At 72.5% G+C, this 112,268-nt stretch carries 106 protein-coding genes (1 of these 106 running past the window's edge); 50 read left to right on the plus strand and 56 right to left on the minus strand.

Features of this window, described 5'->3' with window-relative positions:
* Positions 1-436 precede the first annotated feature (436 nt).
* Positions 437-1,444 (plus strand): tryptophan--tRNA ligase, encoded by a 1,008-nt coding sequence (gene trpS, locus ACFYVL_RS27170; protein WP_389249245.1) that lies wholly within the window; start codon positions 437-439, stop codon positions 1,442-1,444.
* A 223-nt stretch (positions 1,445-1,667) separates the two neighbouring features.
* Here trpS and proC read toward each other — a convergent pair whose 3' ends face one another.
* The 3 genes from proC to ACFYVL_RS27185 form a co-directional block, all read right to left on the minus strand.
* Positions 1,668-2,519, minus strand: a complete 852-nt coding sequence (gene proC / locus ACFYVL_RS27175; protein ID WP_389249247.1) for a pyrroline-5-carboxylate reductase — start codon at positions 2,517-2,519, stop codon at positions 1,668-1,670.
* A 167-nt stretch (positions 2,520-2,686) separates the two neighbouring features.
* Positions 2,687-3,196 (minus strand): L,D-transpeptidase, encoded by a 510-nt coding sequence (locus tag ACFYVL_RS27180; RefSeq protein ID WP_389249249.1) that lies wholly within the window; start codon positions 3,194-3,196, stop codon positions 2,687-2,689.
* Between the two features lie 928 nt (positions 3,197-4,124).
* Positions 4,125-4,619, minus strand: a complete 495-nt coding sequence (locus ACFYVL_RS27185; RefSeq protein WP_389249251.1) for a SigE family RNA polymerase sigma factor — start codon at positions 4,617-4,619, stop codon at positions 4,125-4,127.
* A 136-nt stretch (positions 4,620-4,755) separates the two neighbouring features.
* On the opposite strand from ACFYVL_RS27185, the gene ACFYVL_RS27190 reads away from it, so the two are divergent.
* Positions 4,756-5,724, plus strand: a complete 969-nt coding sequence (locus ACFYVL_RS27190; protein ID WP_389249253.1) for a L,D-transpeptidase — start codon at positions 4,756-4,758, stop codon at positions 5,722-5,724.
* A 55-nt stretch (positions 5,725-5,779) separates the two neighbouring features.
* Here the strand turns inward: ACFYVL_RS27190 and ACFYVL_RS27195 are convergent, their stop codons facing one another.
* Entirely contained in the window at positions 5,780-6,517 is a 738-nt protein-coding gene (locus tag ACFYVL_RS27195; protein WP_389249255.1) for an ABC transporter permease, read from the minus strand.
* A 125-nt stretch (positions 6,518-6,642) separates the two neighbouring features.
* Positions 6,643-7,455: an ABC transporter ATP-binding protein gene (locus tag ACFYVL_RS27200; protein WP_389249257.1), complete on the minus strand. Its 813-nt coding sequence runs from the start codon at positions 7,453-7,455 to the stop codon at positions 6,643-6,645.
* A gap of 337 nt (positions 7,456-7,792) precedes the next feature.
* On the opposite strand from ACFYVL_RS27200, the gene ACFYVL_RS27205 reads away from it, so the two are divergent.
* Positions 7,793-9,283 carry a SulP family inorganic anion transporter gene (locus tag ACFYVL_RS27205; RefSeq protein ID WP_389249771.1) on the plus strand — a complete coding sequence of 497 codons (1,491 nt, stop codon included), beginning with the start codon at positions 7,793-7,795 and terminating at the stop codon, positions 9,281-9,283.
* A 314-nt stretch (positions 9,284-9,597) separates the two neighbouring features.
* Here ACFYVL_RS27205 and ACFYVL_RS27210 read toward each other — a convergent pair whose 3' ends face one another.
* Positions 9,598-10,428, minus strand: coding sequence for a class I SAM-dependent methyltransferase (locus ACFYVL_RS27210; RefSeq protein ID WP_389249259.1), 831 nt, complete (start codon positions 10,426-10,428; stop codon positions 9,598-9,600).
* A 79-nt stretch (positions 10,429-10,507) separates the two neighbouring features.
* Entirely contained in the window at positions 10,508-11,029 is a 522-nt protein-coding gene (locus ACFYVL_RS27215) for a hypothetical protein (protein WP_389249261.1), read from the minus strand.
* A gap of 167 nt (positions 11,030-11,196) precedes the next feature.
* On the opposite strand from ACFYVL_RS27215, the gene ACFYVL_RS27220 reads away from it, so the two are divergent.
* A complete protein-coding gene (locus tag ACFYVL_RS27220) occupies positions 11,197-13,572 on the plus strand; it encodes a protein kinase (RefSeq protein ID WP_389249263.1) in 2,376 nt (791 codons plus the stop codon).
* A 45-nt stretch (positions 13,573-13,617) separates the two neighbouring features.
* Here ACFYVL_RS27220 and ilvD read toward each other — a convergent pair whose 3' ends face one another.
* The 4 genes from ilvD to ACFYVL_RS27240 all read right to left on the minus strand — a co-directional run bounded on the left by ilvD (position 13,618) and on the right by ACFYVL_RS27240 (position 18,445).
* On the minus strand, positions 13,618-15,468 hold the full coding sequence (gene ilvD / locus ACFYVL_RS27225; protein ID WP_389249265.1) for a dihydroxy-acid dehydratase: 1,851 nt from the start codon (positions 15,466-15,468) through the stop codon (positions 13,618-13,620).
* A 256-nt stretch (positions 15,469-15,724) separates the two neighbouring features.
* Positions 15,725-16,450: a TetR family transcriptional regulator gene (locus ACFYVL_RS27230; RefSeq protein ID WP_389249267.1), complete on the minus strand. Its 726-nt coding sequence runs from the start codon at positions 16,448-16,450 to the stop codon at positions 15,725-15,727.
* Entirely contained in the window at positions 16,447-17,298 is an 852-nt protein-coding gene (locus ACFYVL_RS27235) for a sugar phosphate isomerase/epimerase family protein (RefSeq protein ID WP_389249773.1), read from the minus strand. Before ACFYVL_RS27235 ends, ACFYVL_RS27230 begins: the two co-directional genes overlap by 4 nt.
* Before the next feature lie 214 nt (positions 17,299-17,512).
* Positions 17,513-18,445, minus strand: a complete 933-nt coding sequence (locus tag ACFYVL_RS27240) for a Ppx/GppA family phosphatase (RefSeq protein WP_389249269.1) — start codon at positions 18,443-18,445, stop codon at positions 17,513-17,515.
* A gap of 54 nt (positions 18,446-18,499) precedes the next feature.
* On the opposite strand from ACFYVL_RS27240, the gene ACFYVL_RS27245 reads away from it, so the two are divergent.
* Positions 18,500-19,339 (plus strand): hypothetical protein, encoded by an 840-nt coding sequence (locus ACFYVL_RS27245; RefSeq protein WP_389249271.1) that lies wholly within the window; start codon positions 18,500-18,502, stop codon positions 19,337-19,339.
* Between the two features lie 30 nt (positions 19,340-19,369).
* Here the strand turns inward: ACFYVL_RS27245 and ACFYVL_RS27250 are convergent, their stop codons facing one another.
* A complete protein-coding gene (locus tag ACFYVL_RS27250) occupies positions 19,370-21,298 on the minus strand; it encodes a hypothetical protein (protein ID WP_389249273.1) in 1,929 nt (642 codons plus the stop codon).
* A gap of 231 nt (positions 21,299-21,529) precedes the next feature.
* Here ACFYVL_RS27250 and radA point away from each other — a divergent pair, with 231 nt between their 5' ends.
* Positions 21,530-22,939, plus strand: coding sequence for a DNA repair protein RadA (gene radA / locus ACFYVL_RS27255; protein ID WP_389249275.1), 1,410 nt, complete (start codon positions 21,530-21,532; stop codon positions 22,937-22,939).
* Positions 22,940-23,041: 102 nt separating this feature from the next.
* The gene (gene disA, locus ACFYVL_RS27260) at positions 23,042-24,181 is read left to right on the plus strand and encodes a DNA integrity scanning diadenylate cyclase DisA (protein ID WP_389249277.1); all 1,140 of its coding nucleotides are present in this window, start codon (positions 23,042-23,044) and stop codon (positions 24,179-24,181) included.
* 108 nt (positions 24,182-24,289) lie between these two features.
* On the opposite strand, the gene ACFYVL_RS27265 is transcribed toward disA, so the two are convergent.
* Entirely contained in the window at positions 24,290-25,129 is an 840-nt protein-coding gene (locus tag ACFYVL_RS27265; protein ID WP_389249279.1) for a hypothetical protein, read from the minus strand.
* A gap of 199 nt (positions 25,130-25,328) precedes the next feature.
* Here ACFYVL_RS27265 and ACFYVL_RS27270 point away from each other — a divergent pair, with 199 nt between their 5' ends.
* From ACFYVL_RS27270 to cseC, 6 genes are all read left to right on the plus strand, one after another.
* Positions 25,329-25,955 (plus strand): phosphatase PAP2 family protein, encoded by a 627-nt coding sequence (locus ACFYVL_RS27270; RefSeq protein ID WP_389249282.1) that lies wholly within the window; start codon positions 25,329-25,331, stop codon positions 25,953-25,955.
* Between the two features lie 60 nt (positions 25,956-26,015).
* On the plus strand, positions 26,016-26,987 hold the full coding sequence (locus tag ACFYVL_RS27275; RefSeq protein ID WP_389249284.1) for an A/G-specific adenine glycosylase: 972 nt from the start codon (positions 26,016-26,018) through the stop codon (positions 26,985-26,987).
* 150 nt (positions 26,988-27,137) lie between these two features.
* Positions 27,138-27,725, plus strand: a complete 588-nt coding sequence (locus ACFYVL_RS27280; RefSeq protein WP_389249286.1) for a SigE family RNA polymerase sigma factor — start codon at positions 27,138-27,140, stop codon at positions 27,723-27,725.
* Positions 27,713-28,663: a hypothetical protein gene (locus ACFYVL_RS27285; protein WP_389249288.1), complete on the plus strand. Its 951-nt coding sequence runs from the start codon at positions 27,713-27,715 to the stop codon at positions 28,661-28,663. The genes ACFYVL_RS27280 and ACFYVL_RS27285 overlap by 13 nt, the downstream gene beginning before the upstream one ends.
* 164 nt (positions 28,664-28,827) lie before the next feature.
* Positions 28,828-29,535 (plus strand): two-component system response regulator CseB, encoded by a 708-nt coding sequence (cseB, locus tag ACFYVL_RS27290; RefSeq protein ID WP_389249290.1) that lies wholly within the window; start codon positions 28,828-28,830, stop codon positions 29,533-29,535.
* A 13-nt stretch (positions 29,536-29,548) separates the two neighbouring features.
* Complete coding sequence (gene cseC, locus ACFYVL_RS27295) at positions 29,549-30,853, plus strand: two-component system sensor histidine kinase CseC (protein WP_389249292.1); 1,305 nt, start codon at positions 29,549-29,551, stop codon at positions 30,851-30,853.
* 147 nt (positions 30,854-31,000) lie between these two features.
* Here the strand turns inward: cseC and ACFYVL_RS27300 are convergent, their stop codons facing one another.
* Positions 31,001-32,620: an MDR family MFS transporter gene (locus tag ACFYVL_RS27300; protein ID WP_389249294.1), complete on the minus strand. Its 1,620-nt coding sequence runs from the start codon at positions 32,618-32,620 to the stop codon at positions 31,001-31,003.
* 125 nt (positions 32,621-32,745) lie between these two features.
* On the opposite strand from ACFYVL_RS27300, the gene ACFYVL_RS27305 reads away from it, so the two are divergent.
* Complete coding sequence (locus tag ACFYVL_RS27305; RefSeq protein WP_389249296.1) at positions 32,746-33,339, plus strand: TetR/AcrR family transcriptional regulator; 594 nt, start codon at positions 32,746-32,748, stop codon at positions 33,337-33,339.
* A gap of 39 nt (positions 33,340-33,378) precedes the next feature.
* Here the strand turns inward: ACFYVL_RS27305 and ACFYVL_RS27310 are convergent, their stop codons facing one another.
* Positions 33,379-33,978 carry a M23 family metallopeptidase gene (locus ACFYVL_RS27310; protein WP_389249299.1) on the minus strand — a complete coding sequence of 200 codons (600 nt, stop codon included), beginning with the start codon at positions 33,976-33,978 and terminating at the stop codon, positions 33,379-33,381.
* 587 nt (positions 33,979-34,565) lie between these two features.
* Here ACFYVL_RS27310 and ACFYVL_RS27315 point away from each other — a divergent pair.
* The 4 genes from ACFYVL_RS27315 (at position 34,566) to ACFYVL_RS27330 (ending at position 38,071) form a co-directional block, all read left to right on the plus strand.
* Entirely contained in the window at positions 34,566-34,955 is a 390-nt protein-coding gene (locus tag ACFYVL_RS27315; RefSeq protein ID WP_389249301.1) for a hypothetical protein, read from the plus strand.
* A complete protein-coding gene (locus ACFYVL_RS27320; protein WP_389249303.1) occupies positions 34,952-35,197 on the plus strand; it encodes a hypothetical protein in 246 nt (81 codons plus the stop codon). The genes ACFYVL_RS27315 and ACFYVL_RS27320 overlap by 4 nt, the downstream gene beginning before the upstream one ends.
* A gap of 113 nt (positions 35,198-35,310) precedes the next feature.
* Complete coding sequence (locus ACFYVL_RS27325) at positions 35,311-35,658, plus strand: trypco2 family protein (protein WP_389249305.1); 348 nt, start codon at positions 35,311-35,313, stop codon at positions 35,656-35,658.
* 13 nt (positions 35,659-35,671) lie between these two features.
* Positions 35,672-38,071, plus strand: a complete 2,400-nt coding sequence (locus tag ACFYVL_RS27330) for an NACHT domain-containing protein (RefSeq protein ID WP_389249308.1) — start codon at positions 35,672-35,674, stop codon at positions 38,069-38,071.
* Between the two features lie 60 nt (positions 38,072-38,131).
* On the opposite strand, the gene ACFYVL_RS27335 is transcribed toward ACFYVL_RS27330, so the two are convergent.
* A complete protein-coding gene (locus tag ACFYVL_RS27335) occupies positions 38,132-40,657 on the minus strand; it encodes an ATP-dependent Clp protease ATP-binding subunit (protein ID WP_389249310.1) in 2,526 nt (841 codons plus the stop codon).
* Between the two features lie 431 nt (positions 40,658-41,088).
* On the opposite strand from ACFYVL_RS27335, the gene ACFYVL_RS27340 reads away from it, so the two are divergent.
* Positions 41,089-41,733, plus strand: a complete 645-nt coding sequence (locus tag ACFYVL_RS27340) for an SCO3374 family protein (RefSeq protein ID WP_389249312.1) — start codon at positions 41,089-41,091, stop codon at positions 41,731-41,733.
* Here ACFYVL_RS27340 and ACFYVL_RS27345 read toward each other — a convergent pair.
* The 10 genes from ACFYVL_RS27345 to ACFYVL_RS27390 all read right to left on the minus strand — a co-directional run bounded on the left by ACFYVL_RS27345 (position 41,712) and on the right by ACFYVL_RS27390 (position 50,063).
* Complete coding sequence (locus tag ACFYVL_RS27345; protein WP_384356658.1) at positions 41,712-42,044, minus strand: Lsr2 family protein; 333 nt, start codon at positions 42,042-42,044, stop codon at positions 41,712-41,714. The genes ACFYVL_RS27340 and ACFYVL_RS27345 overlap by 22 nt on opposite strands.
* A 146-nt stretch (positions 42,045-42,190) precedes the next feature.
* Complete coding sequence (locus ACFYVL_RS27350; protein ID WP_389249314.1) at positions 42,191-42,721, minus strand: amino-acid N-acetyltransferase; 531 nt, start codon at positions 42,719-42,721, stop codon at positions 42,191-42,193.
* A gap of 9 nt (positions 42,722-42,730) precedes the next feature.
* Positions 42,731-43,192, minus strand: a complete 462-nt coding sequence (locus ACFYVL_RS27355; protein WP_389249317.1) for a BlaI/MecI/CopY family transcriptional regulator — start codon at positions 43,190-43,192, stop codon at positions 42,731-42,733.
* Positions 43,193-43,358: 166 nt separating this feature from the next.
* Positions 43,359-43,568, minus strand: a complete 210-nt coding sequence (locus ACFYVL_RS27360; protein ID WP_389249320.1) for a hypothetical protein — start codon at positions 43,566-43,568, stop codon at positions 43,359-43,361.
* Positions 43,569-43,581: 13 nt separating this feature from the next.
* Positions 43,582-44,217, minus strand: a complete 636-nt coding sequence (locus ACFYVL_RS27365) for a hypothetical protein (RefSeq protein ID WP_389249775.1) — start codon at positions 44,215-44,217, stop codon at positions 43,582-43,584.
* A 204-nt stretch (positions 44,218-44,421) separates the two neighbouring features.
* Entirely contained in the window at positions 44,422-45,222 is an 801-nt protein-coding gene (locus ACFYVL_RS27370; protein WP_389249322.1) for a type III pantothenate kinase, read from the minus strand.
* Complete coding sequence (nadC, locus tag ACFYVL_RS27375; protein ID WP_389249324.1) at positions 45,222-46,268, minus strand: carboxylating nicotinate-nucleotide diphosphorylase; 1,047 nt, start codon at positions 46,266-46,268, stop codon at positions 45,222-45,224. Before nadC ends, ACFYVL_RS27370 begins: the two co-directional genes overlap by 1 nt.
* Positions 46,265-47,998 carry an L-aspartate oxidase gene (locus ACFYVL_RS27380; protein WP_389249326.1) on the minus strand — a complete coding sequence of 578 codons (1,734 nt, stop codon included), beginning with the start codon at positions 47,996-47,998 and terminating at the stop codon, positions 46,265-46,267. Before ACFYVL_RS27380 ends, nadC begins: the two co-directional genes overlap by 4 nt.
* Positions 47,995-49,143: a pantoate--beta-alanine ligase gene (panC, locus tag ACFYVL_RS27385; protein WP_389249327.1), complete on the minus strand. Its 1,149-nt coding sequence runs from the start codon at positions 49,141-49,143 to the stop codon at positions 47,995-47,997. The genes ACFYVL_RS27380 and panC overlap by 4 nt, the downstream gene beginning before the upstream one ends.
* On the minus strand, positions 49,140-50,063 hold the full coding sequence (locus ACFYVL_RS27390) for a Rossmann-like and DUF2520 domain-containing protein (RefSeq protein ID WP_389249329.1): 924 nt from the start codon (positions 50,061-50,063) through the stop codon (positions 49,140-49,142). The genes panC and ACFYVL_RS27390 overlap by 4 nt, the downstream gene beginning before the upstream one ends.
* Before the next feature lie 182 nt (positions 50,064-50,245).
* Here ACFYVL_RS27390 and ACFYVL_RS27395 point away from each other — a divergent pair, with 182 nt between their 5' ends.
* The gene (locus ACFYVL_RS27395; RefSeq protein WP_389249331.1) at positions 50,246-51,466 is read left to right on the plus strand and encodes a threonine aldolase family protein; all 1,221 of its coding nucleotides are present in this window, start codon (positions 50,246-50,248) and stop codon (positions 51,464-51,466) included.
* A 3-nt stretch (positions 51,467-51,469) separates the two neighbouring features.
* Here the strand turns inward: ACFYVL_RS27395 and ACFYVL_RS27400 are convergent, their stop codons facing one another.
* Positions 51,470-51,790 carry a hypothetical protein gene (locus ACFYVL_RS27400; protein WP_389249333.1) on the minus strand — a complete coding sequence of 107 codons (321 nt, stop codon included), beginning with the start codon at positions 51,788-51,790 and terminating at the stop codon, positions 51,470-51,472.
* 132 nt (positions 51,791-51,922) lie between these two features.
* Here ACFYVL_RS27400 and ACFYVL_RS27405 point away from each other — a divergent pair, with 132 nt between their 5' ends.
* On the plus strand, positions 51,923-53,041 hold the full coding sequence (locus tag ACFYVL_RS27405) for a DUF5937 family protein (protein WP_389249335.1): 1,119 nt from the start codon (positions 51,923-51,925) through the stop codon (positions 53,039-53,041).
* 76 nt (positions 53,042-53,117) lie between these two features.
* Here the strand turns inward: ACFYVL_RS27405 and ACFYVL_RS27410 are convergent, their stop codons facing one another.
* Positions 53,118-53,801, minus strand: a complete 684-nt coding sequence (locus ACFYVL_RS27410) for a response regulator (RefSeq protein ID WP_389249337.1) — start codon at positions 53,799-53,801, stop codon at positions 53,118-53,120.
* 127 nt (positions 53,802-53,928) lie between these two features.
* Positions 53,929-55,119: a sensor histidine kinase gene (locus ACFYVL_RS27415; protein ID WP_389249339.1), complete on the minus strand. Its 1,191-nt coding sequence runs from the start codon at positions 55,117-55,119 to the stop codon at positions 53,929-53,931.
* A 106-nt stretch (positions 55,120-55,225) separates the two neighbouring features.
* Between ACFYVL_RS27415 and ACFYVL_RS27420 the strand changes: the two genes are divergently transcribed.
* Complete coding sequence (locus ACFYVL_RS27420; protein WP_389249341.1) at positions 55,226-56,284, plus strand: SAM-dependent methyltransferase; 1,059 nt, start codon at positions 55,226-55,228, stop codon at positions 56,282-56,284.
* A gap of 76 nt (positions 56,285-56,360) precedes the next feature.
* Entirely contained in the window at positions 56,361-57,518 is a 1,158-nt protein-coding gene (locus ACFYVL_RS27425) for an NADH-quinone oxidoreductase subunit D (RefSeq protein ID WP_389249343.1), read from the plus strand.
* 70 nt (positions 57,519-57,588) lie between these two features.
* On the opposite strand, the gene ACFYVL_RS27430 is transcribed toward ACFYVL_RS27425, so the two are convergent.
* The 4 genes from ACFYVL_RS27430 to ACFYVL_RS27445 form a co-directional block, all read right to left on the minus strand.
* On the minus strand, positions 57,589-58,707 hold the full coding sequence (locus ACFYVL_RS27430) for a hypothetical protein (RefSeq protein WP_389249345.1): 1,119 nt from the start codon (positions 58,705-58,707) through the stop codon (positions 57,589-57,591).
* A gap of 140 nt (positions 58,708-58,847) precedes the next feature.
* Positions 58,848-59,834, minus strand: coding sequence for an ABC transporter substrate-binding protein (locus ACFYVL_RS27435; protein ID WP_389249347.1), 987 nt, complete (start codon positions 59,832-59,834; stop codon positions 58,848-58,850).
* Positions 59,835-59,889: 55 nt separating this feature from the next.
* Positions 59,890-60,558 carry an ABC transporter permease gene (locus ACFYVL_RS27440; protein ID WP_389249349.1) on the minus strand — a complete coding sequence of 223 codons (669 nt, stop codon included), beginning with the start codon at positions 60,556-60,558 and terminating at the stop codon, positions 59,890-59,892.
* Positions 60,559-60,563: 5 nt separating this feature from the next.
* Entirely contained in the window at positions 60,564-61,295 is a 732-nt protein-coding gene (locus ACFYVL_RS27445; protein ID WP_389249351.1) for an ABC transporter permease, read from the minus strand.
* A 153-nt stretch (positions 61,296-61,448) separates the two neighbouring features.
* Between ACFYVL_RS27445 and ACFYVL_RS27450 the strand changes: the two genes are divergently transcribed.
* The gene (locus ACFYVL_RS27450; protein ID WP_389249353.1) at positions 61,449-62,606 is read left to right on the plus strand and encodes an ABC transporter ATP-binding protein; all 1,158 of its coding nucleotides are present in this window, start codon (positions 61,449-61,451) and stop codon (positions 62,604-62,606) included.
* A 179-nt stretch (positions 62,607-62,785) separates the two neighbouring features.
* Here the strand turns inward: ACFYVL_RS27450 and ACFYVL_RS27455 are convergent, their stop codons facing one another.
* On the minus strand, positions 62,786-63,898 hold the full coding sequence (locus ACFYVL_RS27455) for an alpha/beta hydrolase (protein ID WP_389249355.1): 1,113 nt from the start codon (positions 63,896-63,898) through the stop codon (positions 62,786-62,788).
* A 149-nt stretch (positions 63,899-64,047) separates the two neighbouring features.
* Between ACFYVL_RS27455 and ACFYVL_RS27460 the strand changes: the two genes are divergently transcribed.
* Complete coding sequence (locus ACFYVL_RS27460; protein WP_389249357.1) at positions 64,048-65,892, plus strand: phosphatidylglycerol lysyltransferase domain-containing protein; 1,845 nt, start codon at positions 64,048-64,050, stop codon at positions 65,890-65,892.
* Between the two features lie 262 nt (positions 65,893-66,154).
* Here ACFYVL_RS27460 and ACFYVL_RS27465 read toward each other — a convergent pair whose 3' ends face one another.
* On the minus strand, positions 66,155-67,081 hold the full coding sequence (locus ACFYVL_RS27465; RefSeq protein WP_389249358.1) for an NADP-dependent oxidoreductase: 927 nt from the start codon (positions 67,079-67,081) through the stop codon (positions 66,155-66,157).
* Positions 67,082-67,192: 111 nt separating this feature from the next.
* Between ACFYVL_RS27465 and ACFYVL_RS27470 the strand changes: the two genes are divergently transcribed.
* The 6 genes from ACFYVL_RS27470 (at position 67,193) to ACFYVL_RS27495 (ending at position 70,665) form a co-directional block, all read left to right on the plus strand.
* Positions 67,193-67,660 carry a MarR family winged helix-turn-helix transcriptional regulator gene (locus ACFYVL_RS27470; RefSeq protein ID WP_389249360.1) on the plus strand — a complete coding sequence of 156 codons (468 nt, stop codon included), beginning with the start codon at positions 67,193-67,195 and terminating at the stop codon, positions 67,658-67,660.
* 16 nt (positions 67,661-67,676) lie between these two features.
* Positions 67,677-68,546: a dihydropteroate synthase gene (folP, locus tag ACFYVL_RS27475; RefSeq protein WP_389249362.1), complete on the plus strand. Its 870-nt coding sequence runs from the start codon at positions 67,677-67,679 to the stop codon at positions 68,544-68,546.
* The gene (locus tag ACFYVL_RS27480) at positions 68,543-68,998 is read left to right on the plus strand and encodes a nuclear transport factor 2 family protein (RefSeq protein WP_389249364.1); all 456 of its coding nucleotides are present in this window, start codon (positions 68,543-68,545) and stop codon (positions 68,996-68,998) included. Before folP ends, ACFYVL_RS27480 begins: the two co-directional genes overlap by 4 nt.
* Before the next feature lie 177 nt (positions 68,999-69,175).
* A complete protein-coding gene (gene folB, locus ACFYVL_RS27485) occupies positions 69,176-69,535 on the plus strand; it encodes a dihydroneopterin aldolase (protein WP_389249365.1) in 360 nt (119 codons plus the stop codon).
* On the plus strand, positions 69,532-70,131 hold the full coding sequence (folK, locus tag ACFYVL_RS27490) for a 2-amino-4-hydroxy-6-hydroxymethyldihydropteridine diphosphokinase (RefSeq protein WP_389249367.1): 600 nt from the start codon (positions 69,532-69,534) through the stop codon (positions 70,129-70,131). The genes folB and folK overlap by 4 nt, the downstream gene beginning before the upstream one ends.
* 51 nt (positions 70,132-70,182) lie before the next feature.
* Positions 70,183-70,665 carry a DUF3180 domain-containing protein gene (locus tag ACFYVL_RS27495; RefSeq protein ID WP_389249369.1) on the plus strand — a complete coding sequence of 161 codons (483 nt, stop codon included), beginning with the start codon at positions 70,183-70,185 and terminating at the stop codon, positions 70,663-70,665.
* A 208-nt stretch (positions 70,666-70,873) separates the two neighbouring features.
* Here ACFYVL_RS27495 and folE read toward each other — a convergent pair whose 3' ends face one another.
* The 6 genes from folE to dacB all read right to left on the minus strand — a co-directional run bounded on the left by folE (position 70,874) and on the right by dacB (position 78,256).
* Positions 70,874-71,479, minus strand: a complete 606-nt coding sequence (gene folE / locus ACFYVL_RS27500) for a GTP cyclohydrolase I FolE (protein ID WP_389249371.1) — start codon at positions 71,477-71,479, stop codon at positions 70,874-70,876.
* A gap of 131 nt (positions 71,480-71,610) precedes the next feature.
* Positions 71,611-73,644, minus strand: a complete 2,034-nt coding sequence (ftsH, locus tag ACFYVL_RS27505) for an ATP-dependent zinc metalloprotease FtsH (RefSeq protein ID WP_389249373.1) — start codon at positions 73,642-73,644, stop codon at positions 71,611-71,613.
* 209 nt (positions 73,645-73,853) lie between these two features.
* Positions 73,854-74,414, minus strand: coding sequence for a hypoxanthine phosphoribosyltransferase (gene hpt / locus ACFYVL_RS27510; RefSeq protein ID WP_389249375.1), 561 nt, complete (start codon positions 74,412-74,414; stop codon positions 73,854-73,856).
* Between the two features lie 15 nt (positions 74,415-74,429).
* Positions 74,430-75,449 carry a tRNA lysidine(34) synthetase TilS gene (gene tilS / locus ACFYVL_RS27515; protein WP_389249377.1) on the minus strand — a complete coding sequence of 340 codons (1,020 nt, stop codon included), beginning with the start codon at positions 75,447-75,449 and terminating at the stop codon, positions 74,430-74,432.
* A 187-nt stretch (positions 75,450-75,636) separates the two neighbouring features.
* Positions 75,637-76,767, minus strand: coding sequence for a zinc-dependent metalloprotease (locus tag ACFYVL_RS27520; protein ID WP_389249379.1), 1,131 nt, complete (start codon positions 76,765-76,767; stop codon positions 75,637-75,639).
* A gap of 76 nt (positions 76,768-76,843) precedes the next feature.
* Entirely contained in the window at positions 76,844-78,256 is a 1,413-nt protein-coding gene (gene dacB / locus ACFYVL_RS27525) for a D-alanyl-D-alanine carboxypeptidase/D-alanyl-D-alanine-endopeptidase (protein ID WP_389249381.1), read from the minus strand.
* Positions 78,257-78,436: 180 nt separating this feature from the next.
* On the opposite strand from dacB, the gene ACFYVL_RS27530 reads away from it, so the two are divergent.
* Both ACFYVL_RS27530 and ACFYVL_RS27535 read left to right on the plus strand, forming a co-directional pair.
* The gene (locus tag ACFYVL_RS27530; RefSeq protein WP_185034151.1) at positions 78,437-78,931 is read left to right on the plus strand and encodes an inorganic diphosphatase; all 495 of its coding nucleotides are present in this window, start codon (positions 78,437-78,439) and stop codon (positions 78,929-78,931) included.
* A gap of 530 nt (positions 78,932-79,461) precedes the next feature.
* On the plus strand, positions 79,462-81,174 hold the full coding sequence (locus tag ACFYVL_RS27535) for a threonine/serine exporter ThrE family protein (RefSeq protein WP_389249777.1): 1,713 nt from the start codon (positions 79,462-79,464) through the stop codon (positions 81,172-81,174).
* Positions 81,175-81,240: 66 nt separating this feature from the next.
* Here ACFYVL_RS27535 and ACFYVL_RS27540 read toward each other — a convergent pair whose 3' ends face one another.
* Together ACFYVL_RS27540 and ACFYVL_RS27545 are read right to left on the minus strand one after the other, a co-directional pair.
* Positions 81,241-82,218, minus strand: coding sequence for a VTT domain-containing protein (locus tag ACFYVL_RS27540; RefSeq protein ID WP_389249383.1), 978 nt, complete (start codon positions 82,216-82,218; stop codon positions 81,241-81,243).
* A gap of 224 nt (positions 82,219-82,442) precedes the next feature.
* Complete coding sequence (locus ACFYVL_RS27545; protein WP_389249385.1) at positions 82,443-83,201, minus strand: MerR family transcriptional regulator; 759 nt, start codon at positions 83,199-83,201, stop codon at positions 82,443-82,445.
* A 138-nt stretch (positions 83,202-83,339) separates the two neighbouring features.
* On the opposite strand from ACFYVL_RS27545, the gene ACFYVL_RS27550 reads away from it, so the two are divergent.
* The gene (locus ACFYVL_RS27550; RefSeq protein ID WP_389249387.1) at positions 83,340-84,056 is read left to right on the plus strand and encodes a bleomycin resistance protein; all 717 of its coding nucleotides are present in this window, start codon (positions 83,340-83,342) and stop codon (positions 84,054-84,056) included.
* 18 nt (positions 84,057-84,074) lie between these two features.
* On the opposite strand, the gene ACFYVL_RS27555 is transcribed toward ACFYVL_RS27550, so the two are convergent.
* The 3 genes from ACFYVL_RS27555 to ACFYVL_RS27565 form a co-directional block, all read right to left on the minus strand.
* Complete coding sequence (locus ACFYVL_RS27555; RefSeq protein WP_389249389.1) at positions 84,075-84,599, minus strand: DinB family protein; 525 nt, start codon at positions 84,597-84,599, stop codon at positions 84,075-84,077.
* A 142-nt stretch (positions 84,600-84,741) separates the two neighbouring features.
* The gene (locus ACFYVL_RS27560) at positions 84,742-86,199 is read right to left on the minus strand and encodes an aldehyde dehydrogenase family protein (RefSeq protein ID WP_389249391.1); all 1,458 of its coding nucleotides are present in this window, start codon (positions 86,197-86,199) and stop codon (positions 84,742-84,744) included.
* A 175-nt stretch (positions 86,200-86,374) separates the two neighbouring features.
* On the minus strand, positions 86,375-87,238 hold the full coding sequence (locus tag ACFYVL_RS27565; RefSeq protein ID WP_389249393.1) for a helix-turn-helix domain-containing protein: 864 nt from the start codon (positions 87,236-87,238) through the stop codon (positions 86,375-86,377).
* Positions 87,239-87,529: 291 nt separating this feature from the next.
* On the opposite strand from ACFYVL_RS27565, the gene ACFYVL_RS27570 reads away from it, so the two are divergent.
* On the plus strand, positions 87,530-88,033 hold the full coding sequence (locus tag ACFYVL_RS27570) for an ATP-binding protein (protein WP_389249395.1): 504 nt from the start codon (positions 87,530-87,532) through the stop codon (positions 88,031-88,033).
* 109 nt (positions 88,034-88,142) lie between these two features.
* On the opposite strand, the gene ACFYVL_RS27575 is transcribed toward ACFYVL_RS27570, so the two are convergent.
* Positions 88,143-88,385: a DUF397 domain-containing protein gene (locus ACFYVL_RS27575; RefSeq protein ID WP_389249397.1), complete on the minus strand. Its 243-nt coding sequence runs from the start codon at positions 88,383-88,385 to the stop codon at positions 88,143-88,145.
* A gap of 284 nt (positions 88,386-88,669) precedes the next feature.
* On the opposite strand from ACFYVL_RS27575, the gene ACFYVL_RS27580 reads away from it, so the two are divergent.
* Positions 88,670-89,200: a hypothetical protein gene (locus ACFYVL_RS27580; protein WP_389249399.1), complete on the plus strand. Its 531-nt coding sequence runs from the start codon at positions 88,670-88,672 to the stop codon at positions 89,198-89,200.
* Positions 89,201-89,207: 7 nt separating this feature from the next.
* Here ACFYVL_RS27580 and ACFYVL_RS27585 read toward each other — a convergent pair whose 3' ends face one another.
* The 5 genes from ACFYVL_RS27585 to ACFYVL_RS27605 form a co-directional block, all read right to left on the minus strand.
* Positions 89,208-91,421, minus strand: a complete 2,214-nt coding sequence (locus tag ACFYVL_RS27585) for an FUSC family protein (protein WP_389249401.1) — start codon at positions 91,419-91,421, stop codon at positions 89,208-89,210.
* Positions 91,422-91,547: 126 nt separating this feature from the next.
* Entirely contained in the window at positions 91,548-92,750 is a 1,203-nt protein-coding gene (locus ACFYVL_RS27590) for an ABC transporter permease (protein ID WP_389249403.1), read from the minus strand.
* Positions 92,747-93,508, minus strand: a complete 762-nt coding sequence (locus ACFYVL_RS27595; RefSeq protein ID WP_389249779.1) for an ABC transporter ATP-binding protein — start codon at positions 93,506-93,508, stop codon at positions 92,747-92,749. The genes ACFYVL_RS27590 and ACFYVL_RS27595 overlap by 4 nt, the downstream gene beginning before the upstream one ends.
* 53 nt (positions 93,509-93,561) lie before the next feature.
* A complete protein-coding gene (locus tag ACFYVL_RS27600) occupies positions 93,562-94,647 on the minus strand; it encodes a peptidoglycan-binding protein (protein ID WP_389249405.1) in 1,086 nt (361 codons plus the stop codon).
* Positions 94,648-95,280 (minus strand): hypothetical protein, encoded by a 633-nt coding sequence (locus ACFYVL_RS27605; RefSeq protein ID WP_389249407.1) that lies wholly within the window; start codon positions 95,278-95,280, stop codon positions 94,648-94,650.
* A 133-nt stretch (positions 95,281-95,413) separates the two neighbouring features.
* Between ACFYVL_RS27605 and ACFYVL_RS27610 the strand changes: the two genes are divergently transcribed.
* The 3 genes from ACFYVL_RS27610 (at position 95,414) to ACFYVL_RS27620 (ending at position 98,311) form a co-directional block, all read left to right on the plus strand.
* Positions 95,414-96,124, plus strand: a complete 711-nt coding sequence (locus ACFYVL_RS27610; protein ID WP_389249409.1) for a response regulator transcription factor — start codon at positions 95,414-95,416, stop codon at positions 96,122-96,124.
* 62 nt (positions 96,125-96,186) lie between these two features.
* Positions 96,187-97,803 carry an ATP-binding protein gene (locus tag ACFYVL_RS27615; protein WP_389249411.1) on the plus strand — a complete coding sequence of 539 codons (1,617 nt, stop codon included), beginning with the start codon at positions 96,187-96,189 and terminating at the stop codon, positions 97,801-97,803.
* Between the two features lie 10 nt (positions 97,804-97,813).
* Entirely contained in the window at positions 97,814-98,311 is a 498-nt protein-coding gene (locus tag ACFYVL_RS27620) for a hypothetical protein (RefSeq protein WP_389249413.1), read from the plus strand.
* On the opposite strand, the gene ACFYVL_RS27625 is transcribed toward ACFYVL_RS27620, so the two are convergent.
* Both ACFYVL_RS27625 and ACFYVL_RS27630 read right to left on the minus strand, forming a co-directional pair.
* Positions 98,301-99,548: a DUF2786 domain-containing protein gene (locus tag ACFYVL_RS27625; protein WP_389249415.1), complete on the minus strand. Its 1,248-nt coding sequence runs from the start codon at positions 99,546-99,548 to the stop codon at positions 98,301-98,303. The two genes, ACFYVL_RS27620 and ACFYVL_RS27625, sit on opposite strands and share 11 nt — an antisense overlap.
* A gap of 246 nt (positions 99,549-99,794) precedes the next feature.
* A complete protein-coding gene (locus ACFYVL_RS27630) occupies positions 99,795-100,754 on the minus strand; it encodes a hypothetical protein (protein ID WP_389249417.1) in 960 nt (319 codons plus the stop codon).
* 240 nt (positions 100,755-100,994) lie between these two features.
* Between ACFYVL_RS27630 and ACFYVL_RS27635 the strand changes: the two genes are divergently transcribed.
* The gene (locus ACFYVL_RS27635) at positions 100,995-102,692 is read left to right on the plus strand and encodes a bifunctional 3'-5' exonuclease/DNA polymerase (protein ID WP_389249419.1); all 1,698 of its coding nucleotides are present in this window, start codon (positions 100,995-100,997) and stop codon (positions 102,690-102,692) included.
* A gap of 45 nt (positions 102,693-102,737) precedes the next feature.
* Here ACFYVL_RS27635 and ACFYVL_RS27640 read toward each other — a convergent pair whose 3' ends face one another.
* Both ACFYVL_RS27640 and ACFYVL_RS27645 read right to left on the minus strand, forming a co-directional pair.
* Positions 102,738-103,520, minus strand: a complete 783-nt coding sequence (locus ACFYVL_RS27640; protein ID WP_389249421.1) for a hypothetical protein — start codon at positions 103,518-103,520, stop codon at positions 102,738-102,740.
* A gap of 45 nt (positions 103,521-103,565) precedes the next feature.
* Complete coding sequence (locus ACFYVL_RS27645; RefSeq protein WP_389249423.1) at positions 103,566-104,087, minus strand: SigE family RNA polymerase sigma factor; 522 nt, start codon at positions 104,085-104,087, stop codon at positions 103,566-103,568.
* Between the two features lie 104 nt (positions 104,088-104,191).
* Here ACFYVL_RS27645 and ACFYVL_RS27650 point away from each other — a divergent pair, with 104 nt between their 5' ends.
* From ACFYVL_RS27650 to ACFYVL_RS27695, 10 genes are all read left to right on the plus strand, one after another.
* Complete coding sequence (locus ACFYVL_RS27650; protein ID WP_389249425.1) at positions 104,192-104,521, plus strand: DUF6479 family protein; 330 nt, start codon at positions 104,192-104,194, stop codon at positions 104,519-104,521.
* Between the two features lie 59 nt (positions 104,522-104,580).
* Positions 104,581-105,075 carry a DNA starvation/stationary phase protection protein gene (locus tag ACFYVL_RS27655; RefSeq protein ID WP_389249427.1) on the plus strand — a complete coding sequence of 165 codons (495 nt, stop codon included), beginning with the start codon at positions 104,581-104,583 and terminating at the stop codon, positions 105,073-105,075.
* 126 nt (positions 105,076-105,201) lie between these two features.
* Complete coding sequence (locus tag ACFYVL_RS27660; protein ID WP_389249429.1) at positions 105,202-105,888, plus strand: DsbA family protein; 687 nt, start codon at positions 105,202-105,204, stop codon at positions 105,886-105,888.
* A 121-nt stretch (positions 105,889-106,009) separates the two neighbouring features.
* Positions 106,010-106,615 carry a GNAT family N-acetyltransferase gene (locus ACFYVL_RS27665; protein ID WP_389249432.1) on the plus strand — a complete coding sequence of 202 codons (606 nt, stop codon included), beginning with the start codon at positions 106,010-106,012 and terminating at the stop codon, positions 106,613-106,615.
* 49 nt (positions 106,616-106,664) lie between these two features.
* On the plus strand, positions 106,665-107,057 hold the full coding sequence (locus ACFYVL_RS27670) for a VOC family protein (protein ID WP_389249434.1): 393 nt from the start codon (positions 106,665-106,667) through the stop codon (positions 107,055-107,057).
* 40 nt (positions 107,058-107,097) lie between these two features.
* Entirely contained in the window at positions 107,098-107,697 is a 600-nt protein-coding gene (locus ACFYVL_RS27675) for a chemotaxis protein CheB (protein ID WP_389249436.1), read from the plus strand.
* A 7-nt stretch (positions 107,698-107,704) separates the two neighbouring features.
* Positions 107,705-109,570 carry a CheR family methyltransferase gene (locus ACFYVL_RS27680; RefSeq protein WP_389249438.1) on the plus strand — a complete coding sequence of 622 codons (1,866 nt, stop codon included), beginning with the start codon at positions 107,705-107,707 and terminating at the stop codon, positions 109,568-109,570.
* A 23-nt stretch (positions 109,571-109,593) separates the two neighbouring features.
* A complete protein-coding gene (locus tag ACFYVL_RS27685) occupies positions 109,594-110,451 on the plus strand; it encodes a GAF domain-containing protein (protein WP_389249439.1) in 858 nt (285 codons plus the stop codon).
* 13 nt (positions 110,452-110,464) lie between these two features.
* Positions 110,465-111,253, plus strand: a complete 789-nt coding sequence (locus ACFYVL_RS27690) for an ANTAR domain-containing protein (protein ID WP_389249441.1) — start codon at positions 110,465-110,467, stop codon at positions 111,251-111,253.
* Positions 111,254-111,536: 283 nt separating this feature from the next.
* Positions 111,537-112,268, plus strand: partial view of a collagenase gene (locus ACFYVL_RS27695; RefSeq protein WP_389249443.1) — the beginning only. The gene runs 1,281 nt beyond the window's last position; 732 of the gene's 2,013 nt are visible here — the first part of the coding sequence; it begins with the start codon at positions 111,537-111,539; its stop codon lies off the right edge, out of view.

The raw sequence follows: 112,268 nt of genomic DNA on the forward strand, positions 1-112,268 counted from the left end.
TTTGTCTTCCCGGCTGTTGGGCCGTTCCGACGAGGTGAGACATTAGCGGATTCCTGGGCCCCGATGCCAATCGGGGTCCGTTCTCTCGAACGCGGTTTCCTCATTTCGCAAAAGCACACACAAAGACAATGCGACCGTGAGTCGCGCGCTTGAGTGGTTGGTGCGGAATGGCTGTCCGGGGACCGGCCGGAGGCCAGCACTCACAGTCGGACAGCTCGGAGAACATTACGTACCCGTTAATCGCGTGTCAACCCCGGGCCGGAGCGCTACGGTGGTTCGCATGACTACGCGTACGTGCACCTTCAGCTGGTGGGCCGCCTGACGGCGGCCACGCACACGTATGCAACCACGGCCGCCGCTTCGGCGGCCGTTCGTGTTTCTCCCTCCGGGAGGTCGGTCGCCGGTGGTGGCGGCCTCGACCAGGAGGAGAGAAGAGATGACGCGGGTCTTCAGCGGAATCAAGCCGACCGGGCACATGACGCTCGGGAACTACCTCGGTGCCGTGCGGCAGTGGGCCGAGGTGGACCAGTACCGAGGTGAGGCCCTGTTCAGCGTGGTCGACCTGCACGCGCTGACCGTGGAGCACGAGCCGGCGCGGGTGCTGCGGCTCAGTCGGCAGGTGGCGACGCTGTTGCTGGCGGCGGGGCTGGATCCGGCGGTGTGCACGTTGTTCGTACAGAGCCATGTCGATGAGCATGTGCGGCTGTCGTACCTGCTGGAGTGCACGGCCACCGACGGGGAGATGCGTCGGATGATCCAGTACCGGGAGAAGGGTGCGCGGGCGCGGGCGGCCGGGGAGAGCGTACGGCTGTCGTTGCTGACGTATCCCGTGCTGATGGCGGCGGACATCCTGGCGTACGGGGCGGACGAGGTGCCGGTGGGGGACGACCAGACGCAGCACGTGGAGCTGACCCGGGATCTGGCGGTGCGGTTCAACCAGCGGTACGGGCAGACGTTCGTGGTGCCTCGGGCGGTGAAGCCGGAGGTGGCCGCACGGGTCATGGATCTTCAGGACCCGGCTTCGAAGATGGGGAAGACGACGGCAGGTACGGGTGGGGTGGTGTTCCTGCTGGACGAGCCGGAGGTCGTACGGAAGAAGGTCATGCGGGCGGTGACCGACAGCGGGAGCGGGGTGGAGTACGACCCCGTGGGGCGGCCCGGGGTCGCCAACCTGCTGGAGATCCTGGCGGCCTGCGGGGGCGGGGACGGCAGCGGTCCGGCGGTGCTGGCGGAGGGGTACGCGACGTACGGGGCGTTGAAGCGGGATGTCGCGGACGCGGTGGTGGAGGTGTTGCGGCCGGTGCGGGAGAGGCATGCGGAGCTGGCGGCGGATGCGGGGTATGTGGACGGGGTGTTGAGGGAGGGGGCGGAGAGGGCTCGGGGGATGGCTCGGGGGCGGGTTGATGGGGCGTATCGGGCGGTGGGGTTGATGGGGAGGGGGTAGGGGGTGTGGGGGTAGCGGGTGGGGGCGGACCGTGCGGGTGGGGCTCTGCCGGGGCGTCCGGGGCGGGGTGCGTGCGGCTCCGCCGGGGGGCCGCCCCCTTGCCCGCCCGTTCCGCCCCCGGGGGCGGCCCCGCCGCCCAAGGGGGCTCGGGCGAGGGTGCGGCTCCGCCGCCCGAGGGGGCCGGGGGCGAGGGTGCGGTCCCGCCGCGCCTGGGGCGGGGAGGTTAGGCGGTGCCGGTGGCTAGGGCTTGGCTGCGGTCTCGGGCGGCTTCGAGGGCGGCGATGAGGGCGGCTCGTACGCCGTGCTTTTCGAGTTCGACGATCGCGTTGATCGTGGTGCCGGCCGGGGAGGTGACCGCTTCGCGGAGCTTGACCGGGTGTTCGCCGCTGTCGCGGAGCATCACGGCGGCGCCGATGGCGGCCTGCACGATGAGGTCGTGGGCCTGGTTGCGGGGCAGGCCCAGGAGGATGCCGGCGTCAGTCATCGCCTCGACCAGGAAGTAGAAGTAGGCGGGGCCCGAGCCGGAGAGGGCGGTGGCGGCGTCCTGCTGCGATTCGGGAACGCGGAGGGTCTTGCCGACGCCGGAGAAGATCTCCTCGGCGTGGGCGAGGTGGGTGCCGTTGGCGTGGCTGCCTGCGGAGATGACGGACATCGCCTCGTCCACGAGGGCGGGGGTGTTCGTCATGACGCGGACGACCGGGGTGCCGGTGGCGAGGCGTTCCTCGAAGAACGAGGTGGGGATACCGGCGGCGCCGCTGATGACCAGGCGGTCGGCGGGCAGGTGGGGGGCCAGCTCTTCGAGGAGCTTGCCCATGTCCTGCGGCTTGACCGTGAGGATCAGGGTGTCGGCGCGCTTGGCGGCCTCGGCGTTGGAGACGGGCTCGACGCCGTAACGGGTGCGGAGTTCGTCCGCCCGCTCGCTGCGGCGTGCGGTGACCAGGATGTCGGCCGGGCGGCGGCCGCCGCGGATCATCCCGCTGAGGAGGGCTTCGCCGATCTTGCCGGTGCCGAGGACTGCGACCGTGGTGGGCCCGGCCTGGTCGGGCCCGGGTGCGTGTGCGGCTTTGTCGGTCATGCGGATTGCCCTCCGTACCGGTGGAACTGGGGTCCTGAGACTCGCCCTGTGCTGGTGGGGCCGGTGGTGTCCGGCCGCCGGTGTGTGGTGCACGGCCATCTTCGCACCGGGCGTTCCGGGGGGTTCGGGCGTTCCGGTATGTGGAGCCGGTAGGTGGGGTCGGCGGGTCAGCGGATTTCGACGACGTCGCCCAACCGCAGGTGCTGGAAGAGCCATTTGGCGTCCGCCTCGGGGAGGCCCAGGGCGCCGTCGGTCGCGTCGAGGCGGCCGAAGAGTTCCTTGGACTGGCTCGGGAAGGCGAGGGCGTACGTCGTCTGTCCGGCGGGGCCGCTGAGTTCGACCACCCAGGAGGCCCGGTAGTCGTACTGGTCGGTGAGGCCGATCAGTTTGCCCTCGATGACGCGTGTCGCGGAGAGGGCGGTCACGGTCATGCGGCCGGTGGCGGTAGGGGTTTCCTTGCGGCCGGAGGTGATCGGGACGGTGCGGGCCTCGCGGTCGCCGGACCGGGGCATCGTCAGCTGCCGCGCCGCCAGGTCGACCGTCGCCACGGGGGCGACGGTGGGCGCGGGGCCGGCGGAGGACGGGGGCGGGGCGGCGGGGCCGGGGCCGGCCGGGTCCTGGGGTGTCAGTAGGGGGACGCCGAACAGCAGGGCGAGCCCGGCGACCACGGTGGTCACGGCTCCTGCGGCGGCTGCCCGGCGGCGTCGACGGCGCCGTTCGGCAAGGTGACGCACCTGAGCGCCGCCCCGGTGCGGGGCGGGGGTTCCGGAGGCGTCGGCGAGGTCGTGGAGGGCGGTGGAGAGGGGGTCGTCGGAGAACGGGTCGGTGGGGAGGGCAGGGTGCGGGGGCGTCGCACCGCGGGTGCCGGGGACCGACGAGTGGGGGCTTTCCGGGGGCGGGCCCGGGGTGCGGGAGGTGCGGGAGGCGCGGTGGACCCGCTGGGGCGGGCCTGGAGTGGCGGGGCCGTCCGGCGAGGCGACTGACGAGTTGGTGTCACCCGACGACTGGACCCGCGAGCGGGAGCTGTCCGGGGGTGAGTCGGACGAGTCAAGGGCGTCCGGTGACGGGCCCGACGAGCCGGAGCCGTCCGGGGCCGGGCCGGGCGAGCGGGAGCCGTCCGGGGTCGGGCCAGGCGAGCGGGAGCCGTCGGAAACGGAGCCCGACGAGCGAGAGGCATCCGAGGTCGGATGCGGCGAGCCGGGGGCGTACGAGACGGAGCCCGACGAGCGAGGGGCACCCGGGGTCGGGTGCGGCGGGCCGGAGTCGTACGAGACCGGATTCGGCATCTGGGGGCCGTCCAGCGACGAAGCTCGCGAGTGGGGGCCGTCCGGAGGTGAGTCCGGGGAGTGGGTGGCGTCCGGCGAGGAGTCGGGCGCGTGGGGGCCGTCCGGGCCAGGAGTGCGGGTGGCGGACGGTGACGGACTCGGCGCGTGGGGACCGTCCGGGCCCGGGATGCGGGGGTCGTCCGGGGCCGGGTCGGGCGAGCGGGGGTCGTCCGAGACGGAGCCCGAGGAGCGGGTGGCGTCCGGCGAGGGGCCCTGTGCGTGGGGGCCGTGCGGGTCCGGGGTGTGGCGGCTTTGCGGGTCCGGGGTGGGGTTGGAGGGGTCAGGCACGGGCTTCCTCCTTTGCTTCGGGGGCCAGTTGGCGGGCCAGGGATGCTCGGCCGCGGGCCAGGCGGGCCTTGATCGTTCCGGTGGGCGTGCCGGTCTCCGCGGCTATCTGGTCCACGCTCAGGTCGCACAGGTGGTGCAGGACGATGGCCTGGCGCTGGGGTTCGGGGAGGGTGCGCAGGGCCTCCACGAGCACCGTGTGTTCGGGGCTGGGGCCCGCGACCCGGTCCTGCGGCGGGTTGCGCCGCACCAGGTCGAGCCACTTGCGGGTGCGGCGCCAGCGGCTCACCGCCAGGCGCATCGCGACGGTGCGGATCCAGGCCTCCGGGGCGCCGTCCGCCAGGAAGGAGGCGCGCCGGTCCCAGGCTCGTACGAACGCCTCCTGTACGACGTCCTGCGCCTCGCCGTGGTCGCCCGTCAACGCGTACAGCTGCCCCACCAGGCGGGGGAAGGAGGCCGCGTAGAAGGCGTCGAACTCCTCCTCCGTCATGGCCGGGAACTTACCCGAACTTTCGTGCAACCCGGTGGGCGCCCGGTGCGTACAGGAAGCGCGGGGCCGGAGTGACGGGCCGCGCAGCAACGCGTACCCGGCCGTACGGCCGGGTGGAACGATCTGGGGGATTTCAATGACGCGTCGTGATCGCATCGTTCGGGCGGGCGCCGTCGCGCTGCTTCTCGGGCTGGCGCTGGGGGCGGGCGGTTGTGCCAAGGGCGGTGCCGTTCCCGGGGCGGCGGGGGCCGAACTGGGCTCGGCGGGGGTGAGCGGCGGCGCGGGCGGGTCCTCGTCGGCCGCCCCGGGTACGGCGCGGCCCACGCCGACGGCAACCCCGGTGCCCGCACCGCTGCGGGCCGGGGCGTTCCGGGTGAACATCGTCGAGGGAATGACGGCGGGGGTCGGGCTGCCGGTGTCGGTGACGTTCAAGAAGCCCGTTCCGCAGGCGGAGCGGGCCGCCGTGGAGCGGCAGTTGAAGGTGACCGCGAATCCCGGCACGGAGGGGTCCTGGAGCTGGGTCAAGGACCGCAACCTGCACGCGGGGCAGCGGGTCGACTTCCGGCCCCGTGCCTACTGGAAGCCGGGGACCCGGGTGACCGTCGCGGTGGGGCCGCAGGTGACCCGGCACTTCACCGTCGGGCGATCGCTGGTGGCGACCGTCGACGTGAAGACCCACCGGATGACCGTGGTCAAGGACGGGGTGACCCGGCGGATACCGATAACGGCGGGCGCCCCGGGGATGGACACCTGGAACGGGACGATGGTCGTCTCGGACAAGCAGCAGCGGGTGTTCATGGACAGCCGCACCGTCGGGTACGGGGACTCGTACTCCGACTGGTACTACTACGCGGTCCACCTGACGGCGTCCGGTACGTATCTGCACCAGAACCCGGCCGCGAACAGCGTCGTCGGGCGGCGCAACGTCACCCACGGCTGTGTGGGGCTCTCCTCCGACGGGACCGCCGCTGCCTTCTACCGGGAAGTGATCGTCGGGGACGTCGTCAAGGTGGTCAACTCCACGGAGACGGTGGCGCCCGGCAACGGCTACGGCGACTGGAACGTGGAGTGGCCGGAGTGGAAGGCGGGGAGTGCGCTCCGGTGAGGTGAGCTGAGGTGGGTTGAGGTGAGTTGAGGCGGGGTGATTGCGCCGGGCGGTTCTACGGGGTGCGGCGGCGGAGCGTCGCCGCACCCAGGAACAGGACCAGGACCGCCACGGCCGCGACGATCGTCGTGTCGAGGAGGAACGCGGCGGTCGGCTCGGTGTGGGTGCGGATCTCGTTCATGGCGTCGACCGCGTACGACATCGGGAGTACGTCGGAGATCGCCTCCAGCGCCGGGTGCATCGCCTCGCGCGGTGTGAACAGGCCGCACAGCAGCAGCTGCGGGAAGATCACCAGCGGCAGGAACTGGACCGCCTGGAACTCCGAGGCCGCGAAGGCCGACACGAAGAGGCCGAGGGCGGTGCCGAGGAGGGCGTCCAGGACGGCCACCAGCAGCAGGAGCCACGGGCTGCCCGTCACGTCCAGGCCGAGCAGCCAGACCGAGAGCCCGGTCGCCAGGGCCGACTGGAACAGGGCCAGCACCGCGAACGCGAGGGCGTAGCCGGCGATCAGGTCGGCCTTGCCGAGGGGCATCGCGAGGAGGCGTTCGAGGGTGCCGCTGGTGCGTTCGCGCAGGGTGGCGATGGACGTGATCAGGAACATCGTGATCAGCGGGAAGATGCCGAGGAGCGAGGCTCCGACGGCGTCGAAGGTGTGCGCGTTCGCGTCGAAGACGAAGCGCAGGATCGTGATCAGGACGCTGGGCACGAACAGCATCAGCGCGATGGAGCGCGGGTCGTGGCGGAGCTGACGGAGCACTCGGGCGGTGGTGGCGAGGGTGCGGGCGAGGCTCATGACGGGTCGTCCTCGGGCAGTGGGGCGGTGGGGGCGGGGCTGTGGGGTTAGTGGGGGCGGTGGCGCTGTGGGGCCGGGGGCAGTGGCTCTGTGGGGCCGGGGGCGCTGTGGGCTGTGCTGAGGGGTCAGTGGCTGTGGGTTACCAGGTGGAGGAAGGCTTTTTCGACCGTCGGGGTGGCGGTGGTCGTGCGTAGTGCCTGTGGGGTGTCCTCGGCCAGGAGGACTCCTTCGCGCAGGAGGAGCAGGCGGTCGCAGCGTTCCGCTTCGTCCATGACGTGCGAGGAGACCAGGAGCGTGGTGCCGCGTTCGGTGGCCAGGGCGTGGAAGAGGTCCCACAGGTCCCGGCGGAGCACCGGGTCCAGGCCCACGGTGGGTTCGTCGAGGACCAGGAGTTCGGGGGCGCCGAGGAGCGCCACGGCGAGGGACGCCCTGCTGCGCTGGCCGCCCGAGAGCCGGCCGGCCAGGGAGTCGGCGTGCGTGCCGAGGTCCACGTCGGCGATGGCCCCGGCGACCGCGCTGCGGCGGCGTTCGGCGGCGGCGCGGCCGGGGTCGAGCACCGCGGCGAAGTAGTCGAGGTTCTGGCGGACGGTCAGGTCGTCGAAGACCGCCGGCGCCTGGGTGACGTATCCCGTACGGGAGCGCAGCGCCGGGTCGCCCGCCGGGCGGCCCAGGACCGTGAGGGTGCCGGTGGCCTTGGCCTGGGTCCCCACGACCGCGCGCATCAGCGTGGACTTTCCGCAGCCGGACGGGCCGAGGAGGCCGGTGATCCGGCCCGCGGGGACGGTGAAGTCGAGGCCGCGGAGCACCGTCCGGGCGCCGCGGACGACGGTGAGGGCGCGGGCTTCGAGGGCGGGGGGCGGGAGGTCGGCCGGGCCCGGTGCGGCGGAGGGGCCGGGGGTTCGCGGTTCCGGCTGCGGCGGGTGGTGCGGCGTGGTCATGGGGACCTCCGGCGAATATTCATCGTGTGATGAATACTCCTCCTGGGTCCGGAGGCCGTCAAGGGCGAGGGCGCGGCGGGGGCCGGAGGGGGCGTGCGGGCGGGGGCCGGGGCGTGGTGCGCTCCCGTGCGACCCGGACGGGTTCCGCAGGACCGCCCTTCGTCAACTTCCGCTTGTCATAATAGAGTTCAGGTGCAGGCGTCCCCCGCCTGCACTTCCCCTGTGGGGACCCGCGCATCTCCGTCGTCCGTTTTCCGTTCTGGAGGTGCTCGTTTTGGCTGCCCCGCGTACCGCGCGTGTCTCGCGCTTCTTCTCCTCGGCCGCTCGTCCGCCCCGGTTGTCCCGGCTGTCCCGGCTGTCCCGGAGCGATGTGGTCGCTTCTCTCGTGGTGTTCCTGGTGGCGCTGCCGTTGTGCGTGGGCGTGGCCGTGGCGTCCGGGGTGCCCGCCGAACTCGGGCTGATCACCGGGATCGTCGGCGGGCTCGTGGTCGGGGTGCTGCCGGGCAGCAGTCTGCAGGTCAGCGGGCCCGCCGCCGGGCTGACCGTGCTCGTGTACGAGGCCGTGCAGCGGTACGGCGTCGGGTCGCTCGGTGTGCTGGTGGCGGGTGCCGGACTGGTGCAGCTGCTGCTCGGCGGGCTGGGCCTCGGCAGGTGGTTCCGGGCCATCTCCGTGGCCGTCGTGCAGGGGATGCTCGCCGGGATCGGGCTCGTGCTGATCGCCGGGCAGGTGTACGCGATGGCCGACGCCGAGGCTCCGGCGGGTGGCGTCGCGAAGGTGGCCGGGCTGGGCGGCCTGGTGACCGGGGTGCCGAGTACGGCCGCGCTGGTGGTGGGCGTGGGGACCGTACTGGTGCTGGTGGTGTGGCCGAAGTGGCGGTGGGCGGCGCGTTTCGTGCCGGCTCCGCTGGTGGCGGTGGCGCTGGCCGCCGGGGCGACCGTACTGCTGGATCTGCGGGTGCGGCGCGTGGAGGTGCAGGGACTGCTGGATGCCGTACGGCTGCCGCAGGGGCAGGACTTCGTACGGCTCGCCGAGGTGGGGGTGGTGGGGACGGTGCTGGCGTTCGCGCTGATCGCCTCGGCGGAGTCACTGTTCGGGGCGGCGGCGGTGGACCGGCTGCACGACGGGCCTCGTACCGACTACGACAAGGAGTTGGTGGCGCAGGGCGTGGGGAACACCGTGTGCGGGGTGCTGGGGGCGCTGCCGTTGACGGCGGTCATCGTGCGCAGTGCGGCCAATGTGCAGGCGGGGGCGCGGACGAAGGCCTCGCGGGTGCTGCACGGGGTGTGGCTGCTGGTGTTCGCGGCGGCGCTGCCCGCCGCGCTGACGGTGATTCCGGTGGCCGCGCTGGCGGGGGTGCTGGTGCATGCGGGGGCGAAGTTGGTGCCGGTGCGGGCGCTGGGGGCGCTGTGGAGGGAGCACCGGGGGGAGTGTGTGGTGCTGGTGGTCACTGCGGTGGCGATCGTGGTGACGAATCTGTTTGAGGGGGTGTTGTTGGGGCTGGTGCTGGCGGTGGGGAAGACGGCTTGGGAGGTGAGTCATGTGCAGGTGGAGGTTGTTGAGGAGGGGATTGTTGGGGTTGGGAGTGGTGGGGGTGGGAGTGGTGGGGCTGTGAGTGGTGGGGAGGGGGTTGTTTTGCGGGTGCGGGTGGTGGGGAACGCGACGTTTCTTCGGCTGCCGAAGTTGCTGGACGCGTTGGAGGCGTTGCCCGAGGGGCGGGCGGTTGAGCTGGATCTGAGTGGGCTGCGGCATGTGGATCATGCGTGTGCGGGGGCGTTGGAGGGGTGGGCGGAGCGGAGGGGGAAGAGGGGGAGGGTGGGGGTGGGGTAGGTGGGGTGGCCCCGGGGGGGCTGGCCTCCCCCGGGCCCCGGGTCTGGGGTCGGGGGAGGGGTACGGGGTGCGGGGCGTCCGGGGGTGGGGGGTTCGGCTCCGCCGGGGGCCGCCCCCTTGCCCGCCCGTTCCGCCCCCGGGGGGCGGCCCCGCCGCCCAAGGAGGCGGCGGCGGGGTGGGAAGGGGCGGCCCCGCCGCCCAAGGGGGCGGGTGGGGCAGCGCGGGTGGGGGTGGGGAATGGGCGGCCCCGCCAAGGGGTGGGGGCGGGGGTGGGGTGGGAAAGGTGCGGCCCTGCCGCCCGGGGGGGCTGGGGGTTAGAGGGGGGTGGGGGTTTGGTGGAGGTCGGTTTGGTAGGTCTCTTCCAGTTCGGCGGAGGGGAAGAGGGTGAGGAGTTCGGCGCGTTCGCGGGCCAGGAAGCGGGCGGTGGACTCCTTGTCGCGGACCAGGAAGACCGAGTGGGTCGCCAGGTTCGCGAGGTGCGCGTCCAGCGGGATGCGGCGGCTCCAGCGGACCGTGCGGCGGGTGAAGGTGACGGACTGGTCCTTCGTCAGGGCGGGGGCGTGGTCCCCCCGGGCCGCCGAGGTGGGCAGTTCGACGCCGAGGAACACGCGGAGGCGTTCCGCCTGGTCTCGCTGCCACGGGACGTCCGTGTCCGTACGGTTCCACCACAGCGCCAGCGCGCCGCCCGGACGCAGCACCCGCAGTGCCTCGGGCAGCGAGCGCGCCGGGTCGGTCCAGTGCCAGGCCTGCGCGTAGGTGACCAGGTCCACGGAGGAGTCGGCCAGCGGGAGCGCGTTGCCGTTGCCCCGTACGAGCGCGACCTCGGGGTGGGCGCGGCGCAGTTCCGCCGCCATGCCTTCGCCGGGCTCGACCGCCGTCACCCTCGCCCCCCTCGCCAGGAGCTGTGCGGTCGCGATGCCGGTGCCCGCGCCGATGTCGGCGACCCGGGCGCCGGTGAGCGGGCGGCCGGCCAGTTCCTCGACGGCGTCGAACAGGGCGGGCGGGTACGAGGGGCGGTACGCCGCGTAGTGGGCCGCCGCCGCGTTGAAGGAGTGGGCACGGGCGTGGAAGTCCGGCTCGGGCGAGTGGACGGCCGAGGCGTTCGGGTCCGGAGGGTTCGTGGGGGTGGGTGGGGTGGTGGTCATGCCGCCATCCTCGTACCGGGGGCGATCTCCGGACAGGGGGCCGCCGGGGCGGTCCGGTCCGGTGCTCCCCCGCCCGCTGCTACTTCCGCTTCGGCTTCTTCTTGCGGGCCGCCGGGTTGCCGGTGCGGGTGCCGCGGCGGCGTTCGTACTGGGCGCGGGCCGTCTCGTACTCCGTACGGTGCAGCTTCTCGCCCGGGGCCTCCGTGAGGGAGCGGCAGAAGTACGCGAGGAGCGAGCCCACGAAGCCGATCGTCTTCAGGCTGCGCAGGGACTGTTCGCGGGCCGGGTCGGTGGCGCGGACGGTGAAGCCCTCCCACGTCTTGCGGAACGCGATGGCGCTGCACACCGCGAACATCACCACGACCAGCGCGCCGACGAACCCGCCCACGTCCGCGATCTGCAGCCCCTCGTACGCGAAGCGCAGCAGGAAGCAGCCCGCGGCGGCGGCGGCGAGCGAGCCGACCGCCACGCCCGCACGGCGCAGCGCGTAGCCGTTGCTGTGGTCCAGCCAGGTGGTGCCGAAGAAGCGCAGCGGCTCGGGCTGCGGGCCCGCGGGGCCGGCCGGCGTGGGGGCGTCGGAGTTCTCGGGGTTCTCGCTCACGGTGTCGATTATCCCCGGAGCGGGGGTACGGCGCGGGGTGCGCGGCGGCCCCGGCGGGCGGTGTCGGCGGCACTGCCGCGCAGGTGGGGAGGGAGTGCCGAGCTGCGCGGCGACACCGTTGACTACCCTGTGATCCCAACGGTACTTACGGGGGACGGAGTTGGACCGTGGCGTTGTCCGTGGGGGACCCCGGATCGATCGGTGGCCACCAGATTCTGGACCGGCTCGGCACCGGGGGCATGGGGACCGTGTTCCTCGGCAGGTCGCCCTCGGGGCGTGAGGTCGCGGTCAAGCTGGTGCACGAGCAGTACGCCTCCGACGCGACCTTCCGCATCCGCTTCCGGCAGGAAGTGGCGGCTGCCCGGCGGGTGAGCGGCGCGTTCACCGCTCCGGTGGTGGACGCCGACCCGGAGGCGGCGCGGCCGTGGATGGCCACCCAGTACGTTCCCGGGCCCACCCTCGCCGAACAGCTCCACCAGCACGGCCCGCCGCCGGCGGCGGAACTGCGGCAGCTGGCGCTCGGGCTTGTCGAGGCGCTGCGGGACATCCACCGGGCCGGGGTCGTCCACCGGGACCTCAAACCGGCCAACGTCCTGATGGCCGCCGACGGGCCCCGCGTGATCGACTTCGGCATCTCCCGGGCCGCGGACCACCAGACGCTGACCGCGACCGGGCACGTGATGGGCACCCCGCCCTTCATGTCGCCGGAGCAGCTCAGCGACCCCCGCACCACCGGCCCGTCGTCGGACGTCTTCTCGCTGGCGGCGCTTCTGGTGTTCGCGGCGGTGGGGCGCGGTCCGTTCGACGCGGACAGCCCGTACATGACGGCGTACCAGGTGGTGCACGCCGCTCCGGAGCTGGACGAGGTGCCGCAGCCGCTGCGGCAGATCCTCGAACGGTGCCTGGCGAAGACGCCGGAGGAGCGGCCGGGGCTGGACACGCTGGCGCAGCTGTTCCTCGGCCTGCCGACCCGGGCCGGGGAGGTGGCCGGGGCACCGACGGCGGAGGCGACCCTCGTGGCGCGGGCCGACGAACCGCGGGCCGACGAACCTCGGGCTGCCGCACTGCGGGCCGACGTACCGAGAGCCGAAGCACCGCAGGCCGCCGCACCGCACCCCGCCGCGCCCGCGCCCGCCGCCACGCCCACCACCGCACCCGCCACCGGCGCGCCCGCGCCCACCCGGAGTCGCTCCCGGACCCGGCGGACCATGCTCGTCGCCGCGGCCTCCGTGGTGGTGCTCGGGCTCGGTGCCGGGGGTGTCGTCCAGTACCTCGAAGGGCGGGACAGCGGCCGGGGTGCCGCCTCCCCCGGCGCCGGGTCCGGCGGTGCGAACCCGGCGACCCCGGGGTCCGGCAACGCCGAGGCGCTGCCGGCCGGCTGGCGCCCCTGGCAGGCCGAGCTGCCCGTCGAGAACCCCGCGGCCGACCAGCCCGCCGCCGGTGCCGGCAACGTCCGCTGTCTGACGGCGGGCCCGGCCACCTACTGCGGCGGCTACGACCTCCGTTCGGTACGGCTCGACCAGGCCACCGGCCGCATCCTGTGGCAGGCCAAGGCCCGGCGGAAGGGGCCGTCCGACGGCACCGTCAACAACTCCGCGCCGCTCGGCGCCGTCCCCGAGGCGGTCCTCGTCAGCGAGGTGGACAGCGACGGCGCCGCCCGGCTGGTGTCCCTCTCCGCCACCGACGGCAGCCGGCTCTGGGAGCGGCAGGCCGCCCCCGACGTCTACATGAGCGGCGCGGTCGTCGGCCGGCTCGCCGTGGGACCCGGCCTCAAGGGCGACGCCCTGGTGGCGCGCGACATGGTCAGCGGCGAGACGCGGTGGACCTCCTTCGACCCGGAGGGGCTGCGCTGCAACCCGCTCGCCATGCAGGGCAAGCTCTACGCCAAGTGCGCCGACGACCGCGGCGACGAGCCGAACCGGATCACCTATCTCCGTTACGACGCGGCCACCGGCAGGCCGACCCGGATCGCCACCTACGGCGAGGGGTACGAGCTGGTGGGCGAGACCGGTGAGCGGCTGGTGTTCGCGAAGTGGTCGCGCACCGACCCCGACTCGGCGGCCCGGCACGCCAACGGGGCGGGCGAGTTCGCCGCCCTGGAGCTGCGCGACCCCACCGGGGCGCGGCCCGTGGAGACCGTGCGGCTGGACCGGCCCAGGACCGGGACACCGCGGCTCGTCGGCGACACGCTCTGCTTCGTGAACCCGGCGGGCACCGTCGGCGCCCTCTCCGCGGCGAGCGGCAAGGGCCGGTGGGAGACGCCGTTGAAGGTCCCGGGCCTCGGCCTGCCGCAGCCCGACCGCGCCAACCGCGTCCTGTACGTGCCGGCCGTCGACGGCCGGGTGCTGGCGCTGGACCTGCGCACCGGCAAGGAGCTGTGGCGGTCGGCGGCCCGGGGCGGCAGGGCGGTGGACGGTGCGGAGCCGGTGATGACGGTACGTACCGGGGGCGCGCTGCTGGTGACGCGTACGGACCGGACCGTCTTCGGCATCGCGCCCGAGCTGCCCGGCGGGGCCGGGCAGCGGCAGGGGAAGGCGGGCTGACCCCGCCCTCCCCCGTCGCCGTACCGCTGTCCTGCCGCTGCCGGGTCAGCCCAGCTTCGACACGTCGCGCACCGCGCCCTTGTCCGCGCTCGTCGCCATCGCGGCGTACGCGCGCAGGGCCTGGGAGACCTTGCGCTCGCGGTTCTTCGGGGCGTAGACGCCGCCGAGGGCCTCGCTGCGCTCGGCCAGTTCCTCGTCGCTCACCAGCAGTGCGATGGAGCGGTTCGGGATGTCGATGCGGATGCGGTCGCCGTCCTCGACGAGCGCGATGGCGCCGCCGGACGCGGCCTCCGGGGAGGCGTGGCCGATGGACAGGCCCGACGTGCCGCCGGAGAAGCGGCCGTCGGTGATCAGGGCGCACTGCTTGCCCAGGCCGGTGCCCTTGAGGTACGAGGTCGGGTAGAGCATCTCCTGCATGCCGGGGCCGCCCTTGGGGCCCTCGTACCGGATGACGACGACGTCGCCCGCCTTGACCTCCTTGAGGAGGATCTTCTCGACGGCCTGCTCCTGCGACTCGCAGACGACGGCCGGGCCCTCGAAGGTCCAGATCGACTCGTCGACGCCCGCCGTCTTCACGACACAGCCGTCGACGGCGAGGTTTCCGCGCAGGACCGCGAGGCCGCCGTCCTTGGAGTACGCGTGCTCGACGGAGCGGATGCACCCTTCGGCGGCGTCCGTGTCGAGGGTGTCCCAGCGCTCGGACTGCGAGAAGGCGGTGGCGGAGCGGACGCAGCCGGGGGCGGCGTGCCACAGCTCGACGGCCTCGGGGGCGGGGGAGCCGCCGCGCACGTCCCAGTTCTTGAGCCACTCGGCGAGGGAGGCGGAGTGGACGGAGTGGACGTTCTCGTTGAGGAGTCCGCCCCGGTGGAGTTCGCCGAGGATGGCGGGGATGCCGCCCGCGCGGTGCACGTCCTCCATGTAGTACGTGCGGTTCTTGGCGACGTTGGGCGCGACCTTGGACAGGCAGGGGACGCGGCGCGAGATCTGGTCCATCTCGGGGAGGCCGAAGTCGAGTTCGGCCTCCTGGGCGGCGGCGAGGAGGTGCAGGATCGTGTTGGTGGAGCCGCCCATGGCGATGTCGAGGGCCATGGCGTTCTCGAACGCGGCGCGGGAGGCGATGGCGCGCGGGAGGACGGTCGCGTCGTCCTGCTCGTAGTACCGCTGGGTGATCTCGACGATGGTGCGGCCCGCGTTCTCGTACAGCGCGCGGCGGGCGGTGTGGGTGGCGAGCGTCGAGCCGTTGCCGGGGAGCGCGAGGCCGATGGCCTCGGCGAGGCAGTTCATCGAGTTCGCGGTGAACATGCCGGAACAGGAGCCGCAGGTGGGGCAGGCGTTCTCCTCGATACGGAGCATGTCCGCGTCGGAGATCTTGTCGTTGACGGCGTCCGACATCGCGTCGACGAGGTCGAGGGTGCGGACGGTGCCGTCGACGAGGGTGGCCCGGCCGGACTCCATGGGGCCGCCGGAGACGAAGATCGTGGGGATGTTGAGGCGGAGGGCCGCGTTCAGCATGCCGGGGGTGATCTTGTCGCAGTTGGAGATGCAGATCAGGGCGTCGGCGCAGTGGGCCTCGACCATGTACTCCACGCTGTCCGCGATCAGGTCGCGGGAGGGGAGGGAGTAGAGCATTCCGCCGTGGCCCATGGCGATGCCGTCGTCGACCGCGATGGTGTTGAACTCGCGGGGGACGGCACCGGCGGCGTGGATCGCCTCGGAGACGATGCGGCCCACGGGGGCGAGGTGGGTGTGGCCGGGGACGAACTCGGTGAAGGAGTTGGCGACCGCGATGATCGGCTTGCCGATGTCCTCGCTCGCTACACCGGAGGCGCGCATGAGCGCGCGGGCGCCTGCCATGTTGCGGCCGTGGGTGACGGTGCGGGACCTCAGCTCGGGCATCGGGTTCACTTCCCTGGGGGTACGAGTGCGAGTGACGTCGAGCGTACGCCTTGGGTCCGGGGGGTGGACGGGGTGTCCGGGGAGCGGGACGCGGGGCGGGGGGTGGAGGGGGTACGGGGGCGGGGGCGTCCGGGGCGGGGAGCGTGCGGCTTCGCCGGGGGCCGCCCCCTTGCCCGCCCGTTCCGCCCCCGGGGGGCGGCCCCGCCGCCCAAGGGGGCGGGGGCGGGGTGGGCGGCGCCGCCGCCCAAGGGGGCGGTCAGGTGGTGAGGTAGGTCTGGAGGACGGGGCCCACGAGCTGGACCACCTGTTCGACGTCCACCGATGCCAGGGGGTCCGCCTCGATCACGTAGCGCAGGATCGCGACGCCGATCATCTGCGCGGCGGCCAGTTCGGCGCGGAGCGTGGGGTCCGGGACGGAGAGTTCGGCCGCGATGCGCTCCAGCAGGTGGCGCAGTACGAAGCCGCGCAGCACCTTCGCGGCGCCCTCGTGGGTCAGCGCGGAACGGACGACGGCGAGCAGCGGGGCGCGGGTGGCAGCGTCCTCCCAGACGCCGAGGAACGCGCGGGCCAGCCGTTCGCCGAGCTGGTCGGGCGGGCCGTCCAGCAGGCGCGTCAGGACCAGGGCGGGCTCGAAGGACATCTCGATGGCGGCGGCGAAGACGTCGTCCTTGGTGCCGAAGTAGTGGTGCACGAGTGCCGCGTCGACCCCGGCGGCACGGGCGATGCCGCGCACGGAGGTCTTGTCGTAGCCGCGCTCGGCGAACTCGCCGCGGGCGGCGAGGAGGATGCGGTCCCGGGTGGCGGGCCCGGCCGCGTCCCGGGCACTGCGGGAGGGCCGGCCGCGACGGCGGGGTGCGGGGCCGGCGGGGGCGGAGGCGGGGTCCGCGGAGGAGCCGGGGCCGGTGGAGGAGCCGGGGCCGGTGGGCGGGGCCGGGGCGGGGCCGGCGTCGGGCTTCGGGCCGTCGGGCGGGGGCCCGGTCATGTGCCCGGCACGCGCGCCGGTCGCGCCGGGGTGCCCGGCGCGGAGGCCGACGCCAGGTGCAGCCGGGTGAAGGCGAGCGCCTCCGCCAGGTCGGCCTCGCGTTCGGCGGACGACATGGCCCGGCGGGTGTTGACCTCGACGACCACGTGGCCGTCGAAGCCGGAGGCGGCCAGCCGCTCCAGGAGCTGGGCGCAGGGCTGGGTGCCGCGGCCGGGGACGAGGTGCTCGTCCTTGGCCGAGCCGTTGCCGTCCGCGAGGTGGACGTGGCCGAGCCGGTCGCCCATGCGGTCGATCATGGCCATGGCGTCGGTGCGGGCGGTCGCGGTGTGCGAGAGGTCGACGGTGAAGTGCCGGTAGTCGTCCTTGGTGACGTCCCACTCGGGGGCGTACGCGAGCATCTCGCGGTCCTTGTACCGCCACGGGTACATGTTTTCGACCGCGAAGCGGACGTCCGTCTCCTCCGCCATCCGCCAGATCCCGGAGACGAAGTCGCGTGCGTAGCCGCGCTGCCAGCGGAACGGCGGGTGGACGACGACGGTGGAGGCGCCCAGCTTCTCCGCGGCGGCCTGCGCGCGCTGGAGCTTGACCCACGGGTCGGTCGACCAGACCCGCTGGGTGATCAGCAGACACGGGGCGTGCACCGCGAGGACGGGGACACCGTGATAGTCGGAGAGTCTGCGCAGTGCCTCGATGTCCTGGCTGACGGGATCCGTCCACACCATGACCTCGACACCGTCGTAGCCGAGGCGTGCGGCGATCTCGAAGGCCGTCGCCGTCGACTCCGGGTAGACGGAGGCCGTGGACAGCGCGACCTTCGCATCCGGGATGCGCACCGCTGGTTTCGCCACTTCTGCCACGAGGGACAGCGTACGGTCCCCCGCTCCGGCTCGGGGAGGCGAGGGGGCAAAGGGCCCGTCCGCCGCCCGTTCCCGGCCACCCGGACACCCGGCTGCCCGCCACCCGGCCCCCGGCTGCCCGCCACCCGGCTCCCCGCCCCGGGCCTCCGGCCGTCCGCCCCGGGCCTCCCGCGCGCTCCCGCCGGCCGGCCCGTACGGAGGCTCCTCAGGACGAGGGCAGGTTGTCCAGCCGGCGCAGGATGACGCCCTCCCGCAGCGCCCACGGACAGATCTCCAGCGTCTGCACCTCGAAGAGGTCCATGGCGGCCTCGGCGACCAGGGCTCCCGCGACGAGCTGCGGGGCGCGCTCCACCGACACGCCGGGCAGGCCCGCGCGCTGCTCGGCGGTCATCGCGGCCAGCTTGGGCACCCACTCCTCCAGCGAGCTGCGGCTCAGCTCGCGCTGGACGTAGAGGCCGTCCGCGGAGCGCGCGGCACCGGCGATCCGGGCGAGCTGCCGGAAGGTCTTGGAGGTGGCGACCACGTGGTCGGGCTTGCCGAACCGGGCGAACTCCCCGACCGTACGGGCGATTTCGGCGCGTACATGTCGGCGGAGCGCGCGTACGTCCTGGGTGTCGGGCGGGTCGCCGGGCAGCCGGCCCGCGGTCAGCCGCCCGGCGCCGAGCGGCAGGCTGACGGCCGCGTCGGGGTCCTCGTCGATGCCGTACGCGATCTCCAGCGAGCCACCGCCGATGTCGAGCAGCAGCAGCTTGCCCGCCGACCAGCCGAACCAGCGGCGGGCCGCCAGGAAGGTCAGCCGGGCCTCGTCCTCGCCGGACAGCACCTGGAGGTCGGCGCCCGTCTCCTCGCGGACCCGGGTCAGTACGAGATCGGCGTTGCTGGCCTCCCGGACGGCCGAGGTGGCGAACGGCAGGACGTCCTCGCAGCCCTTGTCCTCGGCCGCCTGCATCGCCTCCCCGACGGTGCTGACCAGGAGGTCTATGCCTTCGGGGCTGATCGCACCGCCCTCGTCGAGCAGCTGGGCGAGGCGGAGTTCCGCCTTGTAGGAATGCGCGGGAAGCGGGCGGGCGCCGCGATGGGCGTCCACCACCAGCAGGTGCACCGTGTTCGAACCGACGTCGAGGACTCCGAGTCTCATGTACGGAACGCTACTGCGGCGCGCCGGACCCGCCGCTGCGCCTACCCTTGCCCCGTGCCAAAGACGAAAAAGGCGAAGCCGGGAAAAGCCGCCAAGCAGTCGAAGCCGGACGTGGCGAAGAACGACGAGCAGGGGCTGGACTTCGCCCGTGCGTGGGTCGAGTTCCCCGATCCGGAGGATGCGGAACAGGTCTTCCGGTGCGACCTGACCTGGCTGACCTCGAAGTGGACGTGCATTTTCGGAAGCGGCTGCCAGGGCATCAGGCTGGGGCGCGCGGACGACGGCTGCTGCACGCTGGGGGCGCACTTCTCCGACGAGGACGACGAGCAGCGGGTGGCCGGCCACGTGGCCCGGCTGACGCCGGACATCTGGCAGTTCCACGACGTGGCGCAGACGTCCCGGGGCGTGAAGGGCCCGAACGGCGGCTGGGTGCAGACCGACGAGGACGGTGACCGCCAGACGCGGCGCTGGGAGGGCTCCTGCATCTTCCAGAACCGGCCCGGTTTCGCGGGCGGCGCGGGCTGCTCGCTGCACATCCTCGCGCTGCGCGAGGGCAAGGAACCCCTGGAGACCAAGCCGGACGTGTGCTGGCAGCTGCCGGTGCGGCGGACCTACGACTGGATCGAGCGGCCGGACGACACGAAGATCCTCCAGGTCACGATCGGTGAGTACGACCGGCGCGGCTGGGGGCCCGGCGGCCACGACCTGCACTGGTGGTGCACCTCCGCGACCTCCGCGCACGGTGCGGGCGACCCCGTCTACGTGTCCTACCGCCCCGAGCTGACCGAGCTGATGGGGGCCGGGGGCTACGCGAAGCTCGCCGAGCTGTGCGAGGCCCGTCTCGCCTCCCAGCTGCCGCTGGTGGCCCCGCACCCGGCGGACCCGACGGGCTGAGCCCGTCCGCGGGGGCGGCCGGGGGCCGTGTCAGGAGGGTGACGGCGTCGCCGGAGGGTCCGAGGGCGGCGGGGTGGTCGGCGGCTCCGACGGCGGCGGCGTGCTCGGCGGGTCCGTGGGCGGTGTGGTCGGCGGGTCCGTCGGCGGGGTGGTCGGCGGATCGGTGGGCGGCGTGGTGGGCGGGTCCGTCGGCGGGGTGGTCGGCGGGTCCGTGGGCGGCGTGGTCGGCGGATCGGTGGGCGGGTGCGTCGGCGGCGTGGTCGGCGGGTCCGTGGGCTGTGTCGGGGAGGGGCCTGGGGTCCCGCCCGGGGTCGGCCCGGGGTCACCGCCGTGGCCCGGGTCCGTACCGGGTCCGGTCGGCGCCGTGCCCCTGCCGGAGACGGATATCACCGCCCCGGAGGGCGACACCCCGAGCCGGGCGGTCCAGGGGTCGGCGGGCTCCCTGCTCCGGTCGACCGTGATGTAGACGGTGGCGGACTCGCCGGGCGCCAGGGTTCCGGCGCTGCGGCTCAGGTGCAGCCAGGGCGCGTTGGACCACATCGACCAGGTGACCGGCCCGGCCCCCGACACGGCGAGCCGGACCACCGTCGTACCGCCCGAGGGCACCGCGGTCACGGTCAGCGTGCCCGCGCCGGGCGAAGTGCGGCCCGGGGTCAGGACCTTGACGGCGACCCCCGGGCCGCCGCGGGAGCCCCGGTCGGCCCCGTCGTGCGCGTTGCCCGCGTTCTCGTAGCCGCTGGTGGAGCCCTCGTACGGGGTGCCGTCGCGCCCCGGCACGCCGTCCTCCTCGCTGGCGGTGACCGAGGCGCCGCGCGGCCCCTCGCCCGTCGCGGGGGCGCCCCGGTAGGCGGCCCACAGCGCCAAGACCGGGGCGGCGACCACGGTGGCCACCACCGTCGTGGTGACGGCGCGGGTGCGCAGCCGCTCCCGGCGCGCGGCCCGGTCCTTGGGGTCGAGCGGGAATCCGGTGCGGTCGAAGCGCGGGGTGTTGTTCCGGGGCACGCGCGGGGCGTGCAGCATCGCCGCGTACGCCGCCGCCCTGGGTGCCTCGACCAGGGGGAGGCGGCCGGGGGAGGCGCCGGTGCCGGGCCACGGGCCGCTCGCGCCCGCGCGCTCGGCGGCGCGCCGGCAGAGCGGGCAGTCGTCGACGTGCCGGACCAGTTCGCCGCGGAGCGCGGTGCTGAGCAGCACCTGGCTGTCGTCGGTGAGCCGGGCGACGGTCGGGCAGTTGCCGGTCTCGACGACGATCAGGGCGGCCCGGGTGCGCTCCACCTCGCAGGCCGCGGCGGCCAGCAGTTCGCGCGCGGAGGCGTGGTCGAGGTTGAGGACGGAGGCGAGCTGGCGGGCGGTCAGGCCGTGCCGGACGGCCAGTTCGAGGGCCTCGCGCTGCTCGGGGGTGGTGCCGGCCGCCTCCGGCCAGGCGAGCCGGGTGAGGTCGGCGTGCCGGGCACGGGCCACGCTCGCCTCGACCGGGATCTCCGGTTCGGGGACGGCCGCGGGCGGGCGGTGGGACTGGTGGCCGCCGTGCGTGGCCTGGCGGCGGCGCTTGTCCTCGGCGAGCCGGCGCAGACAGCCCCAGCGGGCCAGCGCGTAGAGCCACGCCTTGCGCTCCGCCTCGTCGGTGGGGCAGCGGCCCTGGCTGCGCTCGGCGAGGGCCAGTACGTCGCCCAGTACCGCGGTCGCCACGTCGTGGTCGCGCAGCACGGAGAGCGCGTAGGTGAACAGCCCGTCCAGATGGGGTTCGTAGCGGGTCGGCGGGCGCTGGGCGAGCGTGCGGGGCGCACGCCGGTGCGCGCGGCGCGCCCCGGTGGCACCCGCCGAGGTGCTCTGGGCGGTGTCGGCGCCCAGGGAGGGGCCCGCGCCCCCTGGGCTCCCGGCGGTGCCGGTGTTCCCGGAGGGGCCCGTGGCGCCGGTTTTCCCGGTGGTGCGTGTGGGGTGCTCCCGCCTGCTGCTCGTCATCCGGCCGACCGTAGGCGCGTCACACCCGCCCCCTGGCTCACCTGGCGCCCATTTAATCCGTACGGGTGAACAGATCCCTCAAAAGAGGACAGGAATCGCGGATTCCGCCCCTGTTCGGCCCTTACCGGTGGCCTATGCCCTCACCCACCGCGACGATGCCCGGCGCTCCCGCGCACTCCCCCGCGGGCGGCCCCCGGCCGCGTTGTCAGTGCGCGTCTGTACGGTGACGCCATGGCTGCCCGTACGAAATCCGCGAAGGACCGGCCGTCCTACCGCTGCACCGAGTGCGGCTGGACGACCGCCAAGTGGCTCGGCCGTTGCCCGGAGTGCCAGGCCTGGGGGACCGTCGAGGAGTACGGCGCGCCCGCGGTCCGCACCACCGCCGCGGGCCGGGTCTCCACGGCCGCGCTCCCCATCGGCCAGGTCGACGGCCGCACCGCCACCGCCCGCTCCACCGGCGTCGACGAACTGGACCGGGTGCTGGGCGGCGGCCTGGTGCCGGGCGCCGTGGTGCTGCTCGCGGGCGAGCCGGGCGTGGGCAAGTCCACCCTGCTGCTCGACGTCGCCGCCAAGGCGGCCAGCGAGGAGCACCGCACCCTGTACGTCACGGGCGAGGAGTCGGCGAGCCAGGTCCGGCTGCGCGCCGACCGCATCAACGCCCTCGACGACCACCTCTACCTCGCCGCCGAGACCGACCTCTCCGCCGTCCTCGGCCACCTCGACGCGGTCAAGCCGTCCCTGCTGATCATGGACTCCGTGCAGACCGTCGCCTCCCCCGAGATCGACGGCGCGCCCGGCGGCATGGCCCAGGTCAGGGAGGTCGCGGGCGCCCTCATCCGGGCCTCCAAGGAGCGCGGCATGTCGACCCTCCTGGTCGGCCACGTCACCAAGGACGGCAACATCGCCGGCCCCCGCCTCCTGGAGCACCTGGTCGACGTCGTCCTCTCCTTCGAGGGCGACCGGCACGCCCGGCTGCGGCTGGTCCGCGGCGTGAAGAACCGGTACGGGGCCACCGACGAGGTCGGCTGCTTCGAACTGCACGACGAGGGCATCACCGGCCTCGCCGACCCCTCCGGCCTCTTCCTCACCCGCCGCGACATCGCCGTGCCCGGCACCTGCCTGACCGTCACCCTGGAGGGCCGCCGCCCCCTGGTCGCCGAGGTCCAGGCCCTCACCGTCGACTCCCAGATCCCCTCCCCCCGCCGCACCACCTCCGGCCTGGAGACCTCCCGCGTCTCGATGATGCTGGCGGTCCTCGAACAGCGCGGGCGGATCAGCGCGCTCGGCAAGCGCGACATCTACTGCGCCACGGTCGGCGGCGTGAAGCTCTCCGAACCCGCCTCGGACCTGGCCGTCGCCCTCGCCCTGGCCTCGGCCGCCAGCGACACCCCGCTGCCCAAGAACCTCGTCGCGATCGGCGAGGTGGGCCTCGCCGGAGAGGTCCGCCGGGTAACGGGCGTACAACGAAGACTGGCCGAGGCGCACCGGCTGGGATTCACCCACGCGCTGGTTCCGGGCGACCCGGGCCGTGTTCCCGCAGGAATGAAGGTGACCGAGGTGGCGGACATGGGCGCCGCCCTGAGCGTCCTTCCGCGCCGGTCTCGCGCACAGGCCCCACGGAGCGAGGAGGAGCGCCGGTAGACTTTGCCCTGGTCTCGCCTGTCCACCGCGTACGCGAGGCGAAGTTGACCGTCCCTGCCAGGGACGGCCCCGACCCGTGACCCCCGTGACCGGAGGAGTGCAGTGGCAGCCAACGACCGGGCCTCGTCACCCGGAAAGTCCGGCGGAGGCTCCAGCACCTCGGGCTCCGGCAACGAGGCCCAGATCCGCGCCTCGCTGAGCGCCGTAGCGCCCGGCATGGCGCTGCGCGACGGCCTGGAGCGCATTCTGCGCGGCAACACCGGCGGACTGATCGTCCTCGGCATGGACAAGACCGTCGAGTCGATGTGCACCGGCGGCTTCGTCCTCGACGTCGAGTTCACCGCGACCCGGCTGCGCGAGCTGTGCAAGCTGGACGGCGCGCTGATCCTCGACAAGGACATGACCAAGATCCTGCGGGCGGGCGTCCAGCTGGTGCCCGACGCGTCGATCCACACCGAGGAGACCGGCACCCGGCACCGCACGGCGGACCGCGTCTCCAAGCAGTGCAACTTCCCCGTCGTCTCGGTCTCCCAGTCGATGCGGCTGATCGCTCTGTACGTGAACGGCGAGCGCCGCGTGCTGGAGGAGTCGGCCGCGATCCTCTCCCGGGCGAACCAGGCGCTGGCCACCCTGGAGCGGTACAAGCTCCGCCTCGACGAGGTCGCGGGCACCCTCTCCGCCCTGGAGATCGAGGACCTGGTGACGGTCCGCGACGTCACGGCCGTGGCGCAGCGCCTGGAGATGGTCCGCCGGATCGCCACCGAGATCGCCGAGTACGTGGTCGAGCTGGGCACGGACGGCCGTCTGCTCTCCCTCCAGCTGGACGAGCTGATCGCCGGTGTCGAGCCGGAGCGCGAACTGGTCGTACGGGACTACGTGCCCGAGCCGACGGCGAAGCGCTCGCGCACGGTGGGCGAGGCGCTCACCGAGCTGGACGCGCTGACCCACGGCGAGCTGCTGGAACTGCCGATAGTGGCGAGGGCGTTGGGCTACAGCGGCTCGCCCGAGACGCTGGACTCGGCGGTGTCGCCGCGGGGCTACCGCCTGCTGGCGAAGGTGCCGCGCCTTCCCGGCGCGATCATCGAGCGGCTGGTCGAGCACTTCGGCGGGCTGCAGAAGCTGCTCGCCGCGAGCGTCGACGACCTCCAGACGGTCGACGGCGTCGGCGAGGCAAGGGCCCGCTCGGTCCGCGAGGGCCTCTCCCGCCTGGCGGAGTCCTCGATCCTCGAACGCTACGTCTGAGAGCCCGGGTACACGGCCGCGGCCGATACGCGACCGCTCGCGCAGTTGCCCGCGCCCCTTCGAGGGGGCGCGGGCAACTGCGCGAGCGGCCCACAACGCTCTGCCTGATCAGTCCTTCTTCAGGTAGACCGAAGCCGGTACCTTCGCCCCCACCAGTTCCACCACGTACGTCCCCGGCGGGACCGAACCGCCCGCCGGTGCCTCGCACTTCTTCGCGTCGCTGCGGGTGCGGTCCCACTCCACGGGGTGGGTGACCGTCGTCTTCGCCGGGACGCGGAGCATCAGCGACCTGGCGCCCTCGGGGCAGTCCTTGGAGGACCAGACCGTGTCGCCGTCGGTGTTCTTCACGTTGACCACCGCCGCCGCCGGACCGAAGTCCAGCTTGCAGTCCGCGGCCGAGAGGTTCTTCGCGACGACCTCGAACTTGGCCTTCTTGTCGACGTCGACGTCGTTCTGCACGGTGCGCACGGTCAACTCGACCGAGGCGGGCGCACAGGTGACGAGCGGTGAGTTCGCCGGGACCTGCTGACCGGCACCACCGGCACCGCCGCCGCCACCGGCACCGCCCGCACCGCCCGAGCCGCCGGAACCCCCGCCGGCCCCCGCCGAACCCGCGCCCGCCGCAGACCCGTCGGCGCCGCCGGAGTCCGTACTCCCGCCGCCCGTGGAGCCGTTGTCCGCGCCGTCGCCGCCCGAGCCGCCGGGCTCGTCACGGCCGCCCGGTTCGCCCGGGACCACGGGGCCGGTGCCCGAGGGGCCGGGGGTGATGGAGGCGGCGGGCGACGGACCGCCCTTGCCCTTGCCGCTCTTGTCGCCGTCTCCCCCACCGGAGAGCACGGCCCAGAGCACCAGCACCACCAACAGCGCCAGCACGGACAGCCCGACGGCCCTCCGTCGCCAGTAAATGGAGGAGGGTAGCGGCCCGACTGGATTGCGCAGAGATCCCACGGCCTGAACTCTACGAGAGAAGCGGGCCCAACTCCTGCCCCACCCGCCGCTGTCACGACAACTTTTGCCGATCATCATTCCGGTCGGGCGGCGCCCGTCCGCCCCTCGCGCCCCCGCGCACCCCCTACTTTCGTCGGGGTCGGGGGATGACGTTCGCCGATTGTGTGTGCAGAGCCCACTTTCCGTACCTTCTGTGTTCATGGAAAGCAGCAGCGCGCTCTACCGCGCCATCCTCAACTTCGCGCACTCCACCCCCGGCTGGTTCCAGTACCTGGCGGAGATATGGACGGAGCTGGGGCTGCTGATCTTCGCGGGCCTGTTCCTTCTCGTGTGGTGGCGCGCCCGCGGCGACAGCGCGGCGGCCGTCGCGGTGGCCGTGCTGGCGCCGCTGGCCACCGGGGTGATGTACGTGGTGAGCGAGGTGTCCAAGTCGTTCATCCAGGAGGACCGGCCGTGCCGGGCCGTGGCCAGGGCGGCCCGGCCGTTGATCGAGTGCCCCGCGGTGGGCGACTGGTCCTTCCCCAGCAACCACTCCACGATCGCGGGCGCCGCCGCCGTCGGGCTCATCCTGGCGTGGCCGCGGCTCGCGGTGTTCGTCGCGCCGATGGCGCTGCTGATGGCGCTGTCCCGGGTGTTCGTCGGCGTGCACTACCCGCACGACGTCCTGGTGGGCCTGCTGGTCGGCGGGATCGGCGCGGGCCTGCTGGTGTGGGGCTCGGCCCGGCTCGCCCAGTCCTCGGTCATGTGGATGCGGGCGAGCAGCATAGGAGTGCTGCTGTGGTTCGCCGGACCGGGCACCACGCGGCGCACCCGGAGCCTGACATGACCGCGCCCGTGTCCCGCCTCGGCCGTCCGCACGGCGTTTCGTGCCAGGATCGGAAGTGCCATGACTGCGACCACTGAGTTCACTCCCGAGACCGAGACCGCACCCGCGACCGCGTCCAAGGGCGCGTACGAGAACGGCGACGGCCCCTCCGGCGCCGCGCTGCCCGTCCTGCACCCCCACGTCAACGCCTGGTTCGACGGCCACGCCCGCGACCTGCCCTGGCGGCACCCCGAAGCGGGTCCCTGGGGCGTGATGGTCAGCGAGTTCATGCTCCAGCAGACGCCGGTCAGCCGGGTGCTGCCGGTGTACGAGCAGTGGATGGCGCGCTGGCCGCGCCCCGCCGACCTGGCCGCCGAACCCTCCGGCGAGGCCGTCCGCGCCTGGGGCCGGCTCGGCTACCCGCGCCGCGCGCTGCGCCTGCACGGGGCGGCCACCGCCATAACGGAACGGCACGGCGGCGACGTGCCGCGGGAGCACTCGCAGCTCCTCGCGCTGCCCGGGATCGGCGAGTACACGGCCGCGGCCGTCGCCTCCTTCGCGTACGGGCAGCGGCACGCCGTCCTGGACACCAATGTGCGGCGGGTGATCGCCCGCGCGGTGACCGGCGTCGAGTACCCGCCGAACGCGACCACCGCCGCCGAGCGCAAGCTGGCCCGCGCGCTGCTGCCCGAGGACGTCCCCACCGCGGCCCGCTGGGCGGCCTCCTCGATGGAGCTCGGCGCCCTGGTCTGCACCGCGAAGAACCCGGAGTGCGGGCGCTGCCCGGTCTCCGCGCAGTGCGCCTGGCTGCAGGCGGGCAAGCCCCCGCACGAGGGTCCCGCCCGGCGCGCCCAGACGTACGCGGGCACCGACCGCCAGGTCCGCGGCCGGCTGCTGGCCGTACTGCGGGAGGCGACGACTCCCGTGCCGCAGGCGGCACTTGACGCCGTGTGGCACGAGCCGGTGCAACGGGCGCGCGCCCTGGACGGGCTGGTTTCGGACGGTCTGGTGGAGCCGCTGGCGGGCGACATGTACCGGCTTCCGCACAGCTAAACCTGCTGGAGCGCATTCGTCGTTACACAACCGATGGACAGCCGTGCGCCCTCCGAGCGCTGACCCGCACAACCCCGTGACAACCCCTCCGTAGCTTCATGAGCACAGGGGATACGCAGTGGGAAACGGGACGGGACGGAGGCGGTTCGAATGGCGCACGGCGAGGTGCTCGGATTCGAGGAGTACGTACGCACGCGGCAGGAGGCGCTGCTGCGCAGTGCCCGTCGGCTCGTCCCGGACCCGGTCGACGCCCAGGACCTGCTGCAGACCGCCCTCGCCCGTACGTACGGCCGCTGGGACGGCATCGCGGACAAGTCGCTGGCCGACGCCTATCTGCGCCGTGTCATGATCAACACGCGTACGGAGTGGTGGCGGGCCCGCAAGCTGGACGAGGTTCCCACCGAGCAGCTGCCCGACGCCCGCGTCGAGGACGGCACGGAGCAGCGCGCGGACCGCGCCCTGCTGATGGACATCCTCGGTGTGCTGGCGCCGAAGCAGCGCAGCGTGGTCGTATTGCGTCACTGGGAGCAGATGAGCACCGAGGAGACCGCTGCCGCTCTGGGCATGTCTGCCGGTACCGTCAAGAGCACACTGCACCGTGCGCTCGCACGGCTGCGCCAGGAGCTGGAGAGCCGGGACCTGGACTTCCGGGCCCTGGAGCGGGGTGACGGCCGGGGCGGCAGTGACGTGCGTGGCGGAGTGCGGGGCGAACGGGGGCAGGAGCGGTGCGCGGCCTAGGCAGCGGAAACGGCGTCGAGGACAGGCCCGGCGGCGACCCGGACAACGAGCCCGGGGACCGGCCCGGCGACGGGACCGAGGTCCTGTCCACGGGTCCGGCAGGCAGGTCCGGACGCGGCGGCGTGTCCCAGCGGGGTTTCATGGCGGTGAGCACCACGGCGGTGGCCGGGCTCGCCGCCGTCGGCCTGTTCGCCGTCTCCTGCGGTACGGGGGGAACCGGCACCCGGGACGAGGGTCCGGCCCGCTCCGACCCGGTGGCCGCGAAGGTCACCCCGCAGCCGCGGTCCTCGGCGTCCGCGTCGGACGCGATGCCCGCCGAGCGGATCGACCCGGTGGAGCTCCTCAAGAACGACCCGAAGGTCAGCGAGACCGTCAAGCAGGACCTCAAGCCGTGCGTGAAGGACATCTTCCCGGTGGACGCGTCGTACGGCAGGGTCACCGCCAACGGCTCGGACGACGTCGTGGTCAACGTGATGACCTGCGCCGACGCGGTGGGGATCGGCTCGTACGTGTTCCGCGAGGAGCAGGGGCGCTACAAGAACGTCTTCGTGGCCGAGGAGCCCGCGGTGTACGCGGAGATCGACCGGGGCGACCTGGTGGTGACCCGGCCGCAGTACAAGCAGGGCGACGCGGTGGCCTTTCCGTCCGGGGAGGTGGTGGTGACGTACCGCTGGACCGGGGACAGGTTCACCGAGCACGACCGGGTGGAGAACAGCTACAGCAAGGCCGTCGGCAACGGCGACGGGAACGGCGAGAAGCAGAGCGCGGAGCAGCAGGAGACCGAGCGGCTCAAGAAGGAGGCCGCCGAGAAGGCGGCGGGCGAGCGGGCCGGGAAGTCCGCCGGACCGGGCACCACGCCGAGCGCCGCACCCACCGGACCGGCCGACGGGCCGACGCCGTCGCCCGGCGCGGGCCGGAGCACCGAACCGAATCCGTGACGGAGCCACGCGCCGGGACCGGGCACCCCGGGCCCGGCACTGGCAACCTGGTACGGAACACCCCGGCGCCGGACGGCCGGCCCCGGCCCCCGGCAACACCTGGCACCCGGCACCTGGCACCGACCCGACCCAGCAGCGGAAGAGCAGCGAGAGAGCAGCACATCATGGCCGATACCCACGTCCTGTTCGTCGAGGACGACGATGTGATCCGTGAGGCGACCCAGCTCGCCCTGGAGCGGGACGGGTTCACCGTGACCGCGATGCCGGACGGCCTGTCCGGCCTGGAGGCGTTCCGCGCGCAGCAGCCGGACATCGCGCTGCTGGACGTGATGCTGCCCGGGATGGACGGGGTCAGCCTCTGCCGGCGCATCCGTGACGAGTCCACGGTCCCCGTGATCATGCTGTCGGCACGCGCCGACTCCATCGACGTGGTCCTCGGGCTGGAGGCGGGCGCCGACGACTACGTGACGAAGCCGTTCGACGGCTCGGTCCTGGTCGCCCGGATCCGCGCCGTGCTGCGCCGCTTCGGCCACGCCTCGGGCGGCGCGGGCGCCGGTGCGGACGCGGTGCCCGGCGACGGCGAGGGCGGGGTGCTGACCTTCGGCGAGCTGGTGGTGGACACCGAGGGCATGGAGGTCCGCAAGGCCGGGGAGCCGGTGGCGCTGACACCGACCGAGATGCGGCTGCTGCTGGAGTTCTCGGCGGCACCGGGCACGGTGCTCTCCCGCGACCGGCTCCTGGAACGGGTGTGGGACTACGGCTGGGGCGGCGACACCCGGGTCGTGGACGTCCATGTGCAGCGGCTGCGTACCAAGATCGGCCAGGACCGGATCGAAACGGTCCGCGGCTTCGGCTACAAGTTGAAGGCCTGAGGCTCGCTCCTTCATGAAGCGCTTCGTGCTCCGCACCGGCATCCGCTGGAAGATCAGTGTGGCCATCGCCGCGGTCAGCGCGCTCATCGCCGTCGCGCTCAGCCTCGTCGTGCACAACTCTGCGCGCGTCTCGATGCTCGACAACGCGCGCGACCTGCAACTGGACCGGCTCCAGTTCGCCCAGCGGCTGTACGAGTCCTCCCGCGACCCCAAGGTCGGCTCCAAGCTCAACGACCCGGCGCTGCCCGCGGAGCTGCGCGCCAAGCTGGCGCACGGCCGGCGGGCCACCTACGTCCAGGAGGACTCCAAGGGGGTCCCCGAGGTGTGGGCGGCGGTCCCCTACCCCGGCAACGACATCCTCTCGCTGCACACCCGTTTCCCCGGCAACGCCGCCGTGGTCGAGGACCTCGACAAGGCGCTGGTGATCGGCTCGGTGGCGGTCGTCTTCGGGGGCTGCGCGCTCGGCATCCTGATCGGCGGTTCGATCTCGCGCCGGCTGCGCAAGGCGGCTTCGGCGGCCACGGACGTCGCGCACGGCAACTCGCAGGTCCGGGTGCGGGAGGCGATCGGCGGTTTCGTACGCGACGAGACGGACGAGCTGGCCCGCGCGGTGGACGCGCTGACCGACGCGCTCCAGGAGCGGGTGGAGGCGGAGCGGCGGGTCACCGCCGACATCGCCCACGAGCTGCGCACCCCGGTGACCGGTCTGCTCACCGCCGCCGAACTGCTGCCCCCCGGGCGCCCCACCGAACTGGTCAGGGACCGGGCGCAGGCGCTGCGCACCCTGGTCGAGGACGTACTGGAGGTCGCCCGGCTGGACAGCGCGGCCGAGCGGGCGGAGCTCCAGGAGATCGCCCTGGGCGAGTTCGTCTCGCGCCGGGTCTCCTCGCTCTACCCGGACGCGGTCGTGCGGGTGGTGCACGAGAGTTACGTGAACACCGACCCGCGCCGCCTGGAGCGCATCATCGGCAACCTCCTCGGCAACGCGGCCAAGCACGGTGCGCCGCCCTTCGAGGTGACGGTGGAGGGCCGGGTAGTGCGGGTGCGCGACCACGGCAAGGGGTTCCCGGCGGACCTGCTGCGCGAGGGCCCTAGCCGGTTCCGCACCGGCTCGTCGGACCGGGCGGGCCACGGCCACGGCCTGGGCCTGACCATCGCCTCGGGACAGGCCAAGGTGCTCGGCGCCCGCCTCACCTTCCGCAACGCCCAGCAGGACGGCGGCGCCATCGCGGTCCTGTGGCTCCCGGAACACGCCCCGACGGCCACCGGCAGCTTCCCCATCGTCAACCTGGCGGACCTGCCCCCGCGCCGCCGCTGACCGGTCGGCGGCAGGCTCCCGCCGGGGGCCTCCCGCTGCCCGCCGCCCGCCCGCCGGGCAGCCAAAGGCCCCCGGGGTGGGGAGTCCCCGGGGGCCTTCTCGTGCACGGGACCGGCCAGGCCGTGGCCGGTAGCGCTCCCGTACCGGCTACGCCTTGGCCGGGACCGGTTCCCGGGCCTCGGTGCCGCCCTGCTCCGCGGCGGCGGGCGCGTCCTTCGGGCCCGCGCCCTTCAGTACGACCTCCTTCACGAAGAAGGCCGCCACGAAGGCCACCACCGCGACCCCCGCGCCCAGCAGGAACGCCCCGTGCGTACCGGCCGCGACCGCGTACTGGACCATCTCCCGCATCTGCTCCGGCAGCTTCGCCAGCGCCTCGGCACTGACCGCCGCGCCCTTGGGCATACCGCCCGGCGCGCCGCGCGCCACCATCTCGTCGGCGACCCGCGCCGTGAACAGCGCGCCCATCACCGAGACGCCGAACGAGGAGCCCAGGGTCCGGAAGAGGGTGGTGGAGGACGAGGCGACGCCCATGTCCTTGGGCTCCACGCTGTTCTGCGCGACCAGCATGGTGATCTGCATCAGGAAGCCCATGCCGGCGCCGAGCACCGCCATGTAGATCCCGGAGGTCAGCCGCGAGGTCCCGGTGTCCATCTGGGACAGCAGGAACAGTCCGACCGTGATCAGCGCACCGCCCGCGATCGGGAACATCTTGTACTTGCCGGTGCTGGTCGTGACCCGGCCCACCACCAGCGAGACCACCATCATCGACAGCAGCATCGGCAGCAGGAGCAGGCCGGAGTTGGTCGCCGACGCACCCTGTACGGACTGCTGGAAGAGCGGGAGGTAGAGCACCGCGCCGAACATCACGAAGCCGACGATGAAGCCGATCACCGACATCAGCGTGAAGTTCCGGTTCCGGAAGATGTGCAGCGGAATGATCGGCTCCGACGCCTTCGTCTCGACGAACAGGAAGGCGGCGATCGCGACGAGACCGGTGGCGATCAGGCCGAGGATCAGCCCGGAGCCCCAGGCGTACTCGGTGCCGCCCCACGTCGTGACCAGCACGATCGCGGTGATGCCGATGGTCAGCAGCCCGGCGCCCAGGTAGTCGATCTTCCCCTTGCCCCGCTCCTTCTTCGGCAGGTGCAGCACGGAGACGATCATCGCGAGGGCGACGGCACCCAGCGGCACGTTGATGTAGAAGGACCAGCGCCAGCCGAGGTGGTCGGTGATCGCACCGCCGACCAGCGGGCCGCCGATCATGGCGAGCGCCATCACGCCGGCCATCATGCCCTGGTACTTGCCGCGCTCGCGCGGCGGAATCAGGTCACCGATGATCGCCATCACGCCGACCATCAGACCGCCCGCGCCCAGACCCTGGACGGCCCGGAAGCCGATCAGCTGGCCCATGTCCTGGGCCATTCCGCTGAGCACGGAGCCGAGGACGAAGACGACTATGGAGGTGAGGAAGATGCCCTTCCTGCCGTACAGGTCGCCGAGCTTGCCCCAGATCGGGGTGGAGGCGGCCGTGGTCAGCGTGTAGGCGGTGACCACCCAGGACAGGTGCTCCAGCCCGCCCAGCTCACCGACGATGGTCGGCATCGCGGTGCCGATGATCATGTTGTCCAGCATGGCGAGCAGCATCGCGATCATGAGCGCGAGCAGCACCACCCGCACGCTGCGCGGCTGCTTCTCCGCCTTGTCCGTTCCGCTCGGCCCGCCCGGCGCGCCCTGCGCCGGTGGCTTGGTGATCCCCGTTTTCCCCATGTCCTGCTCCCTCTCGACACTTACTTGCCGCCCGGCAAGTTGGCTACACTCAAGGAAGTTAGAGCGCCAACTAGCCGGGCGTCAAGTAAGTTCCGTCGAGTTGAACAAGCCTTGGGAGAACGTGGATGAGCAGCAGCAGCGGTACGGGCCGGGCGCGGCGCAGTGACACGCGTCAGCGCATCCAGGACGTAGCACTGGAGATGTTCGCGGAACGCGGTTACGAGAAGACCTCGCTGCGGGAGATCGCCGAGAAGCTCGACGTCACCAAGGCGGCGCTCTACTACCACTTCAAGACCAAGGAAGACATCCTGGTCAGCCTCTTCGCGGACCTGACGCGGCCGATGGACGAGCTGATCGAGTGGGCCCAGGGGCAGCCGCGCAGCCTGGAGACCAAGACGGAGCTGCTCGGCCGCTACAGCGCCGCACTGACCAAGGCGGCCCCGCTGTTCCGCTTCATGCAGGAGAACCAGGGCACCGTGCGGGACCTGTCCGTCGGCAACGGGTTCAAGGAGCGGATGATCTCCCTGGTGGACGTGATCAAGGAGCCGGAGGCTCCGCTCGTCGACCAGGTGCGGTGCATCAGCGCACTGTTCACGATGCACGCGGGGATGTTCGCGCTGAAAGACATCGAAGGCGACCCCGAGGAGAAGCGGAAGGCCGTCCTCGAAGTCGCCGTCGATCTGGTCACCCGGGCCCAGCCGCCGCAGCCGGCGGCCTGAGCGGCCGGCGGGCGGGCGTCCGGAGTCCGCCGGGGGGGGTCAGACGACCACGCCCACCGAGCGCAGGTAGGCGACCGGGTTGACGGCCGAGCCGTAGTTCGGGGTGGTGCGGATCTCGAAGTGCAGGTGCGGGCCCGAGGAGTTCCCGGTGTTGCCGGACAGGGCTATCTGCTGGCCCGCGGCGACCTGCTGGCCGGGGCGGACCTGGATGCGGGAGAGGTGGGCGTACTGGGAGTACGTCCGGTCCGCGTGCCGCACGACGATCGCGTTGCCGTACGCGGGGCCGTCACCGCCACCGTTGGGACCGGCCTTGACGACGACACCGGCAGCCGCGGCCCTCACCTTGGTGCCGACCGGCACGGCGAAGTCCTGGCCGGAGTGCTTGTGGGACCACATGGTGCCGCCCCTGCCGAACGTGGCGGAGAGTGCGTAGCCCTGGACGGGCTTGGCCCACCGCTTGGTCTTGGCGGCCTTCTTCTTGGCGGCCTGGCCGACGGACTTGGCCGCCGCGGCGGGAGCCTGGGCCGGAGCCTTGGCCTCGGCGGCGAAGGCGGTCCCGGCTCCGGCCACGACCGTCGCACCGAAGGTGGCGGCGACGACTGCGGTACGGATGCGGCGGGACGAGACGCGCTTCGACATACGGGCGATACCTCCGGAGTCACGAGAGCCCGGCGGGTTCGCCGGGCTTGCCCCACATTCGTAACCCCGCCCCCAGCAGCCACCCAAACCGCTCCGCTACTACGGCCCCTCGTAGCGGCGGCGCCGGAATTCCGCTCCTTGACGCCCGCGCCGACCCCCGTCCAGGCACCAAAAAATCTTCGCCGGAACGGGTTTAACCGCACACCACAACGCCCGTGATCGGACATAAACCCTCGTCGGCGCCCGGTCCCGGCGCTCCGGGCCCAAGGACCGGGCCCCCGCACCCCAAAAGCCCCACCGAGGGCCCGGAGAGGCCCACTATTGCCGCTAGTAGGGGCGAAATGACCTGTGCGCCTTGTCACGGGGCCGGGGCCGCGCGACCCCGGCGCACCCCCGTGAAGCACCTCGTGCGGCGCCCCCGCACGACCCCACGCACGTCAATCCGTCACTTCCGCCCCACTCGTACGGAGGACTCCGCGCCGATCCCCTCGACCGCCCGTTCCTCGTGCGCAAGTCTCAACCGCATGAGGGGTGTCGGCGTACCGTGGTGGCGGAGGGCTGTGCTGGCAGGACCGGAGGGGCACCGTATGGGCGAGGACCGTACGCACGACAACGGCGACAGCGGCGGGGACGACAGCAGAGGGGGCCACGGCGGCGGCGCCCGTGGCGGCACCGAACCCGAGGTCATCTGGCACACGGTCGTCAGCGGACGCCGGGTCGACCTCCCCGCCACCCTGCCCACCATCCGGGCCGCCCTCACCGCCGACCAGGCCGCGGACCTGGACGCCGAGATCGCCCGCACCCCCGCGCTCGACCTCCCCTTAGTACTGGCCCGCTGGGCGCTCGCCCCCACGGACGCCGCAGCGGAGGACGAGGCGGTGTTCGCCCGCCTCGCGACCGGCGACTTCTCGGACTGCGTGGCCGCCTCCACCGACGAGCCGCGCCCCGGCCACGACCCCCGCCCGGACGCCTCATGAGCAGGCTCCGCGTCCAGTACGCCCCGGCGGCCGAGACGGCCCGGCACGCGATGCACCCCGACCTCCGCCAGCGCTTCGAGCAGTCCATGCGCGCCCTGGCCAGGGACCCGTACGGCCAGGGGACGAGAGAGGTCAAGGGCGAGAAGGACCGCCGCCAGGGCGTCGCGGGCGGTGCGGTCGTCGTGTACTACGTGAGCGCGGCGGTGCTGGTGGTGACGGTGGTGCGGATCGTGCACGCATAGTCCCCGACCGCCGGATCGTGCACGCATGGTCCCCGACCACTTGCCGCGGGAACCACGCCCTCCCCAAACTCCGTTGTAGCAAGCGGTGGTTCACGTCTACAGGGGGGTTCGTCATGGCCGACGACAGCGAGCACGAATTCGACGGCATCGAGCTGGCGGACGCGGTGGAGTCCGTACGCAAGCAACTCCTGGCCGCCTCCGCGCAGGGGGTCGGCAAGGAGATCACCTTCACCGTGGAGGACATCCAGATGGAGTTCACGGTCGAGCTGCGCAAGGAGCTCAAGGGCGGCCTGAAGGTGAAGGCCTGGGTGGTGGAGGCGGGCGCCGACGCGGGCCGCTCGACGGGCAGCACGCACAAGGTGTCGCTGACGCTGAAGCCGAAGGTGGCCGAGACGGGGGAATCGCTGGATGTGAGCAACCTCCGGCCGGGGGATGTGAGCGGCTTCGGTGACGTGGACTAGGGGAACGCCTCCGATGTCCGCGCCCCACAGGTTTTCCCGGCTCGCCGTGGCCGTGCTCGGTGAGCACCAGGGCTCCGGTGTGATCATCGCGCTCAACCACAGCTTCGCACGCGGCGGCCCGAGCCTGGTCCTGACGTGCGCCCACACCCTGGGCACCCGCACGGCGGCGGAGATCGCCGTGCCGGGCGTCCAGGGCGTGCGGCCCTACCGGACGGTCTGGCGCGACGACGCACTGGACGCCGCACTCCTGGCCTCCGACGACCGTGCCTCGTTACTGGCGGGGGCCCTCCGGCCGCCGTCACCGGGCGACGATCTGCGCCTCAGCGTCCCCGAGACCTCCGCCCCGCTGCCCGGCTGCCAGGTCATCGGGTTCCCCGACGTCCAGCGGTACGAGGAGACCAAGCTCGACAGCGACCAGTTCACCGGCACCGTGCTGCCCGCCGCGGGCCTGATCAGCCGCGACCTGGTCTTCGAGTTCGACCGCCCGCCCGCCGCCGAGCGGGCCGACGGCACCTCCCCGCTGGCCGGTCTCTCCGGCTCCCCGGTCTTCTCCGGCAGCAACCTGCTCGGCATCGTCAGGTCGGTCCCGGCCGGGCGCCACCACTTCAGGCTGCTCTGCGTACCGCTGCGGCGGATCGTCGGGAGCGCGGGGTTCCGGGAGGCGCACGCCGCGGCGACCGGCCGCAAGGTCACCCTCGAACCCCTCACCGGCTCGCACCCCGAGGACCCGCCGCACGAGCGCGAGTACGCCCTCGCCCTGCGCGCCGCCTACCGCAAGACCAAGATCTTCGGCCTGGACGAACTCGGCAAGCAGGACGCCGAATGGGACCTGGACACCGCGTACCTGAGCCTGGAGGCGCAGTCCGCCGGCGGCCGGGGGTCCACCGCCGCACACGCCCCGCAGCGCATCGACGCCCTCCTCACCTCCCGTCCGCGCGTCCTGCTGCGCGGCGACGCCGGGGCGGGCAAGACCACCCTCGTGTGGTGGCTCGCCTCGCACGCCGCCGCCGGCACGCTCGGCCCGCAGCTCTCCGCCCTCAACGGCCTCGTCCCGTACGTCGTCCCGCTGCGCACCCTCCGCGCCCAGGGCCGCTCCTTCCCCACCCCCGCCCAACTCCCCACCGCCTCGCGCCTGATGATCGACCAGGCACCGGACGGCTGGGTGGGCCGGGTGCTCAAGGCGGGCCGGGCGCTCATCCTGGTGGACGGGCTCGACGAGGTCTCCCAGGACGACCGCGAGGACGCCCACACCTGGCTCGCCGACCTGCTGGCCCGCTACCCCGACAACCGCTGCATCGTCACCTCCCGCCCGCTCGCCGTGGACCAGGGCTGGCTCGCCTCGGAGGACTTCGAGGAATTGCGCCTCCTGCCCATGCGGAACAACGACATCCAGTCCTTTGTCTCCGCCTGGCACCGGGCCGCCCGCCTGGGCACCGACACCCAGGAGGAACTCGACGGACTCGAACGCGACCTCGCCCACCAATTCCGGCAGAATCCGGCCCTCCGCGATCTGGCCCGAACACCACTGCTCTGTGCCGTGATCTGTGCGGTCCACCGCGCCCGGCAGGGCTTTCTTCCGGAAACCCGCTGGGCCCTCTACCAATCGGCCCTGCACATGCTCCTCGGCAACCGCGACCGCCGCCGCAGAATCGGCTGTCCCGAGGGCATCGACATGACCATCGAGGAACACACCCAGCTCCTTCAGCGCATCGCCGTGTGGCAGGTGCGCGGTGGACAAACGGAATTCACCCGTCTACAGGCGGTGCGCCAACTCCAGCCCGCACTCGCCGGAATGGAACGCGTCCGCGCCCAGGGCGACTCCAACGCGATCCTCACCCACCTGGTGAACCGGACCGGGCTCCTCCAGGAACGTACCGACGACTTCTTCCAATTCACCCACCGCACATTCCAGGACTTCCTGGCGGCGAAGGAATTCATCGAGGGCGACCACCTCCCGGAACTCCTGAAGCACGCGGGGAACCCGCAATGGGAGGACGTCGTCCTGCTCTCGGCCGGCCACTGCAACCGGCGCGAACTCCAGCACCTGGTGACCGGGCTCCTGGCGCTCGACGTGACCCGGCCGATCCTCACCGCCCTGTGCGCCCAGCACGCCACCTGGCTCGACGAGACCGTGGCCCGCCACGTCCGCAACCTGGTGCGCACGGTCGTCCCGCCGGTCAGCGTCGAGCACGCCGCACAGCTCGCCCGGCTGGGCCCGTACGTCGTGCCGCTGCTGCCGCCGCCCGACGGGCTGAGTTCGCAGCAGGCCTTCTACACGGCCCGGATGCTCGGACGGATCGGCGGCCGGGAGGCCCTTGCGTACGCCGCGGAGCTGGCCCGGCACGCCGACGCGGACACCTCCCAGGTCCTCTCGGACAGCTGGCCCGAACTGGAGCGGGCGGCACAGCGGTAGAAAGGGGCCGGCCCCGGAGACCTTGGGTCTCCGGGGCCGGCCCCTGCACGCTCTCGCGCGTTACGCGTCCTTCGTCATGTTCGGTCCGTTGCCACCGGCGGCGGACTCGATCGGCGGGACGTCCGGCAGGGCTGCCTTCTCCTCGCCGCGGAAGGTGAACTCCTTGGCGTCGCCCTCGCCCTCGGTGCCGACGACCACGATGTGGCCGGGACGCAGCTCGCCGAAGAGGATCTTCTCCGAGAGGACGTCCTCGATCGAGCGCTGGATCGTCCGGCGCAGCGGCCGGGCGCCCATCACCGGGTCGTAACCCTTCTTGGCGAGGAGCGACTTGGCCTCCGAGCTGAGCTCGATGCCCATGTCGCGGTCCTTCAGCCGCTCGTCCACCTTGGCGATCATGAGGTCGACGATCTGGATGATGTCTTCCTCGGTCAGCTGGTGGAAGACCACGGTGTCGTCGACACGGTTGAGGAACTCGGGGCGGAAGTGCTGCTTCAGCTCTTCGTTGACCTTGTTCTTCATCCGCTCGTACCCGGTCTTGACGTCGCCCTGGGCGGCGAAGCCCAGGTTGAAGCCCTTGGAGATGTCCCGGGTGCCGAGGTTGGTCGTCATGATGATGACCGTGTTCTTGAAGTCGACCACGCGGCCCTGGGAGTCGGTCAGGCGACCGTCCTCCAGGATCTGCAGCAGCGAGTTGAAGATGTCCGGGTGGGCCTTCTCGACCTCGTCGAAGAGAACCACCGAGAACGGCTTGCGCCGCACCTTCTCCGTCAGCTGGCCGCCCTCTTCGTAGCCCACGTAGCCGGGGGGCGAACCGAAGAGGCGCGAGACCGTGTGCTTCTCGCTGAACTCCGACATGTCGAGGGAGATCAGCGCGTCCTCGTCGCCGAAGAGGAACTCCGCCAGCGTCTTGGACAGCTCGGTCTTACCGACACCGGACGGACCGGCGAAGATGAACGAGCCACCGGGGCGCTTCGGGTCCTTCAGACCGGCACGCGTACGCCGGATCGCCTGGGAGAGCGCCTTGATGGCGTCCTTCTGGCCGATGACGCGCTTGTGGAGCTCGTCCTCCATGCGCAGCAGGCGGCTCGACTCCTCCTCCGTCAGCTTGAAGACCGGGATGCCGGTGGCGGTCGCGAGGACCTCGGCGATCAGCTCGCCGTCGACCTCGGCGACGACGTCCATGTCGCCGGCCTTCCACTCCTTCTCCCGCTTGGCCTTCGCGGCGAGGAGCTGCTTCTCCTTGTCGCGGAGCGAGGCGGCCTTCTCGAAGTCCTGCGAGTCGATCGCGGACTCCTTGTCGCGACGGACGTTCGCGATCTTCTCGTCGAACTCGCGGAGGTCCGGCGGCGCGGTCATCCGGCGGATGCGCATCCGGGAGCCGGCCTCGTCGATCAGGTCGATCGCCTTGTCCGGCAGGAAGCGGTCCGAGATGTACCGGTCGGCCAGCGTCGCCGCCTGGACGAGGGCCTCGTCCGTGATGGAGACGCGGTGGTGGGCCTCGTACCGGTCGCGCAGACCCTTGAGGATCTCGATGGTGTGCGGCAGCGACGGCTCGGCGACCTGGATGGGCTGGAAGCGGCGCTCGAGAGCGGCGTCCTTCTCCAGGTGCTTGCGGTACTCGTCGAGCGTGGTGGCACCGATGGTCTGGAGCTCACCGCGGGCCAGCATCGGCTTCAGGATCGAGGCCGCGTCGATGGCGCCCTCGGCGGCACCCGCACCCACGAGCGTGTGCAGCTCGTCGATGAACAGGATGATGTCGCCGCGGGTGCGGATCTCCTTGAGGACCTTCTTCAGCCGCTCCTCGAAGTCACCGCGGTAGCGGGAACCGGCGACGAGCGCGCCGAGGTCGAGGGTGTAGAGGTGCTTGTCCTTGAGGGTCTCGGGCACCTCGCCCTTGACGATGGCCTGCGCCAGTCCCTCGACGACGGCGGTCTTGCCGACGCCGGGCTCGCCGATGAGGACCGGGTTGTTCTTGGTACGGCGGGACAGCACCTGCATGACCCGCTCGATCTCCTTCTCGCGCCCGATGACCGGGTCGAGCTTGGACTCACGAGCGGCCTGGGTGAGGTTCCGGCCGAACTGGTCGAGCACCAGGGACGTCGAGGGCGTGCCCTCGGCAGGCCCGCCGGCTGCGGCGGTCTCCTTGCCCTGGTAGCCGGAGAGCAGCTGGATGACCTGCTGCCGCACCCGGTTGAGGTCGGCGCCCAGCTTCACCAGGACCTGGGCGGCGACGCCCTCGCCCTCGCGAATCAGGCCGAGCAGGATGTGCTCGGTGCCGATGTAGTTGTGGCCGAGCTGGAGGGCCTCGCGGAGCGACAGCTCCAGGACCTTCTTCGCACGCGGGGTGAAGGGAATGTGGCCGGACGGAGCCTGCTGGCCCTGACCGATGATCTCCTCGACCTGCTGGCGAACCGCCTCAAGCGAAATGCCGAGGCTCTCCAGGGCCTTAGCGGCGACACCCTCACCCTCGTGGATCAAACCCAGGAGGATGTGCTCGGTGCCGATGTAGTTGTGGTTGAGCATCCGGGCTTCTTCCTGAGCCAGGACGACAACCCGCCGCGCGCGGTCGGTGAACCTCTCGAACATCGTTATTCGCTCCTCAGAGCGGTCGGGCAGTTAAGGGGTCGGTCCCCTCCCTGTCCTTCCGCATGCTAGTCCCGCGGGGCGGGACAGCTCATTCCAACTGCCGACACCCGTTCCTGCCTCCCGGCTTGAACAGCCGACGTACTTCCACAACTCGATGGTGCGAGACGATGTTCCCGCAGGCCAAGCAGTTACCCCTATCGCCACTACGCCGATGGCGAACGTGGGACCGCTCGGGAAGCGTGTCGCCCCTCCCCACTAGGTCTGTCTTACCCGCAAGGACTGACACTCCATGCGGCGCACGCCGGTTCCCTCAGCTACGGGCGAACATCCTTGCGCCACCGGGTGCACCCCTACGCCCCCAATTCCCCCACGGAGCGCGTTCAACCGCCGACGGAGCGTAACCATGCGGGCGGTGAGACGTTTCTCCAGGCATGGCTCCCACCGTTCCCCCGCCCCGGCCGCCGCTGCCCGACGGTGGCATCGCGCAGCGGGCCGCCGGGGACTCCCGGGCCACCTGGGCCGCCTGGTACGAGGACGAACTCGGCTGGGCGACGGTCACCGCCCCCGGTGAGCCGGTCCTGCTCCGCGCCGGTCTGCACTTCGACGTACTGGAGCTGCCCGCGGACGCCGGACGTGCCGTACTGCGCCGGATCGGGCCCACCGGCCCGGTCGTGCTGCACGGGCGGCGGATGCGGCTGCTGGTGGCCGCGGGGAGCGCGGAGGAGGTGCCCGGACTCCTGGAGTGGCTGGAGTGGGGCTCCCTGCCGCTGGATCTCCGGGCGATCGGCCCGGGGAGCCTGATCACCGCTCCCGCACCGCCCGGAACGCCGCCGTGCGGCCCAGGACGGCCGGGTGGGGCCGCGGTCTGGCTGCGGCCCCCCGCTCCGGCGGACGAAATGGAGCTGACGCTTCCGGCCTTTGACGGCTTCGGGGGCGCCGGCCGCGGGGGCCGCCGGGCAGCCCCCGATCTCGTACGCCTGCTGGCCGCGGCGGCGACGGAATGCCACCGGGCCCGGTTGATCGTGAATACGGCACTGTCAAAAGAGCGGCAGACTCAGCCGTTGGCCTTCTCGTAGGCCTCGCGCACGGAAGCCGGGACGCGACCGCGGTCGTTCACGTCGTGGCCGTTCTCCTTGGCCCACTTACGGATCTCGGCGGTGTTCTGGCTGCCGCCGGAAACAACGCGCGCCTTGCCCCGGCCCGCGGCGCGGCCACCGGTACGACGGCCGTTCTTGGTGTACGGGTCGAGCAGCCCGCGGAGCTTCTCCGCGTTCGCGGTGGTGAGGTCGATCTCATAGGTCTTGCCGTCCAGAGCGAACGTCACCGTCTCGTTCGCCTCGACGCCGTCGAGGTCGTCAACAAGAAGGACCTGAACCTTCTGTGCCACCGGATTTCCTTTCATCGAAAATGCAGTACGCGGAAAGGAAACCGCTTTTCCGGGGAAAACACAAACCCCTGTCGCAGGTTCAGTACCCCGAGAACACGGGAAACGTGCGCGTTTCGGACATAGGGTTACACCCGCTTACAGGCGTTTCAGAGGTGCAGAAGCATCCGGCTGTTGCCCAGGGTGTTCGGCTTCACCCGTTCGAGACCGAGGAACTCCGCGACACCTTCGTCATAGGAACGCAGCAGCTCGCTGTAGACATCTCCGTCAACCGGCGCCTCGCCGATCTCCACGAAGCCGTGCTTGGCGAAGAACTGCACTTCGAAGGTCAGGCAGAATACCCGCCGCACTCCGATCCAGCGGGCGGTCTGGAGGAGTTTGTCCAGGACGCGGTGGCCCACTCCGGCGCCCTTGAAGTCGGGATCCACGGCGAGAGTGCGCACTTCGGCGAGGTCTTCCCACATGATGTGCAGGGCGCCGCAGCCGACCACGCGCGCGTCCTCGTCGCGTTCCGCCACCCAGAACTCCTGGATGTCCTCGTAAAGCGTCACGTTCGCTTTGTCGAGCAGGATGCGACTGCGTGCGTACGTGTCCACGAGAGCGCGGATGGACGGCACATCACTGGTGCGCGCCCGCCGGACGGTGATGGCTTTTGCCGAGGCAATACGATCTGGGGCCATGCCCGGACGCTATCGCCCCGGGCCCTTCTCGCCCTCACCGGGGACTTCACCGGGCCCTTCGCCCGGGTCTTCCGTCAGGACTTCGGCCAGGACTTCCGCTTCTTCGGGGTCGTCGCGTTGAACGACCCGCATCGCGTCCTGAAGTGCCGCGCGCTGCTCGGCGGACATCATGCCGAAGAACGCGACCAGAGCGGCGGCGGGGTTGTCACTGGTGGACCAGGCATCGTTCATCAGTGCGGCCGAGTAGGCGGCACGTGTGGAGACCGAGGTATATCGATAGGCCCGGCCGTCTACTTCCCTGCGCACCCAGCCCTTCTGATGGAGATTGTCCATTACGGTCATGACGGTGGTGTAGGCGATGGACCGGTCCTTCTGGAGATCTTCGAGGACTTCCCGGACGGTGACCGGACGGTTCCACTGCCACACGCGCGTCATGACGGCGTCTTCCAGCTCTCCCAATCGGCGTGGCACAGCGCCACCCTAGTGGGAGATATCCGGAATGCCTGGTTATTCGGGCGGACGGGCAAGAAAAATAGGGGCGCACGGTCCGGTTGATTAACCGGACCGTGCGCCCCTGTGCGCTGCTTTCACACCCGTGGCGCGCTCGTGCGCGTGCCGCGGCGGGCACGCACCGCGCTCAGGCGCCGGTGGAACGGTCGTCGGAATCCTTGGATCCGGCCGGCGTCGAGGAGGTCTGCGCCGCGGCGTTCGACGCGGCGACGGCGTCCACGAACGCGTCCTCCTTCGCCTTGTTGGAACCGCCCTGCGTCTTGACGATCACCACGATGAGGGCGATGAAGAAGGCGGCCATCACCACCGGGGGCACGAGCGCGGAAACATAGTCCATGCCCCCAGGGTATCTAGCTCGCTTCCCGTCGCTCCCCGGGGGGCGCGGGCTTCTTGCGGGGCGGGAAGGCCTCGGCCGGGGTGGGTACCGGGCGGGGCGGGGCGGGCCTGTCGGCGGGGGCCGGTCGGCCGGGGGCGGCCGGGGGCTCCGCCGCGCGGGCGGCGCCCGCCGCCCTGGGCAGGGCGGGTCCGCCGGCGCCCCGGCCGCCCGGGAGTGCGGTCAGCCGGGTGCGCGGGCCGGGTGCCGCCGGGGCGGTGATGCCCGGGGTCCCGGGGGCCGTACGGGCGAGCCGGGCGCGGACCGAGCGTTCGGCGATGCCCTGGCAGCGGGCCAGCAGGGCGGCGCCGAGCGGCAGCCCGCGCAGCGAGCGCAGGGCGGTGAGGTCGTCGGGCTGGGGCCGGTAGCCGGCCGCCAGGGCGTCCTGGAGGAGTTCCAGGTAGCCGGTGGCGGAGCCGGGGAGCGCGGCCCGGTAGCGGGCGAGGTCCGCGAGCAGGAAGGCGCGCAGCCGGCCCGCCTCCCGGATCGCTTCGTCCACGGAGTCCGCCAGACGCAGGCACTCGCGCACCTCGTCGGCGGGAAGGGGGGCGGGGTGGAGGGCGAGGGCGAGGGCGCGTCGGAGCACACGCAATTCGTCTGCGCTGAACGCCATGCCGCCGCGGGAACCGTATGGCGTGGGCATGTGGCGACTTTAAGCGCATAGCGGACAAAATCCGTTTATCGGGTGTTCGGTGGCGCGTTGCCCTCGGAAATGCCCGTCCGGAGCGCCGTGCGGTCCGCCCCGGACGGACGGAGACCGCGGCCCGTCCGGCCCCCGCGCACGCGTCGAGGTCGCGCGTGGGGGCCGGACGCGGTGTCACATACGGGCGATGTTGCGCTCGTACACCAGGCGCAGGCCGATCAGGGTCAGCCAGGGCTCGTGCTCGTCGATCACCGAGGACTCGCCGAGGATGATCGGGGCGAGGCCGCCGGTGGCGATGACGGTGACGTCCTCGGGGTCGTCCGGGGAGAGCTCGCGGGCCATCCGCGCGACGACTCCGTCCACCTGGCCGGCGAAGCCGTAGACGATGCCGGACTGCATCGCCTCGACGGTGTTCTTGCCGATGACGCTGCGCGGTCGGGCCAGCTCGATCTTGCGGAGCTGGGCGCCCTTGACGCCGAGGGCGTCCACCGAGATCTCGATGCCGGGGGCGATCACGCCGCCCGCGTACTCGCCGCGCGCGGAGACCGCGTCGAAGGTGGTCGCGGTGCCGAAGTCGACGACGATCGCCGGGCCGCCGTACAGCTCGACGGCGGCGACCGCGTTGATGATGCGGTCGGCGCCGACCTCCTTGGGGTTGTCCATCAGGATCGGTACGCCGGTCTTGATGCCGGGCTCGACCAGGACGGCGGGCACGTCGCCGTAGTAGCGCCGGGTGACCTCGCGCAGCTCGTGCAGGACCGAGGGGACGGTCGAGCAGATCGCGATGCCCTCGATGCCGTCGCCGAGTTCGTTGCCGAGCATGGGGTGCATGCCCATCAGCCCCTGGAGGAGCACGGCGAGTTCGTCGGCGGTGCGGCGCGCGTCGGTGGAGATCCGCCAGTGCTCGACGATCTCCTCACCGTCGAACAGGCCGAGGACGGTGTGCGTGTTGCCGACGTCGATGGTGAGGAGCATCAGGCGTCGACCCCTGCCCCGGCGTGGCCGGCTTCCCGCAGGTCGAGGCCGATGTCGAGGATGGGCGACGAGTGGGTGAGCGCGCCGACGGCCAGGTAGTCCACGCCGGTCTCGGCGTACGCGCGGGCCGTGTCGAGGGTGAGCCGGCCGGAGGACTCCAGGGCGGCCCGGCCCGCGACCAGGGCGACCGCCTCGGCGGTCTGCTCCGGGGTGAAGTTGTCCAGCAGGATCAGGTCGGCGCCCGCCGCCAGCACCTCGGTGACCTGCGCGAGCGTGTCGACCTCGACCTCGATGGCCAGGTCGGGGAAACCGTCCCGGACGAGCTTGAAGGCCTCGGCCACTCCCCCGGCGGCCACCACGTGGTTGTCCTTGACGAGCGCCGCGTCGGACAGCGACATGCGGTGGTTGACGCCGCCGCCGCAGCGGACCGCGAACTTCTCCAGCGAGCGCAGGCCCGGGGTGGTCTTGCGGGTGTCGCGCACCTTCGCCCCCGTACCGTCGAGGACATCGGCCCAGGCGCGCGTGGCGGTGGCGATGCCGGAGAGGCGGCACAGCAGGTTCAGTGCGCTGCGCTCGCCGGTGAGGAGGTCGCGGGTGCGGGTGGTGACGGTCAGCAGCTTCTGGCCGGCCTCGACGCGGTCGCCGTCCTCGACGTGCCGTTCGACCTCGAACTCGTCGGTGCAGACGATCGACAGGACCGTCTCGGCGATCCGCAGGCCCGCGACCGTACCGGCCTCGCGGGCGGTGAAGTCGCCGGTGGCGACGGCCTCCTCGGGGACGGTGGCGACGGTCGTGACGTCCACGCCGTGGGCGAGGTCCTCGGCGAGGGCGACGTTGGCGATGTCCTCCACCTCCACCGGGTCCAGGCCCGCGTCCAGCAGGAGCTGGGCGAGGTGCGGGTCGAGGCCGCAGTCGGAGAGGTCGTACGTGCCGTCCTCCTGGAAACCCGCGGTGCCCGCGCCGTCGCCCGAGCAGCCGCATGCGTCGCCGCAGCCGCCGGCCGCGTCGGCCTGCGGCAGCAGCCGGGGGTTCTCGGGGTTGCTCACTGGTGCTGCTCCTTCGGGAGGGTGTGGGGTGCTGTCGGAGCCGGTTCCACGGGAGCCGGTCGCACGGGCGGGAAGGCGGCGGTCGCGGTGCGGCGCACCACCAGGCGGCGGTCCGGGGTCAGCCGGGCGACCAGATGGCGCCGCCAGTGGGTGTCGTCGCGGTCCGGGCGGTCCTCGCGCCAGTGGCAGCCGCGGGTCTCCTCGCGCTCCAGGGCGGCGGCCACCAGCACGCGCGAGACGCACAGGAGGTTGGTGGTCTCCCAGGAGTCGACACCTGGTTCGGCGGACTTGCCGTGACTGTCCCGGTCGTGGACCGCGTTGAGCTGTACGGCCTCCAGCTCGTCGGCGGCGTCGTTCAGACTCCGGGCGGAACGCAGCACTCCGGCACCCTGGGACATCGTCCGCTGGATGTCGTGCCGGGCCTCGGGCGCGATGAGCGGCTGGACGGCCGCGGGCGCGGCCGGGGTGCCGGGGACGCGAGGTGCGGCGGTGGTGATGTCCTCCGCGATGCGCTCGGCGAAGACCAGGCCCTCCAGGAGGGAGTTGGAGGCGAGCCGGTTCGCGCCGTGCACGCCCGTGCAGGCGACCTCGCCGCAGGCGTAGAGGCCGGGGACGGTGGTGCGGCCGTGCAGGTCGGTGCGGATGCCGCCGGAGGCGTAGTGGGCGGCGGGGGCGACCGGGACCGGCTCGGTGACCGGGTCGATGCCGTGGGAGCGGCAGGCGGCCAGGATGGTCGGGAAGCGCTGCTCCCACATCTCGGCGCCGAAGTGGCGGCCGTCCAGGTACATGTGGGTGGTGCCCTGCTCCTGCATCCGGCGCGTGATCCCCTTGGCGACGATGTCGCGGGGGGCCAGCTCGGCGAGTTCGTGCTGCCCGAGCATGAAGCGGACGCCGTCGGCGTCGACGAGGTGCGCGCCCTCGCCCCGTACCGCCTCGGAGACCAGCGGCTGCTGGCCCTCGGAGTCCGCGCCGAGGAAGAGCACCGTCGGGTGGAACTGGACGAACTCCAGGTCGGAGACCTCCGCGCCCGCGCGCAGCGCGAGGGCGACCCCGTCACCGGTGGAGACGGCGGGGTTGGTGGTGGCGGCGAACACCTGGCCCATGCCGCCGGTCGCCAGGACCACCGCGGGGGCGTTGACCGCGCCGACGCCGTCGTGCTGGCCCTCGCCCATGACGTGCAGGGTGACGCCCGCGGTGCGGCCGTCGGCGTCGGTGAGGAGGTCGAGCACGAGGGCGTTCTCGATGGTGTCGACGGCCCTTTCGCGGACCGCCCCGACCAGGGCCCGGGAGATCTCCGCGCCGGTGGCGTCGCCGCCCGCGTGCGCGATGCGGCGGCGGTGGTGGCCGCCCTCGCGGGTGAGCTGGATGGCGCCGGACTCCGGGTCGGTGTCGAAGAGCGCCCCGGTGTCGATCAACCGCCGTACGGCGTCCGGGCCCTCGGTGACCAGCAGGCGCACGGCCTCCTCGTCGCACAGCCCGGCGCCCGCCACCAGGGTGTCGTCCAGGTGCTGCTGGGGGGTGTCGCCCTCGCCGAGCGCGGCGGCGATGCCGCCCTGCGCCCAGCGGGTGGAGCCGTCGTCCAGGCGGGCCTTGGTGACCACGACGGTGCGCAGCCCGGCGGCGGTGCAGCGCAGGGCGGTGGTGAGTCCGGCGACGCCGGATCCGACGACCACCACGTCGGCTTCGATCGCCCAGCCGGGGGCGGGTGCGGCGAGACGTATGCCGGTCACTTGGCTGCTCCTTGGTCCTCGCCGAAGTCCAGCGGGAGGTTGTCGATCAGTCGGGTGGTGCCGACCCGGGCGGCGACCGCGAGGATCGCGGCCCCGGTGTGGCCGTCGGGGACCTCGGTGAAGTCGGCCGGGTCGACCAGGGCCAGGTAGTCCAGCACGAGCGGGGTCTCCCGGTGGGCCGCCGCGTCGAGCACGGCGCGGGCGGCCTCCCGTACGGCGGCCGGGGCGGGCCCACAGGCGTGCTCCAGGGCGTGCGCGTCGGCCGCCTCGCGCTCCTCGCCGAGCGCGGCCAGGGCCTCGGCACGCGCGCGGGGGGCGAGTGCCGGGGCCTGTTCCCGTACGCGCGCGTGCAGCGCCTGCTGGGCGGCCAGCCGGTCGCGGCCCGCGAACAGGGCCGCGGACAGGGCGAGTGCGGTGGCCCGCTCGGGCTCGGAGAGGAAGCGGTTGCGGCTGGAGAGGGCGAGACCGCTCTCCTCGCGGACGGTGGGGACGCCCTCGACGGTGACGGGGAAGTTCAGGTCGCGGGCCATCCGCCGGATCAGGGCGAGCTGCTGGGCGTCCTTCTGCCCGTACAGCGCCACGTCGGGCGCGGTGAGGTGCAGCAGCTTCGCGACGACGGTGAGCATGCCGTCGAAGTGGCCGGGGCGGGTGGCGCCTTCGAGGCACTCGCCCATGGGGCCCGCGGTGATACGGACCTGGGGCGCGCCGCCCGGGTAGACCTCCTCGACGGACGGGGCGAACACGGCGTCCGCGCCGGCCTTCCCGGCGATCAGCAGGTCGGCGTCCAGGGTGCGGGGGTAGCGGTCGAGGTCCTCGTTCGCACCGAACTGGAGGGGGTTGACGAAGACGGTGACGACGACCTGGCCGCCCGCGCCCGGTCCGCCCGCTGCCGCGCTCTCCCGGTCGGCCCGCGCGCGTGCGGCGCGGATCAGGGTGGCGTGGCCCTCGTGCAGGGCGCCCATCGTCATGACGACGACGCGGCGGCCGGTGCGCGGCAGGGCGGCCAGTTCGGCGGCGGTACGGACGAGGGCGGTGGGCCCGGTCCGCGCCGCCGGCCCGGCCTGTGCGGTCCGCGCGGTGGAAGCGGTCCGTGCGCCCTGCGTGGTGGAGGCGGCCGACGGTGCCGGCCCGGTCTGTCCGGTCATCGCAGGTCTCCTTCCGCGAGGACGCCCAGCAGGTCCTCGGCCAGCTCCGGCTTGAGCAGACCGTGCGCGAGGGCGCGGTCCGCGGTGGTGCGGGCCATCGCCAGATAGCCCGCGACGGTCTGCGGGGCGTGCTTGCGCAGCTCCGACACGTGGGCCGCCACGGTGCCCGCGTCCCCGCGTGCGACGGGCCCGGTGAGGGCGCCGTCGCCGGAGCGCAGGGCGTTGTCCAGGGCGGCCCCGAGCAGCGGGCCGAGCATCCGGTCGGGGGCCGCGACGCCCGCCGTGCGGAGCAGCTCCATCGACTGGGCGACCAGGGTGACCAGGTGGTTCGCACCGAGCGCGAGGGCCGCGTGGTAGAGCGGGCGGGCCTCCTCCTCGATCCACTCGGGTTCGCCGCCCATCTCGATGACCAGTGCCTCGGCGGCGAGCCGCAGTTCTTCGGGGGCGGTGATGCCGAAGGAGCAGCCCGCGAGGCGCTGGACGTCCACGGAGGTGCCGGTGAAGGTCATCACGGGGTGCAGCGCGAGCGGCAGCGCGCCGGCCCGCAGGGCGGGTGCCAGGACCGCGGTTCCGTACCGCCCTGAGGTGTGCACGACGAGCTGGCCGGGGCGGATCGCACCGGTCTCGGCGAGGCCCTCCACCAGGGAGGGCAGCGCGTCGTCGGGGACCGTCAGCAGCACCAGGTCGGCGCGGGCGAGCACCTCGGCCGGGGTGACCAGCGGCACGTCCGGCAGCAGGGCGGCGGCCCGGCGCACGGAGGCGTCCGAGACGCCCGACGCGGCGACGGGGCGGTGCCCGGCCTGGCGCAGGGCCGCGGCCAGGGTGGCGCCGACCCGGCCCGCGCCGACCACGCCGACGGTGAGGCGGGCGGGGCGGTCCGAGGGGTCGGGGTGGGGGGCGGGCAGATGCGATGCGTTCACGCGGAAACGGCCTTCCGTTCCAGTCCGCAGGGGGTACCGGACGATTGCCCGTCATGCTACGCCAGCGTTCCTGAGCCTTCCTGGGGTGCGGTTTCGCGACGTCCCGTACGGTCGCCGGGCGTTGTCCACAGGCTGTGGGAAATTCCGTTCCGCACGGTCGGGGCGTACGTCATGATCGGCGGATGACCGACACCACGGACCCCGGCACGGCACCGCACCCGACGGACCCCGGCACCGCCGGGACCGACTCCCCCGGCTCCCCGCCCGAATCCGCGCCCGACCAGCGGCACCGCAGGCGGACCGCCTGGCGTGCGGCCACCCGCACCCTCGCCCGCTCCTCCGCCGAGCACCGGATCGGCGAGCGGCTGGCCGACCTCGCCGCGCACGCGTCCTCGGTGTACGACCCGGACGACTGGACCGACATGTACGGCGACGGCGTCGTCGAGGAGCTGGAGCGGCGCGTGGCCGGCCACCTGGGCACCGAGGCCGCCGCCTTCTTCCCCACCGGCACCATGGCGCAGCAGGTCGCGCTGCGCTGCTGGGCCGCCCGCACCGGCAACCCGGTCGTCGCCCTGCACCCGCGGGCCCACCCCGAGCTGCACGAGGGGGGCGCCTTCGCCGCGGTGAGCGCTCTGCGCACCGTGCACCCGACGAGCGAGCCGCGGCTGCCCACCGCCGACGAGGTCCGGGAGTGCCCGGAGCCCTTCGGCGCGCTGATGCTCGAACTGCCGCTCCGCGAGCCCGGGTTCGTCCTGCCGACCTGGGACGAGCTGACACAGACCGTGGCGGCGGCCCGGGAGCGGGACGCGGTCGTGCACTTCGACGGGGCGCGGCTGTGGGAGTGCGCCCCGCACTTCGGGCGGCCCCTGGCGGAGATCGCGGGGCTCGCGGACAGCGTCTACGTGTCGTTCTACAAGTCGCTCGACGGCATGTCGGGGGCCGCGCTGGCGGGGCCCCGCACGCTGGTCGACGAGGCGCGGACCTGGCGGCACCGCTACGGCGGCCAGCTCTTCCAGCAGTACCCGGCCGCGCTGAGCGCGCTGCTCGGGCTGGAGCGGGAACTGCCCCGGCTGCCGGAGTACGTGGCGCACGCCAAGGTGGTCGCGAAGGCGCTGGGGGCGGGGCTGCGGGAGGCGAAGGTGCCGTGGTTCCGGGTGAACCCGGAGGTCCCGCACACCCATCAGTTCCAGGTGTGGCTGCCGTACGACGCCGAGGTGCTGACCGAGGCGGCCGTACGGCAGTCCGAGGAGACCGGGACGACCCTGTTCCACCGGTGGTTCCCGTGCCCGGAGGGGCCGCCGGGAGTGTCGGTGACGGAGGTGACGGTGTCGTCCGAGGGGCTGGCGTGGACCGCTGAGGACGTGCGGTCGGCGGTGGCGGAATTCACCGGCCGGATCGCCTAGGCCCTAGTTGCAGCCCGCCGCGCGGGGGCGCGGGCAGGAGGGGGCGGTACGGGCGGCCGGGGCGGTGCGGGCGGCCTGCGCCGTCCGCGTGGCCGGGGACGTGCGGGGGGTGCGGAGGCGGTCGGCGAGGCGGGCGAGGGCGGCCCTGAGGTAGGAGCGGGCGGGCCGCTCGGAGACCACCGCGCGGAAGCGGAGGTCGTCGCGGACCGTGTCGCGCAGTTCGCGCACGGTCCGCCAGTCGTGCTGTCCGGGGGCGGGCGGGGTCGGCCGGCCCTGCTGGGCGGCCCGGTAGGCGTCGAAGAGGTGCTGCTGGGATGCGTTCATGTCCCTCACGCTGCGCCCCCCGCGGCCAGGGCCGCCAACCGATTGACGGGGGTCGTCAATCAACCCCCCTCCGATTGACGGCCGCCGTCAATCGAAGGGCCGATTGTCGGTGCGGGCGGGCACCATGGGGCCATGAGCGTCTCCGTGGACATCACCGGTCTGCCGCCCGAGCGGATCGACTTCGCCATCTCGCCGCTGGGCGAGCTGGGCATGGCGCTGCACGCCCTGTCCGAGCCGGGCCACCACCCCGGGCTGCACGGCTGGGCGACCGCGACCTCCTCCGGCCTCAAGCCCGACCTGGCGGACCGGCTGACGGAGGCCGACTTCCTGTGGCGGACCACGTTCTCCGACGTGTTCCTGCCGTTCGCGGGAGTCAAGGACGGCCCCGGCAGGCCCGGCGCGACGCTCGACGAGGACCTGGACCTGCTGGACCGGCTGGACGACGAGGAGTTCGTGTCGGCGGCCCTGGAGTTCACCTGCTCCAGCATGTACGCGGTGGGCGGCCCCTCCCCGCTGAAGGACACCGCGCTGCGGGCCCGCGCGCTGGACCTGGCGGCGGCCCGCGGCCCCAAGCAGCTGGACTTCACCGAGCGGCTGCTGACCGACCCCGGCTGTGTGCGGATCTGGCTGCGGCGGCTCTTCGAGGACTGCAACGAGGCCTTCTTCGCCGACACCTGGAACCGGGTGCGCGTCCAGCTCGCCTCCGACGCCCGCCACAAGCAGGACGTGCTGCGCCGCCGGGGCCTGGCCGAGGCGCTGCACGCGGTGTCCCCCGCGCTCACGCTCGACGAGAAGGCCCAGCGCATACGGGCGGACAAGCTCGCCGAGGGCCACACCACCGCGGTGGACCCGGAGGTCGGCGCGGGGCTGACCGCCGTGCCGAGCACCTTCGGCTGGCCGCACCTGCTGGTGCTGCACGCCCCGGGCTGGCGGCCGGTGATCCACTACCCGGTGGGCGCGCCCGAACTGCCCTCGCCCGCCTCCGTACAGCTGTTGCAGCAGCGGATGGACGCGCTGGCGCACCCGATGCGGATGCGGCTGTGCCGGTTCCTGGCGCGCACGCCGTACACGACGGGCGAGCTGGCCGACACCCTGGCCATCACCGCTCCCGAGGTGTCCCGGCACCTGGGCGTGCTGAAGAAGGCCGGTCTGATCACCACCCGCCGCCGCGGCCGGTACGTGCTGCACCAGCTGGACACCACGGTGGTGGCGCGGCTGGGCAGCGACTTCCTGGAGGGCGTGCTGCGGTAGGGGGAAGGGCGGAAACCGGTGCCGCACGGGGGTCGGTACCGGTTTCCGCCCGGCTCATGGGCGGCCTGCGGGTCCGTCAGGCGGAGCCGGGCGAGCCGCCGGCTCTCACCAGGCCCGTCTCGTACGCGAGGACGACCACCTGCACGCGGTCGCGCAGGCCGAGCTTGGTGAGGATGCGGCCCACGTGCGTCTTGACGGTGGCCTCGGACAGCACCAGCCGGGCGGCGATCTCCCCGTTCGACAGTCCCTGGGCGACCAGCAGCATCACTTCGCGCTCGCGCTCGGTGAGCTTCTCGATCTCCTTGTGCTGCGGCTCCTTGCCGGTGCTGGGCAGCATCGTGGAGAACCGGTCGAGGAGACGGCGGGTGGTGGAGGGGGCGACCACCGCGTCCCCGCTGTGCACGGACCGGATCGCGGCCAGCAGTTCGCCCGGCGGCACGTCCTTCAGCATGAAGCCGCTGGCTCCCGCCTGGAGCCCGGAGAAGGCGTACTCGTCGAGGTCGAAGGTGGTCAGGATGAGCACCTTGGGCGGGTCGGTGGCCGCGCAGATCTGCCGGGTCGCCTCCACCCCGTCCAGCCGCGGCATGCGTACGTCCATCAGGACGACGTCGACCTCCGTGCCGCGCAGGATGTCGATCGCCTCCTGCCCGTCGCCCGCCTCCGCGACGACCTCCATGTCCGGCTGCGCGGCCAGCACCATCCGGAATCCGGTGCGCAGCAGCATCTGGTCGTCGACGAGCATGACGCGGATCGGCGGCATTGGGGGACCTTCCGGGAGGGTTCGGGTTCGGGGGACGGGGAGAAGCGGGACTCGTGGGCGGTGGGCCCGGCCGGTGGCGGTGACCGGCGCGGGCCGGTGGCTGCTGTCGGCGGGGCGGCGCGCGTGGTCAGTGGGCCGGTTTCAGCGGCAGCAGGGCGCTGATCCGGAAGCCGCCGCCGGGGCGGGGCCCCGCGTCCAGCGTGCCGCCGACCATACCGACCCGCTCGCGCATGCCGATCAGACCGTGCCCCTGGCCGTCCGCGCCGCCGTCCTCGTACAGCTCGTGGGCGGCGCCCCGGCCGTCGTCCTCGACGAGCAGGCCGAGCCCGTCGTCGAAGTAGACGAGCCGGACGCTGGCGCCCGCCTCGGGGCCGCCGTGCTTGCGGGTGTTGGTGAGGGCCTCCTGCACGATGCGGTACGCGGTCAGCTCGACGCCGCTGGGCAGCGGGCGGGCGGTGCCCTCGACCTTGAAGTCGACGGTGAGCCCGGCGGAGCGGACCTGCTCCACCAGGTCCTCGATCTGCTGGACGTCGGGCTGCGGCACGTACTCGCCGCTCTCCTGGTGCTCGCCGGTGCGCAGTACGCCGAGCAGCCTGCGCATCTCGGCGAGCGCCTGCCGGCCGGTCGTCGAGATGGTCTCCAGGGCCTGCTTGGCCTGGTCGGGCGAGGCGTCCATGACGTACGCGGCGCCGTCGGCCTGCACCACCATCACCGACACGTTGTGCGCGACGACGTCGTGGAGTTCGCGGGCGATCCTGGCCCGTTCCGCGGCGACGGCGACCTTGGCCTGTGCCTCGCGCTCCTTCTCCAGCCGGGCGGCCCGCTCCTCCAGCTGCGCGAAGTACGCGCGCCGGGTGCGCATCGAGTCGCCCAGCACCCAGGCCAGCACGAACGGCACCGTCAGGAAGATCGCGAAGGCGTACGGCGCGACCGGGTCGCCCTTGTCCACCGCCCAGCGGAGCTGCGAGATCGTGCCGGCCAGCGCGGAGGCGCCGAGCGCGAGCCGGGACGCCCAACGGGCCCCGTTGGCGGCGACGGTGTAGACGGTCGCGAACATCGCCAGGTTGGAGAAGTTCGGCTCGACGGAGATGGCGACCTGGAGGAGCCCGGTCGCGATCGACAGGAGCAGCATCTTCTCCGGTGCGCGGCGACGCAGCGCCACCGTGAGGCACATCAGGAGGACACAGAAGAGCGTCGCGCCGAACCGGGACCCGCTGTAGACACCGGCGGACAACGCGGACATCCCGAACAGGACCACAGCCCAGAAGCTGTCGACGCCCGTCGGGTGTCTGCGGAGGAAATCGTAGAGGCGCTGCACACCACCAGCGTAGGGAAACCGCAGAGGTCGATGGGTCAACCGGAGGAGCGATCCGGCGCCCCGGCCACTACTCCCCAAGGTGGAGACGGAGTGGAGACTGGGTGCCGTGAGCGATGAGAAAAGGCATGAACTGTCCGAGTGGCGCGGGTGGCGGGAGGCGACGGAGCGCGCGCTGTACGGTCCTGGCGGTTTCTACCTCCGCCCGGAGGGCCCGGCCGGCCACTTCCGGACGTCGGTGCACGCGTCGCCGTTGTTCGCGGGGGCGGTGGCACGGCTGCTGCGCGAGACGTACGAGGCGCTGGGCGAGCCCGCCGACGGCATCGACCTGGTGGACATCGGGGCGGGCCGCGGCGAACTCCTGACGGGGGTCCTGGCGGCGCTCGACCCGGAGCACGACGCGGGGGGCCGCGCCGGGGGGTTCGAGGTGCGGGCGTACGCCGTCGAACGGGCCGGGCGGCCGGCCGGTCTCGACCACCGCATCGAGTGGCGGTCCACGCCGCCGACGGGTGTCACCGGCCTGCTGTTCGCGAACGAATGGCTGGACAACGTCCCGGTGGACGTCGCCGAGGCCGACGGCTCGGGGACGGTGCGGTACGTGGAGGTACGGCCGGACGGCACGGAACGCCTGGGCGCGGAGGTGACCGGGGCGGACGCGCGGTGGCTGGAGCGGTGGTGGCCGCTGGCCGGCCGTCCCGGGCACCGTGCGGAGATCGGGCGCCCCCGGGACGAGGCGTGGGCGGACGCGGTCGGGACGCTGGCGGCGGGGCGGGCGGTGGCGGTCGACTACGCGCACGCAGCGGAGGACCGGCCGCCGTTCGGCACGCTGACGGGGTTCGCGGGCGGCCGTGAGGTGCCGGCGGTGCCGGACGGGAGCTGCGACGTGACGTCCCACGTGGCGTTGGACGCCTGCGCGGCGGCGGGGGCGGGCGCGGGTCCCGGTGCCGAGGCGCGTACGGGCGCGGGCCGGGGGGCGGCGTTCCTCACCACGCAGCGGGAGGCCCTGCGCGGGCTGGGGGTGACGGGGGAACGTCCGCCGCTGTCACTGGCGTCGACGGACCCGGCGGGATACGTGCGGGCGCTGGCACGGGCGGGAGAGGGCGCGGAGCTGGTGGCCCGGGGAGGGCTGGGGGACTTCGGGTGGCTGGAGGTGGAGGTGCGGAAGTGACGGGAAGCGGGGTGTGCGGGCGGGTGGGCGGAAGCCCGGGGGCCCGGTCCCGGTGGGGCGGGGGATACTGTCCCGCATGACGCAGACGCCTCCGCAGACGACCACCGTCGGCATCGGCGGTGCGGCCGATGCCACCGACATGGTCCTCAACATCGGCCCCCAGCACCCCTCCACCCACGGCGTCCTGCGCCTCAAGCTCGTCCTCGACGGCGAACGCGTCCAGCACGCGGAGCCCGTCATCGGCTACATGCACCGCGGCGCGGAGAAGCTGTTCGAGGCGCGCGACTACCGCCAGATCGTCATGCTGGCCAACCGCCACGACTGGCTCTCCGCGTTCTCCAACGAGCTCGGCGTCGTCATGGCGGTCGAGCGCATGCTCGGCATGGAGGTGCCCGAGCGCGCCGTCTGGACCCGCACCCTCCTCGCCGAGCTGAACCGGGTCCTCAACCACCTGATGTTCCTCGGCTCGTACCCCCTGGAGCTCGGCGGCATCACCCCCGTCTTCCACGCGTTCCGCGAGCGCGAGGAGCTCCAGGCCGTGATGGAGGAGATCTCCGGCGGGCGCATGCACTACATGTTCAACCGGGTCGGCGGCCTCAAGGAGGACCTCCCGCTCGGCTGGCTCGGCCGGGCCCGCGACGCCGTGGCCTCGGTCCGCTCCCGGATGGACGTGTACGACGACCTCGTCCTCGGCAACGAGATCTTCCGCGGCCGGACCCGCGGCATCGGCGTGCTGTCCGCCGACGCCGTCCACGCGTACGGCGTCTCGGGCCCCATCGCCCGCGCCTCCGGCGTCGACTTCGACCTGCGCCGCGACGAGCCCTACCTCGCGTACGGCGAACTCCAGGACACGCTCGGGGTCGTCACGCGCGAGGAGGGCGACTGCCTGGCCCGCTTCGAGTGCCTGCTGGAGCAGACCCACAACGCCCTCGACCTCGCCGACGCCTGCCTCGACCGGATGGCCGACCTGCCGCCGGGGCCGATCAACCAGCGGCTGCCCAAGGTCCTCAAGGCCCCCGAGGGACACACCTACGCCTGGACCGAGAACCCGCTCGGCATCAACGGCTACTACCTGGTCAGCAAGGGCGAGAAGACCCCGTACCGGCTCAAGCTGCGCTCGGCGTCCTTCAACAACATCCAGGCGCTGACCGAACTGCTTCCGGGGACGCTCGTCGCCGACATGGTCGCGATCCTCGGGTCGCTGTTCTTCGTGGTCGGCGACATCGACAAGTAGGCGACGGGCCGTGCACACGGCGAGGCCCGGCGGACAGTGTCCGCCGGGCCTCGCCGTGTGGAGCGGTGGGTCAGGAGCTGATCGCGCTCCTGAGGTCCCGTACGTCCAGCTGCTCGGTCTCGTCGTGCGCGGTCAGGTCGATGACCTCGCCGACCGCTTCGCTGTCCACGCCCGCCCGGGACGACCGGTGCAGTGCCAGGGCCTCCTCGCCGACGACGTCCGCGAGGTCCTCCTGCTGCACGGCCTCCGTCATGGCGCCGCGGGCCGGCTCCAGCGCCGGGGCCCGCGAACCGGCGGCGGAGTCGGCTGCGGGGGCGGCGCCCGCAGCCGCGCCCGCGCCCGTGCCGAAGAAGTCGAAGCCGCCCTGCTTCTTCACCGCGGGCAGGTTCTGCGGGGCGTACGGCGCGAGGGCCGACGACGGGCGGGTGTGCTCGCGCGCCGCCTGGTCGCGCACCGGAGCGGGGACGGCCCTGCGCACCAGCGGCGCGGGGGCCGGGGCCGGCGCGGCCGGGGCGGACGGGACCGGGGTCAGGGCGTCCGCGTCGATCCGGGCCGGGGCCTGGGCCGGAACCCGTACCTCCAGCTGGGCCGCCGCCGCGGCTGCCGACCGGGCCGTGTCGGCGGCCCTGCGCTGCGCCTCGCCGTTGCGCGCCAGGTTCTCCAGCGCGGCTGCCGCCCGCATGTACGCGGCGGGCGTCGGCGTGGACGGTGCGGCGGTCAGCTCCTTCACCGGGGACGACGCCATGACGAGCATCCGGCGGCTCTCCAGGGCGCTGGCCCGCTCGGTCTCGGCGGTCGCGTACCGGCGCAGCAGCGCGGCGTGCTCGTTGCGCAGCCCGGCCAGCTCCACCCGCTTGGCGCGCAGCTTGGCCTCCAGCCTGACCCGCAGGGCGCGCGACTCCTCAAGGTCGCCCTCGATGTCCGCGATGCGCTCCTCGGTCTTCCAGCCGTCGGCCTCGCGCGCCCGGTTCAGCTCGGCGACCTTGCGGCCGGCCGTGCGGTCCCAGTTGCGCATCAGGGCCGCGCCGGTGACGGCTGCGGCGGCCGCGGCGGCGACGAGTATCCGCAGCACCACGGGATCCGCCACGAACCAGGCACCGGCGGCACACACGAGTGAGCCGCCCGCGACCGCCGACGGGGGGAGCAGTTTGTGCAGGGGCGGGGAATGGCGGTGGCGTCCACGTGGCATGGCCCGAAATTTACCGTGCGCAAGACACGTATGGGGCACCGCCCGGCAATCTGTTCCCGTGCGGTTACCCGGGAATCGTTCCGGTGCCGTTGACGGGCCGGTCCGCATTCGGTCCGGGCGGTGCCCCAACTGCCGCCCCGCTACTTCTTTATGAGGTCCTTCGACTCCAGATAGGCCTTCGCGGCATCGGCCGGCTTGGCGCGCTCGATGTCGACCTTGCGGTTGAGTTCACCGAGATCCGCCGTGGTCAGAACCTTGGTGAGCTTGCCGAGCGCCTCCGCGACGGCGGGGTCGCCCGCCTTCTTCGCGTTGACCACGGGCAGCAGGTTGTCCGCGTTCTGGAGCTTCTTGTCGTCGTCCAGGAAGACGAGGCCGAAGCTGTCGATGGTGGCGTCCGTGGTGGTGGTGAGGACGAGCTGGTCCTCACCGTCCTTGACGGCCTGCTTGGACTGCGGGGTGCCGACGCCCTTGGGGTCGATACCGGCGACGTCGATTCCGTACTTCGACTTCAGGCCCGGCGCGCAGAACGGCCGTATCTCGCATTCGTCGCCCGCCGCGATCTTCACCTTGATCTTGGACTTCCCCAGGTCGGAAAGCGTCTTGAGCTTGTTCTTGGCGGCGAATTCCTTGGTGACGGCGAACGCGTTCTGGTCGACGGCCTCGCCCGCGGGCAGCACCTTCAGCCCGAGCGGACCCGCCAGCTTCTCCAGGTTGGCGACGGTGGCCTTCACGTCGGGCGAGGCCAGCGGCTTCTTCTCCGCCTCCTTGGCGCCGTTCACCTTGGCGTTGAGGAATTCGGTGAGGGTCGCCGCGTACTCCGGTACGACGTCTATCTCGCCCTTCTCCAGCGAGGGCTCGTACAGTTCGCGGTTCTTCACCACGGTCACCGAGGCGCCGTACCCGGCGTCCTTGAGGACCAGTGCGTACAGCTCGGCGAGCACCTTGGACTCGGTGAAGGCGGCGGCACCGACCACCAGGGAGCCCTTCTTGCCGCCGGCCGCGGCGTCGGAGGACCCGCCGCCGGGCTTGCCCTTGCTCTCCAGGCTGTCACCGCCGCAGGCCGCGAGCGACCCGGTCAGGGCCACCAGGCCGACTACCGCACCCGCGAGGCGTGAGGTCTTGCTCATGAGGGTTCACCATCCAGGAAATGCACGAGGGTGCAGGAAAGGGACAAAGGGACTGTCAGACGGTCTTGCGCAGCGGGGAGAAGAGCCGGCCGAGCAGCACGAGCGCCCCCTCCACCAGCAGCGCGAGCAGCGCCACGAGGATCGCGCCGGCGACGACCTGCGCGGTGTCGTACGTGTTGAACCCGGCGGTGATGATCCGCCCGAGCCCGCCCTGGCCGACCATCGCCGCGATCGAGGCGGTGGCCACGACCTGGACGGCCGCCGACCGCAGCCCGGTCATCACCAGCGGATAGGCGAGGGGCAGTTCGACCCGGACGAAGAGCTGCCGGCCGTCCATCCCCATGCCGCGCGCGGCCTCGACCACGGCCCGGTCCACCTCCCGCATGCCGACGTAGGCGTTGGTCAGCAGCGGCGGCACGGCGAACAGCACCAGCGCGATGATCGTCGGTACGTAGCCGGCCGAGCGCAGCGGCGAGACCATGAAGAGCGCGAGCACCGCGAACACCGGGACGGCGCGCCCCACGTTGGAGATGTTGACCGCGAGCGCACCCCCCTTGCCGAGGTGGCCGAGCAGGAAGGCCGTGGGCAGCGCGAGCGCGCAGGCGATGAGGAGCGCGACCCCGCTGACGTAGAGATGCTCCGTCAGCCGGTTGAGGACGCCGCCGTCCCCCGACCAGTTGGAGCCGGTCATCAGCCAGGTCCAGGCCTCGCCGAGCACACCCATCGCGATCAGCCCGCCTCAACAGCCGCAGAAGTCTTGCGTATTCGGTCCGCCAGCGGTTCGCGCCGGACCTTGTGCACCCGGGTCCACGGCGTCAGCAGCCGCTGCACCCCGAGCAGCAGCAGGTCCGCCACCAGGGCGAGCAGGACGCACAGCACGGAGGCGGCGAGCACCTGGGCCTTGAAGAAGGTGGGCAGCGCGTCCTCGATGAGGTTGCCCAGGCCGCCCCGGCCGACGATGGAGCCGACCGTGGTGAGCGCGACCGTAGAGACGGTGGCGATGCGCAGCCCGGCCATCAGGGCCGGCAGCGCGAGCGGCAGTTCGACCTCCCAGAGCATCCGCCACGGCCCGTATCCCATGCCGCGCGCGGCCTCCCGGGCCTCCTCGGGGACGGCTTCCAGCCCGGCCAGGATGTTCCGCACGAGGATCGTCAGCGAGTACAGCACCAGGCCGGTGATCACCAGCGCGGAGGAGAGCCCGAACAGCGGGAGCAGCAGCGAGAACATCGCCAGCGAGGGCACCGTGTACAGGACAGTGGTCAGTCCCAGCACGGGTCCGGCGAGGCGCTTGCTGCGCCGGGCCAGCAGGGCGAGCGGGAAGGCGACGGCCAGCCCGATCAGCACCGAGGCCACGGTGATCCCGATGTGCTGGACGGTGGCGTCGATCAGCTCCTGGCTGCGGGAGCGCAGGTACTCCCCGCATATCCAGTCGTTCGTCACCAGACAGCTCTGTTCGCTCACACGTCCCCACCTCCCCCGTCAGGCCGATTCCAGTCGCCCGAGAACGTATGTTCAAGACCATAGCCCGGGGCACTGACAACCGCTTCGGGCCGCCACATCCCGGCAACACGCCCTTCACACAACTTCCGTCACCAACCGTCACAATGGGGCCCCATGATCCGGTTCGAGCACGTCACCAAGCGCTACGCCGACGGCACGACGGCCGTCGACGACCTGTCCTTCGAGGTCGCCGCGGGTGAACTCGTCACGCTCGTCGGGCCGTCGGGCTGCGGCAAGACCACCACGATGAAGATGGTCAACCGGCTGATCGAACCGAGCGAGGGGCGCATCCTGCTCGACGGCGAGGACATATCCGGCGTCGATCCCGTCGAACTGAGGCGCCGGATCGGCTACGTCATCCAGCAGGTCGGCCTCTTCCCGCACAAAACGGTCCTCGACAACACGGCGACCGTCCCGCACCTCCTGGGTGTGAAGCGCTCGCAGGCCCGTGCGCGGGCCGCCGAACTCCTCGACCTGGTCGGCCTCGACCCCTCCGTCTACGGCTCCCGCTACCCCGAGCAGCTCTCCGGCGGCCAGCGCCAGCGCGTCGGCGTCGCCCGCGCCCTGGCCGCCGACCCGCCCGTCCTCCTCATGGACGAACCCTTCGGCGCCGTCGACCCGGTGGTCCGCGAGCACCTCCAGAACGAGTTCCTCAAGCTCCAGTCCCAGGTGCGCAAGACCGTCCTGTTCGTGACCCACGACATCGAGGAAGCGGTACGCCTCGGCGACCGGATCGCGGTCTACGGCCAGGGCACCATCGAGCAGTTCGACGCCCCCGCGGCGGTCCTGGGCGCCCCCGCCACCCCGTACGTCGCGGACTTCGTCGGCGCCGACCGCGGCCTCAAGCGGCTGTCGGTCACCCCCATCGAGGAGTCCGACCTCGACCAGCCGCCGGTCGTGCACCTCGACGACCCGCTGACGACGGCCACCGCCCGGCTGTCCGCCGAGGGCGCCCGCTGGGCGGTCGTCCTGGACGGCGAGGACAACCTGCACGGCTGGATCCCGGCGGACGCCACCGGCTCCGGCGGTACGGTGCGCGAGCACGCCCGCCGCATGGAGGCGTGGCTGCCGGTCGGCGCGTCCCTCAAGCAGGCCTTCGCCACGATGCTCCAGCACGACGCGGGCTGGATCGCGGTCATCGACGAGGCGAGCGAGGGCCGCTTCCTGGGAGTGCTGACCCCGGCCCGGCTGCACGAGGCGCTGCGGCGCTCGATCGACGCGGACGGGCGGAAGGTCTCCCGTACCGAGGTGGACGTGGAAACGGTCGGCTGACCGGCCGGGTCCCGGAGACCGGGCGCGCGACCGGCCGGACCCCGGGGGCCGCACGCACCACCGGCCGGACCCCGGGAGCCGCACGCACCAGCGGCCGGAACCCGGGGGCCCCACGTGCGAGGGCGCGGAGCGTCACCGCCCCGCGCCCTCGCTCCCGTACCCGCGCCGCTAAGCGCGCGTCAGGCGGTGAGCTTCTTGCTCAGCCACTCCACCGCCGCCGGGATCTCCCGCTTCCAGGTGTTGAAGTTGTGCCCGCCGCTGTTCAGCGTGATCGAGGACACCCGCGTCGGCGGCTTCACCTTTTCGATGAACTTCAGCGTCGGCTTGAGGTTGTCCTCGCCCTTCTTGCTGGTGGTGAGCAGCAGCGACGTCCTGGGGGCCGGCAGGTTGTCCAGCGACCACAGCAGGTCGGCCCGCTGCTTCAGCTTCGGGTCGCCGCCGAAGAGGTCGCCCGTCGTCGGGTCGTCGGCCGCCTTGTAGTACGCCGAGAGGCCCGCGCCGGCGGCGAACTTGTCCGGGTGCTGCATCGCGATCTTCACCGCGCAGTAGCCGCCGGTGGAGTTCCCCATGAAGCCCCAGTTCTCCGGCTTCGTACCGACCCGGTACGCGTCGGAGATGGCCTGGCGCAGGTCCTTGGCGAAGAACGTCTCGGTCTGCGGGCCGTTCGGGATGTCCACGCACTCGGTGTCCCGCGGCGGGGCGACGGTCGGCCGCATCATCACCATGATCATCGGCTGCGCCTTGCCCGCGCGGGCCTGCATCAGGGCGGTCTGCGGGTAGCGCAGCCCCTTGATCAGGTTCATCGCGGTGCCCGGGTAGCCGGTCAGGACGACGGTGGCCGGGAAGTTCTTCTTGGCGTACTTGGGCTGGAAGTACTCCGGCGGCAGGTACACGAAGGCCGGGCTGGCGATCTTGGACTCGCGGCCCTCGATCCGGACCTCCTGTATCTGGCCGCCGACGGACGGCTTGTTGCCGCCGGGCACGTCCATGGCGCGCGTGCCGATCAGCTGGGCCTGCTTGCCGCCGCCCTGCGCGTGGTCGACGACCACGCCCATGCCCTCCTCCTGGCCGAAGAGGTCGGCCCAGGACCCGTAGAAGAGGAACGATTTGTTCGCGGCGAGCCCGACCGCGGCGAACAGCGCCAGCTGGGTCACCAGAAGCATGCCGACCCGGCCGAGGACGGCCCTCCAGTTGCGGCCCGAGAGGCGCGGCCAGAGCCAGACGGTGGCGGCGAAGAGCAGGACCGCGATCACTACAGCGAGCGCGAGAACCTTGGTACTGGTGAGACCCATGACGAGATCGTTACTTCCTGGATGAGAAATTCCTGAGAGCCGAGTGAACCCACCCCCCGGAAGCACCGTCCTAGTGGACGCACATTGCCCGGACGGACCTTCTCCAAGTTCCGCGGGCACAAAACCCCTCGCGAAAACCTCGGGAAGCGATGTCAATCAGAATAGATGGGGATAAGTCCGGAGCGGTTCCGGATCGGGTGCGGCGGATCCTTCGGGGACCGCGAGCCGAGAAGGTCCCCGCGCTGGTGGGCGCGGCCGTCACCCTCGTCGGACTGCTCGACATCGCTGCAGGAGTCTTCCCCCGCTTCCGGCACAGCCGGATGCACAGCATCGCCGAGGTGCTGCCCGGTACTTTCGGGCCCTTCGCCGCCGCCTTCTCACTGACCGTGGGCATTCTGCTGCTGCTCCTGGCGCACGGCCTCAAACGCCGCAAGCGCCGCGCCTGGCGCTCCGCGGTGATCCTGCTGCCGGTCGGCGCCGTCGCCCAGTACGCGTACCGCCACTCCGTTCTGGGCGTCCTGATCGCGCTCGCACTTCTCGTGCTGCTGCTGGTCCACCGGAGTGAGTTCGCCGCGCTGCCCGACCCGCGCAGCCGCTGGAAGGCGCTCGCGAACTTCGTCCTGATGGGTGCCGGCTCGATCGCGCTCGGCCTGCTGATCGTCAGCTCGCACCCGGGCCGGGTCATCGGCAACCCGGGCCTGCCCGACCGCCTCCAGCACGTGCTGTACGGCCTGGTCGGCATGGAGGGCCCCGTCTCGTACGGCGGCCAGGTCTCCTGGACCGTCGGCTACTCGCTCGGCGCGCTCGGCTGGCTCACCGCGATCACCACCCTGTACCTGGCGCTGCGCCCCGAGCACCCGGCCGCCCGCCTCACCGAGGAGGACGAGGTACGGCTGCGCGCCCTGCTGGAGAGGCACGGCGCCCGCGACTCGCTGGGCCACTTCGCGCTGCGCCACGACAAGGCGGCCGTCTTCTCGCCGAGCGGCAAGGCGGCGGTCACCTACCGGGTCGTCTCCGGTGTGATGCTCGCCTCGGGCGACCCGATCGGTGACGTCGAGGCCTGGCCCGGCGCCATAGAGCGGTTCATGGACGAGGCGAAGGCTCACTCCTGGACGCCGGCCGTGATGGGCTGCTCGGAGACCGGCGGCGAGGTGTGGACCCGCGAGACCGGTCTCGACGCGCTGGAGCTGGGCGACGAGGCCGTCGTCGACGTACCCGACTTCTCCCTCTCCGGGCGCGCGATGCGCAATGTGCGGCAGATGGTGAAGCGGATCGAGCGCAACGGTTACGAGACCCGGGTGCGCCGGGTCGGCGACCTCGACCAGGAGGAGCTGGAGCGGATCCGCCGGGCGGCGGCGGACTGGCGCGGCACGGACACCGAGCGCGGCTTCTCGATGGCGCTGGGCCGGGTCGGCGAGCCGGGCGACGAGGACTGCTTCATCGCCACCGCCCACAAGGCCGACGAGGAGGGCGCCCAGCCGGGCCCCTACGGCGACATCAAGGCGGTGCTCCACTTCGTGCCGTGGGGCCCCGACGGGATGTCCCTGGACCTGATGCGCCGCGACCGCGCCGCCGACCCCGGCATGAACGAGCTGCTGATCGTCGCCTCCCTGACGGCCGCCCCCGGGCTCGGCATCAAGAAGGTCTCGCTGAACTTCGCGATGTTCCGCTCGGCGCTCGCCCGCGGCGAGAAGCTGGGCGCCGGGCCGGTGCTGCGCGGCTGGCGGGGTCTCCTCGTCTTCCTCTCCCGCTGGTTCCAGATCGAGTCGCTGTACAAGTTCAACGCCAAGTTCCGGCCGCGCTGGGAGCCGCGCTTCGTGGTCTTCCGCACCACCCGCGACCTGCCCCGGATCGGCTTCGCGGCGATGCAGGCGGAGGGCTTCGTCACGCTGGGCCTGCCCCGCCCGTTCGCCCGCAAGTCCTCCGCCAAGCGCGAACCCCACCCCTGCGCCCACATGGACCCCACCCCCCTCCCCAACACCCCAAGCGCCTGACCCCCAAGGCCCCCGCCCCCTTGGGCGGCGGGGCCGCCCCTCTCGCTCCCCCGCCCCCTTGGGCGGCGAGGCCGCCCGCCGAGCCCCCTTGGGCGGCGGGGCCGCCCCCCGGGGGCGGAACGGGCGGGCAAGGGGGCGGCCCCCGGCGGAGCCGCACACCTCGCCCCCCGCCCCGGACACGCGCCCGCCCCGCCCCAGACACGCACCCCGAACACCCCGCCTCGCCCCAGACACGCCCCCCGCCGCCGCTCAAGGCCCCCCCTCAAGCCACCTTGATCGCGATCTTCCCCCGCGTATGCCCACCCATGCTCTCCCGGAAGGCATCCGCCACCCGCTCCAGCGGATACACCGCCGCCACCTCCACCTTCAGCTCCCCCCGCTCCACCAGCCCGCCCAGCGCCGCCAGGTCCGCCGCGTCCGGCCGTACGAAGACGTAGTCGCCACCGAGCCCGGTGACCGCCCCGTCCGCGACGGACGCCAGCCGGCCGCCCTCCGCGAGCAGCTGCGGCGACACCTGGAGCGCCTCGCCCCCGACCAGGTCGAGCACCGCGTCCACCCCGTCCGGGGCCACCGCGCGCACCCGCTCCGCCAGGCCCTCGCCGTACGTCACCGGCGTCGCGCCCAGCGACCGCACGTACGCGTGGTTGTGCTCGCCCGCCGTCCCGACGACCTCCGCGCCCTGGGCCCGCGCGATCTGCACGGCGAGCGAGCCGACGCCGCCGGCCGCCGCGTGCACCAGCACCTTCTCCCCCGCCCGCACCTTCAGGCTGCGGTTCAGCGCCTGGTACGCGGTGAGGCCGGCCAGCGGCAGCCCGGCCGCCTCCTCGAAGCTCGTGCCCGCGGGCTTGCGGGCCAGGGTGCGGACCGGGGCGGCGACGTACTCCGCGAAGGTGCCCCGCGAGACGAAGTCCTCCCGTACGTACCCCACGACCTCGTCGCCGGGCGCGAACTCGGTCACCGCGGCGCCCGCCCGCTCCACGACCCCCGCCACGTCCCAGCCCGGCACGACCGGGAAGACGGCGTCCAGCACCGGGTCGAGGTAGCCGCCGAGGACCTTCCAGTCGACCGGGTTCACCGAGGCCGCGCGGACCTTGACCAGCACCGAGTCGGGGCCGAGCTTGGGCATCGGGCGCTCGCCGTACTCCAGGACGTCGGGGCTGCCGTATGCGCGGTACGAGATGGCCTTCATGGCGAACACTCCAGTCACGGTGGATCAAAGGTGGACAATCTCAAGTAATTCCCTTCGACCGTAAACCTCAATGTTTGAGATGGTCAAGTTTCCCGGCGTACACTGCGTGTCATGGCAGCCAACTCCCCTCCGTCCTCCGGGACGGCCCCGACGACGGCCGAGCTCATCGAGCGGCTGGCCACGTCCTTCGGGCTCTACTACGGCGACTTCACCCTCGCCGCCGCCACCGTCGGGCTCACCCCCAGCCAGGCCAAGGCACTCAGCGTGCTGCGCGGCGCCCCCGCCCCGATGCGGGCCCTGGCCACCACGCTGGCCTGCGACGCCTCCAACATCACCGGCATCGTGGACCGGCTGGAGAAGCGCGAACTGGTGCGCCGCGAGCCCAGCGCCACCGACCGCCGGGTCAAGAACGTCGTACTGACCGCGCTCGGCGAGGAGACCATCGACACCGTCCGGGCCCGGATGCACGGCACGCTCGGCGCCCTGGACACCCTGGACGACGCCGACCGCGGCGCCCTGTACGCGCTCCTCGGCAGGGTCTTCCCGCACGGTACGGGCGGTTCGGGGAGCACCGGCTGACGCCTAGGCTGGTCGTATGAGTACGTTGCGCACGCGCCCCGCAGAAGGACTGCCGGAAGGACTGCCGGAGTGGGACCGCTGTGCGGTCATGGGCGTCGTCAATGTGACGCCCGACTCCTTCTCCGACGGCGGCCGCTGGTTCGACACCGCAGCCGCCGTCAAGCGCGGCCTCGCCCTGGTCGCCGAGGGCGCCGACCTGGTCGACGTGGGCGGCGAGTCCACCCGCCCCGGCGCCAGCAGGGTGGACCCCGACGAGGAGCTCAAGCGGGTCGTGCCCGTGGTGCGCGGCCTGGTCTCCGAGGGCGTCACCGTCTCCGTGGACACCATGCGCGCGGCCGTCGCCGAGCAGGCAGTCGCCGCCGGCGCGGTGCTGGTCAACGACGTCAGCGGCGGCCTCGCCGACCCGGACATGATCCGGGCGGTCGCCGCCGCCGAGGTCCCGTTCGTCGTCATGCACTGGCGCGGCTTCAGCGAGAACATGAACAGCCTCGCGGTGTACGACGACGTGGTCGGCGAAGTGCTCGCCGAGCTGCGCGCCCGGGTGGACGCGGTCGTCGCGGGCGGCATCGCCCCCGAGCGCCTGGTCGTCGACCCCGGCCTCGGCTTCGCCAAGCGGGCCGAGCACGACCTCGCCCTGCTGGCCCACCTGGGCGAGCTGCGCGCCCTGGACCTCCCCCTGCTGGTGGCCGCCTCCCGCAAGCGTTTCCTGGGCGCCGTACTGGCCGGGGAGGGCGCCGCCCCGCCGCCGGCCCGCGAGCGCGACGCCGCGACCGCCGCCGTCTCCGCCATCGCCGCCCACGAGGGCGCCTGGGCCGTCCGGGTCCACGAGGTACGGGCCACCGCGGACGCCGTCCGGGTCGCGCGTGCCGTGGCGGGCGCCAAGTGACGCCCCGCGGCACCGACGCCGAACAGGTCGAACTCGCCAACACCGCCTTCTACGAGTGCCTGGAGCGCGGCGACTTCGAGGAGCTCTCCGCGCTCTGGCTCGCCGACGACATCTCCTGCGTGCACCCCGGCTGGCCGGTGCTCTCCGGGCGGGGCGAGGTGCTGCGGTCGTACGCGCTGATCATGGCGCACACCGAATACATCCAGTTCTTCCTCACCGACGTGAAGGTCTCGGTGATGGGCGACACCGCCCTGGCCACCTGCACGGAGAACATCCTGAGCGGCGGTCCCGCCGAGGAGAGCGGCGAACTGGGGCCGCTGGTGGGACAGTTGGTGGTGGCGACCAATGTGTTCCGGCGCACCCCGGACGGCTGGCGGCTGTGGGCGCACCACGGGTCCCCCGTACTGGCCGATGCGGACGAGGACGCCGAGGACGACGATTCCTCCTCCTGAATGGGTAGGGGCCTTGGAAGATGAGCCTCGGAAGGACCCGCCCCACAGGTTCCTCCGGTAGCGTCCACGGCCCCGCGAGCGGGGGCTGTCGGTGCTCGCAGGTAGATTCGATCCAGGTGAGGTGCCGACCGCATGCGGCACGGAGCCCTTCTACTACGAACAGCAGGAGTGATTCGCGTGGATCGTGTCGCGCTGCGCGGCCTCAAGGCCCGCGGGCACCACGGCGTGTTCCCGAGGGAACGCGAAGAGGGCCAGACCTTCATCGTGGACGTCGTGCTCGGCATGGACACCCGTCCCGCCGCCGCCGACGACGACCTGACGAAGACCGTCCACTACGGCGTGGTCGCCGAGGAGGTCGTGGAGGTCGTGCAGGGCGAGCCGGTCGACCTGATCGAGACGCTCGCCGAGCGGATCGCCCAGCAGTGCCTCAAGCACGAGGGGGTCGACGAGGTCGAGGTGTGCGTCCACAAGCCGGACGCCCCGATCACCGTCCCCTTCGACGACGTCACCATCACCATCACCCGGAGCCGCGTATGAACCCCATGCACAGCGACCCCACCGTCCAGCCGGTGCCCGCCTCCGTGACGGAGCAGGTGGACGCCGCCGACATCACCCTCTCCAACCCCAAATGGGCGGTCATCGGCCTCGGCAGCAACCTGGGCAACCGGCTGGAGACCCTCCAGGGCGCCGTGGACCTCCTGGAGGACACCCCGGGCGTCCGCGTCAAGGCGGTCTCCCCGGTGTACGAGACGGAGCCGTGGGGCGTCGACCCCGGCTCCCAGCCCTCGTACTTCAACGCGGTGATCCTGGTGAAGACCACCCTCCCGCCGTCCTCGCTCCTGGAGCGCGGCCAGGCCATCGAGGAGGCCTTCGACCGGGTCCGCGAGGAGCGCTGGGGTCCGCGCACCATCGACGTGGACATCGTCTCGTACGCCAATGTCGTCTCCGACGACCCGGTCCTCACCCTGCCGCACCCGCGGGCCCACGAGCGCGGCTTCGTGCTCGCCCCGTGGCACGACGTGGACCCCGAGGCGGTCGTCCCGGGCCGCGGCGCGGTCGCCGACCTCCTGACCGGCATCGGCACCGACGGCGTACTCCCGCGCGTCGATCTGGAACTCCGACTGCCCGAATAGGCGTTGTACGAGCATGGAACCGGCCCACGACCCGACGGAGAACGAGACCTCGTGAAGCAACTACGGCTCGGGGTGCTGGCCGGCGTGTTCGCCGTGTCGGGCGTGCTGTCCTGGGCGGGCGCCCGGCTCTGGGCCTCGATCGACACCCTGCCCGGGGTGCCGGTCGCGGCCCCGGTCGTGCTGGCCCTGATCGCGGCGGTCCTGCTGGCCACCGCGCTCGCCCTGCGCGCCCGCCTGCGCGCCCAGCGGGAGCGGCGGCCCGAGGCAAAGGGCGTCGACCCGATGCTGGCGGCCCGCGCGGTCGTCTTCGGCCAGGCGAGCGCGCTGGTCTCGGCCCTGGTGGCGGGCGTGTACGGCGGCCTCGGCGTCCACTTCCTGCTGGACGGCCTGGACCTCCCGATGCGCCGCACCCAGGCCCTCTACTCGGGCCTCTCGGTACTGGCCGCCGCCGCGGTGATCGCCGCCGCCTTCTTCCTGGAACGCGTCCTGCGCCTCCCCGAAGACGAAGACCACTCCCCCGCCCCCACCACCTGACCGGCCCCACGCTCTCCCGCCCACCCCGGGCGGCGGGGCGCCCGCCGAGAGCCCCCTCGGGCGGCAAGGCCCCCGGGGGCGGAACGGGCGAGCAAGAGGGGCGGCCCGAGCGGAACCGCACTCACCCCGCCCCGGACGCCCCCCGGCCCCGCCCCGGACGCCCCCGGCCAGGCCCCCTGACACGCCCCGGGGCGCTCCCGCTGCCCCCTCAGCGCGCCATCACCAAGCTCATCGCCTCCGCACGCGTCGCGGGATCCCGCAGCTGCCCGCGCACCGCCGAGGTGATCGTCTTCGCCCCCGGCTTCCGCACCCCGCGCATCGTCATGCACATGTGCTCGCACTCCACGACCACGATCACCCCGCGCGGCTCCAGGATCTCCATCAGCGAGTCGGCGATCTGGGTGGTCAGCCGCTCCTGGACCTGGGGGCGGCGGGCGAAGACGTCCACCAGGCGGGCCAGCTTCGACAGACCGGTGATCTTGCCGTCGGCGGACGGGATGTACCCGACGTGCGCGACCCCGTGGAACGGCACCAGATGGTGCTCACAGCTGGACATGACCTCGATGTCCTTCACCAGGACCATCTCGTCGTGGCCGAGGTCGAACGTCGTCGTCAGGACGTCCTCGGGCTTCTGCCACAGACCGGCGTATATCTCCTTGTAGGCCCGCGCCACCCGCCCCGGAGTGGCCCGCAGGCCCTCGCGGTCCGGGTCCTCGCCGACGGCGATGAGGAGTTCGCGGACCGCGTTCTCGGCCCGCTTCTCGTCGAACTCGCCGATGGTGGCCTCGCCGTCCAGCGTCACCGGGTCGGTCATCAGTGCCTCGTTCCTGTGGTTCTCCGCGCGGCCCAAATGAATGTCACTGCGGAAATGCCGCGACCCCCAGGCTAGAACCTGGGGGTCGCGGCATCCATTCCGGGCCGGGTGTGACCCCGGCGACGGAGGGGTTAGCTGTTCTCCGGACGGTCCTCCGGGACCGCGTCGGCCTGCGGGGCGTCCTTGGTCACCGAGGTGATCGCGGGCGTCACGCCGTTGGCGGCACCGTTGGTGAGCGCCAGTTCCTTCGGCGAGAGCACCGGAGGCCGGGTGGAGGGGGTGCGCCGGGAGGAGCCGGTCCACGCGGGGCGGGCCGGGCGCTTCACGATCGGCTCGAAGATCTCGGCGATCTGCTCCTTGTTCAGCGTCTCCTTCTCCAGGAGGGCCAGAACCAGGTTGTCGAGGACGTCGCGGTTCTCGACCAGGATCTCCCACGCCTCGTTGTGCGCGGTCTCGATGAGCTTCTTGACCTCTTCGTCGACGAGAGCCGCGACCTCTTCGGAGTAGTCGCGCTGGTGCGTCATGTCCCGGCCCAGGAAGGGCTCGGTGTTGTCGCCGCCGAACTTGATCGCGCCGAGGCGCTCGGTCATGCCGTACTGGGTGACCATCGCGCGGGCCGTACCGGTGGCCTTCTCGATGTCGTTCGCGGCGCCGGTGGTCGGGTCGTGGAAGACCAGTTCCTCGGCGGCGCGGCCACCCAGCATGTACGCCAGCTGGTCGAGCATCTCGTTGCGGGTGGTCGAGTACTTGTCCTCGTCCGGGAGCACCATGGTGTAACCCAGGGCCCGGCCGCGCGACAGGATCGTGATCTTGTGGACCGGGTCCGAGTTCGGCGAGGCCGCCGCGACCAGGGCGTGACCGCCCTCGTGGTACGCGGTGATCTTCTTTTCCTTGTCGGACATGATCCGGGTCCGCTTCTGCGGGCCGGCCACGACGCGGTCGATCGCCTCGTCGAGCATGTGGTTGTCGATCAGCTTCTGGTTGCTGCGCGCGGTGAGCAGCGCGGCCTCGTTCAGCACGTTCGACAGGTCCGCGCCCGTGAAGCCGGGCGTACGACGGGCAACCGCGCCCAGGTCGACGTCCTTGGCGACCGGCTTGCCCTTCTGGTGGACCTTGAGGATCTCCAGACGGCCCTGCATGTCCGGACGGTCGACCGCGATCTGCCGGTCGAAACGGCCCGGACGCAGCAGCGCCGGGTCGAGGATGTCCGGGCGGTTGGTGGCGGCGATCAGGATGACGCCGCCCTTCACGTCGAAGCCGTCCATCTCGACGAGCAGCTGGTTGAGCGTCTGCTCGCGCTCGTCGTGACCGCCGCCCATGCCGGCGCCGCGGTGGCGGCCGACGGCGTCGATCTCGTCGACGAAGACGATCGCCGGGGCGTTCGCCTTGGCCTGCTCGAAGAGGTCGCGGACGCGCGAGGCGCCGACACCCACGAACATCTCGACGAAGTCGGAGCCCGAGATGGAGTAGAAGGGGACCCCCGCCTCGCCGGCGACGGCGCGCGCGAGGAGCGTCTTGCCGGTACCGGGCGGGCCGTACAGCAGCACGCCCTTGGGGATCTTGGCGCCGACGGCCTGGAACTTCGCCGGCTCCTGGAGGAACTCCTTGATCTCGTGGAGCTCCTCGACCGCCTCGTCGGATCCCGCCACGTCGGCGAAGGTCGTCTTCGGGGTGTCCTTGGTGATGAGCTTCGCCTTGGACTTCCCGAACTGCATGACCCGGGAGCCGCCGCCCTGCATCTGGTTCATCAGGAACAGGAAGACGACGACGATGAGGACGAAGGGCAGCAGGGAGAGCAGGATCCCGACGAAGGCGTTCTGCTTCGTCGGCGTGACGGTGTACCCGTCCTTGATCTTGCCCGCCTCGTACTTCTGGTCGAGCTTCGCGGCGAGCTTGGAGCCCTGGTCCCCGATGTAGCTCGCCTGGATCTTGGAGCTGTCGTCGACCTTCTGGTCGCCCTTCAGCTGCACCTTGATGATCTGTTCGTCACCGGTGGTCAGTTTGACCTGGTCGACCTGGTCCTTGTCGATCGCCTGGATGACCTTGCCGGTGTCGACCGTCTTGTAGCCGCCAGACGAGCCGACGACCTGCATCAGCACGACCACGGCGAGGACGGCCAGCACGATCCACATGACCGGCCCACGGAAGTATCGCTTCACGTCCATCCATACGGGGCGAACTGCGCCCCGTCCCTCCTGCCCGTAGGTAAATGCCGCTGAATAAAAGACTGTTCTTCGGACGGTACCCCAGCATTGTCACCCGCGACCGCAGGGGACGGCTGACAAACCTGCCTTCCCCTGCTCCAACGGCGGGAATTGCGCGAGGGTTCCCCGCTACTGCTCCGGTAGGGGTCCTTCGGCCCTACCGGAACGCCTCAGCCCCCGTAGACGTGGGGCGCGAGGGTCCCGACGAAGGGAAGATTGCGGTACTTCTCGGCGTAATCCAGGCCATATCCGACGACAAACTCATTCGGAATGTCGAAACCGACCCACTTCACGTCGATGGCGACCTTCGCGGCCTCCGGCTTGCGCAGCAGAGTGCACACGTTGAGGGAGGCCGGCTCGCGCGAGCCGAGGTTCGACAGCAGCCAGGACAGCGTCAGGCCGGAGTCGATGATGTCCTCGACGATCAGGACGTGCTTGCCCTTGATGTCGGTGTCCAGGTCCTTGAGGATCCGGACCACGCCCGAGGACTGGGTGCCCGCGCCGTACGACGACACCGCCATCCAGTCCATCGTGACCGGGGTGGACAGCGCGCGCGCCAGGTCCGCCATCACCATCACGGCGCCCTTGAGGACTCCGACGATGAGCAGGTCCTTGCCCGCGTACTCCGCGTCGACCTTCGCGGCCAGCTCGGCCAGCTTCGCGTCGATCTCTTCCTTGGTGATGAGCACCGACTTGAGGTCGGTGCCCATGTCGTTCGCGTCCACCCGCATCACTTTCGTAGAACTTCAGCCCTGCCGAATGACCAGTCTGCCACCCTGCCGCTGAGCCTCCACCCGGCCGGGGAGGTTGATGGCCCCCTGCCCGCGCCATCCGGTGATCAGGCGGTCCACCTCCTCGATGTGCCGGGCGAAGAGCGAACCGGCCGGGGAACCGGCCTCGACGACGGCCCTGCGCAGCACCCGGCGGCGCACGGCGGGCGGCAGCGCGTAGAGCTTCGCGCACTCCAGCCGGCCGGTGGCGTCCCGTACGGAGGAGGAGGCCTCGGCGGCCCAGTGGTCGAGGGCGTCCGCGTCGTCGCGGGAGAGCTGGGCCGTCCGGGCGAGTGCCTCGACGACGCCCTTGCCCAGCGCCTTCTCCAGCGCGGGCAGGCCCTCCTGGCGGAGCCGGGAGCGGGTGTAGGCGGGGTCGGTGTTGTGCGGGTCGTCCCAGACGGGCAGGGACTGGACCATGCAGGCCTTGCGGGCGGTCTGCCGGTCGAGCTGGAGGAAGGGACGGCGGTAACGCCCGGCCGCCCCCGAGACGGCCGCCATTCCGGAGAGCGAGCGGGTGCCGGAGCCGCGGGCGAGACCCAGGAGGACGGTCTCGGCCTGGTCGTCACGGGTGTGCCCGAGGAGGATCGCGGCGGCGCCGTGCCGCAGGGCCGCGCCGTCCAGGGCCGCGTACCTGGCGTCGCGGGCGGCGGCTTCCGGCCCGCCGGCCCGGCCCACGGTCACCGCGACGGCCTCCGTGGGGGCGAGTCCGAGAGCGGTCATCCGGGTGACGACCTCGGCGGCCCGGGTGCCGGAGCCCGCCTGGAGGTTGTGGTCGACGGTCACGCCGCCCGCCCGGATGCCCAGTTTGGGCGCCTCGAAGGCGAGCGCGGAGGCCAGCGCCATGGAGTCGGCGCCGCCGGAGCACGCCACGAGCACGAGCGGGGAGCCCCCGTCCGTGCGCGGCTGTGCGGTGCGGTTGTGTTCGTTCAGTACGTCGTGGAGTACGCGGCGGACCGCCAGGCGTATCGCTGCGACCGCAGGATGGGGACCCATGTCCGGTGCCCTTCGGTGGAGTTGGGGTGCCTCGGGAGGGAGGCGCCTCTGTCACGGAGAGTGCGTAGATGGTGACAGAAACGAGCGGTTACCCGAGCATTGCACGCCTACCCAGCGCTTACGGTCCCTCGGATGGGTGATTTAGCGGGCGTTTCCCTTACCGTTCCTGCAGTCGCACGCACCCGGATCACGCTTCTCCTCTACGGTGCACCCTCGCGACCCAGTCCGCCGGTTTGGCGATCTCCGACTTGGTCGGCAGGGTGTTGGGCGAGGTCCAGATCCGGTTGAAGCCGTCCATGCCGACCTCCTCGACCACGGCCCGTACGAACCGCTCGCCGTCCTTGTACTGCCGCAGCTTGGCGTCCATGCCGAGCAGCTTGCGCAGGGCGAGGTCCAGCCGGCTCGCGCCCTTGGCACGGCGCTGCTGGAACTTCTCGCGGATCTCCGCGACGGACGGCACGACCTGCGGCCCGACCCCGTCCATGACGTAGTCGGCGTGGCCTTCGAGCAGGGACATCACGGCGGTGAGCCGGCCGAGGATCTCGCGCTGCGCGGGGGTCTGCACCAGCTCGACGAGGCTGTGCCCGTCCTCGCCCTCCTCGCCCTCCGGGCGGCTGCCGGCGAAGGCCTGGGCTGCCTCGCGGAAGCGCTCCAGGATCGTCGAGGGGTCCACCTCGGTCTCGCCGAGGAACGACTGGATCTCGCCCTCCAGGTGGTCGCGCAGCCAGGGCACCGCGGTGAACTGGGTGCGGTGGGTCTCCTCGTGCAGGCAGACCCAGAGCCGGAAGTCGTGCGGGTCCACCTCCAGTTCGCGCTCGACGTGCACGATGTTCGGCGCGACGAGCAGGAGCCGGCCGCCGTCGCCCGAGCCGCCGGCGAAGTCCCGGCCCACCGGGGCGAAGGTCTCGTACTGGCCGAGGACCCGCGAGGACAGGAACGACAGCAGCATGCCGACCTCGACGCCGGTGACCTTGCCGCCGACGGCGCCGAGCACCGCGCCGCCGGGGGTGTTGCCGCGCCGCTCCTGCATCTTCCCCAGGAGCGGTTTGAGCAGCTCCCGGAAGCCCTCGACGTTGGCCTTGACCCAGCCGGCCCGGTCCACGACCAGAACGGGGGTGTCCTCGGGTTCGGTTCCTTCGGGGATCATCCGGGTGAAGGCCCGGACGTGTTCCTCGGACGCCTTGGCGTGCCTGCGCAGCTCCGCGACGACCGCCCTGGCCTCGTCCCGACTGATGTCGGGTCCGGGCCTCACCAGTCGGGTCGCGGTCGCCACCGCGAGCTTCCAGTCGACCATCTCCGCACCACCGATGCTCGTCATGCGTCAACCGTACGTTGTCGAAGGCCACCCGGGAGGCTGGTCCGGCGACCTGTTGTCCGGGGAGCGGCGGCCGGGGTCAGGGAAGGGTGGTCAACGTGGAGGCCAGGGTGTCCAGGGCCTTCTGGGCGGGGTCGGGGGCCGGGGTGCCGTCGGCGAGGAAGGCGAAGGCCAGGAGGCGGCCGTCCTTGGTGACGACGGTGCCGGCGAGGGTGTTGAGGTGGCTGAGGGTGCCGGTCTTGGCGCGGACCAGGCCGGTGCCGCCGGTGTCCCCCGCGTAGCGGGTGCTCAGGGTGCCGCTGAAGCCCGCCACCGGCAGCCCGGTCAGCACGGAGCGCAGTTCGGGGTGCGCCGGGTCGGCGGCGCGGGTGAGGAGGGCGGTGAGCAGGGCCGCCGAGACGCGGTCGTTGCGGTCGAGGCCGCTGCCGTCCGCGAAGCGGGCGCCGGTGAGCAGCCCTTCGGCCGGCAGGTCCAGCTCGGCCAGGGTGTCGTACACCGCCTTGCCCGCGCCCTCGAAGCTCACTTCCTCCCCCGCCGCCAGCGCCGTCTGCCGGGCCAGTGCCTCCGCGATGTCGTTGTCGCTGTTGGTGAGGGTCCGCTCGACCAGTGCGGACAGCGGGGCGGAGAGCGCCTTGGCCACCGGTGCCGCGTCGGCCGGGGCCTTCTCGTCGACCGGGTCGCCGGTCAGCTCCACGCCCAGTGCGCGCAGTTCCGCGGCGAAGGCGCGGGCCGCGTCGCCCGCCGGGTCGGGGGTGCGGTCGCCGATGCCGCTGCGGGTGCCGTCGGTGCGGCCCTCGTTGACCATCAGCGGGGTGACCCGGGCCAGGTTCTCGTTGCCGGCGCCGATGGGGTGGATGTCGGGGCCGGTGTAGAGCGTGGTGTCGTACGCGAGGGAGACGGGACCCGCGCCGCGGTCGCGCAGGGCGCGGGCGGTGTCGGTGGCCAGGGCGCGCAGCCCCTCCTTCTCCAGCGTCGGGTCGCCGCCGCCCTTGAGCACGATCCGCTTGCCGTCGGCGGTGGCCAGCACGGTGGTCGCGATGCGGTGGTCGGGACCGAGGGCTGACAGCGCGGCGACGGTGGTGGCGATCTTCACGGTGGAGGCGGGCGTCATCGCGGTGCGCTCCCCGCGCCCGTACAGCTGCTTGCCGGTGGCCGCGTCCACGACGGAGGCGGTACGCAGCTGCCCCAGCGCGGCACTGTCGAGGAGCGGCCCGAGGGTCTTGGCGAACCGGCCGTCCCCGGCGGGCGGCGCGGCGGCGCCGAGCGCCCCGAGAACGGTGCCGGCACTGGGCGCGGGGTCCGGTTCGGCCGGATCTGGGCGCGGGGATTCGTGATGTGCGCCACCCGTACGGTCCTGGGCGGCGGCCAGCTCCCGCTCGGCCTTACGCTGACCGGAGTCCCAGGGCCCCGCCACGGCCACCGCACCGGCCGCCAGTGCCAGTCCGGCCACGGCGGAGCCCGCCGTGAGCTGCCAGGTTCTGAGCTTGGGCACTGCGGACCAGCCCCTTTCGCGATCACAGGTCTGCGTGAGGGACACTTAACCACTGCGTCTTGCGCGAGCAGAGCACCTGGCGGGGCACATCCGGCCCATTCGGCCGGGGCCCCGGGGGTCGGTTTCCTCCGGGAGGACGCAACACCCGAGAAAACTGTGTTGATCATGGAGGAGCCACCCGTGGAGTTCGACGTCACCATCGAGATTCCGAAGGGTTCGCGGAACAAGTACGAGGTGGACCACGAGACCGGCCGGATCCGTCTGGACCGTCGCCTCTTCACCTCGACCAGCTACCCCGCGGACTACGGATTCGTCGAGAACACCCTCGGCGAGGACGGTGACCCGCTGGACGCGCTGGTCATCCTCGACGAGCCGACCTTCCCCGGCTGTGTCATCAAGTGCCGCGCCATCGGCATGTTCCGCATGACGGACGAGGCCGGCGGCGACGACAAGCTGCTGTGCGTCCCGGCGTCGGACCCGCGCGTGGAGCACCTGCGCGACATCCACCACGTGTCGGAGTTCGACCGCCTGGAGATCCAGCACTTCTTCGAGGTCTACAAGGACCTGGAGCCGGGCAAGTCGGTCGAGGGTGCGGACTGGGTCGGCCGCACCGAGGCCGAGGCCGAGATCGAGGCCTCGTACAAGCGCCTTGAGGCGCAGGGTGGCGCCCACTGACGTCGCACCGCGATGGTCCGTGCGAGCGGGCGGTACACCCTCTGCGAGGAGGGGTGCCGCCCGCTCTCATGTGTGCGGGGCGGCCGGGGGCGGCGGTGGCCGTGGGGCGGCGCCGCGAGTGAGTTCGTGAACATACTGGGCAGGCGGACATCTCCGGGACTGGAGTGGCGGAAGAGAGGCGAGTGGTGGCGGAGGCGGAGCGTGGCAGGGGCGGTACCGGTGCCGAGGGGCCCGAGGACCGCAAGCCGCAGTCGGACGAGGCCCACAGCGCGTTCTCGGCACCGTCCGGGGCGACATCCGGTGACAGGTCCGGTTCCGGCCCGAAGCCCGACGCGAAGTCCGGCCCGAAATCCGGCGTGAAGTCCGACACGAAGCCGGGCCCGAAGACCGACGCGAAGGCCGAAGCCAAGCCCGGCCCGAAGGCCGACGCGAAGGCCGACGCGAAGGCCGACGCCAGGCCCGGTCCGAAGGCCGAGGCCAGGTCCGGTGCCGTGCGGACCCCGCGGGCCGTCTCCAGCACAACCTCCGGCATCGGGGCGACCCAGGCCATTCCCGTGGTGGTGCCGGACGAGGACCAGTCGACCACCTCGGAGTTCGCGCTTCCGCAGGGGCTGAAGCCCGCGCCCGTGGTCGAGGAGGACCAGCCGACCTCGGAGTTCGCGCTCCCGGAGGGGCTCACACCGGAGGCTCCGCCGGCCCAGGAGGGCTCCGCCTTCGACGTGCCCAGAACCGCGGCACAGAAGCGGAACGGCTTCGACAGCCCCCGGACGTACAGCGCCAGGAGCTCCCCGCCCGCGTTCACCCCCGCGCAGGGCATACCGGTGGTCAAGCTGACCAAGGAGGCCCCCTGGCAGGACCGGATGCGGACCCTGCTGCGGATGCCGGTCGGGGACCGCCCCGTACCGGACAGCGTGCAGCGGCACGGTGACGACGAGGACTCCGGGCCCGCCGTCCCCCGCGTGCTCGACCTGACGCTGCGCATCGGCGAGCTGCTGCTCGCGGGCGGCGAGGGCGCCGAGGACGTCGAGGCGGCCATGTTCGCGGTGAGCCGGGCCTACGGGCTCGACCGGTGCGAGCCGACCGTCACCTTCACGCTGCTGACCATCTCCTACCAGCCCTCGCTCGTCGACGACCCGGTGACCGCCAGCCGTACGGTGCGGCGCCGGGGCACCGACTACACCCGGCTGGCGGGCGTCTACCGGCTGATCGCGGACATCACCGCCGAGGACATCGACGTCACCCTGGAGGAGGCGTACCGCCGCCTCGCGGAGATCCGCCGCAACCGGCACCCGTACCCGGGCTGGGCACTGTCGGGCGCCAGCGGGCTGCTCGCCGGTTCGGCTTCGGTGCTGGTCGGCGGCGGGGTGATCGTGTTCGTCGCGGCGGCGATCGGGGCGATCCTGGGCGACCGGCTGGCGTGGCTGTGCGCGGGGCGCGGGCTGCCGGAGTTCTACCAGTTCGTGGCGGCGGCGATGCCGCCGGCCGCGATGGGCGTCGGGCTGGCCTTCGTACCGGACAACGTGGTGGGCGGCATCCTGCCGTCCGCGGTGATCACCGGTGGGCTGTTCGCCCTGCTGCCCGGACGGGCGCTGGTCGCGGGCGTGCAGGACGGGCTGACCGGCTACTACATCACCGCGTCCGCGCGGCTGCTCGAAGTCATGTACTTCTTCATCGCGATCGTGCTGGGCGTGCTGATCGTGCTGTACGTGGGCGCGGGGCTGAACCCGAACCTGCACCCGGACGCCACGATGCACGTCCAGCCGCGGCCGGTGATCCAGATCCTGGCGTCGATCGCGCTGTGCTTCGCCTTCGCGATCCTGCTCCAGCAGGAGCGCAGCACGGTGATCATGGTGGCGCTGAACGGCGGTGTCGCCTGGATCGTGTTCGGCGCGATGAACGTCGTCGGAGGCATCTCCGCGGTCGCGGCGACGGCGGTGGCGGCGGGCCTGGTCGGCCTCTTCGGCCAGCTCTTCTCGCGCTACCAGTACGCGTCGGCGCTGCCGTACGTGACGGCGGCGATCGGGCCGCTGCTGCCCGGTTCGGCGACGTACTACGGACTGCTGGGCATCGCGCAGAACGAACTGAACACGGGCCTCGCCTCGCTGTCCAAGGCGGCGGCCATCGCGCTGGCCATCGCGATCGGCGTGAACCTCGGAGGCGAGATCTTCCGGCTGTTCCTGCGGGTGCCGGGCTCGCGCGAGGGCGGGGCCCGGCGGGCGGCGAAGCGGACGCGAGGATTCTGAAGTACGTACGAAGGGGGCGGCCCGGACCTTCCCGGTCCGGGCCGCCCCCTTGTGCTGGACTTCTGACTACCGCTTGGCGTGCCGGCCGCGCTGCGGCGGCTGCGGCGGCTGCTGGCCGGGGTACTGCTGGGCCTGGTCCGGGTAGGGCTGGGCCTGGTCGGCGTACGGCTGGGCCCGGTCCGGGTGCTGCTGGGACTGGTCGGCGTACGGCTGGCCCTGGTACGGCGGCGGAGGCTGCTGGCCCGGGTAGGGCTGCGGGGCCTGCGGAGCCTGCTGGCCCGGGTAGGGCTGCTGGGCCTGCTGGCCCGGGTACGGCTGGTTCTGGCCCGCGTACTGCTGCGGGGCCTGCCCGTCCGGGTGCTGCGGGGAACGGCCCGGGTACGGCTGCTCCGGGGCCTCCTCGGCCGGCTTCGGGCCGGCCTTCTTGGCCTGGCTGCGCGCCTTCAGCACCTCGACCACGATCGGCACGACCGAGATCAGCACGATGGCGATCAGGATGTACTCGATGTTCTTGTGGACGAACTCGACGTTGCCGAGCGCCGCGCCCAGCAGCGTCACGCCCGCGCCCCACAGGACGCCGCCGATGACGTTGTACGTGATGAACGTGCGGTAGTTCATCTTGCTGACGCCGACGATGATCGGCGTGAAGGTGCGCACGATGGGCACGAAGCGGGCCAGGATCAGCGCCTTCGGGCCGTGCTTCTCGAAGAACTCGTGCGCCTTCTGGACGTTCTCCTGCTTGAAGATCTTGGAGTCCGGCCGCTTGAAGAGGGCGGGTCCGACCTTGCGGCCGAAGAGGTAGCCGGCCTGGTCACCCAGCACCGCCGCCAGCACGATCAGCAGACAGAGCAGCCACAGCGGGGTGTCCAGCTTGTTGGTGGTGACCAGCAGGCCCGCGGTGAACAGCAGGGAGTCGCCGGGCAGGAAGAATCCGATCAGCAGGCCGGACTCGGCGAAGACGATGGCGAGCAGTCCCCACAGGCCGAACGTGTTCAGCAGATAGTCCGGGTCCAGCCAGGCCGGTCCTAGCGCAAGCGTATTCACGAGTTCCGGACTCCAGGTCTGATCGTCTGCGGTGGGCTGGCCAAAAGTACCAACGCGCGGAGGCGGGGGCGGGTTCCCCCAAGGCTCCCAGGGTGCACTCTGGGCAGAGCGGCGCAAAGCGGCTTCCCGGAAACTCGGCTCAAAGCACACCCCGCGCGCACGGCCCGCCGACGGCTCCCCGAGGGGCCCTCGACCGCCCCGCGCCGCCCCCGCGGACCCGCCGGCTACAGGTGGCGCAGCGAGTTGGCCAGGATGGCGTCGCGCAGGTACACCGCGAGGCCCGGCGCGATGGCCTCGTAGGTGGCCGTGAAGCGCTCGTCCGCCACGTACATCTCGCCGAGGTTGGCGTGCATCTCGTGCGAGCAGTCGTAGTGGTCGGAGGCGATGATCAGCCGGTGCTCCTCCGCCGCGTCCATCGCCTCCGCGGAGTCGGCGGGGACGCCCGCCGCCATCAGGCCGGCGATCTTGTGGTGCGAGGCGTCGAAGCGGTCGGTGACGCGCTTCCAGTCCTCCTTGGTGTAGCCGGCGGTGATCTGCTGCGACCGGCGCCACTGCTCCGTGCCGCCCCAGCGCCGCTCCGCCTCCTCCGCGTACTGGTCGGGGTCGAAGTCCCCGAAGACCTCGAACTTCTCCTCGGGTGTGAGGTTGATGCCCATCTTCCGTGCCTCCATGGCGGTCTCGACGGCGGTGGCCATCTGCTGGAGCTTGCCGATCCGGTCGGTGAGCAGCCGGTGCTGGCGCCGCAGGTGCTCCCGCGGGTCCGCGTCCGGGTCGTCCAGCAGGGCCGCCACCTGGTCGAGAGGGAAGCCGAGCTCCCGGTAGAACAGGATCTGCTGCAGCCGGTCGAGATCGCCGTCGCTGTAGCGCCGGTGTCCCGCGAGGCTGCGTCCGCTCGGCGAGAGCAGGCCGATCGCGTCGTAGTGGTGCAGGGTCCGCACGGTCACTCCGGCGACCTCGGCGACCCGTCCCACGGCGTGGCTCATGGCTGCCCGCTCCCCTCTCCTCGGTGGTTTCCTCGGTACGTCCCCCAGCCTGGGTCCTCACGTCGCGTGAGGTGCAAGCCCCCACGGGAACACGCGAAACCGCACCCCCGGTAGTCAAATTTGATTAGAGTGGCGGGCATGGCCGAGAAGACGATTCCCCTGCTGCCCTGCCGGACCATCCAGCCCGTCGTCGACTTCTACACCGCACTGGGTTTCACGACCACGTTCCTGCAGAAGAGCCCGTATCCGTACGCCGTCGTGCAGCGCGGCGGCATCGAGCTCCAGTTCTTCGGGATGAAGGAGTACGACCCCGCCCAGTCCTATTCCGGGGTCTACGTCGTCACCGAGGACGTGGACGCCCTCTTCGCCGCCTTCCGGGCGGGCCTCAAGGAGGCGTACGGGCGCGTCCCGGCGCGCGGGCTGCCGCGGATCGGGCCGCTGAAGGACATGAGCTACGGGATGCGGCAGTTCCTGATGACCGACCCCGGCGGGAACTCGGTCCGCGTCGGCCAGGAGATCGCCGAGGACAAGGGGCACGGCGAGGCGCCCCGGGAGACCTTCGCCAGGGCGCTGCACTACGGGACGCTGTTCGCCGACTCCAAGGAGGACCTGCCGCGCGCCGCGAAGGTGCTGGACCGGGCGCTGGCGGTCACCGACGAGACGCCGACGGCCGCCCAGCTGGTACGGCTGCTGGTGATGCGCGCCGACGTGGCGATGCGGTCCCGGGAGCCGGAGCGGGCCGCCGCTCTGCTGGAGCGGGCCGCGGCCGTCCCGCTGGCGGACGACGAGCGCAGGGCCGTACGGGACGACCTGCGGCGGGCCGAGGAGCTGCGCGAGGCGCTCCTCGGCCGGTGACCGGGCCGCCCGCGCCGGCTACTCGCCCAGTTCGTGGGAGCTCTTGCCGTCCAGGGACTCCCGGATGACGTCCGCGTGGCCGGCGTGCCGGGCCATCTCGGTGATCAGGCGCAGCAGGACCCAGCGCAGGCTGACGTCCTCCTTGGGGAACCAGGGCGCCTCGGGCAGCGCGAAGGTGGCTTCCAGGTCGGCGGCGCGGCTGAACTCGGCCCCCCTGCGGGCCACTTCGGCCCAGGCGTCGAGCTGTCCGGCCACCGTCTCGCCCTTCTCGGGGACCAGCCGGAAGCTCTCGCCCCAGTCCGCCTCGGTGCGCTGGATCGGAGCGATGTCGCAGCCGGCCATCGCGAGCCAGTTCTGCTCGACCTCGGTGACGTGCTTGAGCAGTCCGGAGAGGGAGAGCTCGCTGGCGCTGGGAGTGGTCGCCGCCTGCTCGTCGGTGAGACCGAGCAGGGCGTTGCGGATGCCCTGCCGCTGCTCCTCCAGGAAGGCCAGGAGGGTGGAGACCTCATCGGTGCAGTTCGCGGAGCTGACGTGCAGGACCATGACGGGCCGCCCTTCGGGGAACGTACGACTTGCTGGGAACAAGACCTACATTAGGAAGACTTGCGGACAACTGCTGTCCGCAAGGAGCACGGTTTCTGGAATTGTTCCGCGGGCCGCCCGGAAGGCCGCCCGGACGGGGTGCTCAGAAGGGGTACTGCGAGCGGCCGTGCTGGATGGAGATCCACTTGTGGGTGGTGAAGACCTCCACCGTGGACTCGCCGTTCATCCGGCCGATGCCGGAGGCCTTCTCGCCGCCGAAGGCGACCAGCGGGTCGTCCTGGATGGTCGAGTCGTTGATGTGCATCATCCCGGTGTGGACGCGCTGGGCGAACCGCACCCCGCGTTCCACGTTCCCGCTGTGGACGGCGCCGCTGAGGCCGTACGGGCTGTCGTTGGCGATCCGTACCGCCTCGTCGTCGCCGTCGAAGGGCAGCAGCAGGGCCACCGGGCCGAAGATCTCCTGCTCCAGGATGGGCGAGCCCTCGGGCAGGCCGGTGAGGACCGTCGGCTCCACCAGGTTGCCGCGGGTGGCGCCCCGGACGAGCGCGGTCGCCCCCTCGGCGAGGGCCTGCTCCACCAGACCCGTGAGGGCGTCCGCGTGGAAGGTGTTGATGACGGGGCCGAGCTGGGTGGCCGGGTCGGCCGGGTCGCCGGTGCGCAGGGTGCGGACCTTGGCGACGAACTTCTCGGTGAACTCCCGCTCCACGGCCCGGTCCACCAGGATCCGGTTGGCGGCCATGCAGACCTGGCCCTGGGAGACGAAGCGGCTGAAGACGGCCGCGTCGACCGCGTAGTCGAGGTCGGCGTCGTCCAGCACCGCCAGGGCGCTGTTGCCGCTGAGGGAGAGGACGGTGCGCTTGAAACGGGCCCCGGCCACCGCCGCGACGTGGCGGCCGGTGCGGTCGGAGCCGGTGAAGGCGATCACCTTGGGGACGGGGTGCTCCAGCAGCGCGTCGCCGATCTCGGCTATGTCCGTGATCAGCACGTTGAGCAGTCCGGCGGGCAGGCCCGCGTCCTCGAAGAGCCGGGCGATGAGTCCGCCGCCGGCCACCGGGGTGTTCTGGTTCGGCTTGATGACGACGGCGTTGCCCAGGGCGAGCGCGGGCGCCGCGGCCTTCATGCCGGTGAGGAAGGGGAAGTTGAACGGGCTGATGACCCCGACCACGCCGACCGGCAGGCGGTAGACCCGGTTCTCCTTGCCGGGCACCGGTGAGGAGAGGATGCGGCCCTCCGGGAGGGTGGCCAGCTGGGTCGCCTCGCGCAGGAACTCCATCGCCAGGCGGACCTCGTAGGTGGCCTTCACCAGCGTGCCGCCGACCTCCTCGGTGATCGCGGCGACGATCTCCGCCTGGCGCTCCTCGACCAGCCGCAGCACTCTCTCCACGACGTCGCGGCGGGCGTACGCGTTGACCGCGGCCCACTCGCGCTGGGCGCGCTCGGCGGCGAGATAGGCGTCGTCCACCTCCGCGACGGAGGCGACGGTGATCGCGGCGAGCTTCTCCCCGTTGTACGGGTTGAAGTCGATGATGTCCCACGAGCCGCTGCCGGTACGCCACTCGCCGTCGATGTACTGGTGGGCCAGGTCGGTGAAGAAGGACATGCGATCCCTTTGGTCTGCCACGGTCTCCCCGTGTGCCACTGTTCCCCCGTGCAATTCCCGGCGCGGTGCACCCCCGTACGCCTCGCCGGCCGTACCTCCTGCCGTCCCCTCGGACGCTCCCCTGTGACATGTGATGCTCGTGGGGAAGTCGAGGTTCCGTCAACGTACATCTGGATCAGATCAGTTGGAGGAGTCCGCGCAGGACGTCCCGGGTGTCGGAGGGACTCGGGCAGTCCTCCTGGAGGCGGTCCATCACCCGCTCGTACTGGGTGACCTCCTCGCGCTTGTCGAGGTAGAGCGCGCTGGTCAGCTGCTCCAGGTAGACCAGGTCGGAGAGGTCGGACTCCGGGAAGCGCAGCAGGGTGAAGGCGCCGCTCTCGCCCGCGTGGCCGCCGAAGTTGAACGGCATCACCTGGAGCGTGACGTTCTCCCGCTCGGAGATGTCGATCAGGTGCTGCAACTGGCCCCGCATGACGCCGCGGTCGCCGTACGGGCGGCGCAGCGCCGCCTCGTCGAGCACCGCGTGGAAGTGCGGCGCCCGCTCGGAGACCAGGATCTTCTGCCGCTCCAGCCGCAGCGCGACGCGGCGGTCGACCTCGGCGCCGGTGGCCTGCGGAATGCCGCGCGAGACGACGGCGTTGGCGTACGACTCGGTCTGCAACAGGCCGTGCACGAACTGGACTTCGTAGATACGGATGAGCGAGGCGGCGCCTTCGAGTCCCACATATGTCTGGAACCAGCCGGGGAGTACGTCGCCGAAGCTGTGCCACCACCCCGCGAGGTTCGCCTCCCGCGCCAGTGCGAGCAGCGAGTCCCGCTCGGCGCCGTCCGTCACTCCGTACAGAGTGAGGAGGTCTTCCACATCCCTGGCCTTGAAGCTCACCCGTCCCAACTCCATGCGGCTGATCTTCGATTCGGATGCACGGATCGAGTAGCCGGCCGCCTCGCGGGTGATGCCGCGCGATTCGCGCAGGCGCCTGAGCTGTGAGCCCAGCAGGATGCGCCGCACCACGGATCCGCTCGACTCGCCTGCGGTCACTTCTCCGGCCCTCCCTCTCGGTCATCTGTGCGCGAGGCCCTCCCCCAGTGCCCCGAGAGCCGAAGTCTGCCACCAAAACGCTTCGCCCCGTACTCATTCGGTTACGGAAATGGCAAGGGTGTGAAAGTGGTCCCAGGAAGAAATGAGCAAGAAACGGCACTCTGTTGTTCAAGTCCGGCGCGTGCACGTGCATCTGCCCTTGCATCTGCTGTGCGCATTCGGAACCATGGTCCGCGCGCACGTATGACCACCGCTGTATCGCCGCGACCGCGACACCCGGGAGTGCCTCGCATGGGGACCAATGGATCGACCATGCTCGTGCCGTTACGGCAGGGCTTGCCCCCCATCGACCCGTCGGCGGTGACAGGATCGGCTTCCTGCGCGCTGCCCGCGAGATACGAAGCGGTGCGCGGGGCACGGAAGTTCACCCGGAGCACGCTCTGTCAGTGGCGCCTGGAGGACCGGTTCGACGATGTCGCGCTGGTGGTCTCGGAACTCGTCACCAACGCGCTGCGGCACGCCCTTCCGCCGGACACCCCGCGCGAGAGCGTCCCGCCGGTGCGGCTGCACCTGATGCACTGGAACTCCCGGCTGGTGTGCGCGGTGCGCGATCCCAGCAGGGAGGGGCCCACCGCGCGCGAGAGCGACGACTTCTCGGCGGAGTCGGGGCGGGGGCTTTTCCTGGTGGACTCCTTCAGCGACGACTGGGGGTGGCACCCCCTGGCCGGGCCGCTGAACGGAAAGGTCGTGTGGGCGCTGTTCCGCCTCGGCGACGAGCAGGACGCCGGGCTGTAGCGCACGGTCCGGTCCGCTCCACCGGCCCCGGTGGGTTTCCCGGAGCCGTACCCGGTACCGCGCCCGGCCCCGCGGGCCGCGGCCGGACGGTTTCCCGTGGCCGGACGGTTCAGTTCCCGGCCGTCAGATGGTCGAACTCGCCGTCCTTGATGCCGAGCAGCATCGCCTCTATTTCCGCGGGCGTGTAGACGAGGGCGGGGCCCTCGGGATGTCGCGAGTTGCGCACCGCGACATTTCCGCCCGGGAGTTTCGCGAACTCCACACAGGAACCCTGAGAGTTGCTGTGCCTGCTCTTCTGCCAGACCACCCCGTGCAGATCTGTGGCCGCCATGCCGTTGTATGCGTGGTGCACAGGTCGCTCCCGGAAGTACTGGTGTCAACTGCTGGCGTCAACTGCCGGCGCCCACAAACCGTGGTCACCGCCGTTGCTGTCATTGGCTGTCGAACTGTCAACTGACCCGGATCATAGCTTCGTTCATCTGCCGATGCATGGGCAGATGCACGTGCACGCGGGGTTGCCCCTTGACTACAGAACGGCCCGGCCTTATTGGCACCCAGCTTTTACGACTAGACGCCCTGGTAGCTTGACGCGTTCCTTCCGCAAACCAATCGGGCAACCAACATGGGGAGTTTGGAGTGCACCAGCACATTCGTACCGTCGCCGGAGCCGCCGCGGTCGCGGCGGCCCTTCTGCTGACCGGATGCAGCAGCGACGGCGCCCAGGGCGACAAGGCCAAGCCGTCGGACGGGGCCGTCGGCAGCGGCGCCGACCAGGGGTCCGGTTCCGGCGGTGCCGGCACGCCGCCCGCCGGGGACGCCGGAGCGGGTGACGTCACCGGCTCCTGGACCGCCACCGCCAACGGCAAGCTGGTCGTCCTGACCATCCAGGGCGACATGGCCGGCATCGCGGGCGAGAACCTGTGCACCGGCCGGGTGGTCCGCCAGGGCGGGGTCACGCTGGACATGAAGTGCCCCAACGGCAACACCGACCGGGCCAAGGGCACGGTGACGGCGGGCGGCGACGGCAGGACCCTCACGGTGAAGTGGGAGGGCAGCGGCACCGAGGAGAAGTTCACCAAGGCCGCGGGCGCCGGGCTGCCGTCGGGCGTGCCCACCGACTTCCCCTCCGGGCTGCCGTCGGCCGCCCCGAAGGTGCCGGGCACCTGAGCCGCCGCTAGGTGCCGCCGGTGCGGGCCGCGTTCCCCTTGGGGCGCGGCCCTTCCGCGTCCAGGGTGTCGGTGAGTTCGTCCAGCGCTTCCAGGAGCAGCCCGGCGCCCTTCCGTACGACCTTGTCGTCGCCCGCGGTGTCCTCGGAGTCCCAGGCCGCGAGCGCCGCCCGGAAGGCGTCCCACTCGGGCGCCCGCCGCTCGCGCACCGCACGGGCCGCCTCGTCCACGTCGGTGCGCAGGGCCTCGGCGAGAGCGGCGGCGGCCGGCACCGGGCGGGTGTCCCGGGCCGGCAGGTGGGCCTCCATCAGCATGGCCACCCGGGCGAGCTGGGCCAGTGCGTCCGGGGCGTCGGCGGCGGCGGACCGGGAGAGCCCGCGGTGCCGGACCGGCTCGTTGGCGGCCCGCTCCACGGCCCCCTTCCAGGCGACCCGGGCCTCCCTGGTGGCCAGCAGGGTCTCCCGTACGGCGTCGGAGGGGGCCCCGGCGGGGTCGGCGTACCGCTGGAGGACGGCGGAGGCGTACCGCCCGTCCGCCACCAGCCAGTCGGCGAGACGGGTGCGCAGCCGGGGCGTCTCCCACGCCGGGTAGACGGCGTACGCCAGCATCGCGAGGAGGCCGCCCGCCAGGGTGAGCAGGACGCGCTCGGGCACCGTCTGGGTCCACTGGAGGCCGCCCATGCCGAGCAGGAAGACCACGTACGCGGCGACGCAGGCCTGGCCCACCGCGTAGCTGGTGCGCAGCAGCAGGAACATCAGGAACGCGCAGCCGACCGCGATGGCGGCGGACAGCTCGGTGCCCGGGTGGGCGAGCTGCACGAGACCGGTCGCCAGGGTGACGCCGAGCAGGGTGCCGCCGAAGCGGGCGACGGCCCGGGAGTACGTCTGCGAGAAGTCGGGCCGCATGACCATCACGGAGGCCATCGGCGCCCAGTAGCCGTGGCCGAGCGGCAGGGCCGTACCGACGGCGTAGCCGGTGGCGCTCACGGCGGCCACCCGCAGGGCGTGCCGGAAGACCGGGGAGTCGCGGCGCAGCTCGCCGCGCATCGCGCGCAGCGCGACCGGGAACAGCCCGAACACGGTCGGCCTGCGCAGGTGGTCGACCGGGTCGGCGCGGTGCTCGGGACGGCCGCCGATCTTCCGGGCCGCCTTGCGGGCGGCCTCCTGCGCGGCGTGGGCGGCGGCGCGGTACTGCGGGCCGCCCTCCTGCGGGGCGCCGCGTCCGGTGTCGGTGGTGCCGGTGCCGCGGGCGGTCTCCACCACGTCCCGCAGCAGGTTGATCAGCCGGGACTCGGCGCGGCGGGCGGGCCCGGAGAGCACGGCGCCCTCCTTGGGCAGGGCCAGTACGGCGGTCGCCGCCGGGGACATCACGACGGGCTCGCCGTGCCGCACCGCGCGGGCCGCGGCGTCCAGCGTGGACGCGGCGGCGGCCAGCAGCTCGCGCACCCGGGCCCGCTCCTCGCCCTCCGCCGGTACGCCCAGCGCGGGGTCGGCGAGCGAGGCGAGCACGGGCCGGATGCGTTCGGCCAGACCGCGGGTGCCGTGCAGTTCGGCGGGGCGGCGGCGGGCCTGGCGCGGGGTGATCGCGGCGGCGCTGCGGGCGGTCATCAGCGGCTCGGGGTCGAACGGTGCGACGGGGTCGTGGCGCAGCCGGCGCGCGTAGTCCGCCTCGGCGGCGAGGGCGTCGGCGAGGGCGTCGCGCTGGGCGCCCCAGCGGCGCACCGGGAGCAGGACGATCAGGGTGGCCTGGACGACACCGCCGACCATGATCATCGCGGCGTGGCCGGCGGCGGCCGAGACGGAGGTCGGCAGGGTGACGGTGACCAGCATGATCGCCACGTTGGAACTGGCGATCATGCCGGCGGTCGGCCCGACGGCCCACGCCATCCCGGCCAGGAACGTCCACGCGGCGAGGAGCGTGATGAACAGGGCCGGGTGGCCGCCGGTCAGATAGCCCGCGAAGGTCGACACGGCGAGACTGGCCCCGGAGGCGAGGGCCAGCACGGGCCGGGTGCGCCAGCTGCGCTGGAAGGTGGCCAGGGCGGCCTGGAACGCGCCGAACGCGGAGCTGACGGCGACCGCCGGGCCGAAGAAGTGCAGGGCCACCCCGACGACGATGGCGAGGCCGAGGGCGCCTCGGGCGGCGATCAGCGGTTCGAGGCGCTGCCGCTCGACGGTCAGGCCGGAGCGGGCGGTGTGTTTCAGGGCCTTCAGCCAGCTCATGGGGTTGAGGGTAGCCGGGGTGCGGGTGGGGGCGGTGTGTGACCTGGGGGTGCGTCGCGAGTGCGGGAGGCGCTCCCTGGGGACGTGAGGGGCTGCTCGCGCGGTTCCCCGCGCCCCCGGGGCGGGTCACGTCGTGTTGAGGGCGACCGTGGGGTGGAGGCGGGAGGCTCGGGCCGCCGGGTAGAGGCCGGCGGTGATGCCGATCAGGAGCGTGGCCGCCAGGCCGCCCGCCAGGGACCACGGGGGAACCACCGCCGTCCACCCCTGCGCCGCCGCGAAGGCGTACGTCGCGGCGGCGCCCAGTGCCGCCCCCGCCGCCCCGCCCAGCGCGGACAGCAGCAGCGACTCCGTCAGGAACTGGATCCGGACCGCCCCCTTCGTCGCCCCCAGCGCCCTGCGCAGCCCGATCTCCTGACGGCGCTCCAGGACCGAGACGACCATGGTGTTGGCGACGCCCACACCGCCCACCAGCAGCGCCACCGCGCCCAGCCCCAGCATCAGCGTCGTCAGCCCCTCGTCGGTGGCCGCCTTCGCCGCGAGCGCGTCGGACGGGCGGGACACCTTGACCGCGTACTCGTCGCCGGGGTTCACCGTGCGGCCGAGCACCGCCCGTACGTCCTCCACCGCGTCGTCCCTCGACCGCTCGAACACCGTGCTCGGACGGCCGTCGAAGGCGAAGTACTTCTCGGCCGCCGGGAAGCCCACCATGGCCACCCGGTCGAGCGTCGGGACCAGCTCGACGGGTTCGAGGATGCCCACGACCACCACGTGCACGTCGTTCAGCATGATCTTGTCGCCGGGCTCGGTGATGCCGAGCCGTTCGGCGGCGACCGCGCCGAGGACCGTGACGGGGAGCCGTTCGTTCGCGACGTTGAGCCAGACGCCCCGCGCCACCCGCGCGTTGAGCGCGTCCAGCAGGTCGGGGCGGGCGGCCTGGGTGGTGACCCCGGCGGTGCGCTCGGGCGGCACCACGTCGCTGCGCCTGATCCGGGCGTCGACGTTCGCGGTCGCGGTGGCGTGCTCGACGGGGCCGATCCGCTCGACCATGGCGACCGCGTTCCTGGGCAGTACGGCCTCCCTGCCCTGCTCGTCCTTGCCCGCCTCCGCGGTGAGCAGATTGGTGCCGAGCCGGTCGAGCCGCGCCATCAGGTCGGCGCGGCTGGACTGCGAGAGGCCGACCACCGCGACCATCGTCGCGATGCCGATCGCGATGCCCAGCGCGGACAGGACGACCCTGGCCCGGCGGGCGCGGAGCCCGACCGCGCCGACCCGCAGCACGTCGCGCGGGCCGAGCCGGGCGGGCTTCAGCCCCAGTCCCCCGCCGTTCATGGACGTACCTCTTCCGGATTCCGGGCCGGTGCCGGTGCCGGGTGCGCGGACGGGGCGGCCGGGGTACCCGAGTCGGCGACCACCTCGCCGTCCCGGAAGCGGACGCGGCGGGGCAGCGAGTCGGCGATCTCGTTGTCGTGGGTGATGACGCAGATGGTGGTGCCGACCGCGTTCAGCTCGCGGACGAGTTCCATGACGATCTCGCCGGACGCCGTGTCGAGGGCGCCGGTGGGCTCGTCCGCGAGGAGCAGGGCGGGGTCGCCGACCAGGGCGCGGGCGATGGCCACGCGCTGCTTCTCACCGCCGGAGAGCTCGTGGGGCCGGTGCGAGAGGCGGTGGCCGAGACGGACCCGTTCGAGGGCGGTACGCGCACGGGCCCGGCGGGCCTTGAGCGGAACGCCCGCGTACAGCAGCCCGTCGGCGACGTTGTCGACCGCGTCCCGGCCGGACGCCAGGTGGAAGTGCTGGAAGACGAAGCCGATGTGCCGGGCGCGCAGGGCCGACAGCTGGGCGTCGGACAGCTCGCCCACGTCGTACCCGGCGACGCGCACGGTGCCCGTGGTGGGCTTGTCGAGGGTGCCGATGACATTGAGCACGGTCGACTTCCCGGAACCGGAGGGCCCGACGATCGCCACCAGCTCGCCCCGCCGCACGGTCAGATCCACCCCCCGCAGGGCATGCACCCCACCGGGATACGACTTGGCCGCCCCGCACAACTCGACCACGGGAACACCGGGACCGCCCCGGCCCCCCACCACGCCGACGGCACCCGCACCCGGTTCCCCGTCCCTCACGTTCCTCCGCCCCTCCCTCATGACTTCGCCATCCCGACCCGCATCCCCTCGCGGAGCAGGGAGCCGCTCACCTCGATGCGGCCGTCCGCCGTCATGCCTGTTTCCACCCGGATCATCCGGGACTTTCCGCCCTCCACCACCTGGAGGCCGTAGCCGCCCTTCTCGCCGCGCAGGGCGACCACCGCCTCGACCGGCACCGCGAGGACGCCCGCGCGGCTCTCGCTGACGAACCGCACGCTCGCCGACGCCTTCGCGTCCTCGCCCGACGCGGCGCCCGCACCGCCGTCCAGGACGACCTCGACGGTGATGCCGTCCTGCGCGCCGCCGGCCCCCTGTCCCGAGGCGGCTTCCGTCGTTTCGGGGCGGACCGTTCCCTCGACCCTGCCGTTGGCCTTCCGGCCGCTGGGCAGGGTGACCTCGACCCGGGTGCCCTTCGAGGTGAGCGCCCCGTCGGTCTGGTCGAGCCGGGCCCGTACGACCGGCTTGGTGGAGCCGATCGTCAGGACCGAGGTGTCGGGTCCGACCTGGTCGGCGAGTGCGGCGTCGGCGGCGAGCACCTTGACCGGGCCGGGCTGGAAGACCACCTCGCCCCGGCCGACCCGGCCGGTGGGTTCGCGGTTCAGCGACTTCTGCCACTGCTTGACCGCGGCCTCGGTGTCCTTGTCGTACCGCACGTCGACGTACAGCTTGGAGCCGTACCCCAGGTCCCGCAGGTTGCGCTCCAGCTGGAGCACGTCGCTGCCCCGGTCGCCCGCTCTCATCTCGCGGAACATCGGGACCGGGCCGTAGAGCAGCGTGACGGGCTTGTCGTTCAGCTCGTACAGTGCCTGGCCCCTGCGCACCGTCCGCCCCTCGGCGGCGGCGACGGTGACGGTGCCCTCGACGGCGGACTTCACCGCGCGGCGCTGCGCGAAGTCCAGCCTGCCGTCGACCGTCTTCGACTGGGTGAGGTCGGTGCGCACGACGGTCGTGGTGGCGGGCGGCAGCTTGCCGCCGCCGGTGCCCACCGGCTTCGCGCCCCCGTCCAGGAGCAGGAACCCGGCCCCCGCGGCGGCGACGGCGGCGACCGCGCCGGCGGTGCGCAGGACAGTGCGGCGCTTCATCTACTGCATCCCGTCCAGGCCGTCGAGGAGCTTCGACCTGCACGCCTCACGGGCCTTCTTGTAGGCGGGCGAGGTGGTGTCGATGGACGGCGACGCCGGGTTGGGGTCGCCGCCGGGCTGCGCGTTGCCGGCGCTCATGGTCGGGTTGGTGAACTTGGAGACCCCGTTGTCGCGCATGCACTTGGCGTGCGCGAGCATCGACTCGAAGGACTTCTGCTGGTCCCGCTTGGGCTCGGCCGCCATGGCCGCCTGGAGTTCGGTGCGGCAGACGCCGTCCTTGCCGCCCTTGTACGCCTCCATCTGCCCCGGCCGGGAAGCGATCTCGTCGATCTTCGTCCAGTCCAGGTAGCCGCTGAGCCTGGGGTCCGGGTAGTCCGTGTAGCCGCCCTTGCCGCGCATGCACTGGACGTACTTCAGCTGCGCGTCGTAGAAGGCGCTCCGGCCGGGCGGCGGAGCGCTCGCGCTGTTCCCGTCGTCCGGCCGCGCCCCGGAGGCCGCGGGCGCGTCGGGCACGGACGCCACGTCGTCCTGCTTCGGGGCCTCGGCGCCGCCCCCGCAGGCGACGGCGAGGGCGAGGACGGGAGCGGCGGCGAAGGCCGCGAGCCGCGGCCGGGAGGAGGTCTGGGTGCTCATGCCGCCACACTCCGAGCGCCACATGGCGGTCGCTCCATGAGCACATGATGGGAACGTAACAATGCCCCCGGCCTGCGCTTCCGTCCCCGCCGCGGGGCCCTGGGCGGCCCGTGCGCCGCACATAATCGCTCCCATGCCGCATGTACTGCTCATCGAGGACGACGCTTCCGTACGGGACGGAATGGAGCTCGTGCTGCGCCGGCACGGGTACGGCGTCGACACGGCCGCCACCGGTGAGGAGGCGCTCGCCCTGCTCGACGGACCCGGCGGCGACCGGGTGGAGCTGGCCGTCCTGGACCTGATGCTGCCGGGCATGGACGGCTTCGAGGTGTGCCGCCGCATCCGCCGCAGGACCCACACCCTGCCGGTGATCATGCTGACCGCGCGCGGTGACGACGACGACATCGTGACGGGCCTGGAGGCGGGCGCCGACGACTACGTGGTGAAGCCGGTCACCGCGCCCGTGCTGGAGGCCCGCATCAGGGCGGCGCTGCGGCGCGCGGAACCGTCCCCGCAGCCGGCCGCGAACGGGCGGCCCGCCGCGCCCGCCGCTCTCGCCGGGCTGCTGATCGACCGCGCCGGGCTGACCGTCACCAAGTACGGCACCCCGGTCGCGCTGCCGCCCACCGAACTGCGGCTGCTCCTGGAACTGTCGGCCTCGCCCGGCCGGGTCTTCAGCCGCGAACAGCTCCTCGCCTCCGTGTGGGACCACAGCTTCCTGGGCGACTCCCGGCTGGTGGACGCGGCGGTCGGCCGGCTGCGCGCCAAGATCGAGGACGTACCGGCGAAGCCCCGCTACGTCCAGACGGTGCGCGGCTTCGGCTACCGGTTCGGACCGCTGTGAGACGTACGGGCGGGCCCGGGTCCGGCGCTCGCGCGGACACCGGCGGGGCGGACGCGGGCCGCGTGCGGCCCCGGGCCGGCGCACCGCGCCGCTCCCGCCGTCTGGTCGGCGGGCTGCGTGCCCGGCTGGTCGCCGCGTTCGTCGTCGTCGCCCTGCTCAGCGCGGTCACCGCGACCGCCCTCGCCTACCGGGACGCCCGTACCGCCGTCCTCCAGCGCGCCCAGAACGCGGCCGTGAACGACCTCAGGGAGCGGGTCGCGGCGGTCGCCGCCGAGTTCGACGTACCGCCCGACCAGGCCTCCCTCACCAGGTTCGCGACCCGGGTCTCGGACGGTCTCGGCGCCCGCGTCGTGGTCGCCCGCTACCAGGACCTGACGGCCGTCTCCGACGCGTCCGCCGACACCGCGGGCCGGATCACCGCGGAGCTGCGGGCCGCCGTACGGACCAGGGACACCACCCAGTTCCAGCGGGTGCAGTGGCGGGGCGAGCCGTACGTGGTGGTCGGCACCCCGGTGACGTACGCGGACGGCGACCGGCGCACCTCCGGCCTGGAGGTCTTCGCGATCTCCGACCTGCGCGCCGAGCGCGACGACGCCAACGCCCTGCTCGACTCGGTGCGTTCGGGCCTGGTACCGGTCGTCCTGCTGGCCGCCGTACTGGCCCTGCTGGCCGCCGGTACGGTCCTGCGTCCGGTACGGAAGCTGGGCCGGGCCACCCGTGAACTGGCCGCGGGGGACCTCGGCACCCGGGTCGCGGTCCGCGGCCACGACGAACTCGCCGACCTGGCGCGGACGTTCAACGAGACCGCGGACGCCCTCCAGGAGTCGGACGCGGAACTGCGCGCGCAGGAGGCGAAGGCCCGCCGCTTCGTCGCGGACGTCTCGCACGAACTGCGCACCCCGCTGGCGGCGATGACCATGGTGGCGACCGTGCTGGAGGAGGACGCCGAGCAGCTGCCGCCGGACGCGGCGCTGGCGGCCCGTACGGTCGGCGCGGAGACGGCCAGGCTGGCCCGGCTGGTCGAGGACCTGATGGAGATCTCCCGCTTCGACGCGAAGGCGGCCCAGCTGAACGCGGCGGAGGCCGACCTCGCCGGTACCGTGCGGGCGTCGTTGGCGCTGCGCGGCTGGACGGACCGGGTGGAGGCCCGGCTGCCGGAGGGGCTGCGGGCGGTGGTCGACCGGCGGCGCGTCGATGTGATCGTGGCGAACCTGGTGGGGAACGCGCTGCGGCACGGACGCCCACCGGTCACCGTGACGCTCCGGGTCGAAGGGGCGGGCGGGGACGAAGAGGCGGGCGGGAACGGAGACGCGGTCGGGGACGGACGGGCGGGCGGGGACGGAGGTGGCTGGGTGGTGCTGGAGGTGGCCGACCGCGGGCCCGGACTGCCACCGGAGGCGCGGGAGCGGGTCTTCGACCGGTTCTACAAGGGGGACTCCGCACGCACACGGGCCGCCGTCGACGACGGAACGGGACAGGGCAGCGGGCTCGGTACGGCCATCGCGCGGGAGAACGCGCGGCTGCACGGCGGCACGATCGAGGCGGCCGGGCGGCCGGGCGGCGGCGCGGTGTTCACCCTGCGCCTGCCCCTGCGGCGCACGGGCGCCGACGAAGCGGCAGAGACACCCACCGGGACCGGCACCGACGGCCCCCCGACCGGCACGAAGGACACGGCATGAAGGACACGGCATGAAGGTGTGGCGGGCCGCTCTCGGCATCGCTCTCGGCGGGCTGCTGGCGGTCGGCTGCGGGGTGCGGCCGACCGGGGTGATAGACGCGGGCGAACCGGCGACCGGGCTGAGCCGCGGCATGCGCCTGTACTACGTCTCCGACACCGGACTGCGCGCGGTGCCCCGGCCCGACCTGGAGGTCACGAACATCGCCTCGGTGGTGAAGCACCTCACGCTCGGCCCCTCCCCCGCCGAGCTGCGGGGCGGGCTCACCTCCGTCGTCGACCTGGGCGGGTACGGGGTCTCGGCGGCCGGGCGCGAGGTCACCGTGGAGCTGGACGGCGCCTACCGGGCCACCGGCCGCGACCAGGGGACGGGGCAGCTGGTGTGCTCGCTGGCGCGCGGTCAGGCCGTACTGGAGCCGAAGGTGGGCGCGGACGACGTCGAGGTCGTGATCCGGCCTGCCCGCGGACCGCAGCTCGGCCCCTTCAAGTGCGCGGACTTCCTCACCCGTTGAGCCGCCCGCCCGGCCCGTCGAGGGGCACGCCGCCCCGGCCGTGCACCGACGCCCGGTCGGCGGCGGCCGTGCCGTGCTCCCAGCCCGCGAGGTCGTTCACCCCGCGCACCCGGGTGGAGGTGGTGCGCGGGAACATCTGCTCCGCCCGGTCCGTCACCGCCACGTCCCGCGCCGCCAGTACGGGCAGCAGGTCGCCCGCGCCCGCCTCCTCCACCACGTGCTCGGTGGCCGCCGCGAGACGGGTGCCGAGCCTGCTGGCGTACGCGGTCAGGAAGGACTGCCGGAACGACTTGGTCCGCTTCCTGCCGCCGGCCCGCTGGGCGGCCTCGGCACGGGTCATCGCGGCGGTGCCCTGCACCAGCAGCGAGGTGTACAGCAGCTCGACCGCCGCCAGGTCCGCCTCGAACCCCACCACCGTGGAGAACCCGAACTCGCTGTTCCACACGGCACGGCAGCGGTTCGCCGTGGCCACCGCGTCCAGCAGGATCGCCCTGGCCGTCTCGTACGGCGCGTCCACCCCGATCCGGCACGCCCCCGGCCCGGCGCCCTCGCCGCCCCGCCCCACGGCGAGCACGGCCTCGTCGACGCTGTGCCGCGCCATCAGCTCCTGCGCCTTGGCGGTCAGCGCCTCGGCCTCCTCCGGGAAGCCGGTGGCCTCGGCCTTGGCGAGCAGGGCGCGTATCCGGGTGAGCATGCGCGGCTCCCCGGCCGCCGCCCGCTGCTGCCTCAGCGGCACGGACTCCCCCGGCGCGGGCCCGACCGGCTCGATCGCGGGCAGCGCCACCAGCAGCCGGAACAGTTCGAGCACGGCGGTGGCCAGCGAGAACCGGTCGGTCCGCTCGCGCCGGGCCAGCGCGTCGGCGTACCGCTCGTCGCCGCCCCAGGACACCGGGCCGTCCGCGCCCAGCTCGCGCAGCTGCGCCTGCCAGCGGTCCGGCACGCGCGCGTGGCGCCGGTTCTCGGCGGCGACCAGGTCAACCAGCAGGGCGGCGTGCCGCTCGTCGAGGTCGCGGCGCACCAGCCGGGCCACGTCGGCGGGCTGCCAGCCGCGCTCCCAGGCCCGGCGCACCAGTTCCTCGCCGCGCCGCAGCAGCTCGCGCCCGGCCTCCGCCCAGGGCGCGGCGGCCAGCAGCGAGGCGCCGAGGTCCAGGCCCGCGTCGTCCCTGGCGTCCCCGCCCGAGCCGTACACGGCCGCCGCGACCGCTCTCTCCACCTGTTCGGCCGGCGACTGACCCATCGGTGCCGTACTCCTCTTCCCGGGACCCGTACGTGCGCGGGCGCTCCCAGGAATGGTCGCAGGCCGGCGGCGGAAACGACGGGCGCAAGCCGCTCCGCGGGCGGGCGCGACGACCGTGCCGCGCGGTTCGACGACCCGGGAGCCGTCCCCGGTGCCTGTGACCCGGGAGCCGCCCCGGTGCCTGTGACCCGGGAGCCGCCCCGGTGCCTGTACGGGGCAGCGGCGCCCGCCCCCTGCCCCGTACGGCTACGCGCGTCCCTTGCGGCGCACCACGATCACGGCCGCCGCGCCCACCACAACGGCCGCGCCGCCCACCAGGCCCAGGACGGGCAGCGCGCTGGAGGAGCCGGTGGCGGCGAGGTTCCCGGTGACCCCGCCGGTCCCGGTCCCGGTGTTGATGTCGGTCACCCCGCCCAGCTGCGCGGACGGCGAACCGGACGGCGAGGGCGCCGCGCTCGTCGGGGCCGCGGTCGCGGTGGCCCCCGGCTTGCCGGTGGGCTGTCCGGTCGGCCCGGCGGTGGGCTTGCCGGTGGCGGTGGGCGTCGGGGTCGCGGTCCGGGTCGGCTTCGGCGGGGCGGTGGTCGGCTTCCCGGTGGGCACCGTGCTGCCGGCCGGCAGGATCGCGAACCCCTCCTGCCACGGCGCGGTTCCCCGGCAGGGGGTCTTCAGGCCGGTGTTCGGGTTGGTGTAGACGTCGTCGACGAACGCGTTGAGGTAGGTGTCCGCGAAGTTGATCTCCTCGGGCACGTCCTTGGTGGCCCGCACCCGCACCTCCTGAGTGACCGTCTCCCGGGGCTTCAGCGTGCCCGGACCCTCCAGGGCGCCGCCGTGGCCCGGCAGGGCGACCCACTTGCCGGTGGCCCGGGACCTGTACTCGACGTCGAGGTACGGGCCGGGCTGGTCCTCGCCGTTCTCCGTCTGCCGGGCGAAGCCCACCGTCCAGGTGACGCCCTTGAGTTCGGCAGCCGCGGTGCTGGTCACCGTGACCTTGAAGGGGTGCCAGTCGCCGCCGCCGACGACCGGCCCGGGGATCTCCGAGATGAACGACTTCATCAGCGTCATCTCGTAGCCGCCGTCACCGGTGGAGACGTCGGCGCAGGAGGGCAGGGCGGCGGCGGGAGCGTCCGCGGCGTGCGCGGCGGGGACCGCGAGGGCGGACAGCGCCGCCGTCGCCATCGCGGCGGCCAGGACGTGACGGACGTTCATGGAGCTCCTCTTCCGGTACGGCTTCCGGTACGACGGACACACATCACTGTGACGGCTGGGAAACGCCGGGGGTTGTGCGCCGCCGACGGGAGAAAGTGTGGCGGTCCGGTGAACACGCACGTGAACACGCAGGTGACCCCGTACGCACCAGCTGCCGGAAATCCGCCGTCCGGCCCCGTCCGGCCCTGTCCGCCCCGTCGCGGGGCCCCGTTGTCAGACCCCCCTGTCACACTCGCCCTCATGTACGACCGGTGGGCCATCGCCTCGACGGAGGGCGGCGGCGCGGTGCTGGTCCCGCTCGCCCGGGACGGCCGCCCCGCCGGTGAGCCGCGCCACGAACCGGACCTCGTGGCCGCGGTCCGCGACCGCCCCGAGGTGGGCCGCTGGGTCTGGCGCTCCACCGCCGAGATCTACCCCCGGCTGCTCGCCGCCGGGGTCCGCGTCGAGCGGTGCTACGACATCGAGGACGCCGAACTGCTGCTGCTCGGCCACGCGGGCCGCTGGGGCGAACCCCGCTCGGCCGCCGCCGCGCACGCCCGGCTGCGCGGGCTCCCGGTCCCGCCCGACCCCCCGCAGCGCGCCGCCGAGCCCGGCTCGCAGTCCTCCCTCTTCGAACCGCAGCCGGTGCACGTCCCCTTCGACGCGCTGCTCCAGGTGTACGAGGACCAGGTCGCGCGGCACGACGCGGCCGGGCAGCCGGACCGGCTGCGGCTGCTGACGGCCGCCGAGTCCGCCGGAATGCTGGTGGCCGCCGAGATGAACCGGGGCGGGCTGCCCTGGCGGGCCGACGTGCACCGGGCCGTCCTCGACGAACTGCTCGGCGAGCGGTACGCGGGCGGCGGCGACCCGCGCCGGATGGCCGAGCTGGCGGACCGGGTCTCGGCGGCGTTCGGCCGGCGGGTGCGGCCCGAGCTGCCCGCCGATGTGATCAAGGCGTTCGCGCAGGCCGGGATCAAGGTGCGGTCGACCAGACGGTGGGAGCTGGAGGGGATCGACCACCCGGCGGTCGAGCCGCTGATCGCGTACAAGAAGCTCTACCGGATCCAGACCGCGCACGGCTGGGGCTGGCTCCAGGACTGGGTGCGCGACGGCCGTTTCCGGCCCGAGTACCTGCCGGGCGGCACCGTCACCGGCCGGTGGGTGACCAACGGCGGCGGCGCCCTCCAGATCCCCAAGGTCATCCGCCGTGCGGTGGTCGCCGACCCCGGGTGGCGCCTGGTGGTGGCCGACGCCGACCAGATGGAGCCGCGCGTACTGGCCGCGATCTCCCGCGACCCGGGACTGATGGAGGTGGCCGGGCAGAGCGGCGACCTCTACAAGGCGGTCTCCGACCGGGCTTTCGCCGGTGACCGGGACGCGGCCAAGATCGCGATCCTGGGCGCGATGTACGGCCAGACCTCCGGCGACGGCCTGAAGAACCTGGCCGCCATGCGCCGAAGATTCCCGCGTGCCGTGGCGTACGTCGACGACGCGGCACGCGCGGGCGAGGAGGGCAGGCTCGTACGGACCTGGCTGGGCCGGACCTGCCCGCCCGCCCCGACGTCCGGCGACGACGACGGCGAGGCGGGCATCCCGCAGGAGGAGTCCCCCGAACCCGCCTCCCCCGATGGCGAGTTCACCCCCGGCTATGCCTCGCGCGACCACCGGGCGCGCGGCCGGTTCACCCGTAACTTCGTCGTGCAGGGCAGCGCCGCGGACTGGGCCCTGCTGATGCTGGCCGCCCTGCGCCGGTCCCTGCACACGGCCGGCCTCAAGGCCGAACTGGTCTTCTTCCAGCACGACGAGGTGATCGTGCACTGCCCCGCCGAGGAGGCGGAGACGGTCGCACAGGCGATCCGCGCGGCCGGTGAACTGGCCGGACGGATCGCCTTCGGAGAGACCCCGGCCCGCTTCCCCTTCACGGTGGCGTCGGTGGAGTGCTACGCCGACGCCAAGTGAGGGAAGAAGGTGCCGGGCGGCCCGGCGCCCGCCGTACCGTGCCCGTCAGTTCTGCGACAGGGCGCTCACGATCCCGTCGGCGAGCTGCCGCCACGCCTGGTCCGTCGCCACCGTCCTCAGCTGGGCGACGGTGAGCGACGGGGTGGCGCGGGCGGGCTTCACCCCCTTCGGCAGGTACGAGTTCCGGGCGGTCGCGTCGACCACGAGGCCCTGCGGAGTCCGCAGCACCACGTGCCACTCCTTGAACTCCTTGGGCCTGATCGACCGGTTGAGGTGACTGCCCTCAAGGGTCATGAGGGCACTGCCGTCCGCAAGGCGCTCGGTCCGGCACGCGTCGAAGCTCGCCTGCGACTTGTCCGGGCAGCTGACGGCCCTGTCGAACTCCGCGCTCCCGGCGCGCGGACGGCTGACGTAGACGCCGACCGTCGCCTTCCCCCCGCCGTCGTCGTAGACAGCGACCGCGAAGGGGGACTCGTGCTTCCCCGCGACGGGCTCCGTGCCCCGACCGCCGAACTCACCGGCCCTGCCCGCGTCGGGCAGCAGCCGCTTGAGAGTGCCGGTCATCCAGCCCTCGTCGTAGGTGTCGTGACGCTTCTCGCCGGCGACCGACGCACCGGAACCGGAATCCCGGTCCAGGAGCCCGCCCGCCCACGCGCCGCCCACCCCCACGAGCGACAGGACCGCGACACCGCCGGCCAGCGCGGCCCTCCTGCGCTGCCGTACCCGGCGGCCCCTGGTGAGCCCGGTACCGGCCAGCCGCTGCTGGTCGACGGAGAAGGAATCCGCGGTACGCCGCAGCGCCGCACCGAGTTCGTCTTCGAAAGGCATGCGCAACCACCCCTTGTTCTTGGCTCGTTGGGAGAGAGGCCCGGCTCACCGGGAGGCGAGATCGACGAGGCTGCCACCGAGTTGGTCGCGCAGCTTCGCCAGCGCCCGCGCCGATCTGGTCCGTACGGCGGCGGAACTCACCCGCATCACCTCGGCGGTCTCCTCGATGCTGCGGTCCTCCCAGTACCGCAGGACGATCACCGCCCGGTCCTTCGGTGCCAGCCGCCCCAGCGCCTGGAGAAGGGTCAGGCGCAACTCGGCGTCCGGGCCGGGTCTCCCGGCCGTGCCCGCGGGTTCCGGCAGCTCACCGAGCGGCCGTTCCGACGCCGCGCGCCGCCGCCGCTGGGTGAGGAACGCGCGGACCAGTACGGTCTGGGCGTACGCGGCCGGATTGTCTATCCGCGCGACCTTGCCCCACAGGGCGTACATCCGCCCCAGGGTCTCCTGCGCGAGGTCCTCGGCGAGGTGGGTGTCCCCACCGGTCAGCAGACAGGCCGACCGGAAGAGCTGACCGCTCCGCGCCGTGGCGAACTCCAGATAGGCCTCGTCACGCCCGCCTCCACGCATGGTGTCCCCCGTCGTCCCGGCAACCGCTGTCACCTCTCCGACGCGATGGCCCCCACGGAATGTTTCACCCGCATCCCCGAGGACTCGTGGGGTACTCGGCACGCATGTACCCACACAGCATCGAACACGCCCAAACGGAACTCGCCGCCTCCCGCGACCTGCTGGTGGGCATCGCCCCGTTCGCGATCGGGCTGGTCCTGGTCGCCGTGCTCATAGCCGCCGTGTGGCTGGGTATCCGGATCAAGAAGCGCGAGCCCCCGGCCCCGCTCCCGGAGGAACAGCCCCGGGCACCGGAACGCGACCATCCGCCCGGTGAGATCCAGGAGCACCGCGAGCCGGCCGAGCTGCCGCGCGACGGGGTGCGCCGCACCCCGCACCAGCTCGGCGGGCACGGCAACTCGGGCACCCGCCCGGCGCCGGACGAGAACCGCTGAGGAGCGCAAAAGAGCGCAGGCGAAGCAAGAAGAAATCACGGAAGAGGAGGCCCTTCACCATGACCACCACCCCCACCGCTCCCGCCCCCACCATCAAGGGCACTCTCCCCGAGACGGCCCGCCAGGTCACCGGCTTCGCCCTGCAAGGGGCGCTGGTGGACCTCGTCGACCTCTCGCTGCTCGCCAAGCAGGCCCACTGGACGGTCGTCGGCCCGCGCTTCCGCTCGGTCCACCTCCAGCTGGACGAGATCGTCGAGGCGGCCCGCGGCTACGCGGACACCGTCGCCGAACGCGCCTCCGCCATCGGTGTCGCCCCGGACGGCCGGGCCTCCACCGTGGGCGCGAAGTCCGGACTCCCGCAGCCCCCGAACGGCTGGCTGGCGGACGACGACGTGGTGAAGCTGATGGTGGAGGCGCTGGGCGGGATCATCCTGCGGATGCGCGAGCGCATCGAGGCGACGGACAGGCCGGACCCGGTGACACAGGACATCTTCATCGCACTGACGGCGGAGCTGGAGAAGCACCGCTGGATGTTCCAGGCGGAGAACCACTGACACCGCGCCCGGGGCGCCGGGGGCCGGGCCCGCTGAAGATGCGCGGCCCGCGCCCCTGTGCGTACCTGGGAGGGACGCACGACAGGACCGCGGGGAGGGACGAGCAAGCCGAGGGAGCCCGCAGCCATGTCCCAGCCCCAGCCCGAGCAGCCCCGGACACCCGCCCACACCACGGGCGGCTCCGGTCTCGTCGTCCCGTACGGCGAGGCGGGCCCGCTGCCGGTGCTGGCGCTGTACGAGGACTTCCGCTGCCCGTACTGCGCGGCGCTGGAGGAGGCCGCCGGGCCCGAGTTCCGCCGGTTCGCCGACGAGGGGCGGCTGCGCCTGGAGTACCACTTCGCGGCGTTCCTGGACGGGATGCTCGGCGGCAGCGGCTCGCTCACGGCGCTCGGCGCGGCGGGCGCGGCCGTGAACGTGGGCCAGCGCGAGTTCAAGACGCTGCACGAGGCCCTGTACGCCCAGCAGCCCGACGAGAGCGTCGACTCCTACCGCGAACCCGCCGTGCTGCTGCGGGTCGCCGAGTCCGTCGGGCTGACCGCGCCCGCGTTCCGCGAGGCGGTGCAGGCGGCGACGTACATCCCGTGGGCGGCGGCGGTGGCCGAGGCGTTCGGCCGCAGCGGGGTGCGCGGCACGCCGACGCTGCGCCTGGGCGGGGTGTCGATCCACGGCTTCGACCGCGCGGGCAGGCCCCTGCGGGCACCGGCGGTGGCCGCACAGCTGGAGGCCGCGCTGGAAGAGGCCCCGGCGGAACGGAGCCAGGAGTTGCGCGCGGCCCGGGAACCCGGGGCGGGCGGACCGCCCCCTTCCAGGTGAGCGGGCCGCGCGTCCCGGCGACCCGGGCCGCACCGTCCGGGCGGACCTCGCCCCGTCCTCGCCCGTGCAGTGGGCCCGCGCGCCTGTTCCCCAAGCCGCCCCTCACTGTCACGCTGTGGGCATGGCAGCAGTGGCAGAGGTGTTCTTCCGTCGGCTGAGCAGGTGGCAGGCCGACCAGCAGCGCGAATCCATCGCAGACCTCTACGAGGCCACGTACCGGGACAGCGGCGACGCCGCGGCGTCCGGGGCGGGCAACCCGTACGACCCGGTCTTCCACGACCGGCGCGCCTTCCTCACCCGTTTCGGCGCCGACGTACAGCGCCCCGGCTTCGACATGCTGATCGCCACCAAGGGCTCCGCCCCGGTCGGCTGCATCTACGGCTATCTGCCCGGCCGGCAGGGCGGCTGGTGGTACGGACGCCACGACATCGCCCCGGACGAGCTGGGCCAACTGCCCGACTCCGGACGGCTCTTCACCATCGCCGAACTGATGGTGGACCCCGCGCACCGCCGCCAGAACATCGCGGCCCGCCTCCAGGCGCGGCTGCTCGTGCGGGTGGACGCCGACCGGGTCACCACGCTCATCGAATCCTCCAACGAGGCCGCCAAGGCGGCGTACGCGGCCTGGTCCTGGAGCCGGACGGGCACCCTGCCGGCCGCCGACGGCCGCCCCGAACTGGAGGTCTGGAGCCAGTGGCTGCCGTCGGCCACGCTGGAGCACCACTGAACCGTAAAAGATCATTGACAGGCACGGACGCGCGACGGACAGTCACCCCATGACGCTCCGCATCAAGGAATTCGACCACCTGGTCCTCAACGTCTCCGACGTCGAACGCTCCCTCGCCTTCTACACCGGCCCGCTCGGCCTCGAACCCGTCAGGGTGGAGGAATGGCGGGCCGGGAAGGTCCCGTTCCCTTCGGTCCGGGTCACCCCGGACACCATCATCGACCTGTTCAGCCGCCCGCGCGGCGAGTCCAACGTCGACCACATCTGTCTGGTCGTGGACCCCCTCGACTGGCAGGAGGTCGTCGACTCGGGCCGGTTCACCGTCCTGGAGGGCCCGGTCCCCCGCTTCGGTGCCCGCGGCGACGCCCAGTCGATCTACGTCCAGGACCCGGACGGCAACACCGTGGAGCTGCGCTGGTACCCGCAGGACGCGGCGGAGTAGTACCCGTGCGGGCCCGTACCGGCGCCGATATTCTCGGCCTGTGACCACACCCGAACAGCGCGTGGACGACTACGCGGTGGTGGCCGTCGCCTCCTCGGCCGGCGGCATCCACGGCCTGGGCGTGCTGCTGCGCGATCTCGGACCGGACTTCCCGGTCCCGGTGCTCGTCGTCCAGCACCTCGACCCGCGGCACCGGACCGTCATCGCCGAGGTGCTCGCCCGCCGTACCAGCATGCCCGTCAAACTGGCCGAGCACGGCGAGGTCGCCCGGTCGGGAACGGTCTACGTGGCACCTCCGGACCGCCACCTGCTCGTGGGAACCGACGGCGTGCTGACCCTCTCCAGCAGTGAGCTGGTCCACTTCCTGCGGCCCTCCGCCGACCTGCTCTTCGAGTCGGTCGCGGGGGCCTACGGGGCACGGGCCATCGCCTGCGTCCTCACCGGCACGGGCAGCGACGGCGCGATGGGGGTGGACGCCGTGAAGTCGCGCGGCGGCACCGTCATCGCACAGGACCCGCAGACGGCGGAATTCAAGGGCATGCCAGGGGCGGCGGTGGGTACGGGGGCAGTGGACTTCGTGCTACCTCTGGAGGAGATCGCAGAAGTGGTTCGCGGTCTCGTCGAGACGAAGAGGTACTGAGGAACCGATGAGTGAGTCCCACGAAGTCGAAGTGGACGAGGAACTGGAGGCACTGCTCGGCTTCCTCCGGGATGCCCGGGGTTTCGACTTCACCGGGTACAAGCGTTCCTCGCTCGGCCGCCGCATCCGCAAGCGCATGACCGACATCGAGGTCTCCTCGTACGCGGACTACCGCGACCGGCTGGAGACCAGCGCCGACGAGTTCAGCACTCTCTTCAACACCATCCTGATCAATGTGACGTCGGTGTTCCGCGACCCGGACGCCTGGACGTTCCTCCAGCGGGAGGTGGTGCCCGAACTGCTCGCCGAGAGCGGGCCCGGGGACGAGATCCGGGTGTGGAGCGCGGGCTGCTCCAGCGGCGAGGAGGCGTACTCCCTCGCCATCATGTTCGCGGAGGCCCTCGGCATCGAGGAGACCCTCAACCGGGTCAAGATCTACGGCACGGACGTCGACGAGGAGGCCCTGCGCGACGCCCGGTCCGGGCTGTACACGGCCAAGTCCCTGGAGCCGCTCTCCGCCGAGCTGCGCGACAAGTACTTCGAGCAGAACGGGGCCCAGTACAGCTTCCGCCCCGACCTGCGCCGCAAGGTCATCTTCGGCCGCCACGACATCACCCGGGACGCCCCGATCTCCCGGCTCGACCTGCTGGTCTGCCGCAACACCCTGATGTACTTCAACGTCGAGGCGCAGACCCAGATCATCGACCGGTACCACTTCGCACTGCGCGAGGGCGGCTTCCTGTTCCTCGGCAAGGCCGAGATGCTGCTGAACGACGCGGACCGCTTCGAGGTCACCAGCATGCGCCAGCGGGTGTTCCGCCGCAGGCCGGGCGACTCGGGGCCTCCGTACCACCCCGCGCCCGTGAAGATCAGGCCCGGCGTCGGTCTGGAGTCCCACGCGACGACCCGTTCCCGCCAGGTGCGCGACCTGCTCCTGGACTCCTCGCTGACCTCCTCCGTCGCCCTGGACAGCGACGGCACGGTAGTGATGATCAACAATCACGCGCGGGTGCAGTTCGGGCTGACCACCAACGACATCGGCCGCCCCTTCCAGGACCTGGAGATCTCCTACCGGCCGGTCGAGCTGCGCTCGCTGATCGAACAGTCCGGCCACGAGCGCCGCATCCTGCGGGTCAACGGCGTGGAGCGCAGGATCGGCGAGGACCTCCAGTACTTCGACATCCTCGTCCAGCCGCTGATGGGCACCAACGGCCTGCTGGTCGCCACCAGCATCAGCTTCACCGACGTCACCGTGTCCACACAGCTGAAGACCGAGGTCAAGCGGGTCAGGGAGGACCTGGAGACGGCGTACGAGGAACTCCAGTCCACCAACGAGGAACTGGAGACCACCAACGAGGAACTCCAGTCGTCCATCGAAGAGCTGGAGACCACCAACGAGGAACTCCAGTCCACCAACGAAGAGCTGGAGACCACCAACGAGGAACTCCAGTCCGGGAACGAGGAACTGGAGACCATGAACGAGGAACTGCGCATCCGCACCGAGGAACTGGGCGAGGCGCGCGCCTTCCTCGAAGGCGTCATGAGCAGCATCGCCGCGGGCGTGGTCGTCCTGGACAAGGAGTGCAAGGTCAAGAGCTGGAACCGGGGCGCGGTGGACATGTGGGGCCTGCGCACGGACGAGGTCATGGACGAGGCCTTCTTCGGGCTGGACTTCGGACTTCCCACTGCCGGACTGCGTCCGTTCATCCAGCAGTGCCTGGACTCCGGAAAGCCGACGGAAGCGGTCGTCGTCCCGGCGATCAACCGCATCGGCCGGGCCGTGCACTGCAGTGTGGTCTGCTCGCCGTTCCAGGGGCACAACGGCGGCGTCGTGCTCCTCATGGAGGAGGGTCGAACGGAAGGCGCAGAGTAGCTCCGCGCGCGTATTCTGGTGGCATGAAGCCCGTGGAGAACCCCTCCACTTGTGCGGCGTCGGCCTGGTCTCGCGCCGCGCGAGCGTACGAGCGCTCCCGTCGTGAGACGGCTGCCGCCGAACAGAGCGAAGTGATCGCCGCGCGGACCGGTTCACAGGTCCAGCTCCGGCTCGCCGAGGTGCACCGCAGAATGGCGGACTGCCACCTCTCCACCGCCCGCCTCCAGGAGTCCTACGCCCGGCGGGCCACCCGCTGGGCCAAGGAGGGGGGCGGCAGCCCTTTGTTCATGAGCGGTGTCGCGGAGGCCTGCGGCACCGCCAGTGCCACATTCGCCCTGCTGGACGCCGACCGGACCCAGTTGGCCTTCGCCGCGTCCGACCCCCCTTCGCAGGCCGCCCAGGACCTCGAATTCGTGCTGGGCGAGGGACCGTGCCGGGACGCCGCGGAACTGCGGCGCCCGGTGCACGTCTCGGGCCCGGAGATCGAGGCCCACTGGCCGGGGTACGGGCCCGCGCTCGGCGCGCTGGGCATCGGCGAGGTCGTCGCCGTACCGCTGCAGACACCCGACCGCCCGGAGGCGTGCCTGGGCGCCCTGGCGGCCTTCAACCCCCGCCCCGGGCTGGTGGAGTCGGGGGCGCTCAGCGCGATCGGCGGGGCGCTGACCCGTACCGTGCTGCTCGATCCGGACGCGGATCCCACGCTGTACGGCGGGATCGACCACCGGGACAAGGTCAACCAGGCGGCGGGCGTCGTCTCCGTACAGGCCGAATGCTCCATCGCCGACGCGCTCGCACTCCTCAAGGCCCGCGCCTTCGCCGAAGGCATGTCGTCGCAACGCCTCGCCGAGGCCATCGTGTCCGGCGTACTGAGACTCGCCTGAGGGGGAGTCCCCCATGAGCACGCCGCAGCAGCGGGTGGCGAACGCCCTGGTGGAACTGGCCGGTGTCGGCGAACCCGGCGGTTTCCCGGACGTCGAACTGCTGGCGAAACTCGCGGACCACGCGCCCGGGGTGGTCGGTGCCGACGCCTGCGCCGTCGTACTGCCGCCCGCACCCGGGCCACCGCACCGGAAGCGGGCACGCAACGGCGTCCCCGAGACCGCGGCCCGCCCCGCCCCCGAACCGGACACCGTCCGCGTGATCAGCCCCCACCCCGGGCTGCGCCGGCTGGAGGAGGACGCCTCGCGCCGGGGCGAGAGCCCGGCGCACACCTGTCTGCGCGGCGGCACAAACCTGCCCGACCTGCCGCTCGACGGCGCCACCGCGCGCTCGTCCTGGCCGCGCTACACCGCGCGGGCCCGGGAGGCCGGGTTCACCCGGGTCGCGGTGCTCCTGCTGCCCGGCGAGCGGGGACCGCTGGGCGCGCTCGCCCTCCTGTCCGCCGGCGGGGACGCCATGGCGCCCCAGGCGATGGACCTCGGCCGCTCGCTGGCCGAGGTGACCGCGCACTCCCTGGTCCGCGCGGCGGAGATCCGCCGCGGCCGAAGGCGCGTGGCCCAGCTGGAACACGCCCTGAGCAGCCGGATCCTGGTCGAGCAGGCCAAGGGCGTACTCGCGACCCAGCACGCGGTCCCGATGGACAGGGCCTTCGAGCTGCTGCGCGGCTACGCGCGGGCGCACGCACGCCTGCTGACCGAGGTGGCGCACGACGTCATCACGGGCCGCCTCACCATCCGGCCCTGACGCCCTCCCCGAAGACCACCACTTCTCCCCCAACCACATTGCCACTGACGGGCGAACACCACTTCCCGTCCAACCACATTGCCACTGACGGGCCCTGACGCCACATCAGTTTCAACTGATGCACGCCTCCCCCTATCACTGCCATGTGAACTGTGAAATTGTACTGCCACACTTCGCGAGCACGACCGGCTCAGGGAGTGGTCAACTCCCGCTGCCCACACGGTTCGCACCCCCCACTGCCGTGCCCCACGCACGGCCGCAACCGGCCTGGAGGCCCCACGTCATGCGCAAACCCCCCACCCTCAGGAAGCTCACGCACCTGTTGATACCCACCGTCACCGCCGCCGGCCTGGGGCTCACCCTGCTGGCACCGAGCGGGGTGGCGGCCCCGGCCGGCACCGGGGCGGCCACGACCGCGGGCAGGCCGGCCGCCGCCCCACGGCCGGCCCTCGCACCCCAGCCGGCCCCCGCACCCCAGCCGGCCACCTCCACCGTGCTCGCCGCCGATCTCGCCCCCGGCCACGCCACCGCCCCCACCCGGTCGGCCGCGAAGGCGCCGAGCCCGGCCATGAACCCGCCGCGCCCCGCACCCCAGAGCGCCAAGGACCGCAAGAAGGCCCGTGCCCAGGAGAAGGCCGCCGCGGAGTGCAACGTCGGTGACTTCACCTCGAAGACCGGCACCGCGCTGGTCGAGCAGATCAAGGCCTCGGAGACCGGCTGCGTCAACACGCTGTTCAGCGTGACCGGCAGCGACGCCAGGGCCCTGTTCCGCGAGGAGCAGATGGTCACGGTGGCGAACGCCCTCAGAGACGTCTCGGCCAACTACCCCGGGGACAACAGCACTTCGGCGGCGCAACTGGTGCTGTACCTGCGGGCCGGCTACTACGTGCAGTACTACCAGCCGGAGACCGTCGGCGAGTACGGCCCGGCACTGAAGAGCGCGATCCAGGGCGCCCTGGACGCCTTCTTCGGCTCGTCGCACGCCTTCGACGTCACCGAGGCCAACGGCGAGACC

The sequence above is a fragment of the Streptomyces sp. NPDC004111 genome (assembly GCF_042874215.1).
GTDB lineage: Bacteria > Actinomycetota > Actinomycetes > Streptomycetales > Streptomycetaceae > Streptomyces.

Bases quoted from the DNA above. Each gene is read 5' to 3' on its own strand.
- folP (WP_389249362.1), top strand. From the start codon at position 67,677: ATGAGTACGTTGCGCACGCGCCCCGCAGAAGGACTGCCGGAAGGACTG.
- folE (WP_389249371.1), bottom strand. From the start codon at position 71,479: ATGACCGACCCGGTGACGCTGGACGGCGAGGCCACCATCGGCGAGTTC.
- ACFYVL_RS27680 (WP_389249438.1), top strand. From the start codon at position 107,705: ATGAGTGAGTCCCACGAAGTCGAAGTGGACGAGGAACTGGAGGCACTG.
- ACFYVL_RS27605 (WP_389249407.1), bottom strand. From the start codon at position 95,280: ATGAGCACCCAGACCTCCTCCCGGCCGCGGCTCGCGGCCTTCGCCGCC.
- ACFYVL_RS27610 (WP_389249409.1), top strand. From the start codon at position 95,414: ATGCCGCATGTACTGCTCATCGAGGACGACGCTTCCGTACGGGACGGA.
- ACFYVL_RS27570 (WP_389249395.1), top strand. From the start codon at position 87,530: ATGGGGACCAATGGATCGACCATGCTCGTGCCGTTACGGCAGGGCTTG.
- radA (WP_389249275.1), top strand. From the start codon at position 21,530: ATGGCTGCCCGTACGAAATCCGCGAAGGACCGGCCGTCCTACCGCTGC.
- tilS (WP_389249377.1), bottom strand. From the start codon at position 75,449: ATGGGTCCCCATCCTGCGGTCGCAGCGATACGCCTGGCGGTCCGCCGC.
- ACFYVL_RS27455 (WP_389249355.1), bottom strand. From the start codon at position 63,898: ATGGGTCTCACCAGTACCAAGGTTCTCGCGCTCGCTGTAGTGATCGCG.
- panC (WP_389249327.1), bottom strand. From the start codon at position 49,143: ATGACCGGACAGACCGGGCCGGCACCGTCGGCCGCCTCCACCACGCAG.
- ACFYVL_RS27665 (WP_389249432.1), top strand. From the start codon at position 106,010: ATGGCAGCAGTGGCAGAGGTGTTCTTCCGTCGGCTGAGCAGGTGGCAG.
- ACFYVL_RS27405 (WP_389249335.1), top strand. From the start codon at position 51,923: ATGAGCGTCTCCGTGGACATCACCGGTCTGCCGCCCGAGCGGATCGAC.
- ACFYVL_RS27460 (WP_389249357.1), top strand. From the start codon at position 64,048: ATGTCAATCAGAATAGATGGGGATAAGTCCGGAGCGGTTCCGGATCGG.
- ACFYVL_RS27310 (WP_389249299.1), bottom strand. From the start codon at position 33,978: ATGTCGAAGCGCGTCTCGTCCCGCCGCATCCGTACCGCAGTCGTCGCC.
- ACFYVL_RS27425 (WP_389249343.1), top strand. From the start codon at position 56,361: ATGACGCAGACGCCTCCGCAGACGACCACCGTCGGCATCGGCGGTGCG.
- ACFYVL_RS27670 (WP_389249434.1), top strand. From the start codon at position 106,665: ATGACGCTCCGCATCAAGGAATTCGACCACCTGGTCCTCAACGTCTCC.
- ACFYVL_RS27340 (WP_389249312.1), top strand. From the start codon at position 41,089: ATGGCTCCCACCGTTCCCCCGCCCCGGCCGCCGCTGCCCGACGGTGGC.
- cseB (WP_389249290.1), top strand. From the start codon at position 28,828: ATGGCCGATACCCACGTCCTGTTCGTCGAGGACGACGATGTGATCCGT.
- ACFYVL_RS27185 (WP_389249251.1), bottom strand. From the start codon at position 4,619: ATGACGGAGGAGGAGTTCGACGCCTTCTACGCGGCCTCCTTCCCCCGC.
- ACFYVL_RS27555 (WP_389249389.1), bottom strand. From the start codon at position 84,599: ATGGTCCTGCACGTCAGCTCCGCGAACTGCACCGATGAGGTCTCCACC.
- folK (WP_389249367.1), top strand. From the start codon at position 69,532: ATGAACCCCATGCACAGCGACCCCACCGTCCAGCCGGTGCCCGCCTCC.
- ACFYVL_RS27200 (WP_389249257.1), bottom strand. From the start codon at position 7,455: ATGACCACGCCGCACCACCCGCCGCAGCCGGAACCGCGAACCCCCGGC.
- ACFYVL_RS27300 (WP_389249294.1), bottom strand. From the start codon at position 32,620: ATGGGGAAAACGGGGATCACCAAGCCACCGGCGCAGGGCGCGCCGGGC.
- ACFYVL_RS27365 (WP_389249775.1), bottom strand. From the start codon at position 44,217: ATGGCGTTCAGCGCAGACGAATTGCGTGTGCTCCGACGCGCCCTCGCC.
- ACFYVL_RS27320 (WP_389249303.1), top strand. From the start codon at position 34,952: ATGAGCAGGCTCCGCGTCCAGTACGCCCCGGCGGCCGAGACGGCCCGG.
- cseC (WP_389249292.1), top strand. From the start codon at position 29,549: ATGAAGCGCTTCGTGCTCCGCACCGGCATCCGCTGGAAGATCAGTGTG.
- ACFYVL_RS27650 (WP_389249425.1), top strand. From the start codon at position 104,192: ATGTACCCACACAGCATCGAACACGCCCAAACGGAACTCGCCGCCTCC.
- ACFYVL_RS27450 (WP_389249353.1), top strand. From the start codon at position 61,449: ATGATCCGGTTCGAGCACGTCACCAAGCGCTACGCCGACGGCACGACG.
- ACFYVL_RS27410 (WP_389249337.1), bottom strand. From the start codon at position 53,801: ATGCCGCCGATCCGCGTCATGCTCGTCGACGACCAGATGCTGCTGCGC.
- ACFYVL_RS27550 (WP_389249387.1), top strand. From the start codon at position 83,340: ATGGCCGAGAAGACGATTCCCCTGCTGCCCTGCCGGACCATCCAGCCC.
- ACFYVL_RS27360 (WP_389249320.1), bottom strand. From the start codon at position 43,568: ATGGACTATGTTTCCGCGCTCGTGCCCCCGGTGGTGATGGCCGCCTTC.
- ACFYVL_RS27635 (WP_389249419.1), top strand. From the start codon at position 100,995: ATGTACGACCGGTGGGCCATCGCCTCGACGGAGGGCGGCGGCGCGGTG.
- ACFYVL_RS27315 (WP_389249301.1), top strand. From the start codon at position 34,566: ATGGGCGAGGACCGTACGCACGACAACGGCGACAGCGGCGGGGACGAC.
- ACFYVL_RS27520 (WP_389249379.1), bottom strand. From the start codon at position 76,767: ATGACGAGCATCGGTGGTGCGGAGATGGTCGACTGGAAGCTCGCGGTG.
- ACFYVL_RS27690 (WP_389249441.1), top strand. From the start codon at position 110,465: ATGAGCACGCCGCAGCAGCGGGTGGCGAACGCCCTGGTGGAACTGGCC.
- ACFYVL_RS27335 (WP_389249310.1), bottom strand. From the start codon at position 40,657: ATGTTCGAGAGGTTCACCGACCGCGCGCGGCGGGTTGTCGTCCTGGCT.
- ACFYVL_RS27640 (WP_389249421.1), bottom strand. From the start codon at position 103,520: ATGCCTTTCGAAGACGAACTCGGTGCGGCGCTGCGGCGTACCGCGGAT.
- ACFYVL_RS27195 (WP_389249255.1), bottom strand. From the start codon at position 6,517: ATGAGCCTCGCCCGCACCCTCGCCACCACCGCCCGAGTGCTCCGTCAG.
- ACFYVL_RS27350 (WP_389249314.1), bottom strand. From the start codon at position 42,721: ATGGCCCCAGATCGTATTGCCTCGGCAAAAGCCATCACCGTCCGGCGG.
- trpS (WP_389249245.1), top strand. From the start codon at position 437: ATGACGCGGGTCTTCAGCGGAATCAAGCCGACCGGGCACATGACGCTC.
- ACFYVL_RS27325 (WP_389249305.1), top strand. From the start codon at position 35,311: ATGGCCGACGACAGCGAGCACGAATTCGACGGCATCGAGCTGGCGGAC.
- ACFYVL_RS27280 (WP_389249286.1), top strand. From the start codon at position 27,138: ATGGCGCACGGCGAGGTGCTCGGATTCGAGGAGTACGTACGCACGCGG.
- ACFYVL_RS27620 (WP_389249413.1), top strand. From the start codon at position 97,814: ATGAAGGTGTGGCGGGCCGCTCTCGGCATCGCTCTCGGCGGGCTGCTG.
- ACFYVL_RS27275 (WP_389249284.1), top strand. From the start codon at position 26,016: ATGACTGCGACCACTGAGTTCACTCCCGAGACCGAGACCGCACCCGCG.
- ACFYVL_RS27250 (WP_389249273.1), bottom strand. From the start codon at position 21,298: ATGACGAGCAGCAGGCGGGAGCACCCCACACGCACCACCGGGAAAACC.
- ACFYVL_RS27330 (WP_389249308.1), top strand. From the start codon at position 35,672: ATGTCCGCGCCCCACAGGTTTTCCCGGCTCGCCGTGGCCGTGCTCGGT.
- ftsH (WP_389249373.1), bottom strand. From the start codon at position 73,644: ATGGACGTGAAGCGATACTTCCGTGGGCCGGTCATGTGGATCGTGCTG.
- ACFYVL_RS27645 (WP_389249423.1), bottom strand. From the start codon at position 104,087: ATGCGTGGAGGCGGGCGTGACGAGGCCTATCTGGAGTTCGCCACGGCG.
- ACFYVL_RS27560 (WP_389249391.1), bottom strand. From the start codon at position 86,199: ATGTCCTTCTTCACCGACCTGGCCCACCAGTACATCGACGGCGAGTGG.
- ACFYVL_RS27660 (WP_389249429.1), top strand. From the start codon at position 105,202: ATGTCCCAGCCCCAGCCCGAGCAGCCCCGGACACCCGCCCACACCACG.
- ACFYVL_RS27685 (WP_389249439.1), top strand. From the start codon at position 109,594: ATGAAGCCCGTGGAGAACCCCTCCACTTGTGCGGCGTCGGCCTGGTCT.
- ACFYVL_RS27585 (WP_389249401.1), bottom strand. From the start codon at position 91,421: ATGAGCTGGCTGAAGGCCCTGAAACACACCGCCCGCTCCGGCCTGACC.
- ACFYVL_RS27190 (WP_389249253.1), top strand. From the start codon at position 4,756: ATGACGCGTCGTGATCGCATCGTTCGGGCGGGCGCCGTCGCGCTGCTT.
- ACFYVL_RS27590 (WP_389249403.1), bottom strand. From the start codon at position 92,750: ATGAACGGCGGGGGACTGGGGCTGAAGCCCGCCCGGCTCGGCCCGCGC.
- ACFYVL_RS27240 (WP_389249269.1), bottom strand. From the start codon at position 18,445: ATGAGACTCGGAGTCCTCGACGTCGGTTCGAACACGGTGCACCTGCTG.
- ACFYVL_RS27435 (WP_389249347.1), bottom strand. From the start codon at position 59,834: ATGAGCAAGACCTCACGCCTCGCGGGTGCGGTAGTCGGCCTGGTGGCC.
- ACFYVL_RS27655 (WP_389249427.1), top strand. From the start codon at position 104,581: ATGACCACCACCCCCACCGCTCCCGCCCCCACCATCAAGGGCACTCTC.
- ACFYVL_RS27430 (WP_389249345.1), bottom strand. From the start codon at position 58,707: ATGCCACGTGGACGCCACCGCCATTCCCCGCCCCTGCACAAACTGCTC.
- ACFYVL_RS27230 (WP_389249267.1), bottom strand. From the start codon at position 16,450: ATGACCGGGCCCCCGCCCGACGGCCCGAAGCCCGACGCCGGCCCCGCC.
- ACFYVL_RS27270 (WP_389249282.1), top strand. From the start codon at position 25,329: ATGGAAAGCAGCAGCGCGCTCTACCGCGCCATCCTCAACTTCGCGCAC.
- ACFYVL_RS27470 (WP_389249360.1), top strand. From the start codon at position 67,193: ATGGCAGCCAACTCCCCTCCGTCCTCCGGGACGGCCCCGACGACGGCC.
- ACFYVL_RS27395 (WP_389249331.1), top strand. From the start codon at position 50,246: ATGACCGACACCACGGACCCCGGCACGGCACCGCACCCGACGGACCCC.
- ACFYVL_RS27600 (WP_389249405.1), bottom strand. From the start codon at position 94,647: ATGAAGCGCCGCACTGTCCTGCGCACCGCCGGCGCGGTCGCCGCCGTC.
- hpt (WP_389249375.1), bottom strand. From the start codon at position 74,414: ATGCGGGTGGACGCGAACGACATGGGCACCGACCTCAAGTCGGTGCTC.
- ACFYVL_RS27465 (WP_389249358.1), bottom strand. From the start codon at position 67,081: ATGAAGGCCATCTCGTACCGCGCATACGGCAGCCCCGACGTCCTGGAG.
- ACFYVL_RS27210 (WP_389249259.1), bottom strand. From the start codon at position 10,428: ATGACCACCACCCCACCCACCCCCACGAACCCTCCGGACCCGAACGCC.
- ACFYVL_RS27630 (WP_389249417.1), bottom strand. From the start codon at position 100,754: ATGAACGTCCGTCACGTCCTGGCCGCCGCGATGGCGACGGCGGCGCTG.
- ilvD (WP_389249265.1), bottom strand. From the start codon at position 15,468: ATGCCCGAGCTGAGGTCCCGCACCGTCACCCACGGCCGCAACATGGCA.
- ACFYVL_RS27440 (WP_389249349.1), bottom strand. From the start codon at position 60,558: ATGGGTGTGCTCGGCGAGGCCTGGACCTGGCTGATGACCGGCTCCAAC.
- proC (WP_389249247.1), bottom strand. From the start codon at position 2,519: ATGACCGACAAAGCCGCACACGCACCCGGGCCCGACCAGGCCGGGCCC.
- ACFYVL_RS27400 (WP_389249333.1), bottom strand. From the start codon at position 51,790: ATGAACGCATCCCAGCAGCACCTCTTCGACGCCTACCGGGCCGCCCAG.
- ACFYVL_RS27305 (WP_389249296.1), top strand. From the start codon at position 32,746: ATGAGCAGCAGCAGCGGTACGGGCCGGGCGCGGCGCAGTGACACGCGT.
- ACFYVL_RS27370 (WP_389249322.1), bottom strand. From the start codon at position 45,222: ATGCTCCTCACCATCGACGTCGGCAACACGCACACCGTCCTCGGCCTG.
- ACFYVL_RS27625 (WP_389249415.1), bottom strand. From the start codon at position 99,548: ATGGGTCAGTCGCCGGCCGAACAGGTGGAGAGAGCGGTCGCGGCGGCC.
- ACFYVL_RS27545 (WP_389249385.1), bottom strand. From the start codon at position 83,201: ATGAGCCACGCCGTGGGACGGGTCGCCGAGGTCGCCGGAGTGACCGTG.